Here is a 112750-nt window from a genome sequence, read left to right as displayed (position 1 = left end):
ATCCGTCAGCATCATAAGCGACTGACAGTCCGCCTTCGCGAGCAAGCTCGCTCCTGCAGGAAGCCGGGCTCAGGCTTGCAGCCCGTAGACCACCGGGCCGTGATGACCGATGTCGATGACCGCCTCGGCGCCAACGATCATTCTGGCCGCGCTCTGCACCTTCACATCCCACGCCACTCCCCCTGAAGGACCAAAGGATATCCATCCGGTCCCGGTCCTGCCGAAGCGAGCGTCAGGTTTGCCATTGGGCAACAACCTGCCAGCGAGGATATGCAGCGCCCGGTTGTGACCGACCACGACAATCTCCCCGTCCGGCTGCTGGGCCAAGGCTCTCCAGAATGTTTCAGGACCGGTGTCGGTCAATACAGGACGACCGCCATTCCACTCCTTGTCCGGGCGACCGTCTGCGGTAAACCTCATCACCATGCCCAGGGTCTCCTGCAGGCCGCCAGCACATACCAGCTTGCCATCCGCCTGTGGGATGAGCTGACGCATCCTGAGTGAGCCATCGGTTGATGCGTAGAAAGCAAAACCATCGACACCAAACTGGCTATCGATTCGCCCTTGCAGATCATAACGGGCCAGAACCAGCTGACCGGATAGGGTGGTCCCCCCCACAACGATTTTTCCGTCTTGAATCACCACGCTACTGAGCTGGATGAAATCGCCCTCGCTTTCGATCTCGAGGAACCCGCCGTTGCCGAATCCGGTATCCAGTTCACCGTTACTGTACAAGCGCGCCAGCAGTGCCCCTTGGGAATCACTGATGTAATAGGTGAACGACACGAGCACCTTTCCATCATCCTGCAGGCAACCGTCGATCAGCTCCACTTGGGAATAATCATGCTGTGCGACTGGAATGACGACACTGCCGAAGACCAGGTCCGGGCTGCCATTGGCATGAAAGCGTCGCAGTGCGGCCCGGCGGATACCGTCGGCTTCCTGGGTCTCACCGATCACCAGGATCTTGCGATCGTCCTGCAGTAGCAAGCGCACCGGCGTTGCCTGTTTACCGCAGACAAACCGCCACTCACCGGTGTTGCCGTCGTGGCCGAACGCCTCGTCCTTGATGCCGTCAGAATCGGTGCGGTACAGAGTGAAACCCTGTCCCTGCCGAGTCGCGTAGGTCAGTTCACCTTCAGCCGATAACACAACGGCCCTGACCGAGCCGGCCAAAAAGTCGGGTCTGATTTGGCCAAAATCACCGAATACTGGGTCTAGCTGACCAGCGTTTCCGTCTGTTGCTTGGATTTCCATGATGTTTGCACCTGTCCCTGTCGTTTGAATGTTTCCGTGTCTACGCCTTGCGTCGCGTGACACAGGGCTCTGCGACAGGATTCAAACAAAACAGCGGGGCGTGCGTAACTGTCAGAAATGGCAGTGGGCTTGTGCAAACCAAAGAAAACCCCTGCTCCCTCGATTGATGTGCAATCGAAAGAGAAGGGGTTTGCCTGATTCAAGCGCCCCGCTGACCGGGGCGTTTGTTTACGCCGCGCCGTCGAGGAATTGCTCGGCGTAGTGGCAAGCCACCTGGCGGCTGTCGAGCAGGCGCAGGGCCGGCTCTTCAGTGCTGCAACGCTCGGTGGCGTATGGGCAGCGCTTGTGGAAGGCGCAGCCGGGTGGTGGGTTCAGCGGGTTGGGCAACTCGCCGACGATCTTGATTTTCGGTTTGTCCGGATCCGGGTGGATGGTCGGAGTGGCCGACAACAGTGCCTGGGTGTATGGGTGCAGGGGGCGGGTGTAGATGTCTTCCTTGGGCCCCATTTCCACCGGACGGCCGAGGTACATCACCATCACGTGATCGGCGACGTGGCGCACCACCGCCAGGTTGTGGGAGATGAACACGTAGGCGGTGTTGAACTCCTGCTGCAGGTCCATGAACAGGTTGAGCACCTGCGCCTGGATCGACACGTCCAGCGCCGAGGTCGGTTCGTCCGCCACCAGCACTTTCGGTTGCAGCATCATCGCCCGGGCCAGCGCAATACGCTGGCGCTGGCCACCGGAGAACATGTGCGGATAACGCTGGTAGTGCTCAGGACGCAGGCCCACCTGCTTCATCATCGCCTGGACTTTCTCGCGACGTTCGGTGGCCGACAGGTTGGTATTGATCAGCAAAGGTTCTGCGAGCTGGTCACCGATTTTCTGCCGTGGGTTCAACGAGGCGTACGGGCTCTGGAACACCATCTGCACGTCTTTGCGCAGTTGCTTGCGCTGGGCCTTATCGGCACCGGCGACTTCCTGGCCGGCGATTTTCAGGGAGCCGGAGGACGGCTCTTCGATCAGGGTCAGGGCGCGGGCCAGGGTGGACTTGCCGCACCCTGACTCACCCACCACGGCGAGGGTCTTGCCGGCTTCCAGTTCGAACGACACGCCGTTGAGGGCGCGTACGGTTGCGTGACCCTTGAACAGGCCACGGGACACTTCGTAGTGACGGGTCAGGTCGCGGGCGGTAAGTACGACGGCCATTACGCCACCTCCTGGTTCAGCGGGTAGAAGCAGCGGGCGAGGCTGTTGCTTTTCGGGTCAAGGCTTGGGCGCTGCACGCGGCAGTTGTCCTGCACGTACGGGCAGCGCGGCGACAGCAGGCAGCCCTGCGGACGGTCGTAGCGGCCAGGCACGATGCCCGGCAGGGTCGACAGGCGCGAGGCGCCCAGGCTGTGTTCCGGAATCGCCTTGAGCAGCGCTTCGCTGTACGGGTGTGCCGGGATGTCGAACAATTGCGGCACCTGACCGACTTCGACCGCTTGGCCGGCGTACATCACGCAGACGCGCTGGGCGGTTTCGGCCACGACCGCGAGGTCGTGGGTGATCAGCACCAGGCCCATGTTCTGCTCTTTCTGCAACGCCAGCAGCAGGTCCATGATCTGCGCCTGGATCGTTACGTCCAGCGCCGTGGTCGGTTCGTCGGCGATCAGCAGTTTCGGCTCGCCGGCGATCGCCATGGCGATCGCGACGCGCTGGCTCATGCCACCGGACAGTTGGTGCGGGTAGGCGTCCATTCGGCTGGCCGCGCCCGGGATCTCAACTTTTTCCAGCAGTTCGATGGCGCGTTTGCGCGCAGCCTTGCCGGACATTTTCAGGTGCAGGCGCAGCACTTCTTCGATCTGGAAACCGACGGTGTAGCTCGGGTTGAGCGCGGTCATCGGGTCCTGGAAGACCATCGACAGGTCTTTGCCGACGATTTGCCGACGCTGACGGTTGCTGAGCTTGAGCATGTCCTTGCCGTCGAAGCTGAGCGAGTCGGCGGTGACGATGCCGGGATGCTCGATCAGGCCCATCAGCGCCATCATGGTCACGGATTTACCCGAACCCGACTCGCCAACGATGGCCAGCACTTCGCCCTTGTCGACTTTGAGGTCGAGGCCATCGACTACGGGCGTAGCGTTCTTGTCGCCGAAGCGAACGTTGAGATTCTTGATTTCTAACAGTGACATTGGAATCTCCTCAGGCGGCGTTCTTGAGTTTCGGGTCCAGCGCATCGCGCAGACCGTCACCCATCAAGTTGATTGCCAGCACGCTGAGCAAAATGGTCAAGCCAGGCAGGCTGACGACCCACCAGGCGCGTTCGATGTAGTCGCGGGCCGAAGCCAGCATGGTGCCCCACTCAGGAGTTGGCGGTTGTACGCCAAGGCCGAGGAAGCCCAGTGCGGCGGCATCGAGAATCGCCGAGGAGAAGCTCAGAGTCGCCTGGACAATCAGCGGCGCCATGCAGTTGGGCAGCACGGTCACGAACATCAGGCGTGGCAGGCCGGCACCGGCCAGGCGCGCGGCGGTCACGTAGTCGCGGTTCAGCTCGCCCATCACCGCGGCGCGGGTCAGGCGAACGTAGGACGGCAGGGACACCACGGCGATGGCGATCACGGTGTTGATCAGGCCAGGGCCGAGGATGGCGACGATCGCCACGGCCAGCAGCAGGGACGGCAGGGCCAGCATGATGTCCATCAGGCGCATGATGGTCGGGCCGACCGCTTTCGGGAAGAAACCGGCGAACAGACCCAGCAGGATCCCCGGGATCAGCGACATCACCACCGACGACAAGCCGATCAGCAGCGACAGGCGCGAGCCCTGGATCAGGCGCGACAGCAGGTCGCGGCCCAGTTCATCGGTACCCAGCAGGAACTGGATCTGCCCGCCTTCCAGCCAGGCTGGCGGGGTGAGCAGGAAGTCGCGGTACTGCTCGCTCGGGTCATGGGGGGCAACCCACGGGGCGAAGATGGCGCAGAAAATCACCAGCAGCATGAACATCAGGCCGGCAACGGCACCTTTGTTCTTGGAAAACGCTTGCCAGAATTCCTTGTACGGCGACGGGTACAGCAAGCTTTGGTCCACGGCGGACGTGGCGGTGGCTACTGAGGATGTTGGAGTGCTCATGGGTATTGACCTCAGCGCTGATGACGGATGCGTGGGTTGGCAAAGCCGTAGAGGATGTCCACTACGAAGTTGACCAGAATCACCAGGCAGGCGATTAACAGGATGCCGTTTTGTACGACGGGGTAGTCGCGGGCGCCAATGGCTTCGATCAGCCATTTGCCGATGCCCGGCCAGGAGAAGATGGTCTCGGTCAGGACAGCGCCTGCCAGCAGGGTGCCGACTTGCAGGCCAACCACGGTCAGTACCGGAATCAGCGCGTTGCGCAGGCCGTGCACGAACACCACGCGCGACGGCGACAGGCCTTTGGCGCGGGCGGTACGGATGTAGTCTTCACGCAGCACTTCGAGCATCGACGAACGGGTCATGCGCGCAATCACCGCCAGCGGGATGGTGCCTAGCACGATGGCCGGCAGGATCAGGTGATGCAGGGCATCGAAGAATGCGCCGACGTCATCGGCCAGCAGCGTATCGATCAGCATGAAGCCGGTGCGCGGCTCGATGTCATAGAGCAGGTCGATCCGCCCGGACACCGGGGTCCAGCCCAGGGATACCGAGAAGAACATGATCAGGATCAGGCCCCACCAGAAGATCGGCATCGAGTATCCCGCGAGGGAGACACCCATCACCCCATGGTCGAACAGGGACCCTCGCTTGAGGGCTGCGATCACCCCGGCCAGCAGGCCCAGGATGCCGGCGAACAGCAGGGCGGCCATGGACAGTTCCAGGGTTGCGGGGAAGAGGGAGGTGAACTCGTTCCAGACGCTTTCACGGGTACGCAGGGATTCCCCGAGATCACCGTGGGCCAGTTTGCCGATGTAATCCAGGTACTGGGCATACAGGGGTTTGTTCAGACCTAGGCGTTCCATTGCCTGAGCGTGCATTTCCGGGTCGACTCTGCGTTCGCCCATCATGACTTCCACGGGGTCGCCAGGGATCATGCGAATCAGCGCGAAAGTCAGCAAGGTGATGCCGAAGAACGTGGGGATCAGTAACCCCAGTCGGCGGGCAATAAAACTAAACATCGTAAGGTGTACCTCATCAGCCGGTTAGGCGTGCCCGGCATGCCAGGGTGCGGCAATGCCGGGAGTTTCTTATCTACTTCACCTGGGTGGTGGCGAAGTTATTGGTGGTGAGCGGGCTTATTTGGTAGCCCTCTACGTTGTTGCGCATTGCAGTGAACATTCTAGTGTGCGCCATGCTGATCCATGGCTGGTCCTGGTTAAAGATAACCTGAGCCTGTTCGTACAGTGCTGCACGCTCGGCCGGGTCGGTTTTTTCGCGGGCCTGGTCAAGCAGGGCCTGGAATTTTTCATTGCACCAGCGAGCGTAGTTTTCGCCGTTCTTCGCGGCCTCGCAACTGAGCATAGGCGTCAGGAAGTTATCCGGGTCGCCGTTGTCGCCCGCCCATCCGGCGGAAACCATGTCGTGCTCGCCGTTTTTCGCGCGTTTGAGCATTTCGCCCCATTCCATCACGCGGATGTCGATCTTGATCCCGACCTTGGCCAGGTCCGCTTGCATCATCTGCGCGCCGAGCATCGGGTTCGGGTTGGTCGGGCCGCCACCGTTGCGGGTGAACAGGGTGAAGGTGGTGCCTTCCGGTACGCCGGCTTCCTTGAGCAGGGCGCGAGCCTTGTCCAGGTCGTGGGCCGGGTTCTTCAGGCTGTGGTTGTAGCCCAGCAGGGTGTCCGGGTACGGGTTGACCGCGGCGGTCGCATTGCCTTTGCCGAACAACGCATTGACGTACGCCTCTTTGTCGAAGGCGATGTCGATGGCTTTGCGCACCCGCACGTCGCTCATGTACTTGTGCGTGGTGTTCATGGCGATGTAGGAAACGGTCATCGCGTTCAGTTCGTCGACCTTCAGGTTCGAGTCTTTCTTGATGCTCGGGATGTCATCCGGCTTCGGATACAGCGCGACCTGGCATTCGTTGGCCTTGAGCTTCTGCAGGCGCACGTTGTTGTCGGTGGCGATGGCCAGGATCAGCGCATCAGCCGGCGGCTTGCCGCGGAAGTAGTCCGGGTTGGCCTTGAAGCGAACCTGGGCGTCCTTGTTGTAGCGCTGGAAGACGAACGGACCGGTACCCACTGGCTTGTTGTTCAGGTCGCCGGTCTTGTTGGCCTTGAGCAACAGGTCGGCGTACTCGGCGGAGTAGATTGACGAGAAGGCCATGGCGATGTCGGCCAGGAACGGCGCTTCGCGGCGGGTCAGGGTGAACTTGACCGTGTTGTCGTCGACTTTCTCGACGCTTTTGAGCAGTTCCTTGAAGCCCATGCTTTCAAAGTACGGGAAGCCCACGCTCGACAGTTTGTGCCACGGATGATTCGGGTCCAGCTGGCGCTGGAAGCTCCAGACCACGTCGTCGGCATTCATGTCGCGGGTCGGCTTGAAGTATTCGGTGGTGTGGAACTTGACGCCTTTACGCAGATGGAACGTGTAGGTCAGGCCGTCTTCACTGATGTCCCAGGAGTCGGCCAGTGCCGGAATCACGTCGGTGGTGCCGGGCTTGAAGTCCGCCAGGCGATTGAAGATGGTTTCGGCCACGGCATCGGCGGTGACTGCAGTCGTGTACTGGACCATGTCGAAGCCTTCGGGGCTGGCTTCCGTGCAAACCACCAGGGGCTTGGCCGAAACGCCGACAGCGACACTGAGCAATGCGGCCGCGATGGCCGCACGTAGGGGAAGCATTTTCATCAAGAACCCTCTGCAATCAGTTAAAGGACAAACGCCTAACGGCCGACTCGTCATTGAATCAGCCGTTAGGCACGGGCATTACAGGATGTTGAACGGAACCGTGGTCACCAGACGGAACTCGTTGATGCTGCCATCAGCCTGGTTTTCGCTGGCACGGTGAGCCGTGTAGGTGCCACGGATAGTGGTGGCCTTGAACGGTCCGCTCTGTACGGCGTAGGTGGCGCCGATGCCGTATTCGTAATGGTGTTCGCCGTCTTGCGACTGGATACCGTCGTAGCCTTTGTCCGCCACGCCCTTGTTGCCGGTGTAGTGGGTGCCGTCGATGCCCCAGCCGCGGGCCTGGTAGATGTTGAACTTCAGACCTGGCACGCCGTACTCGGCCATGTTCAAGCCGTAGGCGATCTGGAAGGACTTCTCGTTCGGGCCGTTGAAGTCCGACAGCAGGGAGTTGGCCAGGTAGATGCCGTTGGTTTCGTGCAGGTAGTCGAAGTACTCGTTACCGTTCACTTCCTGGTACGAGAAGGTCAGGGTGTGCGCCTGGTGGGTCAGGCCGAACGACAGGGAGTAGGTGTCGTTGTCGATGTCGCCGATCAGCGCTTTGCCTTCTTCCTGTGTCTTGTAGTAGTTCAGGCCGGTGGTCAGGCTCAGCACCTGGCTGTCGCCCAGCACGTGAGTGGCGCCGAAGTAGTACTGGTTCCAGATGTCTTCAGCCTGGGTGGCCCAGAGGCTGGTGGTCAGGCTGGCGAATGGGGTGTAGGTGATACCGCCGGTATAGACGTGATCGGTTTCAACGATGCCGTTGGCGTATTCGGTGCGGAATTTGCGCTGGCTTTCTTCGGTACGCGGAGAGTTGCGATCGAAGGTAGCCAGGTCGAATTGCAGGTTGTTCAGCTCTTCGCTGTGGATCGCTACACCCTGGAAGCTCGAAGGCAGCGCACGGTTACCGATGACGTCGACCATCGGGCTGCTGAAGTTCTGGCGACCGGCGGTCAGGGTGGTGTTGGAAATACGCGCCTTGACGTTGGCCAGGCCCAGCTTGCTCCACTGGCCAACGGCGTCGCCGCCTTCTTCGGTCAGGGTACGGTTGTTGCCCGCGCCTGGGCGAGTGCCCGGTGCGCCGCCGTTGTTGGATGCCAGGTCCTTGCGGTCCTGATCCAGGGCAATGGCGTTGTAGGCCGCCACTTCCGTGCTGAAACCGAGGGCACCTTCGGTGAAGCCCGAGTTGTACTTGACGATCGTACCCTGAACCCAGTTGATGCGACGATCAGTCGGGGTCGAAACGCCGTCTTTCTTGTAGGCGAACTTGGCGCCGCGCTTCAGTTGTTCGTTGGCGTACCAGTTACGGGTCGTACCGCTGATCGACTGGCCTTCGAGGAAACCGGTGGCTTCGCTCTGGGCGCTTTTTTCATTCACGGTCACCGGGGTGTACGCCTGGCTCTGGGTTTCAGCGTACGCCGTGGCGGTTATGCTGCTGATGGCCAAGGCCAGTATCGCGGTGCTGCTCAGTTTCATGGGTGAAGCTCCTTACTTTCTATTATTAATGCCGGCCTTTTTGGGTGGTCCGGCTATTTGTTTTGCAACACTTGCACGCATCGCAAACGTTTGCTGTGAGCCAAAATGGCGAATTACGGCAATACGCTTGCGTGAGGGCGCAATGCGCCCCCAGCGTTTTCAGCTACACGGTTTTACTTTTCGATGCCGACACCCGAGAACACGTTGCGACCGAAGGGGCTGACCTTGAACCCTTCGACTTTGGCGCTCAGCGGCTGGTTGACCGTCGAGTGGGCGACCGGCGTGATCGGTACCTGCTGCTTGAGGTACTGCTGCGCCTGTTTGTAGAGCAGGGTGCGCTGGTCGCGGTCGGTGACGACCTTGGCCTGCTTGATCAGCTTGTCGTAAGCCGGATCACACCACATGGAGTAGTTGTTGCCACCAATGGCGTCGCAGCTGTACAGCGTGCCGAGCCAGTTGTCCGGGTCACCGTTGTCACCGGTCCAGCCGATCAGGCTGATGTCGTGCTCGCCATTCTTGGTGCGCTTGATGTACTCGCCCCATTCGTAGCTGACGATCTTGACCTTGAGGCCGATCTTCGCCCAGTCCGCCTGGAGCATCTCGGCCATCAGCTTGGCGTTGGGATTGTAGGGGCGCTGCACGGGCATGGCCCACAGGGTGATTTCGGTGCCTTCCTTGACGCCGGCGGCCTTGAGTAACTCCCTGGCTTTTTCCGGGTTGTAGGCGACATCCTTGATGGTGTCGTCGTAGGACCATTGGGTCGGCGGCATGGCGTTGACCGCCAGTTGCCCTGCGCCCTGGTAAACGGCGTTGAGAATGCTTTGCTTGTTCACCGCCATGTCCAGTGCCTGGCGAACTTCGAGCTGGTCGAACGGCTTGTGCCGCACGTTGTAGGCGATGTAGCCCAGGTTGAAGCCGGGCTTTTCGATCAACTTCAACGCGGGGTCGTTCTTCAACGCGGTCACGTCGGCGGGGCGCGGGTGCAAGGTGATCTGGCACTCGTTGGCCTTGAGCTTCTGCACACGCACCGAGGCGTCGGTGTTGATGGCGAAAATCAGGTTGTCGAGCTTGACCCGACTCGGGTCCCAGTAATGCTGGTTGCCGGTGTAACGAATGTTCGAGTCTTTCTGGTAGCTCTTGAACACGAACGGCCCGGTGCCGATCGGCTTCTGGTTGATGTCGCTCGGCTTGCCTTCGGCGAGCAGCTTGTCGGCGTACTCGGCGGAGAGAATCGCGGCGAAGCTCATGGCGATGTTCTGGATGAACGCGGCATCCACGCTGTTGAGCGTCATGACCACGGTCAGCGGCCCGGTCTTTTCGACCTTGGCGATATTCTTGTTCAGGCTCATCCCGTTGAAATACGGAAATTCCGTCGGGTAGGCCTTACGGAAAGGTTGCTGCGGATCGAGCATGCGATTGAAGGTGAACAGCACGTCGTCAGCGTTGAAGTCACGGGTCGGCGTGAAGTACTTGGTTGTGTGAAATTTCACCCCGGGACGCAGGTGAAAGGTGTACTTGAGGCCGTCCTCGGAAATATCCCAACTCGTGGCCAGGCCCGGTACGACATTGGTCGAGCCTTTTTCGAACTCGGCCAGGCGGTTGTACAGCGGTTCGGCGGCGTCGTTATCGGTCGCGGTGGTGTATTGCGCGGTGTCGAAGCCGGCGGGGCTGCCTTCGGAACAGAACACCAGGCTATTGGAGGCAGCTTGGCTCATGGACGTCGCGGCCAACAGGCCCGTGCCCAGCAATGCGGATAAAACCAGGGTATGGCGCATGACGCTCTCTCTTGTTCAATGTTTGGCAATGAGAAATCCGGGTAAAGGGAGGTCTCATTGGTCTCAAGCCATGACGTGCAGCAAAACCGATAACCCACGCATGAACTGGTCGAATCCCGACGGTATGAATCGTGGGTTCGGCAGTAAATACGAAGAGTCCTAAAGACTCGTAGGAAAAAGCGACGCGTCCTAATGCTCTGCTGAAGGCAGTAGACGATTTGGAGGTAGGCGAATTCCTGCTTTCTCGGTCGATAAAGTAACGGCGACGTCAAGAAACGTCGCCGCTACAGAACCTTATTTGCTGACGCTGACGCCGTAGAAGGAGTTCAAGCCAAACGGGCTGATCTTGAAGTCCTGCACATTGGCGCGCATGGGTTGGAACACCGTCGAGTGAGCGATAGGTGTCATTGGAACAGCATCTTTGAGGACGTGTTGCGCCTGTTTGTACAGTTCGGTGCGCTTGCCCTGGTCCGAAGTACGCTTGGCCTGTTTGACGATGTCGTCGAACTTCTTGTCGCACCACTTGGAGAAGTTGTTGCCTTCCAGCGAGTCGCAGCCGAACAGCACGTTCAGCCAGTTGTCGGGATCACCATTGTCACCGCTCCAGCCAATCAGCATCGCCTGGTTCTCGCCACCTTTGGAGCGCTTGATGTACTCGCCCCACTCGTAGCTCTGGATCTTGACCTTGAGGCCGATCTTGGACCAGTCGGACTGCAGCATCTCAGCCATCAGCTTGGCGTTAGGGTTGTAGGGACGCTGTACCGGCATCGCCCACAGAACGATTTCGGTGCCTTCCTTCACGCCGGCTTCCTTGAGCAGCTCCTTGGCTTTCTCAGGGTTGTACGGCGCATCCTTGATGGTGGTGTCGTAGGACCATTGGGTCGGTGGCATGGCGTTGACCGCCAACTGGCCGGCGCCCTGGTATACGGAGTCGATGATCTGTTGCTTGTTGACGGCCATGTCCAGTGCCTGGCGAACCTTCAGGTCGGCCAGCGGGTTGGCGTCGGTCTGACCTTTAACCTTGGGCATCACGTTATAGGCGATGTAGCCCAGGTTGAAACCAGCCTGGTCAGGCAGTTTCAGGGTCTTGTCTTCGCGCAGCGCCTTCAGGTCCGCTGGACGAGGGAACAGGGTGACCTGGCACTCGTTTTTCTTCAGCTTCTGGATACGTACCGACGGGTCGGTGGTGATGGCGAAGATCAGGTTGTCGATCTTGACGTCGTCCGGCTTCCAGTAGTCCTTGTTCCCGGTGTAGCGGATGTTGGAGTCTTTCTGGTAGCTCTTGAACACGAACGGACCCGTGCCGACCGGCTTCTGGTTGATGTCGGCGGCCTTGCCTTCCTTCAGCAGCTGGGCTGCATATTCGGCGGACTGGATCGAGGCGAAGCTCATGGCCATGTTCTGGATGAACGCGGCATCGACGTCTTTGAGGGTGAACTTGACGGTTTTATCGTCGACTTTATCGATCTTGGTGATGTTGGTGTCCATCCCCATGTCGGTGAAGTACGGGAATTCGGTCGGGTACGCTTTGCGGAACGGGTCATCCTTGTTAATCATGCGATTGAAGGTGAACAGCACGTCGTCGGCGTTGAACTCACGAGTCGGCTTGAAATAAGGGGTGGTGTGGAACTTGACGCCTTCACGCAGGTGGAAGGTGTAGGTCAGTCCGTCATCGGAGACGTCCCAGCTGGTCGCCAGGCCAGGAATGACGGCGGTGCCGCCGCGCTCGAACTGGGTCAGGCGGTTGAACATGGTTTCGGCAGAGGCGTCGAAGTCGGTTCCGGTGGTGTATTGACCTGGGTCGAATCCGGCCGGGCTCCCTTCGGAGCAGAACACCAGGTTAGTCGCAGCTTGGGCGAACGGTGCGCTAGCGAGCAAGCTGGCACCTAATAAAAACGGAATGACCGCTTGTTTAAGCATGGTGGCCTCATGATTTGTTGTCATTTTTTGATTTTGAGGACGACCTCGTGAGTCGTGCCTGCGGATACTTATGCAGGGGCCATACCCAATGCAAGATCCAGAGCGACTACAGGCGTTAAACAGTGGCACGAACGTACCTTAATGTCGCATTTGTATAAAACTTGACGCATTTGACCGTTTGCGCGACGTTTTTCAGGTGCAATCGACGCACTTAAACGGTGCGTGCCGCGATCTGGATGCGCCCGGTCAGGGCGGGGTGTTACTTATATATACCCCTGTTTGTGGGGTGGGTATGGCGTGAATAAGAGTGGTTATTGTTGCAACCCGATCAGCCAAAGCATCGGTTGCACCCGATGAAGTCCCTTGGCTTTTTGGGTGTGCGTATTCATTTATAGCTCATGATCCAAAAAAAAACGGCGATCACTTCAATGATCGCCGTTTTGTTATCCAGACTTATCGAGTCAAGGCATCAGCACTTCAATCGAGCCATCGGCTGTCATGCTGACCTGGCTGGTACCGGCTTCAACTTCCGGCGTCACCGCAGCGGCGTCCATGCTGGCCGCTTTCATCATCATCGGGGCGCGCATGTACGGTTGCGGGTAGCCATTGCTGTTGAAGTTCAGGTTGACGATTTTGTAACCCTTGCCGCCCAGGGCGTCAGTGGCCAGTTGGGCACGGGCCTTGAAGGCTGTCACGGCCTCCTTCAGCAAAGCGTCTTCGCTGGCCTTGCGGGTGGGTGTGGCGATGGCGAAATCCATGCCGCCCATTTTCAGGTCGCCGAGCAGTTCGCCGGTCAGCTTCGACAGGGCCGCGAAGTCCGGGCTTTCCAGGCGCAGTTCGGCACGCTCACGCCAGCCGGTGATCTTCTGGCCCTTGGCGTCGTAGATCGGATAGCTGTTGCGGCTGCCCTGGCGCAGGGTGATGTCCTTGACTTGCTTGGCCTGGGCCAGGGCCTTGTTCATGGTGGTGCTGACGTCGGCGGCGAGCTTGGCCGGGTCGGTGTTCTGTTCTTCGGTGTAGAGGGTCACGATCATCAGGTCGCGAGCGACTTCCTGGCTGACTTCGGCGCGCAGGGAAATCTGGTTGTAATGTAGCTCGTCGGCGGCCAGGGACGGGAGTGCGGCGAGGGTGCCAGCACTCAGGGCGAGGAGGGCGGCGCTGCGGCGGAATGTGTGCATGAAGGCTCCTGGGTGGGTGCGCAGGTTGATGGTGCGTGCCTGCGAGAGTCATCAGACTCTAGCGTTGATGATCCGTTTCGCACAGTTACAACTTGTATACAGATGTACATGCCCCCCCTGTAGGCGCGAGCCTGTCGCGATGAACCTGAGGGCGCCGCGGGGTGCCAAGGTCCCAGCGTCATCGTTGACGACCATCGCGAGCAGGCTCGCTCCTGCATGTGTCCTTTTGCCGCACTTTCGCCTGCCAGACCCGCGCTTGGTTATACTCCCTTCGATCCGCCTGGAGCGCTCATCAGGAGAGCTCATGCTCGCCCCCGTTCAAATCACTTCCGCCACGCGCCAGAATCTCTGGCGGCTGACGTTCATCCGCACCCTTGTATTGGCCGCTCAAGCCGGTTCCGTGGGTTTGGCCTACTGGCTCGAGCTACTGCCATTGCCCTGGTTCCAACTGGCCGCGACCCTCGGCTGCTCGATGCTGCTGTGTGCGTTCACGGCCATTCGGTTGCGTACCACCTGGCCGGTCACCGAGCTCGAATACGCGGTGCAGCTGGCCTGCGACCTGTTTATCCACAGTGCGCTGCTGTATTTCTCAGGTGGCTCGACCAACCCGTTTGTCTCTTATTACCTGGTGCCACTAACCATCGCGGCAGTGACCTTGCCATGGCGTTACTCGGTGATTCTGTCGGGCATCGCCCTGACCATGTACACCCTGCTGCTGGCGCGCTTCTACCCGTTGCAAACCTTCCCGATCGCCCAGGAAAACCTGCAGGTCTACGGGATGTGGTTGAGTTTCGCCCTGGCGGCGGCAGTGATCACGTTCTTCGCCGCGCGCATGGCCGAAGAGCTGCGTCGCCAGGAAGAGCTGCGGGCCATTCGCCGAGAAGAAGGCCTGCGCGACCAGCAACTGCTGGCCGTCGCCACCCAGGCGGCGGGCGCTGCCCATGAGCTGGGTACACCGCTGGCGACCATGAGCGTGTTGCTCAAGGAGATGCAACAGGATCATCCTGACCCGATGCTGCAGGATGACCTCAAGGTGCTGCAGGATCAGGTCAAGTTGTGCAAAGAAACCTTGCAGCAGCTTGTGCGGGCGGCGGAGGCCAATCGCCGGCTCGCCGTGCAGATGCAGGACGTCACTGACTGGCTCGACGAGGCGCTCAATCGCTGGCATCTGATGCGCCCGGAAGCCAGCTATCGCTTCCAGCGCCTGGGCCAGGGCACGGTGCCGCGCATGGCGCCGCCGCCGGACCTGACCCAGGCATTGCTCAATTTGCTGAACAACGCGGCGGATGCCTGCCCCGAAGGACTGCAGGTGACCCTGGACTGGAATGCCGAGGACCTGACCATCAGCATCCGTGACCACGGCGCCGGTGTGCCGCTGGCCATTGCCGAGCAGATCGGCAAGCCATTCTTTACCACCAAGGGCAAAGGTTTCGGCCTGGGCCTGTTTTTGAGCAAGGCCAGCGTGACACGCGCCGGCGGCTCAGTGAAACTCTACAGTCATGAGGAAGGCGGCACGCTCACCGAGCTGCGCCTACCCCACGGCGCCCGAGGAGACCAACATGAGTGACGAAATCCAAGTCGAAGGCGAAGAACTGCCGCATTTGCTGCTGGTCGACGATGACGCGACCTTTACCCGGGTGATGGCCCGCGCCATGGCCCGCCGTGGCTTTCGCGTCAGCACCGCCGGTTCCGCCGAAGAGGGGCTGACCATCGCCCAGGCCGATATGCCGGACTATGCCGCGCTGGACCTGAAAATGGATGGTGATTCTGGCCTGGTGCTGCTACCCAAGCTGCTGGAAATGGACCCGGAAATGCGCGTGGTGATCCTCACCGGTTATTCGAGCATCGCCACCGCCGTGGAGGCGATCAAGCGCGGCGCCTGCAATTATCTGTGCAAGCCCGCCGACGCCGACGACGTGCTGGCCGCGCTGCTGTCCGAACACGCCGACCTTGACAGCCTGGTGCCGGAAAACCCGATGTCCGTGGACCGCCTGCAGTGGGAACACATCCAGCGCGTGTTGACCGAGCACGAGGGCAACATCTCCGCTACCGCCCGCGCCCTGGGCATGCATCGCCGTACGCTGCAGCGCAAACTGCAGAAGCGTCCCGTTCGTCGCTGAACCGGCGCTGAACGAATGCGGGCTGTTCCTCGCGACAAACCGAACCGATCATCTATGATCGGTTCGTGCATGTACTTTTTCTTATCGAGCCTTATCCATGAATCAGAACGCTGAATATTGCGCGGTCAATGATGCTGTGCGCGGGCATTTTTTCCGAAAAGTCTGGGCCATGATCACGCCATATTGGCAGAGCGAAGAAAAGGTAAAGGCCTGGACATTGCTGATTGCCGTGATTGCGCTGTCGCTGATGAGCGTGGGCATCTCGGTGTGGTTCAACACCTGGTACAAGGATTTCTACAACGCCCTGCAGCAAAAGGACGAGGAGGCATTCTGGCGACTGATCCTGTATTTCTGCGCGATTGCGGCAGTGGCGATTGTCGGTGCGGTGTACCGGCTTTACCTGACGCAGATGCTGACGATTCGCTGGCGGGCGTGGCTCACCGAAAAGCATTTCGCCCGTTGGCTGGGCAACAAGAACTACTACCAGCTGGAGCAGGGGGGCTACACCGATAACCCGGACCAGCGGATTTCCGAAGACCTCAATAATTTCACCTCCGACACCTTGAGCCTGGGCGTTGGACTGCTGCGCAATATCGTCAGCCTGGTGTCGTTCTCGATCATCCTCTGGGGTGTGTCGGGCAGCATCGAGGTGTTCGGTGTGACCATTCCCGGCTACATGTTCTGGTGCGTGCTGGTCTACGCCGTGGTGGGTAGCTGGTTGACGCACATGATCGGTCGCCGCCTGATCGGCCTGAACAACCGGCAACAACGCTTCGAAGCCGACCTGCGATTCTCCATGGTACGGGTTCGCGAGAATGCCGAAAGCATCGCGCTGTACAACGGCGAGCCCAACGAGAACCGCCGCTTGACCCATCGCTTCTCAATGGTCTGGCACAACTTCTGGGACATCATGAAGGTGTCCAAGCGCCTGACCTTCTTCACGTCCGGTTACGAGCAGGCCGCCATCATCTTCCCCTTCATGGTGGCCGCGCCGCGTTACCTCGCCGGCAAGATCGAACTGGGTGAACTGATGCAGATCAGCTCGGCGTTCGGCAATGTCCAGGATGCCTTCAGCTGGTTTATCACCGCCTACCAGAGCCTCGCTTCGTGGCGCGCCACCTGTGATCGTCTGCTCAGCTTCCGCCAGGCCATGTCCGACAACGAGCAACGTGCGCCAGCCATTGACGTGCAGAACTCGGGTGCTGCCTTGAAGGTGCACAACCTCGGCCTCGACCTGGCCGACGGTCGCCACCTGTTGACCAATGCCGACATGACCGTGGAAGAGGGCGAGCGCGTCATGCTCAGTGGTCGTTCCGGCAGCGGCAAGTCGACCTTGCTGCGGGCGATGGGACACCTGTGGCCAGCCGGGCACGGCAGTATCCGGCTGCCGGCGGCGCGCTATCTGTTCCTGCCGCAAAAGCCTTATCTACCGATTGGCACGTTGCGCGAAGCGTTGAGTTATCCACAGGCGGGCGATACTTACCCGAACGAGCGCTACGTGCACGTCCTGGAAACCTGCCGTTTGCCGCACCTGGTGGCGCGTCTCGACGAAGCCAATCACTGGCAGCGCATGCTCTCGCCGGGCGAGCAGCAGCGCCTGGCCTTTGCCCGCGCGCTGCTTTTTGCACCGCAATGGCTGTACATGGACGAAGCGACTTCGGCGATGGATGAAGAAGACGAGGCGTCGCTGTACCAGGCACTGATCGATGAGTTGCCGGGGCTGAGCATTGTCAGTGTCGGCCATCGCAGCAGCCTCAAGCGTTTCCACCCGCGGCACGTTCGTATCGAGAACGGGCGTTTGGTCGACCAGGCCGTGACCGCATAAACACCACGAGCTCTTTGGGAGCTGGCTTGCCAGCGATGAACGATAACGCAGTTCCACAGAAAACCGCGTTATGGCCATCGCTGGCAAGCTAGGTCCTACAAGGTGATCGTACAACCGCGTTGCGCTATGATGCGGATTCAGCAGCCGAATCTTTCGAGACAGATGTTCACCATGGAAAACCCGAACGCCGCACCACGCCTCCCTCGCAAGCGCCGCAGCCTCGCTCAGGAACTGGTGACGGTGCTGTCCGAGCAGATCCGCGACGGTCACTTGAAGCGTGGCGACAAGTTACCCACCGAGTCGGCGATCATGGATGCCCATGGCGTCAGCCGTACGGTGGTGCGTGAAGCGATTTCCCGTTTGCAGGCGGCCGGGCAGGTGGAAACCCGTCATGGCATCGGCACCTTCGTGCTCGACACCCCGAGCCCGAGCGGTTTCCGTATCGACCCGGCGACCGTGGTCACCCTGCGAGACGTGCTGGCGATTCTCGAGCTACGCATCAGCCTGGAGGTGGAGTCCGCCGGTCTCGCCGCGCAACGTCGCAGCCCCGAGCAGCTTGGTTTAATGAGGGCGGCGTTGGATGCACTGAATGAAAGTGTTTCCCATGCCAGCGATGCCGTGGCCTCGGACTTCCAGTTCCACCTGCAGATCGCCCTGGCGACCGGCAACCGCTATTTCACCGACATCATGACTCACCTGGGCACCAGCATCATTCCGCGTACCCGCCTGAACTCTGCTCGGTTGGCCCATGACGATCAGCAGCACTACATGAACCGCCTGAGCCGCGAGCACGAAGAGATCTACGACGCCATCGCCCGCCAGGACTCCGACGCGGCGCGCGCTGCCATGCGCCTGCACCTGACCAACAGCCGCGAGCGGCTGCGTCATGCCCATGAAGAGGCTGAGGCGCAGCGCGGTTAGTCTTGCTGCTTCGGCGAGTCATCGCCCGGTAAGCCCTCAACGCGAGCAGGCTCGCTTCCACAATTGATTGCGAATGCTCACAGGTTTTCGTGTGCGCAGGCGATCCCCCCGTGGGAACGAGCCTGCTCGCGATGGCGCCCGCAAAGCACGCCTCATTCTCGGCAATCGCTCAATGATCTTCCGACAACGTATCTCCCCATGCTGTGCATCCCATTTCTTCTTCCAACGCTGAAACGCCCATAACCACTGGCGTCCACGCCTTCTTGTCGAACAATTTTTACCCCTGACGATGAAATGCAGTTGACGGTTATATTTTAAGTTGTACGATGACCTACAACTTCGGCGAAGGCTGAACGGTTTCTCACACACAAACGTCGCTACCCAGGGTGTTCGAATAATGAATCCACAAGAACTGAAGTCCATCCTCTCTTCCGGTCTGCTGTCTTTCCCGGTCACCGATTTCAATGCCCAGGGCGATTTCAATCGCGCTGGTTACATCAAGCGTCTTGAATGGCTGGCCCCATACGGCGCCTCGGCTTTGTTCGCCGCAGGCGGTACCGGTGAGTTTTTCTCTCTGGCGGCCAGTGAATACTCGGAAATCATCAAGACTGCCGTCGACACTTGCGCCACCAGCGTGCCAATCCTGGCCGGCGTCGGCGGTTCGACCCGTCAAGCCATCGAATACGCCCAGGAAGCCGAGCGTCTGGGCGCCAAAGGCCTGTTGCTGCTGCCGCACTACCTGACCGAAGCCAGCCAGGACGGCGTTGCCGCCCACGTTGAAGCGGTGTGCAAGTCGGTCAACATCGGCGTGGTGGTCTACAACCGCAACGTTTGCCGCCTGAACGCACCGTTGCTGGAACGTCTGGCCGAGCGCTGCCCTAACCTGATCGGCTACAAGGATGGCCTGGGCGATATCGAGTTGATGGTGTCGATCCGTCGCCGCCTCGGTGATCGCTTCAGCTACCTGGGTGGCTTGCCGACCGCCGAAGTCTACGCTGCGGCCTACAAGGCCCTGGGCGTGCCGGTCTACTCCTCGGCGGTGTTCAACTTCATCCCGAAAACCGCGATGGACTTCTACCACGCCATCGCTCGCGAAGATCACGCCACCGTTGGCAAGATCATCGACGACTTCTTCCTGCCGTACCTGGACATTCGTAACCGCAAGGCGGGTTATGCCGTGAGCATCGTCAAGGCCGGGGCAAAAATTGCCGGTTACGACGCCGGTCCCGTACGTGCACCGCTGACCGACCTGACCGGCGAAGAGTACGAAATGCTCGCCGCGCTGATCGACAAGCAGGGCGCGCAGTAACACTTCGATTTAACGGGGCCGCTGAGTCAGCGGCCTTTTGCGTGAAATCTTTTTGTTTCGAGGGCAGTCCCGTGGCAAATGCAAAGCGTTACGACAACTACATCAACGGTGAGTGGGTTGCCGGTGGCGATTACTCCACCAACATCAACCCGTCCGAACTGACCGATGCCATCGGCGATTACGCCAAGGCTGACCTGGCCCAGGTCAACGCCGCCATCGACGCCGCCCGTGCCGCATTCCCGGCGTGGTCCACTTCCGGCATCCAGGCGCGTCACGACTCCCTGGATAAAGTCGGCACTGAAATCCTCGCCCGTCGCGAAGAGCTCGGCACCCTGCTGGCCCGGGAAGAGGGCAAGACCCTGCCCGAAGCCATCGGCGAAGTGACCCGCGCCGGTAATATCTTCAAGTTCTTCGCCGGTGAATGCCTGCGCCTGTCCGGCGACTACCTGCCGTCGGTGCGTCCGGGCGTCAATGTAGAAGTCACCCGCGAAGCGTTGGGCGTGGTCGGTCTGATCACCCCGTGGAACTTCCCGATTGCCATCCCGGCATGGAAAATCGCCCCGGCCCTGGCCTACGGCAACTGCGTCGTGCTCAAGCCTGCGGACCTGGTGCCGGGTTGTGCCTGGGCCCTGGCGGAAATCATCTCCCGCGCTGGCTTCCCGGCCGGTGTGTTCAACCTGGTGATGGGCAGCGGTCGTGTGGTTGGCGATGCGCTGGTGCATAGCCCGAAAGTCGATGGCATCAGCTTCACCGGTTCCGTGGGCGTAGGTCGGCAGATAGCCGTCAGCTGCGTCTCGCGCCAGGCCAAGGTGCAGCTGGAAATGGGCGGCAAGAACCCGCAGATCATTCTCGACGACGCCGACCTCAAGCAAGCGGTCGAGTTGTCGGTACAGAGCGCGTTCTACTCCACCGGCCAGCGTTGCACGGCGTCGAGCCGCTTTATCGTCACCGCCGGGATTCACGACCAGTTTGTCGAAGCCATGGCCGAGCGCATGAAGTCGATCAAGGTTGGCCACGCGTTGAAAACCGGTACCGATATCGGTCCAGTGGTTTCGCAAGCGCAGCTTGAACAGGACATGAAGTACATCGACATTGGCCAGTCCGAAGGTGCGCGCCTGGTCAGTGGCGGTGGTCTGGTGACCTGCGACACCGAGGGTTACTTCCTCGCGCCAACCCTGTTTGCCGACAGCGAAGCGTCGATGCGTATCAGCCGTGAAGAGATCTTCGGCCCGGTGGCCAACATCGTCCGCGTCGCCGATTACGAAGCTGCGCTGGCCATGGCCAACGACACCGAGTTCGGTCTGTCGGCGGGCATCGCCACCACTTCGTTGAAGTATGCCAACCACTTCAAGCGCCACTCCCAGGCCGGGATGGTGATGGTCAACCTGCCGACCGCCGGTGTGGATTACCACGTTCCGTTCGGTGGGCGTAAAGGTTCATCCTATGGATCACGTGAGCAAGGTCGCTATGCACAAGAGTTCTACACGGTCGTGAAGACCAGCTACATCGGCTCGTAACGCAATACCCCTGTAGGAGCAGCCGGTCGACGTTCGATTGCTCACGAAGGTCTTGAGGTCGCGGCGTTAACCCTAATGCCCTGCGTCATCGTTGACCTCCATCGCGAGCAGGCTCGCTCCCACAGAAGAACCAAAGATTCACCCCGCATAAAAATAATCAGTGGGAGTACATCTACATGCAATCGTCCAAGAAGCCGACTCACGTCCGCTATTTGATCCTGCTCATGCTGTTTCTGGTGACCACGATCAACTACGCCGACCGCGCCACTATCGCCATCGCGGGCTCCAGCCTGCAAAAGGACCTTGGCATCGATGCGGTTACCCTCGGCTATATCTTCTCCGCATTTGGTTGGGCCTACGTGGCCGGGCAAATTCCCGGTGGCTGGCTGCTGGACCGTTTCGGTTCGAAAAAAATCTATGCACTGAGCATCTTCACCTGGTCCCTGTTCACCGTGTTGCAGGGTTACGTCGGCGAGTTCGGCATGTCCACGGCGGTGGTTGCGCTGTTCATGCTGCGCTTTCTGGTGGGGCTGGCCGAAGCGCCGTCCTTCCCGGGCAACGCACGCATCGTCGCGGCCTGGTTCCCCACTGCCGAACGCGGCACCGCTTCGGCGATCTTCAACTCGGCGCAGTACTTTGCCACCGTGTTGTTTGCACCGCTGATGGGCTGGATCGTCTACAGCTTCGGCTGGCAGCACGTGTTCATCGTCATGGGCGTGATCGGCATCATCTTCTCCGGCATCTGGCTGAAGGTTATCTACAGCCCGCGCCAACACCCGATGATCAACGACGCCGAGTTCAAGCACATTGCCGACAATGGCGGCATGGTCGACATGGACCAGGACAAGGGCAAAGGCAAAAAGGCCGACGGTCCGAAATGGGACTATATCCGCCAGTTGCTGACCAATCGCATGATGCTCGGTGTGTATCTGGGCCAGTACTGCATCAACGGCATCACCTACTTCTTCCTGACCTGGTTCCCGGTGTACCTGGTGCAGGAACGCGGCATGACCATCCTCAAGGCCGGTTTCATTGCCTCGTTGCCAGCGATCTGCGGCTTCATCGGCGGTGTGCTCGGCGGCGTGATTTCCGACTACCTGCTGCGCAAGGGCCATTCCCTGACCTTCGCCCGCAAGGCGCCGATCATCGCCGGCCTGCTGGTGTCCAGCAGCATCGTTGCCTGCAACTACGTAGACGTTGAATGGATGGTCGTGGGCTTCATGGCCCTGGCGTTCTTCGGCAAAGGCGTGGGTGCATTGGGTTGGGCCGTGGTGTCCGATACTTCACCGAAGCAGATCGCCGGTTTGAGCGGTGGCCTGTTCAACACCTTCGGTAACCTGGCCTCGATCACCACTCCGATCGTGATTGGCTACATCATCAGCTCCACCGGCTCGTTCAAATGGGCGCTGGTGTTTGTCGGTTGCAACGCACTGGTCGCAGTGTTCAGCTACCTGGTCATCGTCGGTCCGATCAAGCGAGTGGTGCTCAAGGAGCCGCCGGTAAACGGTCCTGAAGCATCCGGTAAATTGTCACAAGCGCATTCCTGAGGAGCGGCGTCATGCAGTTGATTGAACATTCCGACTCGCCGCGTTACATCCGCCTGCACGAGCGGGACAATGTGGTGATCGTGGTCAATGACCAGGGTGTGCCGGCCGGAACCGAGTTCCCGGATGGCCTGGTCACCGTGGACTTCGTGCCACAGAGCCACAAGGTCACCCTTGTAGGCATTCCCGAGGGTGGCCAGGTGATTCGTTACGGGCAGGTCATCGGCTACGCCCTGCAGCCGATTCCCCGTGGCAGTTGGGTCAAGGAAGATCAACTGCGCATGCCGACCGCGCCGCCGCTGGACAGCCTGCCGCTGTCCACCGAAGTGCCGGCCGCGCAGGCACCACTGGAAGGTTATACGTTCGAGGGTTATCGCAACGCCGACGGTACGGTCGGCACGCGTAACATTCTGGGCATCACGACCACGGTGCAGTGCGTAACGGGTGTACTGGATCATGCGGTCAAGCGCATCAAGGACGAGCTGTTGCCCAAGTACCCGCACGTCGATGACGTAGTGGCGCTGACCCACAGCTACGGCTGTGGCGTGGCAATCACCGCGACTGACGCCTATATCCCGATCCGCACCGTGCGCAACCTGGCGCGCAACCCGAACCTGGGAGGCGAAGCCTTGGTGATCAGCCTTGGCTGCGAGAAATTGCAGGCCGGGCAGGTGATGCACGAGGACGATGCCTCGGTGGACTTGAGCGAGCCGTGGCTGTATCGCCTGCAGGATTCCAGTCACGGATTTACCGAGATGATCGAACAGATCATGGAGCTGGCGGAAATCCGTCTGAAGAAGCTTGATCAACGCCGTCGGGAAACCGTACCGGCGTCGGAGCTGATCCTCGGCATGCAATGTGGTGGCAGTGATGCGTTTTCCGGGATCACCGCCAACCCGGCCCTGGGTTATGCCTCGGACCTGTTACTGCGTGCCGGTGCGACGGTGATGTTCTCCGAAGTGACTGAGGTTCGCGATGCGATCTACCTGCTGACCTCCCGCGCTAAAACCGAGGCAGTCGCGCAGGAACTGGTGCGGGAAATGGACTGGTACGACCGTTACCTGGCCAAGGGTGAGGCGGACCGCAGTGCCAACACCACGCCGGGTAACAAGAAGGGCGGGTTGTCGAACATTGTCGAGAAGTCCCTGGGCTCGATCGTCAAGTCCGGCAGCAGTGCGATCAGCGGGGTGCTCGGCCCTGGCGAGCGTTTCAAGGAAAAAGGCCTGATCTTCTGCGCGACCCCGGCCAGTGACTTTGTCTGCGGTACCTTGCAACTGGCGGCGGGGATGAACCTGCATGTGTTCACCACGGGGCGCGGTACGCCTTATGGACTGGCCATGGCACCGGTGGTGAAAGTGTCGACCCGGACCGAACTGGCGCAGCGCTGGCCGGACCTGATCGACATCGACGCCGGGCGCATTGCCACCGGTCGCGCTTCCATCGAGGAGCTTGGCTGGGAGCTGTTCCACTACTACCTGGATGTGGCCAGCGGCAAGCAGCAGACGTGGGCTGAAAAGCACAAGCTGCATAACGACATCACCTTGTTCAACCCGGCGCCGATCACGTAGGACCGCGTCGCCTGCTTCGCGAGCAAGCCCGCTCCCACATTCGACCGCATGCAGCCTGAAGGAATGCGATCAAATGTGGGAGCGGGCTTGCTCGCGAAGGCGATCTACCAGACGCCAACGTCCTCAGTGGCTTATCATTAGCCCCCTAACGACGCCCACCCCAAGGTTCCCACCGGCATGCTGGCAATTTTCCTCGAAACCCTGAACATCACCGCACCGGTGTTTGCCATGCTGTTTCTGGGGGTGTTGCTCAAGCGCATCGACTGGATCAACGACAACTTCATCCATACCGCCTCGTCCCTGGTGTTCAACGTCACCATGCCGGCGCTGCTGTTCCTGGGCATCCTGCATGCCGACCTGCATGCCGCGTTGCAACCGGCACTGCTGATCTACTTCTCCGTCGCCACCCTGGTGTGCTTTGCCATTGCCTGGGGCTGGGCGATCTTCAGGTGCCCGCGCGAAGACCGGGGGATTTACACCCAGGGGGCGTTTCGCGGCAACAACGGCGTGATCGGCCTGGCGCTGGCTGCGAGCATGTACGGCGACTACGGGATTTCCCTGGGGGGGATTCTGGCCGCGCTGGTGATCCTGTTCTACAACACGCTGTCGACCATCGTGCTGGCGGTCTACAGCCCGGTGATCAAGTCCGATCCGTGGAGCATCTGCAAAAGCGTGATGGTCAATCCGCTGATCATCAGCGTGATTACGGCGGCACCCTTTGCCTATTTCAAGATCAGCCTGCCGGGATGGCTGGAGACCTCCGGCCAGTATCTGGCGCAAACCACTTTGCCGTTGGCGTTGATCTGCATTGGCGGCACGCTGTCGCTGGCGGCCATGCGCAAAAGTGGCTCGATGGCGCTCAGTTCAAGCCTGGTGAAAATGCTCGGCCTGCCGATCCTGGCGACGCTCGGCGCGTGGCTCTGGGGTTTTCGCGGTGCTGAGTTGGGGATTCTGTTTTTGTACTTCGGCAGCCCGACCGCCGCCGCCAGTTTTGTCATGGCCCGGGCGGCGGACGGCAATCATGAACTGGCGGCGGCGATCATTGTTATCACCACGCTGATGGCGGCGGTGACCACCAACATCGGGATCTTTTTGTTGCAGTGGGGTGGGTGGATCTAGCGGCTGGCCATCTCGGGCAGGGTTTTGCACAGTGGCCCGGTCTCTGGAGGTGCTGCGGTCGGGTAGCGATCAGGCAGGACCTGTACCGGTGTGGTGACGACAAAACCATCGGCGAAGGTCGCCTCGACAAATGTTGCTGTCCAGCCCTGTTCGGGTGTCTCTATCTGTATCTGTGCATGCATTGGGGTGGAAGGGGTGACATGCCGTGGCTGATAACGAATTCCGCAAGCATCCCGGAAGTCCCGCGCCATCGGGTTCACGGCCGTCCATTGAGTCACCTGAACCGGCGCCTCGGTAAAGTGCAGCGAAACGGCTTTGCCCGTTCCATGGGTTGTTGCGCTTGTCGTCACAGAGGGTAACGGGCGATCTTGCTGCCACCGATTGACTACAGGAATCAGTGAGCTTTCAACGAATTGCCTGATGCCGTTGTGGCTGGAATTGGGGGCAACCCGCAGGCTCTTCGGCCCAGGCAGTCGATCGAAATAGATATCCGAATTGTCAGGGGTGAAAAAGTCGTCACTGCTGGCGTTGACGACGTATTTCGCAATGGCCAAGCGCTCGGCATAGGCGCTGTCCAGATAAGCCAGGGGGTCGACGATTTTCAGCAGTTTCTCGAAGTTTTCGGTGTGGCGCAGACGGAGCACCCCTTCGCTGTAATAGTCATAGAAGGCCAGCGGCCAGTTTTTGCCATAGGTTTGAAAGGTATGTTCGAACACTTTGGCTGTGCCGAGTCCATCAATGACAAATGGCACGACGGCGTTGACGCGTTCATCGGCAATAGCGGCCAGCCAGGCTGCCCAGGCGCGTTTCGACACCCCACTGGCAATAAATCGTTCAACGTTCCATGGCTTCAGTTCTTTCTGGGCAAGGTCCATCGCCTTGACCAGGGATGCCATCATCGGTACATGAGCCGCCATGTAGGGGCGCGTTTCAGGACTTTCGAGAAACAACTTCCAACTATGGGCGACACTTGAGTCTTCTGTGCGGGGAACTCCGTCATCGGCGTAAGTGAGATATTGATTGGGGATGTCGCTGAGCGAAATGACGATTGTATTAGTTTGGCGTGCAACTTCCAGGGCCATGGCTTGAGTGAAATCTGTAGGTTCAGATTTAGCCTTGTTGCCGGCGGATATGTTGGTTCCGTTGTTGGCCACCAGTAATGCCTGTCCATGAAGGGCGTTGTGCGGGATATAAATATCGACACTATGTTTCCATTGTTCCGGGCTGACCAGTCCTTCAGGCGACCACTGTTGAGATGACAGGTCAAAGCTGCGCTTCACTACGCCAGGAAAGGTCTCGGAGCCTTTTGCGAAGTAGAGTAATGGTTTGGTTGCTTCCTGGTTTTTATAGCAGTTCAGTATTTCGCTGAAATCGCTGGGGAGGGCGCATGTATCGACCAATGTTTCGGCTTGTGCACTGAAGCTTGCCAATCCAAGAATTAATAACATGTTTGGTAGAATGACACGAAGGGTGGATCGCATTGGACTAGTCTCGCTTGTTTCAATTTGTTTTATGATTGTTATCGCGAAATTATTGTTGCGGCGGGAAAATATTGTCTTCGTGTCATTGAAATTGGAAGTTTTTTTGGAAGTGTTGTTTTTCGGAATATATGTAATGGAAAGTGTCGTTATAAGTAAGCGTTAGTCGGATTTCTGGCAGTCGAATGCATTCGACGGGACGGCGAAATCAATCACGGTCCCCATCGAACCAAGTTTTAAACGGTAAGGGTTACTGGTGTTGCTCAATCACTTCCTGCGCCGCGCGAAACGCATCTATCGCTGCCGGCACACCCGCATACACCGCGCAGTGCAGCAGTGCCTCGCGAATCTCCTCCACGGTGCAGCCGTTGTTCAGCGCGCCGCGTACGTGACCTTTCAATTCCTGTGGGCACTTCAGCGCGGTCAACGCGGCCAGGGTAATCAGGCTGCGGGTTTTCAACGGCAGGCCTTCGCGATTCCACACGCCGCCCCAGGCATGATCGTTGACGAAATCCTGCAGCGGTTGGGTGAACTCGGTGGCATTGTCCAGGGCGCGGTCGACGAAGGAGTCGCCCATCACTTGGCGACGTACTTCGACGCCGGCTTTTTTATTCTCGGTCATGGCAATTCCCTCTTGTGGTGTTGGCGACGCCAGGCGCGCAATGACGTGAACAACAAGTACGCCAGTAGTGCCGGCAAGACGAAAAACAGCATCAGTTGTTCAAGCTTGCCGGCCAGCGGCATGCCGGTGGTGAACGACACCACGTGCAGGCCGTAAGCCAGGTACAGGCCGAGAAACACCAGGCCCTCGGCGCGGGTCACCCGGTAACCGGAATAGAATACCGGCAGGCACAACGCCGCGACGCCAAGCATCACCGGCAGGTCGAAATCCAGCGCGTTGGGCGATACCGACAAGGGCGAGGGTGCGATCAGCGCCGTCAGGCCCAGGACGCCCAACAGGTTGAACAGATTGCTGCCGATCACGTTGCCCACGGCAATTTCCCGTTCGCCGCGCAACGCGGCGATCAGCGAAGTAGCCAGTTCCGGGAGCGAAGTGCCAACGGCGACGACGGTCAGGCCGATGATCCGCTCCGACAGCCCCAGGTCGGTGGCGACCGCGACCGCCGCTCCCAGCAGCAGATGCCCGGCGTACACCAGCATCGCCAGGCCGGCGAGGATCATCAACAGGCTGCGCAGCCAGGGTGCTTGGCCGCTGTGGTCATGGCTTGATACCGGACGTACCGAATGCCGCGACTGGCGCAGCAACAAGGCCAGGTACAGCAACAGTGCCACCAGCAACATGACGCCGTCGGCACGGGTCAGCTCTTCATTCCACGCCAGGAAGAACACCAGCAGGCTGGCGCCGATCATCAGCGGGATGTCCAGGCGCACCAGCTGTCGGGAAACCCGCAACGGAATGATCAGGGCGGAAAACCCGAGGGTGACGAGGATGTTGAAGATACTGCTGCCGATCACGCTGCCGACGGCAATGTCGGCGTTGTGCGCCAAGGTGGCTTGCAGGCTGACCGCCATCTGCGGTGCGCTGCTGCCGAGGGCGACGATGGTCAGGCCGATGATCAGTGGGCGTACGTGCAGGCGTGCGGCCAGGCGCACGGCGGCGCGCACCATCAGTTCGGCGCCGGCAATCAGTAGCACCAGCCCGCTGAGCAATTCGATCACGCTGATCAGGGGTAAATCGGCTAGTCCGAAAATGGTCGGGACTCCGTCGGTCAGTCGAGGGCTTGCACGCGAACCCGCGCGGTGCCGCTCTTGAGCATGCCCAGGCGTTCGGCGGCCTCCTGGGACAGGTCGATCAAGCGGCCCCGGGTATGCGGGCCGCGGTCGTTGATGCGTACCACGCAGGATCTGTCGTTGTTCAGGTTGGTGACCTTCACCCGTGTACCGAAGGGTAGCTGGCGATGGGCGGCGGTCAGGGAATTCTTGTTGAAACGCTCGCCACTGGCGGTGCGTTTGCCTTGGTGTTTGGCGCCGTAGTAGGACGCAACGCCGGTTTTGTCGTAGCCGTGGGGGTCGACGGTATCGTTGCTGGCGCAACCGGCCAGGAACGAGAGCAGGGCGCAAAGTCCAAGTAGACGCTTCATTTGAAAACTTCCAAAAACAAATGTGGGAGCGGCGGTGCGACGATTCGACTTGCTCGCGAATGCATTCTGACAGTCAACTTTGAATTGAGTGCCGAACCGCATTCGCGAGCAAGTCGAATCGTCCCACCGCCGCCCCCACAGGGGAATGGAGCCAGTGTGTTGGGCTGGCTCCATTTTCATCAGCCTTCGAGCTTGCTTTTGAGCAGTTCGTTAACCTGTTGCGGGTTGGCCTTGCCTTTGGAGGCTTTCATGGCCTGGCCGACGAAGAAGCCGAACATCTTGCCGCGCTTGGCTTCGTCTGCCGCGCGGTATTGCTCGACTTGCTCGGCGTTGGCCGCAAGCATTTCATCCAGCACCGCCGAGATCGCGCCGGTGTCAGTCACTTGCTTCAAGCCGCGCTTGTCGATGATCTCGTCCGCGCTGCCTTCGCCGTTGGCCATCGCTTCAAAGACCACCTTGGCGATCTTGCCGGAGATGGTGTTGTCCTTGATGCGCAGCAGCATGCCGCCCAGTTGCTCTGCGGAAACCGGTGACTGTTCGATGTCCAGGCCTTGCTTGTTGAGCAGGCTGCCCAACTCGACCATCACCCAGTTGGCCGCCAGCTTGGCGTCGCCGCCGATGCTCGCGACTTTCTCGAAGTAGTCGGCCTGCTCGCGGCTGGTGGCCAGGACGCTGGCATCGTACACAGACAGGCCGAACTGCGCCTGGAAGCGCTCACGCTTCTGCGGCGGCAATTCCGGCAGGGTGGCGCGCACGTCATCGAGGAAAGAGTTCTCGATGACCACCGGCAGCAGGTCCGGATCGGGGAAGTAACGATAGTCGTTGGCTTCCTCTTTACTGCGCATCGGACGGGTCTCGTCCTTGTTCGGATCGTACAGGCGAGTCTGCTGGATGACCTTGCCGCCGTCTTCGATCAGCTCGATCTGGCGCTGGATTTCGCTGTTGATCGCCTTCTCGATGAAGCGGAACGAGTTGACGTTCTTGATCTCGCAGCGCGTACCGAACTCGACCTGGCCTTTTGGACGGATCGACACGTTGCAGTCGCAACGCAGCGAGCCTTCGGCCATGTTGCCGTCGCAAATCCCCAGGTAACGTACCAGTGCGTGGATCGCCTTGACGTAAGCCACGGCTTCCTTGGCGCTGCGCATGTCCGGCTCGGAGACGATCTCCAGCAGCGGCGTGCCGGCACGGTTCAGGTCAATGCCAGTGGCGCCGCTGAATTCTTCGTGCAGGCTCTTGCCGGCGTCTTCTTCCAGGTGCGCGCGGGTGATGCCGACGCGTTTGACCGTGCCGTCTTCAAGGGCGATGTCCAGGTGGCCCTTGCCGACGATCGGCAATTCCATCTGGCTGATCTGGTAACCCTTGGGCAGGTCCGGGTAGAAATAGTTTTTCCGGGCGAACACGTTGTGCTGGCCAATCTCGGCGTCAATCGCCAGGCCGAACATCACCGCCATGCGCACCGCTTCCTGGTTCAGCACCGGCAGTACGCCAGGCATGCCCAGGTCGATCAGGCTGGCCTGGGTGTTCGGCTCGGAGCCGAAGGTGGTGGAACTACCGGAAAAGATTTTCGACCGGGTGGTGAGCTGGGTATGAATCTCCAGCCCGATCACGACTTCCCATTGCATGTGTGTCTCCTCAGAAGCCGGTTGGGGTGCGGGTGTGCCAGTCAGTGTTCAACTGGTACTGGTGCGCAACGTTGAGCAAGCGGCCTTCCTGGAAATACGGGGCGAGCAGTTGCACGCCGACCGGCAGACCGTCGACAAAACCGGCCGGCATCGACAGGCCTGGCAGGCCGGCGAGGTTGGCGGTGATGGTGTAGACATCTTCCAGGTAGGCAGCGACCGGGTCGCTGTTCTTGGCGCCGAGCTTCCAAGCCGGGTTCGGCGTGGTTGGGCCAAGGATGATGTCGACCTCGTTGAAAGCGGCCATGAAGTCGTTCTTGATCAGGCGACGGATCTTCTGCGCCTTCAGGTAATAGGCGTCGTAGTAACCGGCGGACAGCGCATAGGCACCGACCATGATCCGGCGCTGCACTTCCGGGCCGAAGCCTTCGCCACGGGAGCGTTTGTACAGGTCGATCAGGTTGACCGGGTTTTCGCAGCGATAGCCGAAGCGCACGCCGTCGAAACGCGACAGGTTCGACGAGGCTTCCGCCGGAGCGATCACGTAGTACGCGGGGATCGCGTGCTGCATGTTCGGCAGGCTGATTTCCTTGACCACGGCGCCGAGCTTTTCCAGCTCCTTGACGCTGTTGTGGATCAGCTCGGCGATGCGCGGGTCGAGACCGGCGCTGAAATACTCTTTAGGCACGCCGATGCGCAGGCCTTGCAGCGAGCCGTTGAGGCTGGCGCTGTAGTCCGGCACGGGTTCGTCGATGCTGGTGGAGTCGTTCGGGTCGAAGCCGGCCATACCTTGCAACAATATTGCGCAGTCTTCGGCCGTGCGCGCCAACGGACCACCCTGATCGAGACTCGAGGCATAAGCGATCATGCCCCAGCGCGAAACACGACCGTACGTCGGTTTCACGCCGGTGAGGTTGGTCAGGGCCGCAGGCTGACGGATGGAACCGCCAGTGTCGGTACCGGTGGCTGCTGGTAACAGTCGAGCGGCAACCGCCGCAGCGGAGCCACCGGACGAGCCGCCCGGTACGTGTTCCAGGTTCCATGGGTTTTTCACCGCGCCGTAGTAGCTCGACTCGTTGGCCGAACCCATGGCGAATTCATCCATGTTGGTCTTGCCCAGGGTCACGGCCCCGGCAGCGGCCAGCTTGGCGACGACGGTGGCGTCGTACGGTGCTTTAAAGTTGTCGAGCATCTTCGAGCCGCAACTGGTGCGAATGCCCTGGGTGCAGAACAGGTCCTTGTGGGCGATCGGCGCGCCGAGCAGGGCGCCGCTCTCACCGTTGGCCCGGCGGGCGTCAGCGGCTTTCGCCTGCGTCAGCGCCAGGTCTTCGGTGAGGCTGATGAAACTGTTGAGCTGCGGGTCGAGCTGGGTGATGCGCGCCAGCAAGGCTTTGGTCAGCTCTTCGGAGGAAAACTTTTTATCGGCGAGTCCGCGGGCGATCTCGGCCAGAGTCAATTGATGCATTGCAGGCTCTTTCCCTTTAGTCGATGACTTTCGGAACCAGGTACAGGCCGTTTTCGACCGCTGGTGCGATGGACTGGTAGGCCTCGCGGTGATTGGTCTCGGTCACGACGTCCGCACGCAGGCGCTGGCTGGCTTCCAGTGGGTGGGCCAGCGGCTCGATACCGTTGGTATCGACTGCCTGCATTTCGTCGACCAGCCCGAGAATGCTGTTGAGGGCCGAAGTGATGTGTGGAAGATCGGCATCATTGAGGCCCAGACAGGCCAGATGAGCGATTTTTTCCACGTCGGAGCGTTCAAGCGCCATTGGGATTCTCCAGTGGAAAACAAAACGGACGGCGTCCGTGTGTTAGATTGTCGGAACACTACCGCACTTCTACGGTCATATGGCCGCGATTGTGGGGTTTGGTGCACATAAAAGCGGTCAATTTAACATATTGGCGCCTTGCCCAAAATCCCTGTCGTTGTTAGAGTTTGCCGCACTTTTTTACCCACGCGTTGCCTAGGGTCCCTTTCCCATGTTCAAGAAACTGCGTGGCATGTTTTCCAGCGATCTTTCCATTGACCTGGGCACTGCCAACACCCTTATTTACGTGCGCGAGCGCGGTATCGTCCTGAATGAGCCATCGGTTGTGGCCATTCGGACGCACGGTAACCAGAAAAGTGTCGTTGCTGTCGGCACCGAAGCGAAGCGCATGTTGGGCCGTACGCCGGGCAACATTGCTGCCATTCGTCCGATGAAAGACGGCGTGATCGCCGATTTCAGCGTCTGCGAAAAGATGCTGCAGTACTTTATCAACAAGGTTCACGAAAACAGCTTCCTGCAGCCTAGCCCTCGTGTGCTGATCTGCGTTCCGTGCAAATCCACCCAGGTTGAGCGTCGCGCCATCCGTGAGTCGGCGCTTGGCGCCGGTGCCCGTGAAGTATTCCTGATCGAAGAGCCGATGGCTGCCGCGATCGGTGCCGGCCTGCCGGTTGAAGAAGCTCGCGGTTCGATGGTCGTGGATATCGGTGGCGGTACCACCGAAATCGCGCTGATCTCCCTGAACGGTGTGGTTTATGCCGAATCCGTACGCGTTGGCGGCGACCGCTTCGACGAAGCGATCATCACTTATGTGCGTCGCAACTACGGCAGCCTGATCGGTGAATCGACTGCCGAACGCATCAAGCAGGAAATCGGTACCGCCTACCCGGGCGGCGAAGTTCGCGAAGTCGACGTTCGTGGCCGCAACCTGGCCGAAGGTGTTCCACGCGCGTTCACCCTGAACTCCAACGAGGTGCTCGAAGCTCTGCAAGAGTCGCTGGCGACCATCGTTCAGGCCGTGAAAAGCGCCCTGGAGCAATCGCCGCCGGAACTGGCTTCCGACATCGCCGAGCGTGGCCTGGTACTGACCGGTGGTGGCGCCTTGCTGCGAGACCTCGACAAGTTGCTGGCCCAGGAAACCGGCTTGCCGGTGATCGTCGCCGAAGACCCGTTGACCTGCGTTGCTCGCGGCGGTGGCCGTGCATTGGAAATGATGGATAAACACACCATGGACCTGCTCTCCAGCGAGTAATTCGCCGGATCGCCTCTATGCTGTTGAGCGCGCAGGCGGCACTTTGCAGTGCTGCCTGTTCGCGTTTATCTTCTGTCGTCTGCATCCAGGCCGGTTTGATGCCGTATGAATAAAGAGAACATTTGCCTGGGAGGAGCGGCTTATTAAACCGCTTTTCACCAAGGGTCCCTCACTGGGCGTGCGCTTGTTGGTGCTGGTCGTGCTGTCGGTCGCGCTGATGGTGGTCGATGCCCGCTTCACACTGTTCAAGCCAGTGCGTAGCCAGATGTCGCTGGTGCTGATGCAGTCTTACTGGATCACCGACCTGCCGCAGCGGCTATGGCAGGGTGTGGCCAGCCAGTTTGGCAGCCGCACCGAACTCGTCGCCGAAAACGAAAAACTCAAGAGCGAAAACCTGCTGTTGCAGGGGCGCATGCAAAAGCTTGCCTCCCTGACCGAGCAGAACGTCCGGCTGCGCGAGCTGCTCAACTCTTCGGCACTGGTCAACGAAAAGGTCGAAGTGGCCGAGTTGATCGGCATGGACCCCAACCCGTTCACCCATCGCATCATCATCAACAAGGGTGAGCGCGACGGCGTGGTGCTCGGTCAGCCGGTACTCGATGCCCGAGGCCTGATGGGCCAGGTGGTCGAGTTGATGCCCTACACCTCCCGGGTCCTGCTGCTGACCGATTCCACCCATAGCATTCCGGTGCAGGTCAACCGCAACGGCCTGCGCGCCATTGCCAGCGGCACTGGCAACCCGGAGCGCCTGGAACTGCGTCACGTCGCCGATACCGCCGATATCAAGGAAGGCGACCTGCTGGTCAGTTCCGGCCTTGGCCAGCGCTTCCCGGCAGGTTACCCGGTGGCGACGGTCAAGGAAGTGATCCACGATTCTGGCCAGCCGTTCGCCATCGTTCGCGCCGTGCCAACTGCCGCCTTGAACCGCAGCCGTTACCTGCTGCTGGTGTTCAGCGACACCCGGACCGCCGAAGAGCGCGCCAACGATGCTGCCCAGGCCCAGGAAAGCCTGGATGCGCAGGGCGGTGGGCCGATCATTCCGGCGACCGTGCCGAGGCCAGCGGTTGTTCCTGCGGCTGTTACCGCTCCCGCTGCCCCAACTGCTCCAGTGGCCGCGCCGGCTGCCACGACCCCGGTCAAGCCTGCTACCAAACCAGCCGCGACCGCACCCGCCAAGCCACCGGCGGCGCAACCCGCCGCCGCCAAGCCTGCGGCCAAACCGCCAGTCTCCGCGCCGGCTACTACCAGGGGACGAGAATAATGGTCGGTGCTACAGCTTCCCGAAACGGCTGGATCGTCTGGCTGACGTTTGCCATCGGCATGTTGCTAAGCGTATCGCCACTGCCGCAATTCATGGAGATCTTGCGTCCCTTGTGGCTGGCCTTGCTGCTGGCGTTCTGGGCGCTGGCGCTGCCGCAGAAAGTCGGGATGGTCACGGCCTGGTGCCTGGGCCTGGCCGAAGATGTGCTGTACGGCACGCTGCTGGGGCAGAATGCCTTGATCCTGACGCTCATCACCTACCTGGTGCTGGCGCTGCAGCAACGCCTGCGAATGTTCCCGATGTGGCAGCAGAGCCTGGTGATCCTGGTGATCTTCGGCCTCGCTCAGCTTGTGCAACTTTGGCTCAGCGCCCTGACCGGCAATCGTCAACCGACCCTGGCGCTGGTGTTGCCGGCCCTGGTCAGCGCGTTGCTCTGGCCCTGGATCAGCTTCGGTTTGCGCGGACTGCGTCGACGCTACAAAATCAATTAATTCGCTCAGGCATTCAGACAGGGAGAGGTCTTGATGAAACGGTTATACCTCGCCTCTGGCTCGCCACGTCGGCGTGAACTGCTCACGCAGATCGGCGTACCGTTTTGCGCCATCAGTGCGGATATCGACGAAACCCCTTTGACTCACGAATCCCCTTCGGCCTATGTCGAGCGCCTGGCGCGCGGCAAGGCCGAGGCCGGGCGCGGCGCGATCGCGTCTGACGTCCAGTGCTGTGTGCTCGGTGCCGACACCGCTGTGGTGCTCGACGGAAAAATTCTTGGCAAACCAGTTGATGAACCTGACGCGTGCGCCATGCTGAAGATGTTGTCCGGGCGCGAGCATCAGGTCCTCACGGCTATTGCAGTGCTCGACGGCGAGCGTTGCGAGTCTCGAGTGGTCACCAGCCAGGTACGTTTTCGTCATATCAGCCCTGATGAAGCCGCCGCCTACTGGGCCAGCGGCGAACCGCGGGACAAGGCCGGTGGATATGGCATTCAAGGACTGGGTGCGGTGTTTGTCGCCGGGCTCACTGGAAGTTACTCGGCGGTGGTTGGATTGCCGCTGTGCGAAACCGCGGAACTGCTCGGCCATTTCGGCATACCCTGTTGGCAACCCCATAACGCGCGCTAAGCGTTGTATCCGGCCATTATCGTGAACATGCCTGAACGAGACCCTGCCATGAGTGAAGAGATCCTGATCAACATCACGCCGATGGAATCGCGCGTGGCGGTGGTCGAAAACGGTGTCCTGCAAGAAGTTCATGTCGAGCGCACGCAAAAACGCGGGATCGTCGGCAACATCTACAAGGGCAAAGTCGTGCGGGTATTGCCGGGCATGCAGGCGGCGTTTGTCGATATCGGCCTGGACCGCGCCGCATTCATTCATGCGTCGGAAATCTCCCTGCGTGAAGGTCCGGCCGTCGAGAGCATCAGCGCGCTGGTGCACGAAGGCCAGAGCCTGGTCGTGCAAGTCACCAAGGACCCGATTGGCTCCAAAGGTGCGCGCCTGACGACGCAACTGTCGATCCCTTCGCGTTACCTGGTGTACATGCCGCGCACCGCCCACGTGGGTATTTCGCTGAAGATCGAAGACGAAGCCGAGCGTGAACGGCTCAAGCAAGTGGTGACCGATTGCGTCGCCAAAGAGGGCATCAAGGAAGCGGGCGGTTTCATACTGCGCACGGCGGCCGAAGGTGCCGGGGCCGATGAAATCCTCATGGACATCCGCTATCTGCGCAGGTTGTGGGACCAGATCAGCGAGCAGATCAAGACTATCAGCGCTCCCAGCGTGATCTACGAAGACCTTGGCCTGGCGCTGCGCACGCTACGGGACCTGGTGAGCCCGAAGATCGAGAAAATTCGCATCGACTCCCGGGAAACCTTCCAGAAAACTACGCAGTTCGTCGCCGAACTGATGCCGGAAATCGCCGATCGTCTGGAGCATTATCCGGGCGAACGACCGATTTTCGACCTGTATGGCGTCGAAGATGAAATTCAGAAAGCCCTGGAGCGCAAAGTCCCGCTCAAGTCCGGCGGTTACCTGGTGGTCGACCCGGCAGAGGCCATGAGCACCATCGACGTCAACACCGGGGCGTTCGTGGGGCATCGCAATCTTGAAGAAACCATCTTCAAGACCAACCTCGAAGCCGCGACCGCCATTGCCCGTCAACTGAGGCTGCGCAACCTGGGCGGGATCATCATCATCGACTTCATCGACATGGTAGATGAAGAGCACCAGCGCCAGGTGTTGCGCACCCTCGAGAAGCAACTGGAGCGCGACCACGCCAAGACCAACATCATCGGCATCACCGAGTTGGGCCTGGTACAGATGACACGCAAGCGCACCCGCGAAAGCCTTGAACAGGTCCTGTGCGAACCGTGCACCAGCTGCCAGGGGCGCGGCAAGCTGAAAACTCCGGAAACCATTTGCTATGAAATCTTTCGCGAAATCCTTCGTGAGGCGCGCGCCTATCAGGCGGAAGGCTATCGTGTACTGGCGAACCAGAGAGTCGTCGACCGCCTGCTCGATGAAGAGTCGGGCAACGTCGCCGAACTTGAAGTGTTCATCGGGCGCACCATCAGGTTTCAGGTCGAAACCATGTATTCCCAGGAACAATACGACGTAGTGCTGCTCTGAGTTGCTGCGTCTTGAATTTTCCTGAACGGCTGGCTTCAGCTTTCTGCAAAACTTTTGCCATGGGGAGCCAACTGACATGGAGCGTCTGACACGCATATTGGCCGCACTGACCCGCTGGGGTCTGGGCCTGTGCGCGTTGGTTTTGGTATTGATGGCGGTGTACGTCAGCCTTGGCCGGGAACTGGCGCCACTGGTGGCCGAGTACCGCAGCGAAGTCGAAACCAAGGCCAGCGAGGCCTTGGGCATGCCCCTGCAAATCGGTGAATTGAAAGGCAGCTGGAGTGGCTTTGCGCCGATACTGTCGGCTCACGATGTAACGGTAGGCGAGGGTGCCAATGCCCTGCACCTGGATCAGGTGCGGGCTATCCCGGACCTATGGGCCAGTCTGCTGGCACGGGACGTGCGCCTTGCCAGGCTGGAACTCGATGGCCTGAAGATCAGCCTCAAGCAAGGCGATGATGGCAATTGGGCGCTGGAAGGTTTGCCGGTTAAGGATGATCAACCCCTCGACCCGGAGCAGTTGCTCAATCGCATGCAAATGATCCAGCAGCTGTCGGTACTCGACAGCCAGGTCACGTTGCAGCCGTGGGGGGAATCACCGCTGACACTGACGTACGTCGGCTTGAGTCTGAAAACCGGCGCCGCCCGCCAGCGCCTCGATGCCCGCTTGACCCTGCCCGATGGACAGCCGGTGGCCATGAATTTGCGTAGCCGCATTCGTGCCAGCGAATGGAAGGACGGCGAGGTCGAAGTCTATGCGAGCCTGCCGCAAAGCGACTGGTCGAAATGGTTGCCCGAAACCCTGACCCAGCAATGGAACTTCTCTGAGATCAAGGCCGGCGGCGAGCTGTGGGTGACCTGGGGCAAGGGTGCCTTGCAAAGTGCCGCCGTTCGTGTGAATGCGCCCCGACTCAAGGGTGCCTATGCCGAGCGCAAGCCGATCCAGATCAACAATCTGGCGCTCAACGGTTATTTCCAGCGCAGCGCTGAGGGCATGCTGGTCACGGTGGATTCCCTGGCCATGAACCTGGGCGAGAACCGTTGGGAATCACGCCTGCAATTCAAGCAGACCACGGCCGCCGACAGCACGCAAAACCTCTGGCACCTGCAAGCCGATCGCCTAGACCTGACGCCTCTCACTCCGCTGCTCAACGCCCTGGCGCCATTGCCGGAAGGCGTTGCCACGGTGGTCGAGCGGCTCAACGTCACCGGTGGACTGCGCAACGTCCTGATCGATGTGAAACCCAATGCCACCGACGACAGCAGGTTCAGCTTCGCGGCCAACCTTGATCACGTCGGTTTTGACGCGTATCACGGCGCGCCGGCGGCACGCAATGTCTCGGGCAGCATCAGTGGCGACCTTGGCCATGGCGAGTTGCGCATGGACAGCAAGGATTTCATGCTGCACCTGGACCCGATTTTCGCCAAGCCATGGCAATACATCCAGGCCAACGCGACCTTGACCTGGAAGCTCGACAAGGAAAGTTTCACCCTGGTTGCGCCCTACCTGAAAGTGCTGGGCGAGGAGGGCAAGATTGCCGGCGACTTCCTGATCCGCCTGTTTTTCGATGGCGCCCGGGAAGACTACATGGACCTGCGGGTCGGTATGGTCGAGGGCGACGGTCGCTACACCGCCAAGTACCTGCCGACCGTCCTCAGTCCGGCGCTGGACGAATGGCTGCGTACCGCGATTCTCAAAGGTGCGGTGGACCAGGGTTTCTTCCAGTATCAGGGCTCGTTGAACCATGGTGCGCAGGAAACGGCCCGCAGCATCAGCCTGTTTTTCAAGGTCCACGATGCCGAGCTGGCGTTTCAGCCTGGCTGGCCGCATGTCGGCAAGGTCACGGGTGATGTGTTCGTCGAAGACAGTGGCGTGCGGGTTCTGGCCAGCCAGGGGCAGTTGCTCGACACCCAGGTGCGCGACATCTACGTCAGTATTCCCCACGCGCCTGCCGGGCAGAACAGCCATATGTTTCTTGATGGCGCGTTCGCAGGCGGATTGGGCGATGGCCTGAAAATTCTCAAGGAAGCGCCAATAGGCACTGCCGAGACTTTTGCTGGCTGGGAAGGTGAGGGCGACCTGCAAGGCAAGCTGAAGCTGGATATTCCGCTGGCCAGGGGCGAACAGCCGAAGATCCTGGTCGACTTCAAGACGGCCAAGGCGCGCTTGCAACTGCCGGATCCCCCCCTTGAGCTGACTCAGCTCAAAGGTGACTTCCGTTTCGACAGCAGCAAAGGCTTGAGTGGACAGAACATCAGCGCCCGCGCCTTCGATAAACCGGTAACTGCGCAGATTTTCGCCGAGGGTCGCGAAGGTAAGCTCAACACCCGGGTCACCGCTTCCGGACAGGTCGAGGTCAAGAAGCTCTCGGAGTGGCTGAGCGTGACCCAGCCGTTGCCGGTCAGTGGCGTGATCCCGTATCAACTGCAACTGACCCTCAACGGCGCCGACAGCCAGTTGATGGTCAATTCCAGTCTCAGGGCTGTCACCGTCGACCTGCCAGCGCCATTTGGCCTGTCGGCGGATGCCGGACGCGACACCTCCTTTCGCATGACCCTGCAAGGCGAAGAGCGACGCTATTGGGTGAACTACGGTGAACTGGCGAACTTCACGTTTGCCGCTCCTGCCAACAATTTTGCCAACGGCCGCGGCGAGTTGTTCCTCGGCAATGGCAATGCAATGCTGCCCGGTGCCAAGGGCCTGCGGATTCGTGGCACGCTGTCGGAACTGGATGTCGGCCCTTGGCAGGATCTGGTGAGCAAGTATGTCGGGCAAGACCCCGGCGGCAATGCCAAGCAGTTGCTCAGTGGGGCGGACATCAAGGTCGGCAAGCTCAGCGCTTTTGGCACCACGCTGGACCAGGCCGCGGTGCAACTGACACGCAAGCCGTCCGCCTGGGCCTTGCAACTCGACAGCCAGCAGGTCAAGGGCAACGCCAGCTTCCCCGATGCCAAAGCCGCACCGATGGTGATCAACCTGCAGACCGTGCGGCTGCCAGCACCTGATCCGACTGTGCTGGCCGATGAAAACTCGCCGGACCCCCTGGCCTCGGTGGACCCGAAGAAGATCCCGGCGCTGGATATCATCATCAACCAGTTGTACCAGGGCAACGACCTGGTCGGCGCCTGGTCGCTGAAGGTGCGTCCGACGGCCAAGGGTATCGCGCTCAACTCGCTGGACATGGGCCTCAAGGGCATCCTGTTGCAGGGCAGCGGTGGTTGGGAAGGCGCGCCCGGCGCCAGTTCCAGCTGGTACAAGGGACGGATCAGCGGCAAGAATCTCGCGGATGTGCTCAAGGGCTGGGGCTTCGCCCCGAGCGTCACCAGCCAGGAATTTCACTTGGATGTCGATGGCCGCTGGCCCGGCTCGCCGGCATGGCTGGCCACCAAGCGCTTCTCCGGCACGCTCGATGCCTCGCTCAATGAAGGCCAGTTTGTCGAGGTTGAAGGCAGTGCCCAGGCGTTGCGGGTGTTTGGCCTGCTCAACTTCAACTCGATTGGCCGCCGCTTGCGTCTGGATTTCTCCGACCTGTTCGGCAAAGGCCTGAGCTATGACCGGGTCAAGGGCCTGCTGGTGGCGACCAACGGGGTGTACGTGACGCGCGAACCTATCCGATTGACGGGCCCGTCGAGCACCATCGAGCTCAACGGCACCCTGAACATGGTGGCCGATCAGATCGATGCGAAATTGATGGTGACCTTGCCGGTGACCAACAACCTGCCGATTGCCGCACTGATCGTCGGTGCACCGGCCATCGGCGGGGCGCTGTTCCTGATTGACAAGCTGATCGGTGACCGTGTGTCGCGTTTTGCCAGCGTGAAGTACACCGTCAAGGGGCCGTGGAAAGAGCCGAAAATCACCTTCGATAAAGCTTTTTGAAAAACCACTCCGAAGGCCTATGGAGTAGCATGGCCTTACCCGCCCTTGTAGGCGCTGCCGCAGGCTGCGATCTTTTCAAGGCCACATCAAAAGATCGCAGCCTGCGGCAGCGCCTACAGGTATGTGTTGATTTCCAGATAAGGGTAAGGCCATGTCTGTAGCGGTGATTCAAATGGTCAGCCAGGGCGATGTGCCGGCCAATCTGGCCCGGGCGCGCCAGCTGCTGGAACAGGCGGCCGCCGGTGGTGCGAAACTGGCTGTGCTGCCGGAAAACTTCGCCGCCATGGGCCGGCGCGACATCGCCGACATCGGTCGCGCCGAGGCGCATGGCGACGGCCCGATCCTGCCGTGGTTGAAACAGGCGGCCCGCGACCTCAAGTTATGGATAGTGGCCGGTACCTTGCCGTTGCCGCCGGTGGATCAGCCGACGGCCAAGGTGCATGCCTGCTCGTTGCTGGTCGATGATCAGGGCCAGACGGTGGCGCGCTACGACAAGCTGCACCTGTTCGACGTGGACGTGGCGGACAATCGCGGCCGTTATCGCGAATCCGATGACTATGCTTATGGCAGTGGCGTGGTGGTTGCGGACACACCGGTCGGGCGAGTCGGCCTGACGGTCTGTTATGACCTGCGGTTTCCGGAGCTGTACAGCGAACTGCGAGCCGCCGGTGCCGAGCTGATTACCGCACCCTCGGCCTTTACTGCCGTGACCGGTGCTGCACACTGGGACGTGCTGATTCGTGCGCGAGCCATCGAAACCCAGTGTTACGTGCTCGCGGCCGCCCAAGGGGGAACGCACCCAGGGCCGAGGGAAACCTGGGGTCACGCCGCTATCATCGACCCATGGGGGCGGGTGCTGGCACAACAGGATCAAGGCGAGGCCGTGCTGCTGGCCGAACGCGATAGCAGCGAACAGGCGTCCATCCGGGCGCGGATGCCGGTGTCCAGTCACCGGCGCTTTTTCTCGCAGGGCGCCCAGCGACCTGCCTCAGAACGATGAATTTAAGGCGTAAAGCATATGAGCGAGTTGTTGTCCTCAGTCAGTGAACACCTCCTGGCACCCGGTGGCGTAACGATCGAAAGCCTGCAAGGTGTGCTTGGCGACCTGGCCGGCCCCGGCATCGATGCCGCCGACCTGTATTTCCAGGGGCAGATATCCGAGTCCTGGGCGCTGGAAGACGGCATCGTCAAGGAAGGCAGCTTCAACCTCGACCAAGGGGTTGGCGTGCGCGCGCAATCCGGTGAGAAAACCGGGTTTGCCTACAGCAACGCCATCACCCTGGAAGCCTTGGGCGCGGCGGCCCGTGCCGCCCGCTCGATCTCCCGGGCCGGGCAGAATGGCACTGTGCAAGCGTTCACCACCCAGGATGTGGCGCAGCTGTACGGGCCGGACAATCCTCTGGAAGTGCTGACCCGTGCCGAGAAAGTCGATCTGCTCAAGCGCATCGATGCCGCCACGCGTGCGCTCGACCCGCGTATCCAGCAGGTTACCGTGAGCATGGCCGGTGTCTGGGAGCGGATTCTGGTGGCGTCCACCGATGGCGGACTGGCAGCGGATGTACGGCCACTGGTGCGCTTCAACGTCAGTGTAATCGTCGAGCAGAACGGCCGTCGCGAGCGCGGTGGCCACGGCGGAGGCGGGCGTACCGATTACCGTTATTTCCTCGCTGAGGACCGCGCCATGGGCTATGCCCGTGAAGCGTTGCGCCAGGCCTTGGTCAATCTGGAAGCCATTCCGGCACCGGCCGGTACCTTGCCAGTGGTGCTGGGTTCCGGCTGGTCGGGTGTATTGCTGCACGAAGCGGTCGGTCACGGCCTGGAAGGCGACTTCAACCGCAAGGGCAGCTCGGCCTACAGCGGGCGCATGGGCGAGATGGTTGCGTCCAAGCTGTGCACCATCGTCGATGACGGCACCCTGGCGGGACGCCGTGGCTCCTTGAGCGTCGATGACGAAGGCACGCCGACCGAGTGCACCACGCTGATCGAAAACGGCGTCCTCAAGGGCTACATGCAGGACAAGCTCAACGCCCGCCTGATGGGCGTGGCCCGCACCGGTAACGGTCGTCGCGAATCCTACGCGCACCTGCCGATGCCGCGCATGACCAACACCTACATGCTCGCCGGTGAAAGCGATCCGGCGGAAATCATCGCTTCGGTGAAGCGCGGCATCTACTGCGCCAACCTCGGCGGCGGCCAGGTGGACATCACCAGCGGCAAGTTTGTGTTTTCCACCAGCGAGGCGTACCTGATCGAGGACGGCAAGATTACCGCTCCGGTCAAAGGCGCGACGCTGATCGGCAACGGCCCTGAAGCCATGAGCAAGGTGTCGATGGTCGGTAACGATCTGTCGCTGGACAGTGGTGTGGGGACGTGTGGCAAGGACGGGCAGTCGGTGCCGGTGGGTGTCGGCCAGCCAACGCTGAAGATTGATGCGATCACCGTGGGTGGCACGGGGTCGTAAGAAGTGAGGCTGCGGGTGAGCTGCCAGGCAGCTCACCCGCTTCGAGAATTAACGCAGACCGCGTTGAGTCTCGTCCAGCTCACGGATGTACTTGAAGATTTTACGGCTGGAAGCAGGAGGCTTGTTTTGCGCAACCTCGTGCTGGGCCTGACGGATCAGGGAACGCAGTTGCTGGCGGTCCGCGTCCGGGTAGTCGACGACGAATTTTTCCAGTACGGCATCGTCGCCGGCGATCAGACGATCGCGCCAACGTTCCAGGTTATGGAAGCGTTCGTTGTACTGGCGAGTGGAGGCATCGAGCTGATCGAGCAAAACCAGAATCGCGTCAGTGTCCTGATCGCGCATCAGTTTGCCGATGAACTGAAGGTGCCGTTTACGCGCGATATTCGCGGTGTGCTTGGGCGCATCGGCCAGAGCCCGGCGCATGGCGTCGGTCAAAGGCAGTTTTGCCAGCAAGTCAGGCTTGAGCGTTGTAAGGCGCTCGCCGAGGTCAACCAGAGCATGCAGCTCGCGTTTAACCTGGGATTTGCTTTTTTCTCCCGTATCGAGGGAGTCGTCGTAAGAATCAACCATGGTGGCCGTCCGCAAAGAAACGCCGCCATGATAACCAGTCGGGGGCCGCTTGTCCGGCCCGGTCGCTCGATGACCGTTACCGAAAGCAGAATTTGAGTGGAGAACAGCATGAGTGCAGTTGAAAGCGTCGGCCCACAAGCGTTGCCGGCACTGCAAGAACAAGTCGAGCAGATCATCGCTGAAGCCAAGCGCCAGGGGGCCAGTGCCTGTGAAGTGGCGGTGTCCCTGGAGCAGGGCCTGTCGACCACGGTCCGCCAGCGTGAAGTCGAAACCGTCGAGTTCAACCGCGATCAAGGTTTTGGCATCACCTTGTACGTCGGTCAGCGCAAGGGCTCGGCCAGCACCTCGGCCAGTGGCCCGGAGGCGATTCGCGAAACCGTAGCCGCTGCCCTGGCTATCGCCAAGCACACCTCGGAAGACGAAGCCTCGGGGCTGGCGGATGCCGCGCTGATGGCCAAGGATGTGCAGGACTTCGACCTGTTCCACCAATGGGACATCACCCCGGAGCAGGCGATCGAGCAGGCGCTTGCCTGTGAGGCCGCGGCGTTTGCCGCCGACAGCCGGATCAAGAACGCCGATGGCACCACCCTTAGCACCCATCAGGGCTGCCGTGTCTACGGCAACAGCCACGGGTTTGTCGGTGGTTATGCATCGACCCGGCACAGCTTGAGTTGCGTCATGATCGCCGAGGCTGATGGCCAGATGCAGCGCGATTACTGGTACGACGTGAATCGCCAGGGCAACCTGCTGGCCGATCCGGTGAGCATTGGCCAACGTGCTGCGCAACGTGCGGCGAGCCGTCTGGGCGCGCGTCCGGTGCCGACCTGCGAAGTGCCGGTACTGTTTTCTGCCGAATTGGCTGGCGGGTTGTTCGGCAGTTTCCTGTCGGCCATTTCCGGCGGCAGCCTATACCGTAAATCCTCGTTCCTCGAAGGCACGCTGGGGCAGAAGCTGTTCCCCGAATGGCTGACCATCGACGAGCGTCCGCACCTGATGCGGGCCATGGGTAGCGCGGCGTTCGATGGCGATGGCCTGGCGACCTACGCTAAACCGTTCGTCGAAAAAGGTGAGCTGGTGTCCTACATCCTCGGTACCTACTCCGGCCGCAAGCTGGGCATGCCGAGCACCGCCAACGCTGGCGGCGTGCACAACCTGTTCGTCACCCATGGTGACGAGGACCAGGCTGCCTTGCTGCGTCGCATGGGGCGTGGCCTGCTGGTAACCGAACTGATGGGCCAGGGCCTGAACATGGTGACCGGCGATTACTCCCGTGGCGCGGCGGGATACTGGGTCGAGAACGGCGAAATCCAGTTCGCGGTCCAGGAAGTGACCATCGCCGGCAACATGCGCGACATGTTCAAGCAGATCGTGGCCGTGGGTAATGACCTGGAGCTGCGCAGCAACATTCGCACCGGTTCGGTGTTGATCGAGCGCATGACGGTGGCGGGCAGCTAAACGCCCTCGTCACAAAAAAGGCGCGCCACCTGATTGGGTGGTGCGCCTTTTTTTATCGGATTACTGAGCGTCTCTGGTCTGGACTGGCGTTTACTCGCCTTCGTCGAAATAACGGTTGATCAAGTCCTTCAACGCATCCAGTGCCCTTTGCGCGTCTTCGCCTTCGGTGCTGATATAGATTTTAGTGCCCTTGCCTGCAGCGAGCATCATCATTGCCATGATGCTTTTGCCGTCGACCGTGGATTCCGGAGTGCGTCCTACTCTGATCGTGCAATCCTTGAACTCACCGGCGACCCCGACGAATTTTGCAGAAGCACGGGCATGCAGGCCCAGCTTGTTGATGATTTCGATTTCCAGAGCAGGCATCGCGGTGTGAATCCTTTAGCTGAGGTCGCGGTGGCGAACCTGGACGTTCTTCAGGGATTGCTGCAGGACCTGGCCAAGACGTTCAGTCAGGTAGACGGAGCGGTGATGGCCGCCGGTGCAGCCAACGGCAATAGTGACATAGGCGCGGTTGCTGGCGGCAAAGCGTGGCAGCCATTTGAGCAGGTACGTAGAAATGTCCTGGAACATTTCCTCGACGTCGGGTTGCGCCGCCAGGTAATCAGCCACCGGTTTATCGAGCCCGGACTGCTCGCGCAGTTCCGGCTTCCAGTAAGGATTGGGCAGGCAGCGCACATCGAATACCAGGTCGGCGTCGACCGGCATGCCACGCTTGAACCCGAACGACTCCACGAGAAATGCCGTTCCCGGTTCCGGCTGGTTCAGCAGGCGCAGCTTGATGGTATCGCGCAGTTGATACAGGTTCAGGCTGGTGGTGTTGAGCTTGAGGTCGGCCAGGTCGGCAATCGGCCCGAGAAGGGTGGTCTCGTCGTTGATCGCCTCGGCCAGTGAGCGATTGGCGTTGCTCAGTGGGTGACGCCGGCGGGTTTCCGAGAAACGTTTGAGCAGGGTTTCCTCGTCGGCATCCAGGTACAGGACATCGCACTGGATGTGACGGCTGCGCACTTCTGCCAGTAGCTCGGGGAAACGCGACAGGTGACTGGGCAGGTTGCGCGCATCGATGGATACGGCAACCAGCGGTTGGGCCAGCTCGGTGTGAATCAGCGCTCGCTCGGCCAGTTCAGGCAGCAACCCGGCAGGCAGGTTGTCAATGCAGTAGTAGCCGTTGTCCTCAAGGACGTCGAGGGCGGTACTTTTACCAGAGCCGGAACGACCGCTGACGATGATCAAGCGCATGATTAATGACCGTTTTGCTCGTCCAGGACTACCTGATACAAGGCTTCATTGCTCGGGGCGCTACGCAGTTTTTCGCGCACTTCCTTGCGGTCGAGCATGCTGGCGATCTGGCGCAATAGCTCCAGGTGCGCATCGGTAGCAGCTTCCGGGACCAGTAGCACGAACAACAGGTCAACCGGGGCGCCGTCGATGGCGTCGAAATCGATGGGGGCGTCGAGGTGCATCAAGGCACTGATGGGCGATATACAGCCCTTCAAGCGACAGTGGGGAATAGCGATGCCGTTGCCAAAACCGGTCGAGCCGAGTTTTTCACGGGCAATCAAAGCCTCGAAGACATCTTGCATCTCCAGACCCGGCACTTCCCGGGCGATCAGGTTGGCAATTTGCTCGAGGGCTTTCTTTTTACTGCCGCCCGGCACGTTCACGAGGGAACGGCCGGGGGTCAGGATGCTTTCAAGTCGGATCATGGGTTGGGAGTATTAACGACCGGTTGCGCCTTGGAGCTGGCTCTGGGTCTTTTCCTTATGCTTTTTGAGTTGGCGATCCAGCTTGTCGGTGAGTGAGTCGATCGCGGCGTACATATCGGTATCTTCCGCGTTGGCGACCACTTCATTGCCGGGAATATGCAGCGTGGCTTCGATTTTCTGCTTCAGTTTTTCGACCGTCATCGTGACCTGCACGTTGGTGATCTTGTCGAAATGCCTCTCCAATCGTTGGAGTTTTTCGCCGATGTAGGTGCGAAGAGGTTCGGTCACTTCCAGTTGGTGTCCACTGATGTTGACTTGCATACAGCTTCTCCTTCGTTGCCAGTGCATAAAGCGGCAGGCAGAAATGCCTGCCACTGGAACGCTGTGGCGTGGCTCTACATCAACCGCTTGCGTTCGCTCGAAGGCGCGATCCCGAGGGATTCGCGGTACTTGGCGACGGTGCGGCGAGCCACCTGAATGCCTTGTGCCTCCAGTAAACCAGCGATCTTGCTGTCACTCAACGGCTTTTTCTGATTTTCCGCAGCCACCAGTTTTTTGATGATCGCGCGAATCGCCGTGGACGAGCATTCTCCGCCCTCGGAGGTGCTGACGTGACTGGAGAAAAAGTATTTCAGTTCATAGATTCCCCGAGGGGTATGCATGAATTTCTGTGTGGTGACCCGCGAAATCGTCGACTCGTGCATGCCGACCGCTTCGGCGATGTCATGCAGCACCAGTGGCTTCATGGCTTCGTCGCCGTACTCCAGGAAGCCGCGCTGATGCTCGACAATCTGGGTGGCCACTTTCATCAGCGTTTCGTTGCGGCTCTGCAGGCTCTTGATGAACCAGCGGGCTTCCTGCAGCTGGTTGCGCATGAAGGTGTTGTCGGCACTGGTGTCGGCGCGGCGAACGAAGCCAGCATATTGGGCGTTCACCCGCAGGCGAGGCACCGATTCCTGGTTGAGCTCCACCAGCCAGCGCTCGTTGTCCTTGCGCACGATCACATCGGGAACCACGTATTCGGCTTCGGTCGACTCGATTTGCGAGCCCGGGCGCGGGTTGAGGCTCTGGACCAGTTCGATCACCTGGCGCAGTTCATCTTCCTTGAGCTTCATGCGGCGCATCAGCTGGCTGTAGTCGCGGCTGCCGAGCAAGTCGATGTAGTCAGTCACCAGGCGCTTGGCTTCGGCCAGCCAAGGCGTCTTGGCGGGTAGCTGGCGCAGTTGCAGCAGCAGGCATTCGCCCAGGTTGCGGGCACCGATGCCGGCGGGTTCGAATTGCTGGATGCGGTGCAGGACGGCTTCGATTTCGTCCAGTTCGATGTCCAGTTCCGGGTCGAAGGCTTCGAGGATTTCCTCCAGCGTCTCGTCCAGATAACCCTGGTTGTTGATACAGTCGATCAGGGTCACGGCGATCAGGCGATCGGTGTCGGACATCGGGGCCAGGTTCAATTGCCACAGCAGGTGGCTTTGCAGGCTCTCGCCCGCCGATGTGCGGGTGGTGAAGTCCCACTCGTCGTCATCGTTGCTTGGCAGGCTGCTGGCGCTGGTCTGGTACACGTCTTCCCAGGCGGTATCGACAGGCAGTTCGTTGGGGATGCGCTCATTCCAGTCGCCTTCCTCGAGGTTATCGACGGTCGGGGCGGCTTCCTGGTAGGAGGGTTCCTGGATATCGGTACTGGGTTTGTGTTCGGCGTTGTCGGCCAGCGGGTCGGAATTGTCGAAGTCGTCGCCTTCTTCCTGGCGCTCGAGCATCGGATTGGACTCCAGGGCCTCCTGGATTTCCTGTTGCAGGTCCAGGGTCGACAATTGGAGCAGGCGGATGGCCTGTTGCAGCTGCGGTGTCATCGTCAGCTGCTGGCCCATTCTCAAGACTAGCGATGGTTTCATGGCAGGGGCTTAACACCTTATTCGCCGGCGCACATGCGCCATCCACTACAGGGCGCCGGAGCGCCAAACATAAGCAAATTATATGCCCGAAACCGCGGCGTTTGCCTAGAGCGCTGTAACAATAAAAAAAGGTTGATTTTTTATTGCGCCAGGCGCTCGGTCGACCCGCCGGACACCTCCACGCTTACAGACGGAATTCATGCCCCAGGTACACTTCCTTCACCAGGTCGTTGGCCAGGATGGTTTCAGCGTCGCCTTCGGCGATCAGTTGGCCATCGTTGACGATGTAGGCTGTTTCGCAGATATCCAGGGTCTCGCGGACGTTGTGGTCGGTGATCAGCACACCGATGCCCTTGGCCTTGAGGTGATGGATGATCTGCTTGATGTCACCGACCGAAATCGGGTCGACGCCGGCGAATGGTTCGTCGAGCAGGATGAATTTCGGATTGGTGGCCAGCGCCCGGGCAATTTCCACGCGGCGGCGCTCGCCACCGGACAGGCTCATGCCGAGGTTGTCGCGGATGTGGCTGATGTGGAACTCCTGCAACAGGCTTTCCAGTTCCTTGCGGCGACCGGCCTTGTCGAGTTCCTTGCGGGTCTCGAGGATGGCCATGATGTTGTCGGCCACCGACAGTTTGCGGAAGATCGACGCTTCTTGCGGCAGATAGCCGATACCCGCCTTGGCACGACCGTGCATCGGCTGGTGGCTGACGTCGAGGTCATCGATCAGCACGCGGCCCTGATCGGCCTGTACCAGGCCGACGATCATGTAGAAGCAGGTGGTCTTGCCGGCGCCGTTGGGGCCTAGCAGGCCGACGATCTGGCCGCTGTCGATCGACAGGCTGACGTCACGCACGACCTGGCGGCTCTTGTAGCTCTTGGCCAGGTGCTGGGCTTTCAGAGTTGCCATTACGGGGCCTTTTGCTCGTCGGTTTTCTTTTTCGGCTGGATCACCATGTCGATGCGCGGACGCGACTCGGTCACCTTGCTGCCCGTGGCGCGACCGGCGCTGGCCAGCTTCTTCTCGGTGTCATAGACGATTTTCTCGCCCTGGGTGACGTTGTTGTCCTTGTCGATGACCTTGGCCTTATCGATCAGCACTACGCGGTTTTGCGGAGCGAGGTACTGGATGGTCACACCCCAGCCTTGAACCGGCTTGGCGTCGCCAGCCGTCTGCAGTTGCTCGAAGTAGGCCAGGTTGCCCACCGAAGTCACCACGTCGATGTCGCCGTTCGGGGCGCGGGTCATGGTCACCTTGTTGCCGGTGACCTTCATCGAACCCTGGGTGATGATGACGTCGCCGGTGTAGGTGGCGATGCCTTGCTTGTCGTCCAGCTGGGCATCGTCGGCCTGAATGCGAATAGGCTGCTGTTGATCGTCCGGCAGAGCCCAGGCGCTCACGCTTCCCAGTGCAGCGCCCAGACTGAGCAAAATAGGGAGGGTTTTAACGAGCCTCATACTGTCCTCTTACGTTCGATAGCAGGTGTATCCTGCTTTCTTTCAAATACGCCTTCATTCCCTTGCCAGTCGATACACCGCCAGCGCCGTCGATTCTAACGTCTTGCTCGGTCTGCGCATATTGTTGCTGCGGGAACACGGTCATGCGAGTGGTGGTGATCAGGGTCCTGCGGTTTTTCTCGTCAAAACGTGTAATGCGCACCGAATCGATCAGCTCGACCTGTGTGCCGTCGGGATTGACTTCGCCTTTTTCACTCTGGACATGCCACGGAAACTCGGTACCCCGGAACATGTTCAGGTCGGGGTTGGTCAGCAGCGTCACTTCGGTGGCTTTCAGGTGCTCGACCTTGTCCGACGTCATCTCGTACTGGAGCCTGCCGTCCGGCAGGAACTGTACGCTGTGGGCGTTGGTGGCGTAATAGTCGATCGCACTCTCATCGACGTGCACTACCTGCTTGTCGAGGAAGCGTTCCGGGCTGATGTTCCAGTAGCCCACCGCGGCGAAAATCGCCGCGATGCTGCCGAACACCAGAATGTTGCGAAACTTTTTACTTAGCATGATCTGGCTCACAGGTACGCGCCGTTGGCCTCATCGAGGCGGCCTTGGGCGCGCAGGATCAATTCACAGAATTCACGGGCGGCACCTTCGCCACCACGGGCCTGGGTGATGCCGTGAGCGTGCTCGCGCACGAAGCTGGCGGCATTGGCCACGGCCATGCCCAGGCCTACGCGGCGGATCACCGGCAGGTCCGGCAAGTCGTCACCGAGGTAGGCGACCTGCTCATAGCTTAGGCCGAGTTGGCCAAGAAGCTCGTCGAGCACCACCAGTTTGTCTTCGCGCCCTTGATACAGGTGGGGAATGCCGAGGTTCTTCGCCCGTCGCTCCACCACCGGAGTCTTGCGGCCACTGATGATGGCCGTCTGCACGCCGGCCGCCATCAGCATCTTGATGCCCTGGCCGTCGAGCGTGTTGAACGTCTTGAATTCGCTGCCGTCTTCGAGGAAGTACAGGCGTCCGTCGGTCAGGACGCCGTCAACATCGAACACCGCCAGTTTGATCTGTTTGCCGCGTTGCAGCAGGTCCGTGCTCATTACATTACTCCCGCACGCAGCAAGTCGTGCATGTTCAGGGCGCCGACCGGGCGATCTTCGCTGTCGACGACGACGAGTGCGTTGATTTTGTGGTCTTCCATTATTTTCAGGGCCTCGGCGGCAAGCATTTCGGCGCGGGCAGTCTTGCCATGGGCCGTCATGACCTGATCGATGGTGGCGCTGTGGACGTCGATGCTGCGGTCCAGCGTGCGACGCAAATCACCGTCGGTGAAGATCCCGGCCAGCTTGCCGTCGGCCTCGAGTACCACCGTCATGCCCAGACCCTTGCGGGTCATTTCCATCAAGGCATCCTTGAGCAGGGTGCCGCGCTCTACCTGCGGCAGTTCTTGCCCGGCGTGCATGACGTTTTCCACTTTCAGCAGCAGGCGTCGGCCCAATGCGCCGCCCGGGTGGGAAAAGGCGAAGTCCTCGGCGGTAAAACCGCGGGCTTCCAGCAACGCGACGGCCAGGGCGTCGCCCATGACCAGTGCGGCAGTCGTCGACGAGGTCGGCGCGAGATTCAGCGGGCAGGCCTCGTGCTCGACATGCACATTCAGGTTGACCTCGGCGGCCTTGGCCAGCGGCGAGTCGGGCTTGCCGGTCATGCTGATCAGCTGGATGCCCAGGCGCTTGATCAGTGGCAGCAGGGTGACAATTTCATGGGTGGTGCCGGAGTTCGACAGCGCCAGGATGATGTCGTCGCGGGTGATCATGCCCATGTCGCCATGGCTGGCTTCGGCAGGATGCACGAAAAAGGCTGTGGTGCCGGTACTGGCCAGGGTCGCGGCAATCTTGTTGCCGATGTGCCCCGATTTACCCATGCCGAGCACGACGATGCGGCCTTTGCTGGCCAGAATCATTTCGCAGGCACGCACAAAATCCGCGTCGATACGGGGCAGCAAGCCTTTGACGGCTTCCAGTTCGAGGCGGATGGTGCGTTGTGCTGACTTGATCAGGTCGCTGGATTGGCTCATTTCGAAAATGTTTAGCCTGATGAAAAGGCGGCGATTATAGCCGGTATGGTTCAAACCCTCACGCAAGTTCGTTGCCCATCGTCATTCGTTGTTACCGAATACCCTCTAGATGGAGCTTCCTGGCTGTCATCTTGCTGAATATGGCCCGGCATTGGCCTTGGGCGCGTGACGCTTGCAGTGATATAGTTCGCCGCCAGTTCGGCCCGCCCAGGAAGTAGTGTGCTTTTGTCAGGAAGCCAGGCGTCCGAGTGTGAGGCTGCATCGCAAGGAGTTTAGATGAGCGCCGATAACGCCTACGCGGTCGAGCTGAAGGGACTGACCTTCAAGCGCGGTTCGCGCAGCATTTTCAATAACATTGATATCCGCATCCCGCGCGGCAAGGTCACCGGCATCATGGGGCCTTCCGGGTGTGGCAAGACCACGCTGCTGCGTTTGATGGGCGCGCAGTTGCGGCCTGCCAGTGGCGAAGTCTGGGTCAATGGCCAGAACCTGCCGGCGTTGTCGCGCAGTGATCTGTTCGATGCACGCAAGCACATGGGTGTGCTGTTCCAGAGTGGCGCACTGTTTACCGACCTCGATGTCTTCGAGAACGTTGCTTTCCCGTTGCGCGTTCATACCGCCCTGCCCGAGGAAATGATCCGCGACATCGTCCTGCTTAAATTGCAGGCCGTGGGACTGCGCGGTGCCATCGACCTGATGCCCGACGAACTGTCCGGCGGCATGAAGCGTCGCGTCGCGCTGGCGCGGGCGATTGCGCTCGATCCACAAATTCTCATGTATGACGAGCCCTTTGTCGGCCAGGACCCCATCGCCATGGGCGTACTGGTGCGCCTGATCCGTTTGCTCAACGATGCGCTGGGCATTACCAGTATCGTGGTGTCCCATGACCTGGCCGAAACCGCCAGCATTGCCGATTACATCTATGTGGTGGGCGACGGGCAGGTACTGGGGCAGGGCACGCCGGACGAACTGATGAACTCGGACGAGCCGCGCATTCGTCAATTCATGACAGGCGATCCCGACGGTCCGGTCGCCTATCACTTTCCAGCGACGGATTACCGCGCAGATCTTCTGGGGAAGCGTTGATGCGCAAGATTTCACTTTTGGAGAGGGTGCGCCGCTTCGGCCACGCGGGCATCGATGTGCTGGCAGTGTTCGGGCGCTCGTCGCTTTTCCTGTTTCACGCACTGCTGGGGCGCGGTGGCATCGGTGGCGGGTTTGGCCTGCTGGTCAAGCAACTGCATTCGGTGGGCGTAATGTCCCTGGTGATCATCGTGGTCTCCGGGATATTCATCGGCATGGTGCTGGCGCTCCAGGGCTTCAACATCCTCTCCAGCTACGGTTCGGAGCAGGCGGTGGGGCAGATGGTTGCGCTGACGCTGCTGCGCGAGTTGGGGCCGGTGGTCACCGCTTTGCTGTTCGCCGGGCGTGCCGGTTCGGCGCTGACGGCGGAAATCGGCAACATGAAGTCCACCGAACAGCTCTCCAGCCTGGAAATGATCGGGGTGGACCCGCTCAAGTACATCATTGCCCCGCGCCTGTGGGCCGGCTTCATTTCCTTGCCGGTGCTGGCGATGATTTTCAGCGTGGTGGGTATCTGGGGCGGTTCCTGGGTGGCCGTCGACTGGCTGGGGGTCTATGACGGTTCCTACTGGTCGAACATGCAAAACAGCGTGACCTTTGTCGACGATGTGCTCAACGGCATCATCAAAAGCATGGTTTTTGCCTTCGTCGTGACCTGGATCGCCGTATTCCAAGGCTATGACTGTGAGCCCACTTCAGAAGGGATCAGTCGTGCCACTACCAAGACCGTGGTGTATGCCTCATTGGCTGTGCTCGGCCTGGACTTTATTCTGACCGCCTTGATGTTTGGAGATTTCTGATGCAAAACCGCACCCTGGAAATCGGTGTCGGCCTTTTCTTGCTGGCTGGCATCCTGGCTTTGCTGTTGCTGGCGTTGCGGGTCAGTGGCCTGTCCCCGAGCCCGAACACCGAAACCTATAAACTTTACGCGTATTTCGACAATATCGCCGGTTTGACTGTCAGAGCAAAAGTGACCATGGCCGGTGTAACCATCGGCAAGGTCACGGCAATCGATCTGGACCGCGACAGCTTCACCGGTCGGGTGACCATGCAGCTGGAAAAGCGCGTAGATAATCTACCGGCTGACTCCACCGCATCTATCCTGACCGCTGGCCTGTTGGGCGAGAAGTACATCGGTATCAGCGTGGGCGGGGAAGAAGCCCTGCTCAAGGATGGCGGGACCATCCACGACACCCAGTCGTCGCTGGTACTCGAGGACCTGATCGGTAAATTCCTGCTCAATACCGTTAGCAAAGACGCCAAATGAGGAGCTTTTGAATGATCTCTACCTTACGACGTGGCCTGTTGGTTTTGCTCGCGGCCCTGCCGTTGGTGGCTAACGCCGTGGCGGCGCCTTCCGCGCACGAACTGGTCCAGGACACCACCAACCGGTTGCTGGCCGACCTGGCTGCCAACAAAGAGAAGTACAAGCAGGATCCTCAGGACTTCTATGCGGCGCTCAACAGCATCGTTGGGCCTGTGGTGGATGCCGAGGGCATTTCCAAGAGCATCATGACGGTCAAGTACTCGCGCAAAGCTACGCCTGCGCAAATGAAGACCTTTGAAGAGAACTTCAAGAAGGGTCTGTTCCAGTTCTATGGCAATGCCTTGCTCGAGTACAACAACCAGGGCATCACCGTTGATCCTGCCAAGGACGAGTCCGGCGACCGTACGAGCGTTGGCATGACGGTCAAGGGCAGCAACGGCGCGATCTATCCTGTGTCCTATACACTGGAGAAGGTCGGCGGCGAATGGAAACTGCGCAACGTCATCATCAACGGTATCAACATTGGCAAGCTGTTCCGTGATCAGTTCGCTGATGCGATGCAGCGCAATGGCAACGACCTGGACAAAACCATCAATGGTTGGGCCGGGGAAGTCGCCAAGGCCAAGGAATCCACCGAGAAACAGACCCAATGAGTGAGTCCGCGGTCCGCATGGACGAAGCCGGCGAGCTGCGGCTCAGCGGCGTGCTGGACTATCGCACCGGTCCTGAGCTGCGCCGACAGGGGCAGGCGCTGATCAGCGCCAGCAAGGCCGCGGCCCTGGTGGTCGATTGTTCGGCGGTGGAGAAGTCCAGCAGCGTCGGTCTGTCGTTGCTGTTGTGCTTCATGCGTGATGCCCAGGCGGCCGGCAAGGCGCTGAGCATCCGCGGGATGCCAGAAGATATGCGCGAAATCGCCCAGGTCAGTGAGCTGACCGAGCTGTTGGCGCATCCCTAACCCGCATCTATAAAGAAGCCCCCCGTCAGAGTCCTGCTTCCCGGGGTTCGCAGGCGCGGGGCTTTTTTGTATGATGTCCGACCCGCGCGCACAGGGCGCCGATTGAGGTTGATCATGCAGGCCGTAGAAGTGAAGAGCTTCCTTGAAGGAAAGCTGCCCGGAACGAAGGTAGAAGTCGAGGGCGAAGGCTGCAATTTCCAGCTGAACGTGATTAGCGATGAACTGGCGGCTTTGAGCCCGGTGAAGCGTCAGCAGCAGATCTATGCCCATTTGAACCCATGGATCACCGATGGCAGCATCCATGCGGTCACTATGAAATTTTTCAGCAGCGCGGCCTGGGCCGAGCGCACCTGAGCCCAAGGGCGTCGAGATTCTTATGGATAAATTGATTATTACTGGCGGTGCTCGTCTCGATGGCGAAATCCGTATCTCCGGGGCGAAGAACTCGGCCCTGCCGATCCTCGCTGCTACCCTGCTGTGCGACGGTCCTGTGACTGTGGCCAATCTGCCGCACCTGCACGACATCACCACCATGATCGAGCTGTTCGGTCGTATGGGCATCGAACCGGTGATCGACGAGAAGCTGGCCGTCGAGATCGACCCGCGCACCATCAAGACCCTGATCGCTCCGTACGAACTGGTCAAGACCATGCGTGCGTCGATCCTGGTACTGGGCCCGATGGTTGCCCGCTTCGGTGAAGCTGAAGTCGCGCTGCCTGGCGGTTGCGCCATCGGTTCGCGTCCGGTTGACCTGCACATCCGTGGCCTGGAAGCCATGGGCGCGATCATCGACGTCGAAGGCGGTTACATCAAGGCCAAGGCCCCGGAAGGCGGCCTGCGCGGCGCGCACTTCTTCTTCGACACCGTCAGCGTGACCGGTACCGAAAACATCATGATGGCTGCCGCATTGGCCAAGGGTCGCAGCGTACTGGCTAACGCCGCGCGCGAACCTGAAGTCGTCGACCTGGCCAACTTCCTGAATGCCATGGGTGCCAAGGTTTCCGGCGCTGGCACCGACACCATCACCATTGATGGCGTCGAGCGTCTGCACACCACCACCTACAAGGTAATGCCGGACCGTATCGAAACCGGTACTTACCTGGTAGCTGCGGCCGTGACCGGCGGGCGTGTGAAGGTCAAGGACACCGATCCGACCATCCTCGAAGCCGTTCTGGAAAAACTCCGTGAAGCCGGTGCCGAAATCACCTGCGGCGAAGACTGGATCGAGCTGAACATGCACGGCAAGCGGCCTAAAGCCGTCAACGTGCGCACCGCTCCGTACCCGGCTTTCCCGACCGACATGCAGGCGCAGTTCATCTCCCTCAACGCCATTGCCGAAGGCACGGGCGCCGTGATCGAGACGATCTTCGAAAACCGCTTCATGCACGTTTACGAACTGCACCGCATGGGCGCCAAGATCCAGGTCGAAGGCAACACCGCCATTGTTACCGGTACCGAGAAGCTCAAGGGCGCGCCAGTGATGGCCACCGACCTGCGTGCTTCGGCCAGCCTGGTGATCTCGGCGCTGATCGCCGACGGCGACACCCTGATCGACCGCATCTACCACATAGACCGTGGTTACGAGTGCATCGAAGAGAAGCTGCAGATGCTGGGCGCCAAGATCCGCCGCGTTCCGGGCTAGTTTCTGTTGCATGGGCGCAGGGACGTGCCCGTTGAATTGTTGCAAGTCGAGCCGGGTTCCGGCTCGACGTGTGTCCGGCGCCATTTGCGACCGGGCATGAGTACCTTGATAAGGACTGACGTTTCCCATGTTGACCATCGCACTGTCCAAGGGCCGCATCCTTGACGACACCCTGCCGCTTCTGGCTGAAGCGGGTATCGTGCCGACCGAGAATCCGGACAAGAGTCGCAAGCTGATCATTCCCACGACCCAGGAAGATGTACGCCTGTTGATCGTGCGTGCCACCGACGTGCCGACCTATGTCGAGCATGGTGCCGCCGACCTCGGTGTCGCGGGTAAAGACGTGTTGATGGAATACGGCGGCCAGGGCTTGTACGAGCCGCTGGACCTGCAGATTGCCCAGTGCAAGTTGATGACGGCCGGCAAGGTCGGCGCGGCCGAGCCCAAGGGCCGCCTGCGCATCGCCACCAAGTTCGTCAACGTCGCCAAGCGTTACTACGCCGAACAAGGCCGTCAGGTCGACATCATCAAGCTGTACGGCTCTATGGAGCTGGCGCCCCTGATCGGCCTGGCCGACAAGATCATCGACGTGGTCGACACCGGTAACACGCTGCGGGCTAATGGCCTGGAGCCACAGGACTTCATCGCGGCCATCAGCTCCCGTCTGATCGTCAACAAAGCTTCGATGAAAATGCAGCACGCCCGTATCCAGGCGTTGATCGACACCCTGCGCAAGGCAGTGGAGTCTCGACACCGCGGCTGATTCACCTGCGCGACTTTGAGTCGCGCCCGTCTATCCGCCTCATAGCCAGAATTCTCAGGTGCCCAAGCGGAAACGACTGCTAAGTTAGGGCGCCTGAGTTTTTTGCCAATCCTATGAGGCTCTCGCTATGACCGCACCGACTGCAATTCGCCGACTCAACGCTGCTGACCCGGATTTCGCGCATCATCTGGATCATCTGCTGAGCTGGGAAAGTGTGTCTGACGACTCGGTCAATCAGCGAGTGCTGGACATCATCAAGGCCGTGCGCGAGCGTGGCGATGCGGCGCTGGTGGACTTTACCCGCCAGTTCGACGGCCTGGACGTGAAGTCCATGGCCGACCTGATCCTGCCGCGCGAACGCCTGGAGCTGGCGCTTACCCGCATTACCGTGCCGCAGCGCCAAGCCCTGGAAGTCGCCGCCGCCCGGGTGCGCAGCTACCACGAAAAGCAGAAGCAGGACTCCTGGAGCTACACCGAAGCCGATGGCACCGTGCTGGGCCAGAAGGTCACGCCGCTGGACCGCGCTGGGCTCTACGTGCCTGGCGGTAAGGCTTCGTACCCGTCGTCCGTGCTGATGAACGCGATTCCGGCCAAGGTTGCCGGCGTGACCGAAGTGGTCATGGTGGTGCCGACGCCGCGTGGCGAAATCAACGAGCTGGTGCTGGCCGCCGCCTGCATCGCCGGTGTCGACCGTGTATTCACCATCGGTGGCGCCCAAGCAGTGGCCGCGTTGGCCTACGGTACCGAAAGCGTGCCGATGGTCGATAAAGTCGTCGGCCCGGGCAACATCTACGTTGCCACGGCCAAGCGTCACGTATTCGGCCAGGTCGGTATCGACATGATCGCCGGTCCGTCCGAGATCCTCGTGGTGTGTGACGGCAAGACCGATCCGGACTGGATCGCCATGGACCTGTTCTCCCAGGCCGAGCACGACGAGGACGCCCAGGCGATCCTGGTCAGCCCGGATGCCGAGTTCCTCGACCAGGTTGCGGCGAGTATCGCCAAGCTGATGCCGACCATGGAGCGTGCCGCGATCATCGAAACCTCGATCAATGGCCGTGGTGCGCTGATCAAGGTCCGCGACATGGAACAAGCCATCGAAGTGGCCAACCGCATCGCGCCGGAGCACCTGGAACTGTCGGTCGCCGATCCGCAGGCTTGGCTGCCACAGATCCGCCACGCCGGTGCCATCTTCATGGGCCGTCACACTTCCGAAGCCTTGGGCGACTACTGCGCAGGCCCGAACCACGTGTTGCCGACTTCCGGCACGGCGCGGTTCTCGTCGCCGCTGGGCGTCTACGACTTCCAGAAACGCTCGTCGATCATCTTCTGCTCCGAGCAGGGCGCGTCCGAGCTGGGCAAGACCGCTTCCGTGCTGGCCCGTGGTGAGTCGCTGACCGCCCACGCCCGCAGTGCCGAATACCGCATCATTGACGACAAGCAGGGGAACTGAGATGAGTAAATTCTGGAGCCCGTTCGTCAAGAACCTGGTGCCGTACGTGCCGGGCGAGCAGCCGAAACTGGCCAAACTGGTGAAGCTCAACACCAACGAAAACCCGTACGGTCCATCGCCCAAAGCCTTGGCCGCGATGCAGACTGAACTGAACGACAACCTGCGCCTGTACCCGGACCCGAACAGCGACCGGCTGAAGAACGCCGTGGCCCAGTATTACGGCGTGCAGGGCAACCAGGTGTTCCTCGGCAACGGTTCCGACGAAGTCCTGGCGCACATTTTCCACGGCTTGCTGCAGCACGATCAGCCGCTGCTGTTCCCGGACATCAGCTACAGCTTCTACCCGGTCTACTGCGGGCTGTACGGCATCGAGTTCAATGCGGTGCCGCTGGACGAGCAGTTCCGGATCAACCCGGCCGACTACGCCAAACCCAACGGCGGGATCATTTTCCCCAACCCGAACGCACCGACCGGTTGCCTGTTGGCACTCGATGCCGTCGAGCAAATCCTCAAGGCCAGCCCGGATTCAGTGGTCGTGGTGGATGAGGCTTACATTGATTTCGGCGGTGAGACGGCAATCAGCCTGGTGGATCGTTATCCAAACCTGCTGGTGACTCAAACCCTGTCCAAGTCCCGTTCGTTGGCTGGCCTGCGGGTTGGCCTGGCGGTGGGGCACCCGGACCTGATCGAAGCGCTGGAGCGGATCAAGAACAGCTTCAACTCCTATCCGCTGGATCGGATGGCGAATGTCGGGGCCGCGGCGGCGTTCGAGGATCGCGAGTACTTCGACAAGACCTGCCGGTTGGTGATCGAGAACCGTGAGAAGGTGGTTGCGCAATTGGAGGCGAAGGGCTTTGAAGTGCTGCCGTCGGCGGCCAACTTCATTTTCGCCCGTCACCCCAAGCACGATGCAGCAGGCCTGGCGGCAAAACTGCGTGAGCAGGGTGTGATCGTCCGGCACTTCAAGCAGGAGCGGATTGCCCAGTTCCTGCGGATCTCAATCGGTACGCCTGAGCAGAACCAGGCCCTGATCGACGGCCTCGGCGACCTCTAAACCAACACGGATACACCTGTGGGAGCGAGCCTGCTCGCGAAAGCGGTATGTCAGTTAACCTATGCGCTGACTGACACGCCGCCTTCGCGAGCAGGCTCGCTCCCACAGTTTTTTGTATTGCTGCTTAGTTTTCTTCTTTGTCTTTCACCGGCGCAGGCGGCGGGCGCAAACCGATTTCCGCGGTGAGCTTCAATTCCTTGCCATTACGCATCACCTGGATCGCAACCTTGTCAGTCGGTTTGATCCGCGCGACCTGGTTCATCGAGCGGCGGCCATCGCCCGCCGGTTCGCCGTCGATGCTGAGAATCACATCGCCCAATTGCAGGCCGGCCTTTTGCGCCGGGCCGTCACGGAAAATCCCCGCGACCACGATGCCTGGACGCCCCGACAGGCCAAACGACTCCGCCAGCTCCTGGGACAATGGCTGCACTTCGATGCCGAGCCAGCCGCGAATGACCTGGCCGTGTTCGATGATCGACTTCATCACTTCCATGGCCAGCTTCACCGGAATCGCGAAGCCGATGCCCTGGGAGCCGCCGGACTTGGAGAAAATCGCCGTGTTGATGCCGGTCAGGTTGCCGTTGGCATCCACCAGCGCACCGCCGGAGTTGCCCGGGTTGATCGCGGCGTCGGTCTGGATGAAGTCTTCGTAGTTGTTCAGGCCCAGCTGATTGCGCCCGGTGGCGCTGATGATGCCCATGGTCACGGTCTGGCCGACGCCGAAGGGGTTGCCGATGGCCAGGGCCACGTCGCCGATGCGCAGGTTGTCGGAGCGGCCGACGGTGATCGAAGGCAGGTTCTTCAGGTCGATCTTGAGGACCGCCAGGTCGGTTTCCGGATCGCTGCCGATCACCCGTGCCAGGGTCTCACGGCCATCCTTGAGTGCCACCACGATCTGGTCGGCACCGCTGGTGACGTGGTTGTTGGTGAGGATGTAACCTTGCGGGCTCATGATCACGCCGGAACCGAGGCTGGACTCCATGCGTTTCTGCTTGGGCGAGTTGTCGCCGAAGAAGCGGCGAAACTGCGGATCCTCGAACAGCGGGTGATTGGGTTTGTTGATGACTTTGGTGGTGTACAGGTTCACCACCGACGGCGCGGCGGTGGTCACCGCATCGGCATAGGACACCGGGCCTTGCTGCATGCTGGTGGTTTGCGGGGCTTGTTGCAGGTTGACGTCCAGGCTTGGAAGCCCGACCCACTGCGGGTAACGCTGGATGATTAACAGAGCGACAAGCACGCCGGCCAACAGCGGCCAGCCGGAAAAACGCAGCGCCTTGAGCATTAAGCACGTCCTGAGAGAGTTGCAGGCGGTATGAGACCGCTCATAATGACGCGCATTATACGAGGCTGCGCCTGCCTCTGAACGGGATATTTAGGAGTCTTTTATGGCCGTCGCCCTGAGCACCTTGGTCGAAGAAGCCGACCGTTACCTCGGCAGTTCGAAAATTGCCGATTACTGCCCCAACGGCCTGCAGGTCGAGGGCAGGCCGCAGGTGATGCGCATCGTCAGTGGCGTCACCGCCAGCCAGGCCTTGCTCGATGCCGCGGTGGAGGCCAATGCCGACCTGGTGCTGGTGCATCACGGCTACTTCTGGAAAGGCGAGAATCCGTGCATCACCGGCATGAAGCAGCGCCGCCTGAAGACGCTGCTCAAGCACGATATCAGCCTGCTGTCCTATCACTTGCCGCTGGACCTGCACCCTGACGTTGGCAACAACGTGCAGTTGGCGCGGCAGCTGGACATCACCGTCGAAGGGCCGCTGGACCCCGACAACCTGAAGATCGTCGGCCTGGTCGGTTCATTGAACGAACCCGCGACACCCCGGGACTTTGCCCGCCGCGTGCGCGAGGTGATGGGCCGCGAACCCTTGCTGATCGAAGGCAGCAACATGATACGCCGAGTCGGCTGGTGCACCGGTGGCGGCCAGGGTTACATCGATCAGGCGGTGCTGGCCGGTGTCGATCTGTACCTCAGCGGCGAAGCGTCCGAGCAAACTTTCCACAGCGCGCGTGAGAACGACATCAGCTTCATTGCCGCCGGCCACCATGCCACCGAGCGCTATGGCGTGCAGGCATTGGGTGACTACCTTGCGCGCAGGTTTGCCCTGGAACACATCTTCATCGACTGCCCGAACCCGATCTGAATGTGGGAGCGGTTGCCAAACGGGCGGGCATATTCATATGCTCTTTCGATCTAGTTGGTGTCCTGATTAGAAGAGGTCGCTGTGCTAGGATTCCTCGCTCGAACACGGCCCGCTGGCCGTTCATAAGAAAGTTTTCGTGAGTAGCCATGGTCGACAAACTGACGCATCTGAAACAGCTGGAGGCGGAAAGCATCCACATCATCCGCGAGGTGGCCGCCGAGTTCGACAACCCGGTGATGCTGTACTCCATCGGTAAAGACTCCGCCGTGATGCTGCACCTGGCACGCAAGGCATTCTTCCCCGGCAAGCTGCCGTTCCCGGTGATGCACGTCGACACTCGCTGGAAATTCCAGGAGATGTACGCCTTCCGCGACAAGATGGTTGCCGAGCTGGGCCTGGACCTGATCACCCACGTCAACCCCGATGGCGTGGCGCAGAACATCAACCCGTTCACCCACGGCAGTGCCAAGCACACCGACATCATGAAGACCGAGGGCCTGAAGCAGGCACTGGACAAGCATGGTTTCGACGCCGCCTTCGGTGGTGCCCGCCGCGACGAAGAGAAATCCCGTGCCAAAGAGCGCGTGTACTCGTTCCGCGACAGCAAGCACCGCTGGGACCCGAAAAACCAGCGTCCAGAGTTGTGGAACGTCTACAACGGCAAGGTCAACAAGGGTGAATCCATCCGCGTATTCCCATTGTCGAACTGGACCGAGCTGGACATCTGGCAGTACATCTATCTTGAAGGTATCCCGATCGTCCCGCTGTACTTCGCCGCCGAGCGTGAAGTCATCGAGAAGAACGGCACCCTGATCATGATCGATGACGAGCGCATCCTCGAACACCTGAGCGATGAAGACAAAGCCCGCATCGTCAAGAAGAAAGTGCGTTTCCGTACCCTTGGCTGCTACCCGTTGACGGGCGCGGTGGAGTCCGAGGCCGAAAGCCTCACGGACATCATTCAGGAAATGCTCCTGACGCGAACTTCCGAGCGCCAGGGCCGTGTCATCGATCACGATGGCGCTGGCTCCATGGAAGACAAAAAACGTCAGGGTTATTTCTAAGGGGTTGTCATGTCGCACGCATCTGATTTGATCAGCGAGGACATCCTCGCTTACCTGGGCCAGCACGAACGTAAAGAGCTGCTGCGCTTTTTGACCTGCGGTAACGTCGACGACGGCAAGAGCACCCTGATCGGGCGCCTGCTGCACGACTCCAAGATGATCTACGAAGATCACCTGGAAGCCATTACCCGCGACTCGAAAAAAGTCGGCACCACCGGTGAGGATATCGACCTGGCGCTGCTGGTCGATGGCCTGCAGGCCGAGCGTGAGCAAGGCATCACCATCGATGTCGCGTATCGCTATTTCTCCACCGCAAAACGCAAATTCATCATCGCCGATACCCCCGGCCATGAGCAGTACACCCGCAACATGGCCACCGGTGCATCCACCTGTGACCTGGCGATCATCCTGGTCGACGCCCGTTACGGCGTGCAGACCCAGACCCGTCGCCACAGCTTCATCGCCTCGCTGCTGGGCATCAAGCACATCGTTGTGGCCATCAACAAGATGGACCTCAAGGACTTCGACCAGGGCGTGTTCGAGTCGATCAAGGCCGATTACCTGCAGTTCGCCGAAGGCTTGAAGATGAAGCCCACCACGATGCACTTCGTGCCGATGTCCGCCTTGAAGGGCGACAACGTGGTGAACAAATCCGAGCGCTCGCCGTGGTACACCGGCCAGTCGCTGATGGAAATCCTCGAGACCGTGGAAGTGGCGGGCGACCGTAACTTTACCGACCTGCGTTTCCCGGTGCAGTACGTCAACCGTCCGAACCTGAACTTCCGCGGTTTCGCCGGCACCCTCGCCAGCGGCATCGTCAAGAAGGGCGACGAAGTGGTCGTGCTGCCGTCGGGCAAGAGCAGCCGTGTGAAATCCATCGTCACCTTCGAAGGTGAGCTGGAGCATGCAGGTCCAGGCCAGGCCGTAACCCTGACCATGGAAGACGAAATCGATATCTCCCGTGGCGACCTGTTGGTACATGCCGACAACGTTCCGCCGGTGACCGACAGCTTCGAAGCCATGCTGGTGTGGATGGCTGAAGAGCCGATGCTGCCGGGCAAGAAGTACGACTTCAAGCGCGCCACCAGTTACGTGCCGGGCTCCATCGCCAGCATCGTCAACAAGGTCGACGTGAACACTCTGGAAGAAGGCCCGGCCAGCGCGTTGCAACTGAACGAAATCGGCAAGGTCAAGATCGCGCTCGACGCGCCGATTGCCCTCGACGGCTACGACAGCAACCGCACCACCGGCGCGTTCATCATCATCGACCGCCTGACCAATGGCACCGTTGGCGCCGGCATGATCGTCGCGCAGCCAGTGGCTCATGGCACCAGCACGCACCACGGCAAACTGGCCCACGTCGCCACCGAAGAACGCGCCCAGCGTTTCGGCCAGCAACCGGCCACCGTGTTGTTCAGCGGTTTGTCGGGCGCGGGCAAAAGTACCCTGGCTTATGCCGTCGAGCGCAAGCTGTTCGACCTGGGTCGCGCAGTGTTCGTCCTCGATGGCCAGAACCTGCGTCACGACCTGAACAAAGGTCTGCCACAGGATCGCGCCGGGCGTACGGAGAACTGGCGTCGTGCCGCGCATGTTGCGCGTCAGTTCAACGAAGCCGGTCTACTGACCCTGGCGGCCTTCGTGGCGCCGAGTGCCGAAGGTCGTGAGCAGGCGAGGGAGCTGATCGGCAAGGAACGTCTGCTGACGGTCTACGTCCAGGCCTCGCCGACCGTCTGCGCCGAGCGTGACCCGCAAGGCCTGTACGCGGCGGCCGGGGATAACATCCCGGGCGAGTCGTTCCCGTACGACGTGCCGCTGGATGCCGATCTGGTGATCGACACCCAGTCCGTGTCGCTGGAAGAAGGCGTGAAGCAAGTGCTGGATCTGCTGCGCAAGCGTGGCGCGATCTAAGCCTTAGCCAAAAATGAAAAACCCGCCGATGAGTGATCATCGGCGGGTTTTTTTGTGCCTGGTCGGACGCCTTCGCTGGCCGCCCATCATTGTAGGAGCTGGCTTGCCAGCGAAGAGGCCATAACAGACACCTGGTTACTTGGCTGGATATTCGCGGTGCATCTGCCCCAACAACGCATCCTTGTCTTCCCACAACTGGTTGATCCAGCCCTGGAACTGCAAGCGATACTCGCCATCCTGGTCGTAGTTCTTGCCAATGAACTGCGGCGGAATCTTCAGCTCTTCAAAGTGCACCACCACGTCCGCAACGTTCCCGCACAACAGATCCCAGAAACCGGGACGCCCGGCGGGGTAGTGGATGGTCACGTTGACGATCGACTCCAACTGTTCCCCCATGGCATCCAGCACAAAGGCAATGCCGCCCGCCTTGGGCTTGAGCAGGTACTTGAACGGCGATTTCTGCTGGGCGTGCTTGCCTGCGGTGAAGCGCGTGCCTTCGACGAAATTGAAGATGCCCACCGGGTTGTCGCGAAACTTCGCGCAGGTCTTGCGCGTGGTTTCCAGGTCCTTGCCTTTCTTCTCCGGGTGCTTTTGCAGATAGGCCTTGGAGTAGCGCTTCATGAACGGAAAACCCAGCGCCCACCACGCCAGTCCAATCACCGGCACCCAGATCAGCTCCTGCTTGAGAAAGAACTTCAGTGGCTGGATACGCCGATTGAGCACGTATTGCAGCACCAGGATGTCGACCCAGCTCTGGTGGTTGCTGGTGACCAGGTACGAGTGCTGATAGTCCAGGCCTTGCAGCCCGCTGACGTGCCAGCGGGTGCGACGGACCAGGTTCATCCAGCCTTTGTTGAGGCTGATCCAGGCTTCGTGGGTATGGCTCATCAGCCAGTGTGCGATGCGTTGAGTGAGGGCGAACGGCAACACCTTGAACAGCGCCACACAGAACAGAAACGAGCACAGCAAAATCGTGTTCAGCGCCAACAACAGGGCGGCGATCACTCCGCGCAAAAACGCGGGTAGAAAATCCAGCATTTACACATCCATAGGTCGGTTGGCAGCTTGAATCGCGGTCAGGGCGATGGTGTAGACAATGTCGTCGACCTGCGCGCCGCGCGGCAAATCGTTCACCGGCTTGCGCAGGCCTTGCAGCATCGGCCCGAGGCTGACGCAGTCGGCGCTGCGCTGCACGGCTTTGTGCGTGGTGTTGCCGGTGTTCAGGTCGGGGAATACGAACACCGTGGCGCGACCGGCCACCTGGCTGTTCGGTGCCAGTTGCCGGGCCACGGTTTCGTTGGCGGCGGCATCATATTGCAACGGACCGTCGATCAGCAGCGAGTGTTGCTGTTCATGGGCGAGCAACGTTGCTTCGCGGACCTTCTCGACTTCCTCGCCGCTGGCCGACTCACCGCTGGAATAGCTGATCATCGCCACGCGCGGGGTGATGCCGAACGCCGCTGCCGAGTCGGCGCTTTGCAGGGCAATCTCCGCCAGTTCGCTGGCGCTCGGGTGCGGGTTCATCACGCAGTCGCCGTAGACCAGCACTTCCTCGGGAAACAGCATGAAGAATACCGAGGACACCAAGGTGCAGCCCGGCGCGGTCTTGATCAGTTGCAGGGCCGGGCGAATGGTATTGGCGGTGGAGTGAATGACCCCGGACACCAGACCGTCGACTTCATCCAGCGCCAGCATCATGGTGCCGATCACCACGGTGTCTTCGAGCTGCTGCTCGGCCATGGGGGCATTGAGGCTTTTGCTTTTGCGCAGGGCTACCATCGGCTCGATGTAACGCTCGCGGATCAGGTCCGGGTCGAGGATTTCCAGCCCCGGCGGCAGCTCGATGCCTTGGGCGCGGGCCACGGCTTCAACGTCTGCCGGTTTGGCCAGTAGCACGCAACGGGCGATACCCCGGGCCTGGCAGATGGCGGCGGCCTGGACGGTCAGCGGTTCGCTGCCTTCCGGCAACACGATGCGCTTGTTGGCGGACTGGGCACGCTGGATCAACTGGTAACGGAACACCGCCGGCGACAGGCGCATTTCCCGCGGCGTGCCACAGCGCTGGTGCAGCCAGTTGGCGTCCAGGTGGCTGGCGACGAAGTCGGTGATGATCTCCGCGCGCTCGCGGTCGTCGATCGGGATTTCCTTGTTCAAGCCATTGAGCTGGTTGGCGGTGTCGTAGGAGCCGGTGCTCACCGACAACACCGGCAAGCCCGCCTGCAGGGCGCCGCGACACAGGTCCATGATGCGCGGGTCGGGCAGGGTGTCGCTGGTCAGCAACAGGCCGGCCAGGGGCACGCCATTCATGGCGGCGAGGCTGACGGCGAGGATGATGTCGTCGCGATCGCCGGGGGTCACCACCAACACGCCGGGCTTGAGCAGTTCCACGGTGTTGCGCATGGTGCGCGCGCAAATGATGATTTTGGTCATGCGCCGGGTTTCGTAGTCGCCGGCGTTGAGCACCTGGGCGCCCATCAGGTCCGCCACGTCTCGCGTGCGCGGTGCATTGAGCTCCGGCTGGTACGGGATACAACCGAGCAGACGGAAGTCGCCGCTGCGCAACAGTGGCGAGTGTTCGTTCAGGCGGGCGGCGAAGGCCTCCATGCTCTCGTCGGTCTTGACCTTGTTGAGGATCACGCCGAGGACTTTCGGGTCCTTGGGGCCGCCGAACAATTGCGCCTGCAGTTCGACGCGACCGGACAGTTCGGTCAGCACTTCGTTTTCCGGTGCCGAGACCAGGATCACCTCGGCGTCGAGGCTCTTGGCCAGGTGCAGGTTGACCCGCGCGGCATAGCTGGCGCTGCGGGTCGGGACCATGCCCTCGACGATCAACACGTCCTTGCCGATGGCGGCCTGCTGATACAGGGTGATGATTTCTTCGAGCAACTCATCGAGCTGGCCGTCGCCGAGCATGCGCTCGACATGGGCCAGGCCCAAGGGTTGAGGCGGCTTCAGGCCGTGGGTGCGCGCCACCAGCTCGGTGGAACGCTCGGGGCCGGTGTCACCCGGGTGGGGCTGGGCAATCGGCTTGAAAAAGCCGACTTTGAGACCGGCACGCTCAAGGGTGCGCACCAGCCCGAGGCTGATGGAGGTCAGACCCACGCCAAAATCGGTGGGCGCGATAAAAAAAGTTTGCATGCGGATTCTCTAAAGGAGCATGGCAATGGCGATCATCTATAGTTGACGATCTGCCGCAATTCAGTCGTCAAGGTTATCGCTAACCGGGCCCTGTGCGCACCAACCGCAATCAAAGGACAGGCCTATTTTTTCCTGGCGCTGCAACGGGTCCAGAACCCAGGCCCGCGATTGCCAGGGCGGCTGGTGCCGCAGGTGCTGGGTGTGGCCGCAGGAAAGCTCGACCACCCAGTGGCCGTCATCGTCCTGATGGAAGCCTGTAATCGTCGAATCCCGTCTGTCCGGGTTGTGTTCGCTTTCGGACGATTGCTTCGCTAAACTGGGTCTTTCAATATTCTTATGCAAAAGGTCTCGCCCCATGCTGATCGCCGCCAATAAGGCTGTCTCCATCGACTATACCCTGACCAACGACGCTGGTGAGGTCATCGACAGCTCAGCCGGCGGCGCGCCGCTGGTCTACCTGCAAGGCGCAGGCAACATCATTCCGGGCCTGGAAAAGGCCCTGGAAGGCAAAGCAGTCGGCGACGAGCTGACCGTGGCCGTTGAACCGGAAGATGCCTACGGCGAGTACGCTGCCGAACTGGTCAGCACCCTGAGCCGCAGCATGTTCGAAGGCGTTGACGAGCTGGAAGTGGGCATGCAGTTCCACGCTTCCGCTCCAGACGGCCAGATGCAGATCGTGACCATCCGCGATCTGGACGGCGACGACGTCACCGTAGACGGCAACCACCCGTTGGCCGGTCAGCGCCTGAACTTCCAGGTCAAGATCGTCAGCATCCGTGATGCCAGCCAGGAAGAAGTCGCCCATGGCCACGTCCATGGCGAAGGTGGCCATCACCACTGATTTCTGCGCTAAGCTCAGATAGCTGGAGAGGCGCCCCGAGGGCGCCTTTTTAGTCTGCGGCTGTTCCAGGCGACACCACCAAGTGGCTGTTTCGAGAAGAACACGGGAATTTGGAGTACGTCATGAGTGCTTTTCACGAACTTAATCTGACAGCCCTGGATGGTCAGGTGCTACCTCTGGCACCTTTCAAGGGGCACGTCGTGCTGGTGGTCAACGTGGCCTCCAAATGTGGCTTGACGCCACAGTACGCGGCGCTGGAAAACCTCTACCAGCAATACAAAGGCAAGGGTTTCAGCGTGCTGGGCCTGCCGTGCAACCAGTTTGCCGGGCAGGAGCCAGGTACCGAGCAGGAAATAAAAGACTTCTGCAGCCTCAACTATGGCGTGACCTTTCCGTTGTCCAGCAAGCTGGAAGTCAATGGTCACGAGCGTCATCAGCTGTATAAGCTGCTGGCGGGCGAGGGCGCGGAGTTTCCCGGCGACATCACCTGGAACTTCGAAAAATTCCTGTTGGGTAAAGACGGTCGGGTACTGGCGCGGTTCTCGCCACGTACGGCGCCGGATGATCCGAGCGTGGTCCAGGCGATCGAAAAAGCCCTGGCCTGACCTCTCCCACCCCCTGTAGGAGCGAGCTTGCTCGCGATGAGCCTGAAGCGCTGCGGTGTGTCTGGCTGACAGCGTTATCGTTGGCGACCATCGTGAGCAAGCTCGCTCCTGCACTTCTGATTCTTAATCACCAAAATCAATAATGCTGTTAAAGGCGCTTCACTCTCCATATTATCGTCGTCATAAAGTCATCCTTCGTGGAGCGTCCCATGCCTGTAAAAGCCCTGTTCAAACCGTTCCACCTCGGCACCCTCGAACTGCCAACCCGCGTGGTCATGGCGCCGATGACCCGTTCGTTCTCGCCGGGTGGCGTCCCCAATTCCAAAGTGATCGAGTACTACCGTCGTCGCGCCGCCGCTGGCGTGGGCTTGATCATCACCGAAGGCACCACGGTCGGGCACAAGGCTTCCAACGGCTACCCGAACGTCCCGCATTTTTATGGCGAAGCCGCGCTGGCTGGCTGGAAGAAAGTCGTCGATGCGGTTCACGCCGAAGGCGGCAAGATCGTCCCGCAACTGTGGCATGTCGGGAGTGTGCGCCGTATCGGTACTGAGCCGGACGCCAGCGTGCCGGGGTACGGACCATCGGAAAAAGTGAAGGATGGCCAGGTCGTGGTTCACGGCATGACCCAGCAAGACATTCAGGACGTGATTGCCGCGTTCGCCCAAGCGGCGAAGGATGCCCAGAGCATCGGCATGGACGGCGTGGAAATCCACGGCGCCCACGGTTACCTGATCGACCAGTTCTTCTGGGAAGGCAGTAACCAGCGCACCGACGAATACGGCGGCAGCCTGGCCAACCGTTCGCGTTTCGCCATCGAATTGATTCAGGCGGTACGTGCCGCCGTCGGCGAAGGTTTCCCGATCATCTTCCGCTTCTCCCAGTGGAAGCAACAGGACTACACCGCGCGCCTGGTGCAAACTTCACAAGCCTTGGGCGAGTTCCTCAAGCCACTTTCCGATGCAGGCGTGGATATTTTCCACTGTTCGACACGCCGTTTCTGGGAGCCGGAATTCGACGGTTCCGAACTGAACCTGGCAGGCTGGACGCGCAAGCTCACCGGCAAGCCGACCATCACCGTGGGCAGCGTCGGCCTGGATGGCGAGTTCCTGCAGTTCATGGTCAATACCGACAAGGTGGCACAGCCGGCCAGCCTGGAAAAACTGCTGGAGCGCTTGAACAACGATGAGTTCGACCTGGTGGCGGTGGGTCGTGCGCTGTTGGTGGATCCGGATTGGGCGCAGAAAGTGCGGGACGGCCGTGAGGAAGACATCCTGCCGTTCAGCCGTGAGGCGTTGATGACACTGGTTTAAGCGGCGTCCGGAAGGGCCTCTTCGCAAGCAAGCCCGCTCCCACAGGGGAACGCATTCCAAATGTGGGAGCGGGCTTGCTCGCGAAGACGGCCTCAAGGCCAGCAAAGGTTCAAGGAACTACCGATGCATTCGGCACCACCACCTCGCCAACACAAGCCCCCCGCAACTGCCCCTCGAACTGTTCAATGATCGCCGCCCAACCCTGGCGACTGGCATGCTGGCGTGCATTGAGCCGCACACAACGCAGGTTTTCGCGCCTTTCCAGCAACCACGCGGCAGCATCGCAGAACGCCTCCTCATCCCCCGGCATCGCCAGCACCCCGTTGTAGCCATGGCGGATATGCTGCGCCGCTGCCGCCTGGTCGTACGCCACCACCCCCAGTCCCGAGGCCAGCGCTTCAAGCACTACATTGCCGAAGGTCTCGGTCAGGCTCGGAAACACAAATACATCCCCCGACGCATAATGACTGGCCAGGGCTTCACCTCGTTGCGCTCCGCAGAAAATCGCTTCGGGCAACTCGCTTTCCATCAGCAGGCGTTGCGGGCCATCGCCCACCACGATCAGCTTCAAGGTGCGCTGTGGATAAGTGGCCTTGAGGGTGTTGAAGCAGCGTTTGAGCAAAGCGAGGTTTTTCTCCGCTGCCAACCGCCCAACATGGATAACGGCGATGTCTTTTTCACCCAGCCCCCATTGCTCACGTAGCGCATTCAAGCGTTTGGCTGGGTGAAACAACTGGCTGTCGACCCCGCGGGAGAGCAACGCCAGGCGCTCGAAATGCCGGCGTTCCAGCTCCATGCGCTGGCTGACGCTGGGCACCAGCGTCAGGTTCGAGCGATTGTGGAACCAGCGCAAGTAGTGGGTCAGCAGGCGAGACAGCAAGCCGAACCCGTACTGGCTGGAGTACTGCTGGAAGTTGGTGTGAAACCCGCTGACCACCGAAATGCCCAGGCGCCGTGCTGCGCGCAATGCCGACAGGCCGAGCGGTCCTTCGGTGGCGATGTACAGCACATCGGGGCGATGGCGCTTCCAGCGCCTGAGCAGCTTGTGCATCGACGACTGCCCCCATTGCAACCCGGGATAGCCTGGCAGCGGCCAGCCTCGGCAGAGCAACAACGCATCGTCGCTGCTCGCCGGTTGATCGCAGCCCTGGCGTGGCCGCACCAGTTCCACTTGATGCCCGCGCGCGCGCAAACCGTCGCACAGGCGCCCAAGGGTGTTGGCCACGCCATTGATTTCCGGAGGAAAGGTTTCGGTGATCAGGGTGATGTGCAGAGCTGTCGTCATGACCTCAGTGTAGGCTGAGGCCATGTCGGCGTTGTGACGGTGGGATGATGGATTTGTGACCGACTCAGCGCTGGGTCACCAGGTTTTCCGTCCCACGCTCACGCACCCAGAACAGAGTCGCGCCAGCCACGGCCGCCGGCATCATCAGGATGTTGACCACCGGGATCAGCAGCATCAGGTAGACGATGCCGCCGAAACTCATGCTCTGCCAGCGCTTCTGGCGCAGCCAGGCGAGCATCTCGTTCCAGCCGAGCTTGTGGTTGTCCGCCGGGTAGTCGATGTACTGGATCGCCATCATCCACACCCCGAACAGCAGCCACAGCGGCGCCGCAACGATGTTCACCACCGGGATGAACGAAAGGATGAAGAGCCCGAGCGCCCGGGGCAGGAAATAACCGAGCTTGCGCATTTCCCGGGCCAGGGTCCGCGGGATCATGGCGATCAGTTCGCCCCAGTTGAAGGCCGGGAAATCGTCGGTGCCGCGTACCACCACTTCGACCTTTTCCGCCAGGAAGCCGTTGAAGGGGGCGGCGATGACGTTGGCGAGCATGGTGAAGGTGAAGAACACCATCAACACCACCAGCACCACGAACAGCGGCCACAGCACATAGTTGAGAAAACCCAGCCAGTCGGGCAGGGACGGCATCAGCGTATCGACCCACAGGCTGAACTGATGGCCGGCCAGATAGATCAATCCGACGAACAGCACCAGATTGATCACCAGTGGAAGTAATACAAAAAGGCGCAGGCTGGGGCTGAGTACCAGTTTCAGGCCTTCACGCAGATATTGCGGGCCGGACAGGACAGGGGCGGGCATAGGGTGCTCCGAGCAAAGGAAAACGCGCCGACCTTACCGGCTTTGCCGGACAGGCGAAAGCGCGACATCGACATCGACATTAACTGTAACAAAGGCGCCCCGATCATCACTCAGTCAGGATAGAGACCACCTATGAGCTGGATTGTTAAACCGTATTTCCTTAATCTTCGCCCCCTCGATACGCTGCACCCAATCTTTTTACAGGACTGTCGAGTTCAAGCCTTCCCCAAGTGCTTTCAATGGTCCTTTTTTATTCCCGCCGGTCATCCGGCGTTCCGCGCCCGGTATTGCGGGCCGGTCAACAGGAGCAGGTCATGTCTGAAGTCCGTCATTCGCGAGTGATTATTCTCGGTTCCGGCCCTGCCGGTTATAGCGCCGCCGTTTATGCCGCCCGTGCCAACCTCAAGCCACTCTTGATCACCGGCATGCAGGCCGGCGGTCAACTGACCACCACCACTGAAGTCGACAACTGGCCGGGCGACGTCCATGGCCTGACCGGCCCGGTGCTGATGGAACGCATGAAAGAGCACGCCGAGCGCTTTGAAACCGAAATCGTGTTCGATCACATCAATGCCGTGGACTTCGCTGCCAAGCCGTACACCCTGACCGGCGACAGCGCGACCTACACCTGTGACGCCCTGATCATCGCCACCGGCGCCAGCGCTCGTTACCTGGGCCTGCCATCGGAAGAAGCGTTCATGGGCAAAGGCGTTTCCGCGTGCGCGACCTGTGACGGTTTCTTCTATCGCAACAAGCCAGTGGCCGTGGTGGGTGGTGGCAACACCGCTGTTGAAGAGGCCCTGTACCTGGCGAACATCGCCAGCACCGTGACCCTGATCCACCGTCGCGAAACCTTCCGCGCCGAGAAGATCCTGATCGACAAACTCAATGCCCGCGTCGCTGAAGGCAAAATCATCCTGAAGCTGAATGCGAACCTGGACGAAGTCCTGGGCGACAACATGGGCGTGACCGGTGCTCGTCTGAAGAACAACGACGGCAGCTTCGACGAGATCAAGGTCGACGGCGTGTTCATCGCCATCGGCCACACCCCGAACACTTCGTTGTTCGAAGGCCAGTTGACGCTCAAAGACGGTTACCTGGTGGTGCACGGCGGCCGTGATGGCAATGCCACTGCGACCAACCTGGAAGGCATCTTCGCTGCCGGTGACGTGGCTGACCACGTCTACCGTCAGGCCATCACCTCCGCTGGCGCCGGTTGCATGGCGGCACTGGATGCCGAGCGTTACCTGGACAATCTGCAGAACGCCTGATTCTGCGCTTGTAAAAAAACCGGCTTCGGCCGGTTTTTTTGTACGTGCAATTCAATGCCTGAAGACTATCCCTCAGGGGGGGTGTTCAGGTCAGTTTGGCCAGGCACGCCTCGAGAATGTCCAGGCCTTCCTCCAGTACCGCAGATTCCGTGGTCAACGGCGCCAGCAACCGGATGATGTGCCGAGATTTACCGCTGGGCATCAGCAGCAAACCGGCGTCTCGCGCCAGGGCCAGCAGTTGCGTCAACTGCGCCGGAGCCGGTGTGCCGTCGGCGAGGGCCAGCTCAATGCCGCGCATCGCGCCAACGCCGGTCAGGCGCCCCAGGTACGGTGACAGATTGCGATCGCGCCAGGATTGGTAGCGACTGACGATCGCTTCTTCCTGCTGCGAGCCCCAGGCCTGCAGATTGGCGTCAGTCATTTCGTCCAGCGTCGCCAGTGCAGCAGCGCAGGCGATCGGGTTGCCGGAGTACGTGCCGCCGAGCCCACCCTTGGGCAAGTTGTCGAGCAGCGACTTGCGCCCGACCACCGCCCCCAACGGCACGCCGCCGGCAATGCTCTTGCCCAGCAGGATCAGGTCAGGTTCGATGCCCAGTCGCGAGAACGCAAAACGCTGGCCAGTACGACCGAAGCCGGACTGGATTTCATCGGCAATCAGGACGATGCCTTTTTCATCGCAAAACGTGCGCAAAGCCTGGGCGAACTCGACATCCATGGCCAGGAAGCCCGCTTCGCCCTGCACCGGTTCGACGATGAAGCAGGCCACGTCCGCAACATCGATCTCGACGCTGAACAGGCGCTGCATGGCTTTCAGGGCCTCGACACAGGTCACGCCGTTGTCGCGGCTGGGGAACGGCAGGTGATACACCGGCCCGGGCAACACCCCGACTTTCTGTTTGTAGGGTGCGACCTTGCCATTGAGGTTGAGGGTCGCCAGGGTCCTCCCGTGGAAAGCACCATCAAAGGCAATCACGGCCGTGCGCCCGGTAGCGCCACGGACGATCTTCAGCGCATTCTCCGCCGCTTCGGCGCCGCTGTTGGTGAGCATGCCGCTGACCGGGTAATCGACCGGCATAAAGGCGCTGAGACGCTCCATCAGGTCGATGTAGGGCGTATGGGGGGCGGCGTTGAAGGCGTAATGAGTCAGCCGGGTGGCTTGTTCGCGGATGGCATCGACGATGCGCGGATGGCAATGGCCGAGGTTCAGCACGCCAATGCCGCCGACAAAGTCGATGTAGCGCTTGCCATCGGTGTCCCAGACCTCGGCGTTTTTGCCGTGGCTGAGGGTGACAGGGTGAACGATGTTGATCGACTGGCTGATGGTTTCGCTGCGCATGGGGGCCGGCTCGGAAGAAGGAGGACTTCTTTTTATCTAAGCCGCGGGCAGTGGTGGCGGGCAAACGAAATAAAGTGGGCGGGTCAATCTTAAAAGTCGGGACGTGTTGAAACGCAGAACCTGTAGGAGCTGGCTTGCCAGCGAAGGGGCCCCTGAATTTTGCATCACCCTTCAGGACGCCTTCGCCGGCAAGGATCAGCGGCGGGTCAGGGGCTGCTGTGTGAACTTCACACCGGCCAGGCCATGCACCATCAACGCACGGATATTGCCGTGATCGCTGCCCTCGGGCGTCGCCAGCACCGAACGATAATGTTCGCCGAACGCCAGCAGCGCTTCCTCATCGCTCAGCCCTTCCAGCAATGCCATGCCCAGGGTCTTGCACGAACCTTCGTTCTGCCCGGCGGCGTTTTCCACACCGCCATTGTTGAAGGCCTGGGGCTGGTAGTCGTAACCGGCGGCAATGAACGCCAGGGTATCGGCGAAGGCGTGTTCGCCGCTGTTGAGGCTGGCGCGCAGGGTATTCAAATCACTCATTAGGTTTTCCTTTGGCGAACGCCGCCTGTTGCTCGGCGCTGGCTTCTTGCTGAAATTGGGCTTTCCACTCGGCGTACGGCATGCCGTAGACGACTTCGCGGGCTTCATCGAGGCTGACCTCGATCTGGCGTTCATCGGCCGCGGCCTTGTACCACTTGGACAGGCAGTTGCGGCAGAAACCCGAGAGGTTCATCAGGTCGATGTTCTGCACATCCTTGCGGCTGTCCAGGTGGGCCACCAGCCGGCGGAAGGCGGCGGCTTCGAGCTCAAGGCGTTCTTGATCGGTCATGGATTTTCTCTGGGACAGCTTCAAGCGGCAAGCTTCAAGCTGAAAGATGGATGGCGGTGAGTCGAAGTTTACAGCTTGCCGCTTCAGGCTTGAAGCTAGCGGCTCGCTGCAAGCGTGATCGACACCGACTCGGCGAATCGCAGGGCGTGGGGCTTGTCGACCTCGACTTCGGCGTACAGCACCGACTCATTGGCCATGACCAGGTCCAGCAGCTCCTGGGTCAGGCGTTCGAGCAGGGCGAAGCGATTGCCTTCTACGTGCGCGATGATCGCCTTGGTGATGGTGCGGTAGTTCAGTGCGTGATCGATATCGTTGTCGCGCACCGCTTCCTGGGCCGCATAGAGGATGGTCAGGTTGATCAACACATCCTGCTTGTTGAGGATCTCATCCTCGTTGATGCCGATGTAGGTGCGCAGGCACAGGTCCTTGACCCGGATGCGCGCCATGCCTGGTTGAAGTTGTGGCATTGCTACTTGCTCCGTCCAATCAATTGCAGGAACTCCTGGCGGGTGTTGCTCGACTCGCGGAAGGCACCGAGCATCACCGAGGTGTTCATGGTCGAATTCTGTTTCTCGACGCCGCGCATCATCATGCACATGTGCTGTGCTTCGATGACCACCGCGACACCTGCCGCGCCGGTCACCTGTTGCACGGCGTCGGCGATTTGCCGGGTGAGGTTTTCCTGGATCTGCAGGCGACGGGCGAACATGTCCACCAACCGCGCAATTTTCGACAGGCCCAGCACCTTGCCCGTTGGAATATAAGCCACATGAGCCTTGCCGATGAAGGGCAGCATGTGATGTTCGCAGAGCGAATACAGCTCGATGTTGTCGACGATCACCATTTCATCGTTGTCGGACGCAAACAGCGCACCGTTGACGATCTGTTCGACGCTCTGTTCGTAACCATGACACAAATACTGCATGGCTTTGGCCGCGCGCAACGGCGTATCGAGCAGGCCTTCGCGATCAGGGTTCTCCCCGAGACCGATGAGGATTTCGCGGTAACTCTGTGACAAGCGATTCTGGGGCGGGGAAAGCGTCATGGAAGATCCTCAGGGACACTTATTTGATGTGCCTTCCGCCGTTGACGGTCAGGGTCGTGCCGGTGACATAAGGGTTGTCGAGCAAGTAACGCAGGCTCTGGTAGATCACTTCACTGCCAGGTTCGATGCCCAGTGCGGATTTGGCCAGTGCCTTGGCGCGATAGGCTGCATCGTCGTCGGCATTGAACAGTAGCAGGGCGGGCGCGATCCCGTTGACCTTGATGCCGGGCGCGTATCGGGCGGCGAAGGACAGGGTCAGGCTGTCGAGCCCGGCTTTGCTGGCACAGTAGCCGATGTGCTTGCTGCTGCCCTTGCGGGTCACGTCATCGCTGATGTGCACGATGTCGGCGGGGCTCGAGCGTTCGAGCAGGTCGGCGCAATGCAGGTTGATCAGGTAAGGCGCCAGCATGTGCACGGTGAACATGCGAGTGAATGCCGTGGCATCGGTGTCCGGGGTTTCGGCCAGCCATTCGGAGGCGTTATGGACAATTGCGCGCAGGCTGTCGGTATGGTTTTTCAGCTCACTGATGAAGGTGAGGATCCCGGCTTCGCTGGAGAAGTCCGCGAACAGCGCAATCGCCCCCAGGTCTCGCAGGGTTTGCACGCCGGGACGTTCGCTGCGGTAACTGAAAATCACCCGCTGGCCGTCTTCGATCAATCGCTGCGCGCAATGCAGGCCGACCCGCTGGCCTGCACCGGTGATGAGAATGGGGGCTGCGGTAGAGGTCATGAACGTCTCGGGTCGCGGTAAGAGCAAAACTATACCAGCGACGGGGCGTGCGATGTCTCTGAGAAGATCGCAGGCTGCGACTTTTTAGCGGTTTTGAGTGTAGGGTGCGCCGGGCAATGGTCGCGCCGGCCGGGCGCAGCGCCGGGGTAATGGGCTGCATGTTGGGGCAAGCAAGTATTATTCCTGATGGTACCTGCGACCTCGGTGGCCCGGTAACAATCTATGTCTTGAATCATTAAGGTGCAGCGGAGGTACAATGGGATCTGAATAACACATGGATGTAGGCCGATAATGCCTGTCTTGACCGACGTTGACCTGGAAGTGTCACCGGCGCTCTCCTTGGAACGGGAGGAGCTTTTTCCGATTCGTGAGGTGGCGCGCCTGACCGGCGTGAACCCGGTCACGCTTCGCGCATGGGAGCGACGTTATGGCCTGATCGTACCCACGCGCACCGAAAGCGGACATCGCTTGTATTCGATGACCGACATCGATCGAGTGCGAAGCATCCTTAGCTGGATCGAACGCGGTGTAGCGGTCAGCAAGATCGGCAAGATCCTGGCCAAGGCAGCGCCCCTGCAGGCACTGGCCCACATCCTCCCCGACGATCTGGTGCAGGCCGATTACGCACAGTGGCAACAACAGCTTGCGGCCGCCGTCAGTGCTTTTGACGACGCCCGGCTGGATCAGGTCTACGGGCAGATATTTTCCAGCTACTCCCAGCCGGTTGTTTACCAGGACATCCTTCTTCCGCTGTGGCGGCAATTGCTGCAGCGCCAGGACACGTTTGGCCGGGCCAGCGAGTGGTTGTTCCTTGATGGTTTCCTGCGCTCGCGAGTGGTGCAGCGTCTGCTGCTGAACCGTGACAAGCACCCCAGGCGAGTCATCGTCAGTGCCTTGGCAGGCCAGTGTCGCGAACTTGAACTGCTCATCGCTGCCCTGTTTCTCGCCAACGATCAAATGGGAGTGCGTGTGCTGACCACCGGGCAGCCGTTCGACGAACTGACCCTGGTCTGCGAGAGGATCAAGCCACGGGCGCTGGTGCTGTTTTCCAACCATGTCCCCACCCCCGACTTGCCCCGTCGCCTGAATCGGCTGGCGATGAGCCTGGAGTGTCCGTTGTTGTTGGCCGGTGATGCCAGTGACCTGGCACAGGAAAGCCTGGCCGGGTCATCGATCGGTTGCCTTGGGAGTGAGGGGACGGTGATGCGTCAGCGCCTCAACCAGTTTCTGGCGGGTAACCTCGATACCTGAGATTCAGCGGGGCAGGGATCAGAGGTGCAGGGTGGGGTGGGTCAAGCGATGCTGTTGCAGGATGAACTGGCGCAGGCGCTCGGTTTCATCCAGGTCGTTCTGGCTTAACTGGTAGGCAAAGAAACCCTGCTCGGTTTCTTTTTCGAGCGTGCCACGCAGTGCGATGCGCTCATAGCCTGACGGGCTGAACCACAACGCGAAATGCTTGGGTGCCTTGGTCTTGTTGCGAATCTCCAGCAAAACCCCTTTGAACGATACCTCGTGCACCCACAGGGTGCCGGGTTGACCCTTGGCATTTTCCAGCGCCACCGGTTCGTCGAGCACCAGCCGCCATGGCCGGATTGATGGCCCGCCCTCATAGATGCTGGGCACGCCAAGGCGCAGATGCATGGCATGAAACTCGTCTTCCACCAAGTGCAGGGGGAAGGTCATCTGCTGGTTTTCGAAGTTGGCTTGCAGGGTGACCTGCTCATGGGCGGCCAGGCGCGTGAGCAGGTCACGGATCTGCGACCCACCATTGACGAGCAGGCTCGACGTCGCATCCCGCACATTCAGTTGCGGGTTGTGTTGCATGGTCTGGATAAAATCCAGCTCATCCTGGGTCAGGAGCGCGTCGCGTTGCATGGTGGGCTCGAAAAATTTAGTTACAGAGGCACTGGTGATTGTAGTTAATGACAATTAATTCGCGGTTTTGTTTCTGCCGTTCGTCGCTTTGAGCGCAGCAAGCTCGGCCTGAACTTCGGCCAGTTGCGCTTCAAGCTGTATCACTCGCTGCTGCGCCTTGACCTGGATGGTCACGTCTTTCTGCACGCCGATGAAATAAACCTGCCCGTCATTCGGATTTTTCACCGTCGAAAGCGACAGTTCGTTCCAGAACGGGGTGCCATCCTTGCGATAGTTGCGCAGGATTTCCCGGCAGGAGCCTTCTCTGTCCAGCGCATCTCGAATCTTTGGCAGGGCATCCTGATCGCGGTCTCCCGACTGCAGGAAGCGGCAATCCTGGTAGAGGATTTCTTCGCTGGTGTAACCAGTCAGGCGTTCGAAAGCCGGGTTGACATAAATCAGGATCTTGTCTTGGTCGCCTTCTTTTTCGGCAATCACGATACCGTCGTTGGAGGCGTTGATGGCCATCTGCAGCAGTTTGGCGTTGATCATCGGTGAAACCCTTCCTTGTTGGTTTGTCTGTGGGATTCTAAAAGAACAATCCAGACCGTGCTGTTAATATCCCGATCTTTTATTCAGCTTCAGGATCAGATTGATGAAAGTCGCCATCATTTCCGGCTCGGTGTACGGCACGGCTGAAGAGGTTGCCCGCCACGCCGCCAATATTTTGAACAAAGCCGGTTTCGAAACCCTCCACAACCCCCGTGCAAGCCTCGCCGATCTTCAGGCTTTTGGTCCCGAAGCCTTGCTGGCGGTGACGTCGACCACCGGCATGGGCGAGTTGCCTGACAACCTGCAACCCCTGTACTCGATGATTCGCGACCAGCTGCCCAGCGCCTGGCGAGGTCTGCCAGGGGCGGTGATCGGCCTGGGCGATGCGAGTTATGGCGATACCTTTTGCGGCGGTGGCGAGCTGATGCGTGAATTGTTCGGTGAGTTGGGCATTCGCGAAGTCCTGCCGATGCTGCGCCTGGATGCCAGTGAAAGCGTGACCCCTGAAACGGACGCCGAGCCTTGGCTGGAGGAACTGGTCAACGCTCTGCGGGGCTGATCGACCACGCGGGAGCAACGGGTAGCGGGCCAGTCATGGCGGGCGGCGCTACCCGGCCATGGATCCAAAACTCATCGAGTCACTGACTCGCTCGGCCATCAAGCTGGCTGCCAATGCAACTACGCGAACCTCGGAGGGTGACTAGACTCGGTAGTCATTGGAAACACTCCATAATAAAAACCGAGGTTCCTTGTCGTGAGCGTAGCCCCCGTCCAATCCACCTCCTACGTCAAAGACCAGGTCAGCGCTGCCGAATGGCAGACCCGCGTCGACCTCGCTGCCTGCTACCGCCTGGTCGCCCAGCATGGCTGGGATGATCTGATTTTTACGCACATTTCCGCCAAGGTGCCGGGCACCGAAGACTTCCTGATCAACCCCTATGGGCTGATGTTCCACGAAATTACCGCGTCGAGCCTGGTCAAGGTCGATCAGGCCGGCAACAAGCTGATGGACAGCCCCTACGAGATCAACCCGGCGGGATACACCATCCATAGCGCGGTGCATGAGGTTCGCCACGATGTCGTATGCGTGCTGCACACCCATACGGCTTCGGGTGTGGCGGTGTCGGCGCAGCGACAAGGCATCCTGCCGATCAGTCAGCAGTCGCTGTTTGTCCTGTCGAGCCTTGCGTATCACGCCTACGAAGGCGTTGCGCTCAACCACGAGGAAAAGGCGCGGTTGCAAGCCGACCTTGGGGAAAACAACTTCCTGATGCTGCACAACCACGGTCTGCTGACCTGCGGCAGCACCATCGCCGACACCTTCCTGGCGATGTTTATCTTCCAGCGTGCCTGCGACATTCAGGTCATGGCGCAGAACGGCGGGGCGGAACTGATCGCCATCGAACCGCAGATTCTCGCCGGTGCCAAGGCGATGATCGCCGGTGTCACCAAAAGTGCTCAAGGAATGGGCGGAGCGCTGGCCTGGCCGGCGCTGCTGCGCAAGCTCGATAAACTGGACCCGGGATATAAACTCTAATGCAACTTGCCGAGATTCCCCTGAGCGTCTGGCGAAAGCGCAGCCAGACTTTCCTGTTTCGTGGTCAGGCCATCCGTTACTGGACAGCGGGGCAGGGTGAGCCATTACTGCTCATCCATGGCTTCCCCAGCGCCAGTTGGGACTGGCATTACCTCTGGCAACCCCTGGCCCAGCGTTATCGGGTGATTGCCTGTGACATGCTCGGTTTCGGCGACTCGGCCAAACCGGTCAATCACGATTACAGCCTGCTTGAGCAAGCTGACCTGCAACAGGCGCTGCTGGCTCACCTGGGCGTCGAGCAACCGTTGCACCTGTTAGCCCATGACTACGGCGACAGCGTGGCCCAGGAACTGCTGGCCCGACATTACGAAGCACGCATCGACCTCGCCAGTTGCGTGTTCCTCAACGGCGGGCTTTTTCCCGAAACCCATCGCCCGGTGCTGATGCAAAAACTCCTGCTCAGCCCGCTGGGGTGGATGATTGGCCGTGCTTTCAGTCGTGATGGCCTGGTGAAGAGTTTCCGCCAGATCTTTGGCCCCCAGACCCGTCCCAGCGAGAGCCAGATGGATGATTTCTGGAGCCTTGTCGAAAGCAATCACGGGCCACGGGTCATGCATAAATTGATTGCCTACATCCCCGAGCGGCGAACCCAGCGCGAGCGTTGGGTCGGCGCGATGCAGCGCGGTGAAGTGCCGCTGCGGGTAATCGATGGCGAGGTCGATCCGATCTCCGGTGCGCACATGGTTGCGCGCTACCGTGAGCTGGTACCCAACCCGGACACGATCCTGCTGAGCGACATCGGTCATTACCCGCAGATCGAGGCGCCGTGCCAGGTGCTCAAACACTACCTGGCGTTTCGCGACCGGTTGATCTCGACGCCGCTCAAGGTGGCTTGCTCCTAGGAGTCCTGTGGAACCGACCCTCGCGACCAACCCGATCCACTGTGGGATGGCTTGCCAGCGAAGAGGCCCGAAAGAGCAGCGCTACATTCAAGGCCGCCTTCGCTGGCGAGCCAGCTCCTACAAGATTTGTGCTCATCATCCCCCTGCCTTATCGCACACCATTCAGCCTCCCCCGTATTCATTGTGACCCGCAGTCACGTGCCTGACACTCCAATCCAATGTCCCTGGCCTGCTGGAGTTCCCCATGAATGAGTCTGTGCGTTTCGAAGATAAAGTCGTGATCATCACCGGTGCGGGTGGCGGCCTGGGACGGGCGCACGCACTGCTGTTCGCCAAACAGGGGGCCAAGGTGCTGGTCAATGACCTCGGCGGCTCGACCCAGGGCGAAGGTGCCAACGCTTCGGCGGCAGACCGCGTGGTCAACGAAATTCGCGAAGCGGGCGGCACTGCCGTGGCCAACCACGACTCGGTCACCGACGGCGACAAAATCATCCAGCACGCCCTCGACGCCTTCGGCCGCGTCGACGTGGTGGTCAACAACGCCGGCATCCTGCGCGACAAGACCTTTCACAAAATGGAAGATGGCGACTGGGACCTCGTCTACCGCGTCCACGTCGAAGGCGCCTACAAAGTGACCCGCGCCGCCTGGCCGCACATGCGCGAACAAAACTATGGCCGGGTGATCTTCACCGCGTCCACCTCAGGCATCTACGGCAACTTCGGCCAGTCCAACTACGGCATGGCCAAGCTCGGTCTCTACGGCCTGACCCGCACCCTGGCCATCGAAGGCCGCAAGAACAACATCCTGGTCAACGCCATCGCCCCCACCGGCGGCACTCGCATGACCGAAGGCCTGATCCCGCCGCAAGTGTTCGAACAACTCAAACCGGAACTGGTCAGCCCGTTGGTGGTGTACCTGGCCAGCGAAAACTGCCAGGAAACCTCCGGGCTGTTCGAAGTGGGCGGCGGCTGGATGGGCAAGGTGCGCTGGGAACGCAGCCTCGGCGCCGGGTTCGATCCGCGGGTCGGCTTTTCCCCGGAAGACGTCGCGGCGCACTGGCAGCAGATTTGCGACTTCGAGGGCGCGGCGCATCCGAAGGACAACATCGAGGCGTTGAAGGAGATGATGGGGAATTTGCAGAAGTATTCGATGTAACGCGGCAGGCAAGGTCATATCGAATGACCTTGCCTGCTGTTCTCATCGGTTATCGAGGAAAGTACCTGGATACCAGCGCTGCCAGGTTTGCCGCTGTTTGCGCATCCATCACCCCGTCGTAACGCTCTTGGCGAAAATGCATCTGAAATGCCCGCACCAGTTGTTTAAAACCTTCTTCGGTCGAAGCGCCGGAGATGTCATACCCGTATTTCCTGAACAGCGTTAACAACTCGCTGCGGGCCGGAATGGCGCAGGCGTTGTATTGCTGTAGATAGTCGTCTCGAGTGGCCTCGTCGAACCAGGCACCGACACCTTTGAGATAAAGTGCATGCCAGGGAAATTCAGGCCCTGGGTCGCTTTTTCGTCCAACCGTAATATCCGAGTGCCCCAGTACCTGGGTCGGGGTGATGTCCGGGTAGCGCTTGAGGATGTTCAGTGCCAGTTCTTCAACGGCGGCGATCTGTTCGGGATGGTAGGGTGGAAAGGTAAATTCGCCGTTGTCATCCGTCGCAAGATTGACGACCTCCACACCGATGGACGTGTCATTCAGATTGCCGCGATTGCCCCACTGGCTGACACCCGCATGCCAGGCCCGATGGGATTCATCCACCAGGTTGAAGACTTCCTGTTCGGTAAAACCTTCGTTCAGGTAACTGGGATCTGTAATGTCCGGAACCAGATAGTGTGCGCTGGCGTACGGTCCCGTCAGAATATTTACCGAGTTGGCGAAATCGACCGCCGTGTAGTGAAAGACAAGAAAGCGAATCCGGCTGTTGAAACTTTTGGTCGAGCGGTATTTGTCGTAGCTGATGGACTTCATGAATGCACTCGCAATGAATTAACGGGAGGTCAACGGATAATGGGGCGTGACTGGTTCTGATCTGCGAGATAGCGTAATTGCCGGAGTGCTTCTGGTGATTACCAAAGCCTTTAGGGAATTTCTGAAAAACAGGTGAGTTTTTACGTGGAAAGTTGATAAGTGTTTCTATCGGCCTGAAATAGAATCAAGATGTATATAGTTAGAGAAAGTGTCTTGTTGAGCGCTTGTTAAACTATAAGTGGATTAGACAGCCCCGCTTGAACTACCGCCCATAAAAAAGGCCGCTGCAAACGCAGCGGCCAAAGAAGACGTTGGATCCAGGAGCTACAAATCAACGTCGATGTACACGGGGTGATGACTCGATACGTTCAAATCATCTGAAATCTGTCGCGAGCCGCGAGGGCAGGGCACCTTGCGTCGCTTTGTGCTTGCGGCTGTTTTCCCGAAAGCGCAGGGCAAGAATAAGTCTTTGCCGGCCAAGGAAAAATAGCGATCGCGAAGATGCACCGTTACGGTGGGTGCAACAGTCCTGCCTGCCAGCAGCGTAGACCATGTTTCTGGTTGATGCCGCCCCATCCAGTGTGTCTATGCCCCGCGTTGTTCCCCGTTCCAGGCAGGCATTCATCCTTTGGAGCGACACCACGAATACCTCCTTTGTGCGCTTATCGCTCCCGGCGTGCGGCAGTAGGGTGTGGCCTTCTGTCACTCACCGGGGAAGACGCATGACAAGAACAACAATGCGCGCCATCTTCACACCGCAGGCGCTGGCCGTTGCGGTGGCCTTGGGGTGCTGTGCCCAGGCGCAGGCTCTGTCATTCAACATTGGCGAAATCGAGGGCACGTTCGACTCTTCACTGTCGGTCGGGGCGAGCTGGGGCATGCGCGATGCCGATGATTCGCTGGTCGGCATCGTCAACGGCGGCAGCGGGCAGGCGTCGACCGGTGATGACGGGCGGCAGAATTTCGGCAAGGGTGAAACGTTCTCGAAGATCTTCAAGGGCATTCACGACCTTGAGCTCAAGTACGGCGACACCGGCGTGTTCGTCCGTGGCAAGTACTGGTACGACTTCGAATTGAAGGACGAAGACCGGCCGTTCAAGCCGATCAGCGATCACAATCGCAAAGAGGGTTCCAAGTCGTCCGGTGGGCAGATCCTCGATGCCTTCGTCTATCACAACTACTCCATCGCCGATCTGCCGGGCACGGTGCGCGCTGGCAAGCAGGTGGTCAGCTGGGGTGAAAGCACCTTCATCGGCAACTCGATCAACAGCATCAACCCGGTCGACGTATCCGCCTTCCGCCGTCCCGGCGCGGAGATCAAGGAGGGCCTGATTCCGGTCAACATGCTGTTCGCCTCCCAAGGCCTGACGGACAAGTTGACGGTGGAAGGCTTCTATCAACTGGAGTGGGACCAGACCGTCGTCGATAACTGCGGCACCTTCTTCGGCGCCGACGTGGTGGCCGATGGTTGCGACAAGGGCTACACCGTGGCCAGCCCGGCCATTGCGCCCTTGCAGCCGATTGCCGCGGCATTTGGCCAAGGCTTTGAAGTCACCCGCGAAGGCGTGGTCGTGCCCCGTGGCGGCGACCGTGATGCCCGCGATTCGGGACAGTGGGGCACGGCGTTGCGCTGGTTGGGAGACGACACCGAATACGGTCTGTACTTCATGAACTATCACAGTCGCACGCCGAATGTCGGAACGACGACGGCCGGATTGTCGACGCTGGCGAGCCTTCCACGAATCGTCGCCACGGCCAATGCCATCGCCCCCGGCAGCGGTTCGGGACTGGCGCAAAGCGTGATGCTCGGTCGCGGCCAGTATTACCTTGAATACCCGGAAGACATTCGCCTGTATGGCGCGAGTTTCTCCACCACCTTGCCCACTGGCACGGCGTGGACAGGCGAGATCAGCTATCGCCCCAACCTGCCCGTGCAGGTCAACAGCACCGACCTGACCCTGGCGATGCTCAATCCGATCGCCGGTGGTGCGGCGTCGCCGATCGCGACCTCACCCGGTGCCGACAACAAAGGCTACCGGCGCAAGGAAGTGACCCAGATCCAGAGCACCCTCACGCACTTCGTCGATCAGGTCGCGGGCGCGGATCGCCTGACCCTGGTGGGGGAAGCAGCCGTGGTTCGGGTCGGTGGCCTGGAGTCGCGCAGCAAGTTGCGCTATGGCCGCGACTCGGTGTACGGCCAATACGGTTTCGGCGGCGATACCGATGGTTTCGTCACGTCGACCTCCTGGGGTTACCGCGCCCGCGCCATCCTCGATTACAACAACGTCATCGCCGGGATCAATTTCCGCCCCAACCTGTCGTGGTCCCACGATGTCGCCGGCTACGGCCCAAACGGGTTGTTCAATGAAGGTGCCAAGGCCGTCAGCCTCGGCGTGGACGCGGACTACCGCAACACCTACACCGCAAGCCTCAGTTACACCGACTTCTTCGGCGGTGACTACAACGTGCTCGAAGATCGCGATTTCGTCGCGTTGAGCTTTGGCGTGAACTTCTGACCTGGCTGAAAAAGGATGAATTCGATGCGCAAGATGATTCTGCAATTGGGCTCCGCCCTGGCCCTGAGTCTGCTGGCCGTCAACGTGATGGCGGCGGTATCGGCGGAAGAAGCGAACAAGCTCGGTACCAGCCTCACCCCGCTGGGCGCCGAGAAGGCCGGTAATGCCGCCGGAACGATTCCGGCGTGGACCGGCGGCCTCTCAAAAAATGCGGGCGCAGTGGACAGCAAGGGCTTCCTTGCCGACCCGTTCGCCAATGAAAAACCCTTGTTCATCATCACCGCGGCGACCGTGGAGCAGCACAAGGACAAGCTGTCCGATGGCCAGGTCGCGATGTTCAAACGCTACCCCGACACCTACAAAATCCCGGTTTATCCGAGCCATCGCACAGCGGCGTTGCCGCCCGAGGTCAACGAGGCGGCCAAGCGCAGCGCGCTGAATGTGATACCGACCAACGACGGCAACGGCCTGGCCAATTTCACTGGCAATCGTTACTACGCCTTTCCGATTCCGAAGAACGGGGTCGAGGTGATCTGGAACCACATCACCCGTTATCACGGCGGCAACCTGCGTCGCACCATCACCCAGGCAACGCCCCAGTCCAATGGCGATTTCACGGTCATTCGGTTCAAGGACGAAGTGGCGGTGCCGTCACTGCTGGGTGACCTGAAGCCAGGCAGCGATGAAAACGTCCTCAATTATTTCAAGCAGGAAGTCACCGCGCCGGCTCGCCTGGCGGGCAACGTGCTGCTGGTTCACGAAACCCTCGACCAGGTCCAGGAACCCCGCAAGGCCTGGATCTACAACGCCGGTCAACGCCGTGTCCGCCGTGCCCCCCAAGTGGCCTATGACGGCGTGGGCACCTCTTCCGACGGGTTGCGCACCACGGACAACTTCGACATGTTTTCCGGAGCGCCGGATCGCTATGACTGGAAGCTGATCGGAAAGAAAGAAATGTACATCCCGTACAACAGCTACAAGCTTGACTCGCCCGACCTCAAGTACACGGACGTGATCAAGGCCGGGCACATCAATCAGGACCTGACCCGCTATGAACTGCATCGGGTCTGGGAGGTGGTCGCCACGGTCAAGCCCAATGAGCGGCATGTGTATGCCAAGCGTCACATGTACATCGACGAAGACACCTGGCAGGTGGCCCTGGCCGATCACTATGACGGTCGTGGCCAGCTCTGGCGGGTGGCCGAAGGGCACGCACAGTTCTACTACGATCATCAGGTCCCGGCCTACACGGTCGAAGCACTGTACGACCTGATTGCCGGTCGCTACATCGCCTTGGGAATGAAGAACGAAGAGAAACGCAGCTTCGAATTCAACATCGCTGCCAAAGCAGGGGACTACACGCCTGCGGCGTTGCGGAGTACAGGCGTGAGGTAAATTTCCTACAGGGTTTGCACATAAAGGTGACTTTGCGGTCACCTTTTTTATAGGACTCGATAAGTGTGTTGAATACTTCTTCAATAAGCGCTCAACAGAGGGCTAGGGTGGCGCCACAAAAATAAAAAGGCGCACCACTATGACTGCCATGACGACGTGTCTGGACCGTCCTGGACACCTGCCCCGATTGTCTCCCCATCACTTGTATCGCGCGCGTCTGGTCAAGCCGCTGCTGGACTCGACGGCGCGGGTGAAATTGCTCTGTGCACCGGCCGGCAGTGGCAAGAGTGCGCTGCTCGTCGAGTGCATGCTCAACGCGCCTGCAGCCTCTCAGGTCCGCTGGCTGCCATTGGCGGGTGAGGCGCTCAGCGTGGATGGCTTTTGCCAGCGCCTGGCGCAGACGCTGGGGCTGGCAACGTCGGATGAGTCCGCATTGCTGGAGTACCTGGCTCGACTACCAACAGCGACCTGGCTGTTTATCGATGACTACTGCCGTGTGCCTCACCCGGAACTGGACCTGCTGCTCGACCGGTTGCTGGCCGGCAGCAGCCCGATGGTCACCTGGTGGCTCAGTGGGCGCAGACGTCCGCCGTGCAATTGGCCACGGCTCCTGCTGGGTGATGAGCTGTACGATGCCGAGCCTGCCGCACTGGCGTTCAATCAGGATGAAATCGAAAAACTGTTGCATCACCTGGAACCGGGCCAGGCCGCGAAAGGGGCCGAGAGGATTTTCCGGGACAGTGGTGGCTGGTGCGCCGGGGTGCGGATAGCGCTGCTGCAAAAATGCGACTGGACACGCCACGACACGCCCAGTGGTCGACCGGATACCCTGCACGACTACCTGGAGCATGAGCTCTTTGCCCATCTGACACCGGAACTGGCCGAGGCCTGGCGCGTGCTGGCGCAGTTGCCACGTTTCAACGCCCGGCTCAGCGATCATCTGTTCGGCGCTGGCGAGGGCGCGCAATACTTGAGCGCGTTGCAAGAGCTGGGCTGTTTCATCGAGCCCTGGCAAGATTCGACAGACTGGTGGCAGGTTTTCGCCCCCCTGAGCCGGTTGATGCGCGATGAACAATGGCCGGCAGGACGCTTCTGGCATCGTCGTACTTGTCAGTGGTTCGTCGCCGAACAGGATTGGAAGGCTGCGTTTGAACAGGCCTTGCTGGCGCAGGAGTTCGAGGTCGCCGTCAGTCTGTTGCAGCATTTCGATTTCGAGCAGCTGTTCGAAGAGCAGACCGTGGTATTGCTCCTGCATTTGCACGAGCAACGCGGCGAGGAGCTGCTGTTCGGCTCGCCGCAACTGGTCGGGTTGATCACCGCGGCCTTGTTGTTCGCCGGACGCTTCGAGGAGGCGGGCGAGTGCATTGAACAGTTGTCCCGATTCGCGCCCCAGCCGTCGGCAGTCCTTCAACGGCAATTGATCGCGCGCTGGCAGGCTCAACAAGGCTGGCTCCTGCATTTGCAGGGGCGCATGCACGTGTCGCGGGCACACTTTCTCGAGGCGTTGGGCGAGCTCGACCACGAGTGTTGGCCTGCGCGCTTGATGTGCCTGTCCGGTTTGACCCAACAGGCCTTGCTGCGGGGCGAACTTGACGTCGCGCAGGCGCTCAACCGGGAAGCGTTGTGCCTCGCCCGGGCGCAAGGATCACTGGTATTCGAGGGCTTGCTGGAGCTTGATCACGCGCAGTTGCTCGAGCAACGCGGAGCGTCCGGCCGGGCCGATGACCTGCTCGCCCACATGCACAGCCTGCTCTGTCGGCAGCACTCGAATGCCGAACCCTTGTTGGGACGGATCGCCCTGCGTCGGGGCCGATTGAACTTGAGCCTGGGTCGGGAACAACAGGCGGCCATGCACTTCGAGTCCGGCCTGCAGATTTGCTTGTGTAGCCAGGACAAAAGAGCGCTGTATGGTTTTCTCGGGCTGGCCCAACTGGCGGCCAATCGCCTGGATTACGCCCAGGCTTTCGACCTGTTGCGCGACGCCGAACGGTTGATGCAGCAACGACGGATTCCTGAGTCGGTGTATCGCAGTGTCTTACTGCACACCAGTATCCATTTCTGGCTGCAACAAGGACGACCGCAACTGGCGCACCAGGCCCTGACCCGGGTGTTGCGTCACTACCACGGCCCCTGCGCACGCCAGGCTCCGCCCGCCACGCTGGAACTGATAGACGGCCTGGAGTTACTGCTGGTCTTGGCCGAGGTTTACCTGGGGCAGGCGCAAGTGCCACTGGAACGGCTCGAAGCCCAATTGCAACGGGCCCGTCAGCGGGGCATGTTGGCGCTGCAAGGGCAACTGCATCTGGTCATGGCTGAAGTCGCCTGGCTTGACGGCGATCCGGACGTTGCGAGGCAATCACTGACGCAAGGATTGGCCCTGGTTGAGCGGTGCAACCTGCAACAGGCCCTGCGCGATTTGCAGTTGCGCCAGCCGCAGCTACCTGACGCTATCGGGCTGACCGAGTCGCGCGCTGAACAGAAGGCGCCGGGCGCAGCCCAAAACCAGTTGAGCCAGCGTGAAATACAAGTGCTGCGGTTAGTGGCGCAGGGCAACTCCAATCAACAGATTGCCGATTTGTTGTTCATTTCCTTGCATACGGTCAAGACCCACGCACGACGCATCAACGGCAAATTGGGTGTGGAACGCAGGACGCAAGCCGTGGCCAAGGCGAAAGTGTTGGGCATTGTCATTTGACGTCCGAAGGGGCAGGCACCTTGTCATCCGGCTAACCCATGACAGTGGATGGTTCATAGCCCATCCGCCAGCTGACGGCCCGTGTTGCCGCCAGTAGACGCTGCGCCGCCGGACCGTTTTCGTCGGCATGAAACAACGAGGTCGGGCCGACAATGGTGATTACCGCCGCCACGTGCCCGACGGCGTTGAACACCGGTGCCGACAATGCATCGACGCCAGGCATCAGCAAACCATGCACATGGTGCAGGCCGCGGTCGCGGATCTGCCCGCACAGCGCTTCATAGGCCTGATCATCGCTGAGGGGGTGAGCGCTGGCGGATTGCAGTTCCTGCTCGCGTAACTCCACGGTTTCGCGCTTGGGCAGGTAGGCGCCGAACACCAGCCCGGTGGATGAACTGAGCAGTGGCAATACCGAGCCCAATTGGGTTACCACGGTCACCGCGCGCACCGCCGGTTCGATGTGCACCACGGTCGCGCCCTGGTTACCCCACACCGCCACAAAACAGGTTTCGTTCAGGTCGTCGCGCAACTCGGCCAACGGCAGGGCGGCGACTTTCAGCACGTCCATACTGTTGAGTGCCGCCAACCCGACGCGCAAGGCTTCGCGGCCCAGCCCGTAATGGTTGGTCGCGGCATTCTGTTCGGCAAAGCCACTGGCGATCAGCGCCTGCAAATAGCGGTGGACCTTGCTCGCGGGCATTTGCACGTGCTCGGCCAGGCGTGACAACGAAGTCGAGGGCGACAGCTCGGCCAACGCCTTGAGGATGTCGGTACCCACCTCGGCGGAGCGGACTTTCTGTTTACCGTTGCTTTCAGGCTTTTCCATGGAGGGGATCCCGGGACGAATGGGCGTCTTTATAGCTTGACGGTCAATACCAATCAAATTACGTTATGCGTAATCAGATTACGATAAAAACAACCCCGGCGTGCCATGATCGCTTTCATAGAGTGAAGGGCCATTGCCGACTCCCTGTTCAGGAGGCTCCATGAACTCCGATTCAAACGTCCAGGCGCTGGCCTATCAGTCAGGCTTTGGCAACGAATTCAGCAGTGAAGCATTGCCCGGTGCACTGCCTGTCGGTCAGAACTCCCCGCAGAAAGCACCTTACGGTCTCTACACCGAACTGTTCTCCGGCACCGCCTTCACCATGGCCCGCAGCGAAGCCCGGCGGACCTGGATGTACCGCATCCAGCCCTCGGCCAATCACCCGGCTTTCGTCAAGCTTGATCGGCAACTGGCTGGCGGCCCGCTGGGCGAAGTGACGCCCAATCGCCTGCGCTGGAATGCGCTGGATATGCCCGCCGAGCCGACCGATTTCATCGACGGCCTGGTGAGCATGGCGGCCAACGCCGGCGCGGATAAACCGGCGGGGATCAGCATCTATCAGTACTGCGCCAATCGCTCCATGGAGCGCGTCTTCTTCAACGCCGACGGCGAACTGCTGTTGGTGCCGCAACAGGGCCGCCTGCGCATCGCCACCGAACTGGGCGTGTTGGAAGTGGCGCCGCTGGAAATTGCCGTATTGCCTCGCGGGCTGAAATTCCGCGTCGAACTGCTCGACCCGCAAGCGCGCGGTTACATCGCCGAGAACCATGGCGCGCCAATGCGCCTGCCGGACTTGGGCCCGATTGGCAGCAACGGCCTGGCCAATCCGCGGGATTTCCTGACTCCGGTGGCGGCCTACGAAAATCTGCAACAACCCACGACCCTGGTACAGAAATTCCTCGGCCAGTTGTGGGGCTGCGAGCTCAATCACTCGCCGTTGAACGTGGTCGCCTGGCATGGCAACAACGTGCCGTACAAATATGACCTGCGTCGCTTCAACACTATCGGCACGGTCAGCTTCGACCACCCGGACCCGTCGATCTTCACCGTGCTGACCTCGCCGACCAGCGTGCACGGCCTGGCCAACCTCGACTTCGTGATCTTTCCACCACGCTGGATGGTGGCCGAGAACACCTTCCGTCCGCCGTGGTTCCACCGCAACCTGATGAACGAATTCATGGGCCTGATCCAGGGCGAGTACGATGCCAAGGCCGAAGGTTTCGTGCCTGGCGGCGCGTCGCTGCACAGTTGCATGAGCGCTCACGGGCCAGACGGCGAGACCTGCACCAAAGCGATCAACGCCGAACTCAGACCCGCGAAAATCGACAACACCATGGCTTTCATGTTCGAGACCAGCCAAGTGCTGCGTCCGAGCCGCTTTGCTCTTGAATGCCCGCAATTGCAAGCTGACTACGATGCCTGCTGGGCCACTTTTCCCGCCACTTTCGACCCGACCCGGAGATAACCCATGACGCAAACTTCCATCACTCGCAGCTGGGTTGCTTCGGCCAACGATCATGCGGATTTTCCGCTGCAGAACCTGCCATTGGGCGTGTTCAGCGTGCAGGGTTCAGCGCCGCGCAGTGGCGTGGCCATCGGCGACCATATCTTCGACCTGCAAGCGGCGCTCGAGGCCGGCCTGTTCGAGGGCGCGGCAAAAGCCGCCGTCGAAGCCACCCGTGGTGGTCAGTTGAATGCCTTCTTCGAACTGGGCCGCGAGGCTCGGGTGGCCTTGCGTGAGCGTTTGATCGAACTGCTCAAGGAGGGCAGCACCCTGCATGGCAAGATCGAAGCCCAGGGTGCAAAACTGCTCCCGCTGGCCGCGAATTGCCAGATGCACCTGCCAGCGAAAATCAACGACTACACCGACTTCTACGTCGGCATCGAGCACGCCCAGAACGTGGGCAAACTGTTCCGCCCGGACAATCCGTTGCTGCCAAACTACAAGTACGTGCCTATCGGCTACCACGGCCGCGCCTCCACCATTCGCCCGTCGGGCACCGACGTGCGCCGTCCGAAAGGCCAGACACTGCCGGCCGGCCAGACCGAGCCGACGTTTGGTCCGTGCGCACGCCTGGACTATGAACTGGAACTGGGCATCTGGATCGGCCAGGGCAATGACATGGGCGACGCCATCGCCATCGGCGACGCCGCCGATCACATCGCCGGTTTCTGCCTGCTCAACGACTGGTCGGCGCGCGACATCCAGGCCTGGGAATACCAGCCGCTGGGGCCGTTCCTGTCGAAGAGCTTCATCACCAGCATTTCACCGTGGGTCGTGACCGCCGAAGCGCTGGAGCCGTTCCGCCGCGCCCAGCCTGCCCGCCCGCAAGGCGATCCGCAGCCGCTGCCGTACCTGTTTGATAAGCGTGATCAGGCCGCCGGTGCTTTTGACATCGAGCTGGAAGTGCTCTTGCTGACCGAAGCGATGCGCGAACAGAACCTGCCTGCCCATCGCCTGACCCTGAGCAACTCGAAACACATGTACTGGACCGTGGCGCAAATGGTCGCGCACCACAGCGTCAATGGCTGCCAGTTGCAGGCCGGCGACCTGTTCGGTTCAGGCACCTTGTCGGGCCCGGAAAGCGGTCAGTTCGGCAGTCTGCTGGAGATCACCGAGGGCGGTAAGAAGCCGATCGAACTGGCATCGGGCGAGGTGCGCAAATTCCTCGAGGATGGCGATGAAATCATCCTGCGTGGCCGTTGCAGCCGCGAAGGGTTTGCGTCCATCGGTTTCGGTGAATGCCGCGGCAAAGTCGTGCCGGCGCGTTAAGAGGAGCAGGTCATGGAGCTCTATACCTATTACCGCTCGACCTCGTCCTATCGGGTGCGGATTGCATTGGCGTTGAAGGGGCTGGATTACCAGGCGCTGCCGGTCAACTTGATCGCGGCGCAAGGTGGCGAGCATCGGCAGCCGCCCTATCTGGCCATCAACCCGCAAGGTCGTGTGCCGGCCTTGCGCACCGATGAAGGCGAGCTGTTGATTCAGTCACCGGCGATCATCGAATACCTGGAGGAGCGTTATCCACAGGTGCCGCTGCTTTCCAGGGACCTCGCTGCTCGCGCCCGTGAGCGCGGTGTGGCGGCGGTGATTGGCTGCGATGTGCATCCGCTGCACAACGTCAGCGTGCTCAACCGGTTGCGCCAGCTGGGTCACGATGAACCGCAGGTCATGGAGTGGATCGGGCACTGGATCAGCCAGGGCCTGGCGACCGTGGAACAGTTGATTGGGGATGAGGGTTATTGCTTCGGGCCTGAGCCAGGTTTGGCGGATGTCTACCTGATTCCGCAGTTGTACGCGGCTGAGCGTTTCAGTATCTCCCTTGAGGCGTATCCGCGGATTCGTCGGGTGGCGGCGTTGGCGGCGGCGCATCCGGCATTCATCAAGGCGCATCCGGCGAATCAGCCAGACACACCTTGATAACAGCAGGCTGCGATCTTTTTGCTGTCAATGAACGATGGAATTGGGCGGCAAATGCCCCAGCCGCTCAGTCAGGCGAATCCGCTGGATCGGATCGTCGCTGAGCAGCAGGGCATGCTCCAGGTCGAAGCGTTCGGCATTCGGGCAGTCCAGCCGTTGGTAAAGGCTGGCCCGGGCCAGATAGTCGGAGGCGCTGGCATTGCCCAGTTCCAGCACGCGTTCGGCGTCGATCAGCGCGCCAATGTAATCGTCGTGGGAAAGATGCAGCTGGCGCAGGTTGCGTGACAGGCGTTGGAGCATTTGCGCCGGATCGGCGGTGACCAGGTGTTCAGCATTGAGCTTCATGTTCGGGCCGTACTGGCGATGCAGCAACTCCCGACAATCATTGGGGTACAGGCGCCGGCCACCGCAAGGGTCGAGCAGATGATCGGCGCCTGGCACCCGCAGCAGGAAATGCCCCGGGAAGTTGACACCGACCAGGGGAATCTCCAGGCCTCGGGCTAGTTCCAAGGCTATCAGCCCCAGTGACAGCGGCTGCCCGCGGCGATGTTCCAGGACTTTATCGAGCAATGCCACTTGCGGTCGCAAGGGGGCGAAGTCGTCCTGGGCGAACCCCAGCTCGACCATGCGCCTGAGCAACGGTTGCGCCAACTCGCTCACGGGCAGCATCGGCAAACCACCACTGATCCGCTGTTGCAGCTCCTTGAAGTCCGCCATTACCGCTTCGGGGTTTACCTGCTTGTCGTGTTCGACGGCAATCCACAGCGCCGCCTCGAACAGCGCAGGCGGTGATCGTTGCAGGCAGGCGAAAAACGATTGGCGCGGCGTCATCGGAATCTCCGGGCTATGCCTCGTTTTAGACCGGTCTTTGCCATCCGTCCAGTACCGCACGGGAGCAATTGCGGTTATTTCCTAAAGCTTTTATGGCGCCGTTGCTTATTCCGGTGCGCTTCTGCAATTTTTGGGCGCAAGCCTATACTGGCGACTACAAGAAGTGATTCGGGAGCCCTACGATGTTCGCTCTCATGCAAAGCACTCGCCTTGAATCGCTGCATCTGAGCGTCGACCCGGCCACAGGGTTGAAGGCGGTCATTGCCATTCATAACAGCCGTTTGGGGCCTGCTCTGGGCGGTTGCCGTTACCTGGCGTATCCGAGCGACGAGTCGGCCGTCGAGGATGCGGTGCGCCTTGCCCAAGGCATGAGCTACAAAGCGGCCTTGGCCGGCCTGGCCCAGGGCGGCGGTGTGGCGGTGATCATTCGCCCCGTCCACGTGGCCAATCGCGCTGCGCTGTTTGAAGCTTTCGGACGCTGTATCAATCAGCTCGACGGGCGCTACATCACCGCCATCGACAGTGGCACCTCGGTGGCGGACATGGATTGCATCGCCCAACAGACCCAGCACGTCACCAGCACCACGTCGGCGGGCGATCCTGCGCCTCACGCGGCGATGGGCGTGTTTACCGGAATTCGTGCCACGGCGATGGCCCGGTTGGGCAGCGATAACCTCGAAGGCTTGCGCGTCGCCATTCAAGGCCTGGGCAACGTCGGTTTTGCCCTGGCCGAACAGCTGCACGCCGCCGGTGCCGAGCTGCTGGTCAGCGACATCGACCACGGCAAGGTCCAGCTCGCGATGGAGCAGCTCGGCGCCCATCCGATTGCCAACGACGCGTTGCTCAGCACGCCTTGCGACATTCTTGCGCCGTGCGGTCTGGGCGGGGTGCTGAACAGCCACAGCGTAACGCAACTACGCTGCTCGGCAGTGGCCGGGTCGGCGAACAACCAGCTGACCCATCTGGACGTCGCCGATCAGCTCGAACGACGGGGCATTCTGTATGCGCCGGATTACGTGATCAATGCCGGTGGATTGATCTATGTTTCGCTCAAGCATCGTGGCGAAGAGCTGGGGACCATCACTGCGCACCTGTCGAAAATCAGCTCGCGCCTCACCGAAGTCTTCGCCCATGCCCAGGCGGAAAAACGCTCACCGGCCCGAGTGGCGGACGAGCTGGCGGAGAAAGTGCTTTACCGATAGACGATCAAAAGATCGCAGCCTGCGGCAGCGCCTACAAAGGCTGCGATCTTTTGATTTTCACAAATGAAAAAGGCCCTGTGTCCATCGGACTCAGGGCCTATTCAATTCTGGCGCCGCTTACTTCGCTGTTTTCGCAGCCTTGGCAGGCTTGGGCGGGGCAACCGGTTCTGCGCTTTGCTCTTTATTGGCCGCAGGCGTTTCAACAGCTGCAGGTGCTTTCACCGGCTCTTCGACTTCCGCTGGCGCTGTGAGCAGTTCGGACAAGGCGTCCGGCTGGCTCTTGAATGCCTTGGCGAACACATCGCGGTTCTTCGCCATGTAGATCCCGGCTTCTTCCACTTGCTGTTCGGTCAGGGACGGAACAGCTTTTTGCAACACTTCAGCCAGCAACTCGGCCAGTTCGAGCATCTTGTCATGACGGTCAGCTTCGGCTTTATCCATGAACAAGCGCTCCAGATCTCGGCTGCTGCGGTATACCACTTCGACGGCCATTCACCACCTCACATGCCTTCACATTGGTCAGTCTGATTCGACTACTGTATCTATATACAGCAAAGGATAAGCGAATCCCCGGGGTTTGGGTAGTGGCTTTTTAATGTAGGCCGGTTTCGGGATTTGTCAGGCCTCAGCTAAAGGTAGCTGCGACCAAACGCCACGGAGCAGAATCTACGGCGGCTCGCCATCATGATCGTGGCCTTGTTTCTGCATGCAGAACAAACGTCACGTCCAACCTGCATTATCCGGTCGAGCCGACCTAAGGAAGCATCATCGTGAAAATCAACTGGGCCGAAAAACTGCGGCAGAATGTCCATGAGCTGGCCGAGTCGCTGGGGAACCTGTTCGTCGAAACCTTCCATTACCTGGCGTTGTTTGCCATTGGTGCGGTGACCGCGTGGGCAGCGGTGATGGAGTTTCTCGGGATGCTCGAGCAAGGTCATATCAAGATCGACGATATCCTGCTGCTGTTCATCTATCTGGAACTGGGGGCGATGGTCGGGATTTACTTCAAGACCAACCACATGCCGGTGCGTTTCCTGATCTACGTCGCCATCACGGCGCTCACGCGGCTGCTGATTTCCAATGTTTCCCATCACAATCCACCGGACCTGGGGATCATTTACCTGTGCGGCGGAATTCTGCTGCTGGCGTTTGCGATCCTGGTGGTGCGCTATGCCTCATCGCAATTTCCGTCGGTGAAGATCGAGCACCCGCACCGTAAGACCGGTGCGGGCTCGGGTGAGCATCCGGAGGTGGAGAAGGGCGAGATTTAAAGCCTGATGGCCGGGCACGGGCGGTTTTTCACAGGAGGGGGTGGCAGAGGGCCCGTGCCGCCATCGGTCATGGCTTCGAGGATGGCCACCGCGCTGTGGCCCTGCTCGATGGCAATGCCGAACTGAATGCTTTGCACCAGGCGTTTGAGGCGTTGGGGATCGTTGCGTTGTTCGGCACTGATCATGCGTTTTGCCACTACGCGGCCACTGTTGGACAGGGTCAGCATGATGCTGCCGTCCAGACCCTGAATGCTCAGGTTGATCTGATAGTGCGCCGCAAAGGCATCGGTAATGAGCTGAAAAGGGTTGTCCATGATGCGTCACCGCTTGATTGAACGTGCAGTTGTTGACCGGCCATGATCGGGTTGGTTCGCAACGCCGGACCATCGGCCATTCTCGTCAATATCGCCATCAATGTTCCAAGCGGGATATAGCAAGGGGCATGCCGAAAGATTGTCGGACAGCAAACGCGGCATAAACAAGGCGGGCACTGTGGCCCACCTTGTTGTTGCCGGCCCGTTTCAGGGCACTGTCTGCCCGCATGCCACCAAACCGGTCAGCATTCCACCCAGTTCACGGCCAGGCCGCCACGTGATGTCTCTTTGTACTTGTCGTGCATGTCGGCGCCGGTGTCGCGCATGGTGCGGATTACCCGATCCAGGGAAATGAAGTGTTTGCCATCGCCGCGCAGGGCCATCTGCGTAGCGTTGATGGCCTTGACCGCGGCAATCGCGTTGCGCTCGATGCACGGCACCTGGACCAGCCCACCGACCGGGTCGCAGGTCAGGCCGAGGTTGTGTTCCAGGCCGATTTCGGCGGCGTTTTCCAGTTGCTCCGGCGTGGCGCCGAGCACTTCTGCCAGACCGGCGGCGGCCATGGCGCAGGCTGAGCCGACCTCGCCCTGGCAGCCGACTTCGGCGCCGGAGATCGAGGCGTTTTTCTTGCAGAGAATGCCGACGGCGGCAGCGCCCAGGAAGAACGCCACGACGTCATCGTCCGACGCGTCAGGGTTGAACTTCATGTAGTAGTGCAGGACCGCCGGAATAATTCCCGCTGCTCCGTTGGTCGGCGCCGTGACCATGCGCCCACCGGCGGCGTTTTCTTCGTTCACGGCGAGGGCAAACAGGTTCACCCATTCCATGGCCGACAGGGTCGAAGTGATGACGTTCGGCTTGCCGATTTCCAACAGGCTTCGGTGCAATTTCGCCGCGCGTCGCGGCACATTCAGCCCGCCAGGGAGGATGCCTTCGTGCACCAGCCCCTGCTCGACGCATTCGCGCATCACCGACCAGATGTGCAGCAGGCCCTGGCGGATCTCCTCGTCACTGCGCCAGGCCCGTTCGTTGGCCATCATCAATTCGCCAACCCGCAGGCCGTGCTGGTTGCAGAGCTTGAGCAGTTCGGCGGCGCTGGAGAAGTCGTACGGCAGCACCACGTCGCTGGCAGGCGCCACACCGGATTCGGCCTCTGCTGCCTCGATGATGAAACCGCCGCCGATCGAGTAGTACGTTTGCTCGAACAGCTCGCCCGTCTCTCCAAACGCTGTCAGGGACATGGCATTGGGATGGTAGGGCAGACTCTCGTCGAGCAGCAGCAGATCGCGGGACCAGTTGAACGCGATAGTCGCCTGGCCTGCCAGGGACAGCTCGCCGGTTTCCCGCAGGGTGTGGATGCGGCTGTCGATGGTGGTGGGATCGATACGGTCCGGCCATTCGCCCATCAGGCCCATGACACAGGCGCGGTCGGTGGCGTGACCGACGCCGGTCGCCGACAGGGAACCGAAGAGGCGAATCTCCACGCGCCGCACATCGCTCAATAAAGCCTGATCGACCAGCGCTTGGGCGAAGGTCGCCGCGGCCCGCATCGGACCGACGGTATGGGAGCTGGACGGGCCGATGCCGACTTTGAAGAGATCGAAAACACTGATAGCCATGCTAAAGCCTATTCCTGTAATGGAGGATGAATCGCTGCCATTTCTGTAGGACAAGCGCAATTTCAGCGATACTGCCTGCCTCGGTCTTGAGTGACCAACGAAACTTCCTAAGAGAGCCTTTAGCAGGACTAAACGATGAGCCGTCAATTACACGCCCAGACATACGTTTGGCTGCAGGTGTTTTCCTGTGCCGCACGGCACTTGTCGTTCACCCGTTGCGCCGAAGAGCTGCACATCACCCCAGGGGCGGTCAGCCAGCAGATTCGGCAACTGGAGGAGCGCCTGGGTTTTCGTCTGTTTCACCGGCGTGCCCGGGGCGTGGAGCTGAGCGCCGAAGGCCAGCGCCTGGCCATTACGGTCAACGAGGCCTACGGCAGCATCGATGCGGAATTGCGCCGGCTCGACGCGGGCATGATCAGCGGTACGCTGCGAGTGCGTTCGATCCCTTCCTTCCTGAGCAAATGGCTCACGCCGCGACTGCCGCGCTTGCAGCAGCGGTTTCCGGACATTCAGCTGCGCCTGGTGGCCGAGGACAGCAGCGTGCCGTTGCATGAAGGTGATTTCGACCTGGCCATCGACCTCAACGACGGCAGCTACCCGGGCCTGTTATCCACAGCCCTGCTCGACGAGCAGATTTTCCCGGTCTGTGCCCCCGGCCTGTTGCGCGGTCGCCCACCGCTGCATGGCCCGGCGGACCTGCTGCATTTTCCGCTGTTGCATGACATCACCGCCTGGCGCGGCAGCTACGAATATGCGGAGTGGGAGTTCTATCTCGATGCCATTGGCTTTGAGGGGGCGGATGTGCGGCGCGGGCATACCTTCAATCGCAATCACCTGACCATCGAAGCGGCCATTGCCGGGATGGGCGTGGCGATCGCGCGACGAACGCTGCTCAACGACGAGCTGGAACGGGGCGCATTGATCGTGCCGTTCGGCCTGGCGGTGCCCAATCACAAGCGCTATATGGTGCTCTATGCGCCGGGGGCATTGAGCCATCCGGGCGTGCGTGCGGTGCATGACTGGCTGGTGGAGGAGGCAGGGATTTTTCGCGGCTTGCACCCGCTGTCGGAGGGGCAGATGTGAGTAATTATCAGATAAGAGCGGGGCGACCCAACTCCCGACCTTAACAGCGCTTTTGCCGGTTGTCCGGCTTTTTTTGCGAATAGATATTTATCTTTTTTTAGGGGTTGAATTGTTCATCGTACAGACCGATTGTGTAACCAAGAGGTCACGGTGATGACGCCCAAGGGCTTAGCTGACCGGCCTCTCGCGAGCTAGCTGAAATAAGGGATGAACTATGCAAATCCAAGTCAATAGCGATAACCATATTCAAGGCAGTAAACGACTGGAGGAGTGGGTACGTACTACCATTGAGAGCACGCTCGAACGCTACGAAGAGGACCTGACACGCGTCGAGGTTCACCTGCGGGACGAGAACGGCGACAAGCCTGGTCCCCACGATATGCGCTGCCAGCTGGAAGCGCGGCCAAAAGGCCACCAACCGATTTCTGTCACCCATAAAGCTGCCAGCCTGGAACTGGCGATCGACGGAGCCGCCGAGAAACTCGAGCATGCGCTGGAACACCTGTTCGGCAAATTGCGAGGCAAACCACGAGCCGCTGTGGTGCCGTTCGAGCGCAGGGCTCACGCCGATGTGCTACTGGAAGAAGAGTTTCTTGAAAACGAACAGGCTGCGCAAAACGGCTGACGCCTGATTCACTTTTTACCTTCCCACAGAAAACGGGCCTGCATTGCAGGCCCGTTTTGCTTTTAAAGCCCTCTCATTGGAACCCGATCTCATCCGATAGCTTTGCGTATGAGAATATTTATCATTAGTATTGCACCTTGCTGGCCCCGTGACGTTCATGCGGCTTCACATTGACGCTGGCCGGTGTGAGCCTGTTGGCCAGCCCGATTGCCGCCATGGCGCAGTACTGAGCGATGACTTCCCCTGAATCTGACGATATCCAGCACGCCGAACCACGCGCCGACCGAGCGCACTTTCTCCAGGTGTTTCTCTCCCAGCGTTCGCAGATGGAAGCGCTGGTGAACCGTCGCGTCGGTTGCCGGGCAACGGCGGCGGACCTGGTGCAGGATTTGTTCCTGCGGTTCTGGCGCCGCCCTCTGGTGCAAGTGGAAGAACTCAGCACCTACCTGTTGCGCTGCGCCGGCAACATCGCCATCGACCACCTGCGCAGTGAAGGCACGCGGGTGCGGGCCAACGAAGGCTTGATGGCGGAGCCGGCGCTTAGCGTCGGTAGCGAGCCACAAGCGGCGCTGGAGGCGGGCAACGATCTGCGCCACGTCGAAGCGGCGTTGCGCGCGTTGCCCGAGCGCACGCGGCAGATCTTCCTGCTCAACCGCATCCATGGCCGCAAATACGCCGAGATCGCCAAGGCCATGGGCCTGTCTCAAAGTGCCGTGGAAAAACATATGATGCGCGCGCTCGAGGCCTGCAAGGCCAGCCTGCGGGAGCCCGACGCGCGCACGCCAGGGAAAGCACAGTGAATAGCATCGAACGCGTCATGCCGACGCCCGCTCAGGAACAGCAGGCGCTGGCCTGGCTGAGCCTGTTGCATGACCAGCCCAGCAGCGCTGACCAGGCCACCTTCAGCCAGTGGTTGCAGGCCGACCCGGCCCATGCCGAGGCTTACGCCCGTGCGCAAGTGCTGTGGGAGTTGAGCGAAGTGCCGGCGCGCGCACTTGCTGATGAGGACGCGCTGGCGCTGCAGGGTTATCTCAACGCGATGAATCGCTCACGCCGCAGCAGCGTCGGGCGTTGGTCCGGTGCGCTGGCCATGGCGGCTTGCCTGCTGCTGATGATCAGCCTCGGCAGCGGCTGGCAGCCTGCGCGCTGGTTCGATGACCTGGGCGCCGATTATGTCTCGGCACCGGGGCAAATCCGCACCGTCACCCTGGCTGACCAATCGCAGGTCACCCTGGATGCCGACAGTGCGATTGCCGTGGATTTCAGCCGTGGCGAGCGGCACGTGCAGGTGCGTCGCGGCGCCGGATTTTTCAGCGTGACCCATAACGGCGAACCCTTTGTGGTCGACGCCGAGAAGGGCCAGGCGCGGGTGCTCGGCACCCAGTTCGAGGTGCGCCTGCAACCCCATGGGGCGCAGGTGACGGTCTTGTCTGGACGGGTTGGCGTGAAGGCGGACAAGAATGCGGATCAGCAGATCCTCACGGCCGGCCAGCAAGTGGCCTATGGCGAAGGCACGGCGCAAAAGCTCCACGCGGTGGACAGCCAAGCGCAGTTGGCGTGGCGCCAGGGGTGGCTCAATTACTACAAGGCGACAGTCGCCGATGTGGTGGAGGATCTGCGCAGGTATTACCCGGGGCGAATCGTGTTGCTCAACGATGAGTTGGCCCGGCGCAAGGTCAGTGGCAGCTTTGCGAGCAAGGACCCGCAGGCGGTGTTGAGTTCGTTACAGGGCGTGTTGGGGTTTGAGCAGCATCAGGTTCTGGGACGTCTGATCATTTTGCGCTGAGAGACATCAGGAAAATATTTTCAACTTTCTGCTGAGGTAAACCCGAACGCCATTCGTGTAGTGACTGAAACTGCGAGTCATTCGCATCCGTTGCGGTTCTACACAGGTCATGAGTCATGAAGTCCAGGGCAATATCGGGTTCGGTCAAACAGTGGTTGGGTGTCTCTGCGTTGAGCTTCGCGGCGCTGCTGCCGCTGAATGGGGTGATGGCTGCGCAGGCCAGCCCCGGGCAAAGTTCGCTGTTCAGCTTTTCGATGGTCGCCAAACCACTGCCCCAGGCCCTGAGCGACTTCAGTCACGTCACCGGCATCAGCGTGGTCTACACCGATGAAGCGCCCTATGCCCTCAATGCTCCGGCAGTCGACGGCCAGTTGAGTGCCGAACAGGCCCTGCAGCGCTTGCTCAGCGGTTCTGGCTTGACCTTCCGCCGCATCGATGGCCACACCATGGCCCTGGAGCCCCTGCCGACCGAGGGCGCGTTGAACCTGGGCGCCACCACCATCACCTCGCAGATGGATCAGTCCACCAGTTACCAGCCGCCGCCCATCAGCTCGGTGATGCGCGCCTCGACGCCGCTCCAGGAAATTCCCCAGACGGTCAACGTCGTCCCGGCACAGGTCATTCGCGACCAGGCGCCGCGCAATCTCGATGATGCGCTGGCGAACGTCAGCGGCATCACCCAGGGCAACACGCTGGGCAGTACCCAGGATTCGGTGATGACCCGCGGTTTCGGCGATAACCGCAACGGCTCGATCATGCGCGACGGCATGCCGGTGGTACAGGGGCGAGGCATGAACGCGACGGTCGACCGGGTCGAAGTGCTCAAGGGGCCGGCCTCGTTGCTCTACGGCATTCAGGACCCGGGCGGGGTGGTGAACATGGTCAGCAAGCAGCCCGAGCTTGATCCGTACAACGCCCTGACCCTGCGTGGCTCGACCTATGGCGAAGGCAAGAACGGCAGCGGCGGTACCTTTGACAGCACGGGCGCCCTGGGCGATTCCGAGTTCGCCTACCGTATGGTGCTGGACCACGAAGACGAAGATTACTGGCGTAACTACGGTGTGCATCGCGAAAGCCTGGTGGCGCCGTCGCTGGCCTGGTTCGGTGAAAGCACCCAGCTGCTGTTCGCCTATGAACACCGGGAGTTCCTCACCCCGTTCGACCGTGGCACGGTGATCGATCCGCGGGACAACCATCCGCTGGACATCTCCCGGGAGCGTCGGCTCGACGAACCGTTCAACAACATGGAAGGGCGCTCCGACCTGTATCGCTTCAAGGCCGACCACGACCTCAACGACAACTGGAAAGCCCATTTCGGCTACAGCTGGAATCGCGAAACCTATGACGCCAGCCAAGTACGCGTGACCGCCATCGACACCCGCGACGGCACGCTGACGCGCAGCATGGACGGCACGCAGAATGCTATCAGCACCGACCGTTTCACCACCGCCAGCCTCGAAGGCCAGGTCGATGTCGGCGGCATGCAACATGACCTGGTGCTGGGGATCGATGACGAATACCGCAAGATCTACCGCGCCGACCTGATCCGGCAAAAGAGCCTGACCACCTTCAGCTACCTCGACCCGGTGTACGGCCGCGAAGTGCCAGGCACTACGGTCAGCCCCGCCGACAGTGCCCAGACCGACATACTGCGCAGCGATTCGGTGTTCATGCAGGACTCGATTCACCTCAACCACCAATGGATCCTGGTGGCTGGCGCACGTTTCCAGGAATACGACCAGTACGCCGGCAAGGGCGAGCCGTTCAAGGCCAACACCGACAGCAACGGGCAGAAATGGGTGCCGCGCGCCGGACTGGTCTACCGCTACACCGATGAGCTGTCGTTCTATGGCAGCTACACCGAATCGTTCAAGCCCAACTCGACCATTGCGCCATTGAGCGGCAGCAGCACGGTGCTCGACGGCAGCATTGCGCCGGAAGAAGCCAAGTCGTGGGAAGTGGGGGCCAGGCTGGAAATGCCGGGCCGCGTAACGGGCAACATTGCGCTGTTCGATATCAAGAAGCGCAACGTCCTGGTGGCCAATTCCGAAGGCCCGGTGACCCTCTACAGCGCGGCGGGTGAAGTGCGTTCCCGTGGCCTGGAGGTGGATTTGAGCGGCCAGCTCAGCGACCGCTGGAGCATGATCGGCAGCTACGCCTACACCGATGCCGAAGTGACCGAAGACCCGGTCTACAAGGGCAAGCAGTTGCAGAACGTGGCCAAAAACAGCGGCTCGCTGTCGGCGGTGTACGATTTCGGCCAGGTCATCGGCGGCGATCAGCTGCGGGTTGGCGCTGGCGCGCGTTATGTCGGGGAGCGAGCGGGCAATGCCGTGAATGATTTCGACCTGCCGAGCTATACCGTCGCCGATGCCTTTGCCACCTACGACACCCAGCTCGACGGGCAGCGGGTCAAATTTCAGCTCAACGTGAAGAACCTGTTTGACCGCACCTACTACACCTCGGCGGCAAGCCGGTTCTTTGTGTCGATGGGGGATTCGCGGCAGGTGACGTTGTCGAGCACCCTGGAGTTCTGATCAAAGACTCTGTCCTGTGGGAGCGAGCCTGTTCGCGATGGCGGCCTGACAGGCACCGCAAATCCTGATGTCAGCGCAAAAACGCCTGTCGATACTCCCCGGGCGTCCCACCCAGCGCCTGGCGAAACCGGTTGGTAAAGTGACTGGCACTGGCGAACCCGCAGGCCAGGGCAATCTCGCCCAAGGGTTGCGATGTCGAGCGCAGCAACTCCCGCGCCCGGTTCAGGCGTCGCGCCAGTACATACTGATGGGGCGGCAAGCCGAAACTCTCACGGAACATCCGCGCAAAGTGGTATTCCGACAGTGCACACAGTGCCGCCAATTGTCCCAGGCTGATGGCTTCGGCCAACTGGCTGTCGATGAACTCCACCAGATGCCGGCGCTGATGTGCGGCCAGGCCGCCCTTGAGGCGCAAGCCGGGGCGCAGGCTGACCTGGCTGAACAGGGCGTGGGCGAGCATTTCATGGGCCAGGCTGCTGGTGAGCAAACGCTCTCCCGGTTCGTCCCAGTTGAGGCTGATCAACTGCCGAAAGCGCAACGCCTGTTGCGGGTCATCCAGAAACGTTTGCTCGCGCAACTGCAATTGCCTTGGTTCGCGGTCGAGCAGGGTGACACAGCCAAGGGCAAATTGTTCGGGGCTGAAATACAGGTGCGCCAGGCGAATGTCGCCATTGATCACCCAGCCTGACTGATGGTCGGCCGGCAGGATGCACAGCTTGTCCGGGCCGCCTTTGGTGCCGGGCTGGTCGCGCCGGAAGGTCCCGGTGCCGCCGGCGATGTAGCAGGAAAGCGTGTGGTGGCTCGGTGCTTCGTAGTCCTGGGCGTCGTGGTGGTTGTTCCACAAGGCTGCAGCCAAGCCGTCACCGAGCTCGGCGCTGTGCTCCAGGCGAGCATTGGGCGAGCGGTTGAGGGCTTGAAAGACTTGCAGGGTTTCCAGTGCGGGCATGATCGTTTCTCTCCAACGCCTTGCATCCTACTCCGTGGGCGTCCACCTGCCAGCCCGTCGCCAGACAAAAGCGCAAGATTATGCAAGTGCGATGTAGCGCGGCGCAGGACACTGGGCACCTACCGAGGAGCCATTGCCATGAACCTGTCGTTGTACCTGCTGACTGTGCTGATCTGGGGCACCACCTGGATTGCCCTGAAATGGCAACTGGGCGTGGTGGCGATTCCCGTGTCCATTGTCTATCGCTTTGGCCTGGCGGCGCTGGTGCTGTTCGCGATCCTCCTGCTCAGCCGACGCCTGCAAGTGATGAACCGTCGCGGGCATCTGATTTGCCTGGCCCAGGGCTTGTGCCTGTTCTGTGTCAACTTCATGTGTTTCCTGACCGCCAGCCAGTGGATCCCCAGCGGCCTGGTTGCCGTGGTGTTTTCCACGGCCACGTTGTGGAATGCGCTGAATGCGCGGGTGTTCTTCGGCCAGAACATTGCCCGTAATGTGCTGATGGGCGGCGCGCTGGGCTTGCTCGGCCTTGGCCTGTTGTTCTGGCCCGAGCTGGTCGGGCATACCGCCAGTCCGCAGACCTTGCTCGGCCTGGGCCTGGCCTTGTGCGGCACCTTGTGTTTCTCGGCGGGGAACATGTTGTCGAGCCTGCAGCAAAAGGCCGGGCTCAAGCCGCTGACGACCAATGCCTGGGGCATGGCCTACGGCGCGGCGATGTTGTCGGTGTGGTGCCTGGTCAAGGGCGTTCCATTCGACATGGAATGGAGCGCACGCTATATCGGTTCGCTGTTGTACCTGGTAATCCCCGGATCGGTCATTGGTTTCACGGCCTACCTGACGCTGGTCGGGCGCATGGGCCCCGAACGCGCAGCCTATTGCACCGTCCTGTTTCCGGTGGTGGCGCTGAACGTCTCGGCAGTTGCCGAGGGCTACCAATGGACTCCCCCGGCGCTGATGGGCCTGGTGATGGTCATGCTGGGCAACGTGCTGGTGTTTCGCAAACCCAGGGTTAGCGCCAAACCGGTGGCGGGGAAGCTGGCCTGAGCAGCAGGTTGCTCAGTCGTCTTTTGCGGCGGTGAGATAGATCAAGCCGAGAAACATGTATTCAATGTTTCTTTGTGCCCAATCATTGGCATTTCGTTGAGCAGAGTACTCCATGTCAAACCACTCATTGAGTATGATGACGTATAAAATTTGATAAACAATAATGCCTGTTGCGAGCCCCGCTATCGCGAATTTTTTTGCATTGTGAAACTCTTTACGTGGTGCATCGACTTTTCGATAGAGCAAATAAGCTCCCACCAGGCAGCTGAGCGTGTAAATGGTCTCCAGGGAAATGATCGCCCAGTAAAAGCGATGATGAAACATGGTGGAGTGGATTGCCCTGTAGCGCCGGGAGTCGTTGCCCTCAGTGTTGCTCATGCTGATGATGCGCCCGATATAGTCGGCGTATGCCGCATAGTCGGTGACATTGTTAACGAGTGTCACCAGTCCGAATAATGCCGCTGTAAAGACAATCAGTACTTTGCTCCGCCTTATCACGCAGGCGGTGGTGAATTTATTCATGGGGGTATTCTCCGAGTGCATATTGGGTGCTCTTGTAATTGCTCGGAGTTTATAGCTGTTCAGGTGAATTCAGAGGGAGACTGCATTGCAAGTTGTGTCGTCTCTTCTTTCTCAATTGCAAGTAAGCGGGTGGTTTAAAGTTGTGGGAAGTGGCACGTCCAGCCAGACGTGCCATTGTTCAGTCAGCCTTTCCATACCTGAGGGTTGACCAAGTCTTGTGGGCGCTCACCCAGCAAGGCACTGCGCAGGTTCGCAAGGGCACGGTTGGCCATGGCGTCGCGGGTTTCATGGGTGGCCGAGCCGATATGCGGCAAGGTCACGGCGTTTTTCAATTGAAACAGGGGTGATTCAGCCAGCGGTTCTTTTTCGTACACATCCAGCCCGGCGCCTCGGATGCGGTTGTTTTGCAGTGCCTCGATCAGTGCCGGCTCGTCGACCACCGGACCACGGGAAATGTTCACCAGGATGGCGCTTGGCTTCATCAGTGCCAATTCGCGATGGCTGATCAGGTGCCTGGTTTTCTCGCTGAGCGGGACCACAAGGACGACGAAGTCGGCTTCAGCCAGCAATTCGTCGAGGCTGCGCATCTGCGCGCCGAGTTCTTGCTCCAGCTCGGTCTTGCGGCTGTTGCCGCTGTAGATGACCGGCATGTTGAAACCCAGGCGACCCCGACGCGCGATGGCCGCGCCGATATTGCCCATGCCGACGATGCCCAGGGTCTTGCCGTGAACATCGCAACCGAACAGCGGGGTGCCGACGCTGGCTTGCCATTGGCCTGCCTTGGTCCAGGCGTCGAGCTCGGCGACGCGGCGCGCGCTGCTCATCAACAAGGCGAAGGCCAGGTCGGCCGTGCTTTCGGTGAGCACGTCCGGCGTGTTGGTGAGCATGATCCCGCGCTCGTTGAAATAGGCCACGTCATAGTTGTCATACCCCACCGAGACGCTGGACACGACTTCCAGGCGGGCGGCGCTTTCCAGTTGTGCGCGACCGAGCTTGCGGCCGACCCCGATCAAACCGTGGGCATGGGGCAGGGCTTCGTTGAACTGGGCGCTGATATCACCCTTTTTCGGGTTCGGTACGATGACGTCGAAGTCTTGTTGCAGGCGCTCCACCATTTCTGGCGTGACACGGCTGAAGGCGAGGACAGTTTTTTTCATGGGTACAGGGCTCGTCGGGCGCAGGAGAATGGTTGGAAAGCTACAAGCTTCGAGCGTCAAGCCGCAAGTTAAAAGCTATCCCCAGCGCTTTTAACTTGAAGCTTGCAGCTTGAGGCTTATAGCGGTCATTCCGTTATACTGGCGACTTTCGCGGCTCGCTGACTGGGCCCGACACAGTGTGCATCACCCGGAGCTTTTCATGACTTCCCCGAAACAACCGCCGGTAGCCGAAGCCTTGGCCGACGAACAGGCCGAGCTGCCAGACAGCGTCGACTCCAGCGCTGACAGCGAGACCAAACCCGCGATCCCGGCGTTCAAGTTCCCGTTCAAGCCGGGCGAGCTGCAGGCCACCAAGGACGCCAGCCAGCCTTGGTACAAGAATGGCGCCAAGAATGGTCACACCAAGACGCCGGGGATGGCGCCTCCGGGAACTCGCCGTTCGATGGGCAAGCGTTAGTTTCAGGTTTTTCCAGCGGGCCTTCCTCGAATCAAGCGGCCCGCAATGAAATAAACGCGTAGTCAGCGGATGGCTCGGTCACCACCTGCGTGCCCGCTGCCAGCAGGGGTCCGGCGACATCGTCCCCCGACACATGAAACTGCCATTCGCTTTCCCAAACCGGTAACGTTTGCCCGGCC

At 60.4% G+C, this 112750-nt stretch carries 106 protein-coding genes and 1 pseudogene (1 of these 107 cut by a window edge); 55 read left to right on the top strand and 52 right to left on the bottom strand.

Translation table 11 applies throughout. From position 1 onward, the window contains the following. Positions 1 to 69 precede the first annotated feature (69 nt). The 10 genes from NQL71_RS06235 to NQL71_RS06190 all read right to left on the bottom strand — a co-directional run bounded on the left by NQL71_RS06235 (position 70) and on the right by NQL71_RS06190 (position 13447). The gene (locus NQL71_RS06235; RefSeq protein ID WP_274642394.1) at positions 70 to 1257 is read right to left on the bottom strand and encodes a hypothetical protein; all 1188 of its coding nucleotides are present in this window, start codon (positions 1255 to 1257) and stop codon (positions 70 to 72) included. Positions 1258 to 1485: 228 nt separating this feature from the next. Further along, positions 1486 to 2466, bottom strand: a complete 981-nt coding sequence (locus NQL71_RS06230; RefSeq protein WP_046820589.1) for a peptide ABC transporter ATP-binding protein — start codon at positions 2464 to 2466, stop codon at positions 1486 to 1488. Next, complete coding sequence (locus NQL71_RS06225; RefSeq protein ID WP_166618429.1) at positions 2466 to 3434, bottom strand: ABC transporter ATP-binding protein; 969 nt, start codon at positions 3432 to 3434, stop codon at positions 2466 to 2468. The genes NQL71_RS06230 and NQL71_RS06225 overlap by 1 nt, the downstream gene beginning before the upstream one ends. Positions 3435 to 3444: 10 nt before the next feature. Continuing rightward, positions 3445 to 4371 (bottom strand): ABC transporter permease subunit, encoded by a 927-nt coding sequence (locus NQL71_RS06220; RefSeq protein ID WP_046820587.1) that lies wholly within the window; start codon positions 4369 to 4371, stop codon positions 3445 to 3447. Positions 4372 to 4382: 11 nt separating this feature from the next. Next, positions 4383 to 5393 (bottom strand): ABC transporter permease subunit, encoded by a 1011-nt coding sequence (locus tag NQL71_RS06215; protein WP_046820586.1) that lies wholly within the window; start codon positions 5391 to 5393, stop codon positions 4383 to 4385. Positions 5394 to 5466: 73 nt separating this feature from the next. Continuing rightward, positions 5467 to 7062 carry an ABC transporter substrate-binding protein gene (locus NQL71_RS06210; protein ID WP_046820585.1) on the bottom strand — a complete coding sequence of 532 codons (1596 nt, stop codon included), beginning with the start codon at positions 7060 to 7062 and terminating at the stop codon, positions 5467 to 5469. 78 nt (positions 7063 to 7140) lie between these two features. After that, on the bottom strand, positions 7141 to 8574 hold the full coding sequence (locus NQL71_RS06205) for an OprD family porin (RefSeq protein WP_166618427.1): 1434 nt from the start codon (positions 8572 to 8574) through the stop codon (positions 7141 to 7143). A 173-nt stretch (positions 8575 to 8747) separates the two neighbouring features. Then, on the bottom strand, positions 8748 to 10349 hold the full coding sequence (locus NQL71_RS06200) for an ABC transporter substrate-binding protein (RefSeq protein ID WP_274642393.1): 1602 nt from the start codon (positions 10347 to 10349) through the stop codon (positions 8748 to 8750). 294 nt (positions 10350 to 10643) lie between these two features. Beyond that, positions 10644 to 12269, bottom strand: a complete 1626-nt coding sequence (locus NQL71_RS06195) for an ABC transporter substrate-binding protein (protein ID WP_046820582.1) — start codon at positions 12267 to 12269, stop codon at positions 10644 to 10646. 461 nt (positions 12270 to 12730) lie between these two features. Continuing rightward, positions 12731 to 13447 (bottom strand): SIMPL domain-containing protein, encoded by a 717-nt coding sequence (locus tag NQL71_RS06190; RefSeq protein ID WP_046820581.1) that lies wholly within the window; start codon positions 13445 to 13447, stop codon positions 12731 to 12733. A 304-nt stretch (positions 13448 to 13751) separates the two neighbouring features. Here NQL71_RS06190 and NQL71_RS06185 point away from each other — a divergent pair, with 304 nt between their 5' ends. The 9 genes from NQL71_RS06185 to NQL71_RS06145 all read left to right on the top strand — a co-directional run bounded on the left by NQL71_RS06185 (position 13752) and on the right by NQL71_RS06145 (position 25370). Next, positions 13752 to 15014 (top strand): ATP-binding protein, encoded by a 1263-nt coding sequence (locus NQL71_RS06185; protein WP_046820580.1) that lies wholly within the window; start codon positions 13752 to 13754, stop codon positions 15012 to 15014. After that, on the top strand, positions 15007 to 15567 hold the full coding sequence (locus NQL71_RS06180; protein WP_046820579.1) for a response regulator transcription factor: 561 nt from the start codon (positions 15007 to 15009) through the stop codon (positions 15565 to 15567). The genes NQL71_RS06185 and NQL71_RS06180 overlap by 8 nt, the downstream gene beginning before the upstream one ends. 97 nt (positions 15568 to 15664) lie before the next feature. Next, positions 15665 to 17392 (top strand): ABC transporter ATP-binding protein/permease, encoded by a 1728-nt coding sequence (locus NQL71_RS06175; RefSeq protein WP_046820578.1) that lies wholly within the window; start codon positions 15665 to 15667, stop codon positions 17390 to 17392. A 171-nt stretch (positions 17393 to 17563) separates the two neighbouring features. Next, entirely contained in the window at positions 17564 to 18313 is a 750-nt protein-coding gene (locus NQL71_RS06170) for a FadR/GntR family transcriptional regulator (RefSeq protein ID WP_046820683.1), read from the top strand. A 397-nt stretch (positions 18314 to 18710) separates the two neighbouring features. Next, the gene (gene kdgD, locus NQL71_RS06165) at positions 18711 to 19622 is read left to right on the top strand and encodes a 5-dehydro-4-deoxyglucarate dehydratase (protein ID WP_020796617.1); all 912 of its coding nucleotides are present in this window, start codon (positions 18711 to 18713) and stop codon (positions 19620 to 19622) included. A gap of 71 nt (positions 19623 to 19693) precedes the next feature. After that, positions 19694 to 21139 (top strand): aldehyde dehydrogenase family protein, encoded by a 1446-nt coding sequence (locus NQL71_RS06160; RefSeq protein ID WP_046820577.1) that lies wholly within the window; start codon positions 19694 to 19696, stop codon positions 21137 to 21139. 176 nt (positions 21140 to 21315) lie between these two features. Continuing rightward, positions 21316 to 22686 carry an MFS transporter gene (locus NQL71_RS06155; protein ID WP_046820576.1) on the top strand — a complete coding sequence of 457 codons (1371 nt, stop codon included), beginning with the start codon at positions 21316 to 21318 and terminating at the stop codon, positions 22684 to 22686. A gap of 11 nt (positions 22687 to 22697) precedes the next feature. Continuing rightward, a complete protein-coding gene (gene garD / locus NQL71_RS06150; RefSeq protein ID WP_046820575.1) occupies positions 22698 to 24251 on the top strand; it encodes a galactarate dehydratase in 1554 nt (517 codons plus the stop codon). A gap of 177 nt (positions 24252 to 24428) precedes the next feature. Beyond that, complete coding sequence (locus NQL71_RS06145; RefSeq protein ID WP_274642392.1) at positions 24429 to 25370, top strand: AEC family transporter; 942 nt, start codon at positions 24429 to 24431, stop codon at positions 25368 to 25370. Here the strand turns inward: NQL71_RS06145 and NQL71_RS06140 are convergent. The 7 genes from NQL71_RS06140 to gatC all read right to left on the bottom strand — a co-directional run bounded on the left by NQL71_RS06140 (position 25367) and on the right by gatC (position 32341). Further along, on the bottom strand, positions 25367 to 26851 hold the full coding sequence (locus NQL71_RS06140; RefSeq protein WP_274642391.1) for a PhoPQ-activated pathogenicity-related family protein: 1485 nt from the start codon (positions 26849 to 26851) through the stop codon (positions 25367 to 25369). The genes NQL71_RS06145 and NQL71_RS06140 overlap by 4 nt on opposite strands. A 247-nt stretch (positions 26852 to 27098) precedes the next feature. Further along, on the bottom strand, positions 27099 to 27470 hold the full coding sequence (locus tag NQL71_RS06135; protein WP_046820572.1) for a carboxymuconolactone decarboxylase family protein: 372 nt from the start codon (positions 27468 to 27470) through the stop codon (positions 27099 to 27101). Further along, positions 27467 to 28528 carry a calcium/sodium antiporter gene (locus NQL71_RS06130; protein ID WP_274642390.1) on the bottom strand — a complete coding sequence of 354 codons (1062 nt, stop codon included), beginning with the start codon at positions 28526 to 28528 and terminating at the stop codon, positions 27467 to 27469. The genes NQL71_RS06135 and NQL71_RS06130 overlap by 4 nt, the downstream gene beginning before the upstream one ends. A gap of 50 nt (positions 28529 to 28578) precedes the next feature. Further along, complete coding sequence (locus NQL71_RS06125; RefSeq protein WP_046820570.1) at positions 28579 to 28950, bottom strand: septal ring lytic transglycosylase RlpA family protein; 372 nt, start codon at positions 28948 to 28950, stop codon at positions 28579 to 28581. Positions 28951 to 29129: 179 nt separating this feature from the next. Further along, entirely contained in the window at positions 29130 to 30575 is a 1446-nt protein-coding gene (gatB, locus tag NQL71_RS06120) for an Asp-tRNA(Asn)/Glu-tRNA(Gln) amidotransferase subunit GatB (protein ID WP_046820569.1), read from the bottom strand. 10 nt (positions 30576 to 30585) lie between these two features. Further along, on the bottom strand, positions 30586 to 32037 hold the full coding sequence (gene gatA, locus NQL71_RS06115; RefSeq protein ID WP_274642389.1) for an Asp-tRNA(Asn)/Glu-tRNA(Gln) amidotransferase subunit GatA: 1452 nt from the start codon (positions 32035 to 32037) through the stop codon (positions 30586 to 30588). A 16-nt stretch (positions 32038 to 32053) separates the two neighbouring features. Next, positions 32054 to 32341, bottom strand: coding sequence for an Asp-tRNA(Asn)/Glu-tRNA(Gln) amidotransferase subunit GatC (gatC, locus tag NQL71_RS06110; RefSeq protein ID WP_046820567.1), 288 nt, complete (start codon positions 32339 to 32341; stop codon positions 32054 to 32056). A gap of 211 nt (positions 32342 to 32552) precedes the next feature. On the opposite strand from gatC, the gene mreB reads away from it, so the two are divergent. From mreB to tldD, 8 genes are all read left to right on the top strand, one after another. After that, complete coding sequence (gene mreB / locus NQL71_RS06105) at positions 32553 to 33590, top strand: rod shape-determining protein MreB (RefSeq protein ID WP_002555108.1); 1038 nt, start codon at positions 32553 to 32555, stop codon at positions 33588 to 33590. Between the two features lie 142 nt (positions 33591 to 33732). Then, a complete protein-coding gene (gene mreC, locus NQL71_RS06100; protein WP_077182437.1) occupies positions 33733 to 34851 on the top strand; it encodes a rod shape-determining protein MreC in 1119 nt (372 codons plus the stop codon). Further along, positions 34851 to 35342, top strand: a complete 492-nt coding sequence (gene mreD / locus NQL71_RS06095; protein WP_046820565.1) for a rod shape-determining protein MreD — start codon at positions 34851 to 34853, stop codon at positions 35340 to 35342. The genes mreC and mreD overlap by 1 nt, the downstream gene beginning before the upstream one ends. Before the next feature lie 33 nt (positions 35343 to 35375). After that, a complete protein-coding gene (locus NQL71_RS06090; RefSeq protein ID WP_046820564.1) occupies positions 35376 to 35972 on the top strand; it encodes a Maf family protein in 597 nt (198 codons plus the stop codon). Positions 35973 to 36020: 48 nt separating this feature from the next. Next, positions 36021 to 37478 carry a ribonuclease G gene (gene rng / locus NQL71_RS06085; protein WP_046820563.1) on the top strand — a complete coding sequence of 486 codons (1458 nt, stop codon included), beginning with the start codon at positions 36021 to 36023 and terminating at the stop codon, positions 37476 to 37478. Positions 37479 to 37554: 76 nt separating this feature from the next. Beyond that, positions 37555 to 41358: a YhdP family protein gene (locus NQL71_RS06080; RefSeq protein WP_274642388.1), complete on the top strand. Its 3804-nt coding sequence runs from the start codon at positions 37555 to 37557 to the stop codon at positions 41356 to 41358. Positions 41359 to 41509: 151 nt separating this feature from the next. Beyond that, positions 41510 to 42358: a carbon-nitrogen hydrolase family protein gene (locus NQL71_RS06075; protein WP_077182439.1), complete on the top strand. Its 849-nt coding sequence runs from the start codon at positions 41510 to 41512 to the stop codon at positions 42356 to 42358. An 18-nt stretch (positions 42359 to 42376) separates the two neighbouring features. Continuing rightward, the gene (gene tldD / locus NQL71_RS06070; protein WP_046820560.1) at positions 42377 to 43819 is read left to right on the top strand and encodes a metalloprotease TldD; all 1443 of its coding nucleotides are present in this window, start codon (positions 42377 to 42379) and stop codon (positions 43817 to 43819) included. A 48-nt stretch (positions 43820 to 43867) separates the two neighbouring features. Here tldD and yjgA read toward each other — a convergent pair whose 3' ends face one another. Then, positions 43868 to 44392, bottom strand: coding sequence for a ribosome biogenesis factor YjgA (yjgA, locus tag NQL71_RS06065; RefSeq protein WP_034148278.1), 525 nt, complete (start codon positions 44390 to 44392; stop codon positions 43868 to 43870). A 108-nt stretch (positions 44393 to 44500) separates the two neighbouring features. On the opposite strand from yjgA, the gene pmbA reads away from it, so the two are divergent. Then, the gene (pmbA, locus tag NQL71_RS06060) at positions 44501 to 45847 is read left to right on the top strand and encodes a metalloprotease PmbA (protein WP_046820559.1); all 1347 of its coding nucleotides are present in this window, start codon (positions 44501 to 44503) and stop codon (positions 45845 to 45847) included. A 90-nt stretch (positions 45848 to 45937) separates the two neighbouring features. Here pmbA and NQL71_RS06055 read toward each other — a convergent pair whose 3' ends face one another. The 10 genes from NQL71_RS06055 to NQL71_RS06010 all read right to left on the bottom strand — a co-directional run bounded on the left by NQL71_RS06055 (position 45938) and on the right by NQL71_RS06010 (position 52966). Further along, positions 45938 to 46213 (bottom strand): HPr family phosphocarrier protein, encoded by a 276-nt coding sequence (locus tag NQL71_RS06055; RefSeq protein ID WP_075947622.1) that lies wholly within the window; start codon positions 46211 to 46213, stop codon positions 45938 to 45940. 15 nt (positions 46214 to 46228) lie between these two features. Beyond that, complete coding sequence (gene rapZ / locus NQL71_RS06050) at positions 46229 to 47086, bottom strand: RNase adapter RapZ (protein ID WP_046820552.1); 858 nt, start codon at positions 47084 to 47086, stop codon at positions 46229 to 46231. Between the two features lie 2 nt (positions 47087 to 47088). After that, complete coding sequence (ptsN, locus tag NQL71_RS06045) at positions 47089 to 47553, bottom strand: PTS IIA-like nitrogen regulatory protein PtsN (protein WP_046820551.1); 465 nt, start codon at positions 47551 to 47553, stop codon at positions 47089 to 47091. A gap of 12 nt (positions 47554 to 47565) precedes the next feature. Then, positions 47566 to 47874: a ribosome hibernation-promoting factor, HPF/YfiA family gene (hpf, locus tag NQL71_RS06040; RefSeq protein WP_046820550.1), complete on the bottom strand. Its 309-nt coding sequence runs from the start codon at positions 47872 to 47874 to the stop codon at positions 47566 to 47568. Between the two features lie 74 nt (positions 47875 to 47948). Continuing rightward, positions 47949 to 49442 carry an RNA polymerase factor sigma-54 gene (locus NQL71_RS06035; RefSeq protein WP_046820549.1) on the bottom strand — a complete coding sequence of 498 codons (1494 nt, stop codon included), beginning with the start codon at positions 49440 to 49442 and terminating at the stop codon, positions 47949 to 47951. 184 nt (positions 49443 to 49626) lie between these two features. Beyond that, the gene (lptB, locus tag NQL71_RS06030) at positions 49627 to 50352 is read right to left on the bottom strand and encodes an LPS export ABC transporter ATP-binding protein (RefSeq protein WP_008054366.1); all 726 of its coding nucleotides are present in this window, start codon (positions 50350 to 50352) and stop codon (positions 49627 to 49629) included. Beyond that, positions 50352 to 50900 (bottom strand): lipopolysaccharide transport periplasmic protein LptA, encoded by a 549-nt coding sequence (gene lptA, locus NQL71_RS06025; RefSeq protein ID WP_046820548.1) that lies wholly within the window; start codon positions 50898 to 50900, stop codon positions 50352 to 50354. The genes lptB and lptA overlap by 1 nt, the downstream gene beginning before the upstream one ends. Next, entirely contained in the window at positions 50887 to 51459 is a 573-nt protein-coding gene (gene lptC, locus NQL71_RS06020) for an LPS export ABC transporter periplasmic protein LptC (protein WP_046820682.1), read from the bottom strand. Before lptC ends, lptA begins: the two co-directional genes overlap by 14 nt. Before the next feature lie 8 nt (positions 51460 to 51467). After that, a complete protein-coding gene (locus NQL71_RS06015; protein ID WP_046820547.1) occupies positions 51468 to 51992 on the bottom strand; it encodes a KdsC family phosphatase in 525 nt (174 codons plus the stop codon). Beyond that, positions 51992 to 52966 carry a KpsF/GutQ family sugar-phosphate isomerase gene (locus NQL71_RS06010; protein WP_046820681.1) on the bottom strand — a complete coding sequence of 325 codons (975 nt, stop codon included), beginning with the start codon at positions 52964 to 52966 and terminating at the stop codon, positions 51992 to 51994. Before NQL71_RS06010 ends, NQL71_RS06015 begins: the two co-directional genes overlap by 1 nt. A gap of 276 nt (positions 52967 to 53242) precedes the next feature. On the opposite strand from NQL71_RS06010, the gene NQL71_RS06005 reads away from it, so the two are divergent. The 10 genes from NQL71_RS06005 to hisC all read left to right on the top strand — a co-directional run bounded on the left by NQL71_RS06005 (position 53243) and on the right by hisC (position 61183). Then, positions 53243 to 54052, top strand: coding sequence for an ATP-binding cassette domain-containing protein (locus tag NQL71_RS06005; protein WP_077182440.1), 810 nt, complete (start codon positions 53243 to 53245; stop codon positions 54050 to 54052). Beyond that, positions 54052 to 54849 (top strand): lipid asymmetry maintenance ABC transporter permease subunit MlaE, encoded by a 798-nt coding sequence (mlaE, locus tag NQL71_RS06000; RefSeq protein ID WP_046820545.1) that lies wholly within the window; start codon positions 54052 to 54054, stop codon positions 54847 to 54849. Before NQL71_RS06005 ends, mlaE begins: the two co-directional genes overlap by 1 nt. After that, complete coding sequence (gene mlaD, locus NQL71_RS05995; RefSeq protein WP_034147091.1) at positions 54849 to 55316, top strand: outer membrane lipid asymmetry maintenance protein MlaD; 468 nt, start codon at positions 54849 to 54851, stop codon at positions 55314 to 55316. Before mlaE ends, mlaD begins: the two co-directional genes overlap by 1 nt. Positions 55317 to 55327: 11 nt before the next feature. Continuing rightward, positions 55328 to 55969, top strand: a complete 642-nt coding sequence (locus NQL71_RS05990; RefSeq protein ID WP_046820544.1) for an MlaC/ttg2D family ABC transporter substrate-binding protein — start codon at positions 55328 to 55330, stop codon at positions 55967 to 55969. After that, a complete protein-coding gene (locus NQL71_RS05985; RefSeq protein WP_046820543.1) occupies positions 55966 to 56271 on the top strand; it encodes an STAS domain-containing protein in 306 nt (101 codons plus the stop codon). Before NQL71_RS05990 ends, NQL71_RS05985 begins: the two co-directional genes overlap by 4 nt. A gap of 114 nt (positions 56272 to 56385) precedes the next feature. Then, complete coding sequence (locus NQL71_RS05980) at positions 56386 to 56625, top strand: BolA family protein (protein ID WP_008054378.1); 240 nt, start codon at positions 56386 to 56388, stop codon at positions 56623 to 56625. Between the two features lie 22 nt (positions 56626 to 56647). Beyond that, on the top strand, positions 56648 to 57913 hold the full coding sequence (gene murA / locus NQL71_RS05975; protein ID WP_046820542.1) for a UDP-N-acetylglucosamine 1-carboxyvinyltransferase: 1266 nt from the start codon (positions 56648 to 56650) through the stop codon (positions 57911 to 57913). 127 nt (positions 57914 to 58040) lie between these two features. Continuing rightward, on the top strand, positions 58041 to 58676 hold the full coding sequence (gene hisG, locus NQL71_RS05970; protein WP_046820541.1) for an ATP phosphoribosyltransferase: 636 nt from the start codon (positions 58041 to 58043) through the stop codon (positions 58674 to 58676). 127 nt (positions 58677 to 58803) lie between these two features. Then, positions 58804 to 60129, top strand: coding sequence for a histidinol dehydrogenase (hisD, locus tag NQL71_RS05965; protein WP_077182441.1), 1326 nt, complete (start codon positions 58804 to 58806; stop codon positions 60127 to 60129). A 1-nt stretch (position 60130) separates the two neighbouring features. Next, positions 60131 to 61183 carry a histidinol-phosphate transaminase gene (hisC, locus tag NQL71_RS05960; RefSeq protein WP_274642387.1) on the top strand — a complete coding sequence of 351 codons (1053 nt, stop codon included), beginning with the start codon at positions 60131 to 60133 and terminating at the stop codon, positions 61181 to 61183. A gap of 124 nt (positions 61184 to 61307) precedes the next feature. Here hisC and algW read toward each other — a convergent pair whose 3' ends face one another. Beyond that, positions 61308 to 62468 (bottom strand): Do family serine endopeptidase AlgW, encoded by a 1161-nt coding sequence (algW, locus tag NQL71_RS05955; RefSeq protein WP_046820538.1) that lies wholly within the window; start codon positions 62466 to 62468, stop codon positions 61308 to 61310. A gap of 103 nt (positions 62469 to 62571) precedes the next feature. Here algW and NQL71_RS05950 point away from each other — a divergent pair, with 103 nt between their 5' ends. The 3 genes from NQL71_RS05950 (at position 62572) to cysN (ending at position 66302) form a co-directional block, all read left to right on the top strand. Next, complete coding sequence (locus NQL71_RS05950; RefSeq protein WP_046820537.1) at positions 62572 to 63330, top strand: Nif3-like dinuclear metal center hexameric protein; 759 nt, start codon at positions 62572 to 62574, stop codon at positions 63328 to 63330. A gap of 146 nt (positions 63331 to 63476) precedes the next feature. Next, a complete protein-coding gene (cysD, locus tag NQL71_RS05945) occupies positions 63477 to 64394 on the top strand; it encodes a sulfate adenylyltransferase subunit CysD (protein ID WP_007970286.1) in 918 nt (305 codons plus the stop codon). Between the two features lie 9 nt (positions 64395 to 64403). Further along, positions 64404 to 66302, top strand: a complete 1899-nt coding sequence (cysN, locus tag NQL71_RS05940; protein ID WP_046820536.1) for a sulfate adenylyltransferase subunit CysN — start codon at positions 64404 to 64406, stop codon at positions 66300 to 66302. A 135-nt stretch (positions 66303 to 66437) separates the two neighbouring features. Here cysN and yihG read toward each other — a convergent pair whose 3' ends face one another. Genes yihG through NQL71_RS05925 form a run of 3 tightly spaced genes read right to left on the bottom strand, consistent with a single transcriptional unit; the run spans position 66438 to position 69827 of the window. Further along, positions 66438 to 67340 (bottom strand): 1-acylglycerol-3-phosphate O-acyltransferase, YihG family, encoded by a 903-nt coding sequence (gene yihG, locus NQL71_RS05935; RefSeq protein WP_077182442.1) that lies wholly within the window; start codon positions 67338 to 67340, stop codon positions 66438 to 66440. Continuing rightward, a complete protein-coding gene (gene pta, locus NQL71_RS05930; protein ID WP_046820534.1) occupies positions 67341 to 69440 on the bottom strand; it encodes a phosphate acetyltransferase in 2100 nt (699 codons plus the stop codon). 60 nt (positions 69441 to 69500) lie between these two features. After that, positions 69501 to 69827, bottom strand: a complete 327-nt coding sequence (locus tag NQL71_RS05925; RefSeq protein ID WP_046820533.1) for a DUF3565 domain-containing protein — start codon at positions 69825 to 69827, stop codon at positions 69501 to 69503. Between NQL71_RS05925 and NQL71_RS05920 the strand changes: the two genes are divergently transcribed. The 3 genes from NQL71_RS05920 (at position 69796) to NQL71_RS05910 (ending at position 72199) form a co-directional block, all read left to right on the top strand. After that, positions 69796 to 70281 (top strand): FKBP-type peptidyl-prolyl cis-trans isomerase, encoded by a 486-nt coding sequence (locus tag NQL71_RS05920; RefSeq protein WP_046820532.1) that lies wholly within the window; start codon positions 69796 to 69798, stop codon positions 70279 to 70281. The two genes, NQL71_RS05925 and NQL71_RS05920, sit on opposite strands and share 32 nt — an antisense overlap. Positions 70282 to 70403: 122 nt before the next feature. Beyond that, positions 70404 to 70886 carry a glutathione peroxidase gene (locus NQL71_RS05915; RefSeq protein WP_046820531.1) on the top strand — a complete coding sequence of 161 codons (483 nt, stop codon included), beginning with the start codon at positions 70404 to 70406 and terminating at the stop codon, positions 70884 to 70886. 209 nt (positions 70887 to 71095) lie between these two features. Continuing rightward, the gene (locus tag NQL71_RS05910; RefSeq protein ID WP_046820530.1) at positions 71096 to 72199 is read left to right on the top strand and encodes an NADH:flavin oxidoreductase; all 1104 of its coding nucleotides are present in this window, start codon (positions 71096 to 71098) and stop codon (positions 72197 to 72199) included. Between the two features lie 109 nt (positions 72200 to 72308). Here the strand turns inward: NQL71_RS05910 and NQL71_RS05905 are convergent, their stop codons facing one another. After that, positions 72309 to 73508 carry a glycosyltransferase family 4 protein gene (locus tag NQL71_RS05905; RefSeq protein ID WP_046820529.1) on the bottom strand — a complete coding sequence of 400 codons (1200 nt, stop codon included), beginning with the start codon at positions 73506 to 73508 and terminating at the stop codon, positions 72309 to 72311. 40 nt (positions 73509 to 73548) lie between these two features. Further along, positions 73549 to 74301 carry a sulfate transporter CysZ gene (cysZ, locus tag NQL71_RS05900; protein ID WP_274642386.1) on the bottom strand — a complete coding sequence of 251 codons (753 nt, stop codon included), beginning with the start codon at positions 74299 to 74301 and terminating at the stop codon, positions 73549 to 73551. Between the two features lie 314 nt (positions 74302 to 74615). Between cysZ and trxB the strand changes: the two genes are divergently transcribed. After that, complete coding sequence (gene trxB / locus NQL71_RS05895) at positions 74616 to 75572, top strand: thioredoxin-disulfide reductase (protein WP_046820527.1); 957 nt, start codon at positions 74616 to 74618, stop codon at positions 75570 to 75572. 85 nt (positions 75573 to 75657) lie between these two features. On the opposite strand, the gene NQL71_RS05890 is transcribed toward trxB, so the two are convergent. From NQL71_RS05890 to folM, 6 genes are all read right to left on the bottom strand, one after another. Then, on the bottom strand, positions 75658 to 76908 hold the full coding sequence (locus tag NQL71_RS05890; RefSeq protein ID WP_274642385.1) for a 2-aminoadipate transaminase: 1251 nt from the start codon (positions 76906 to 76908) through the stop codon (positions 75658 to 75660). A 195-nt stretch (positions 76909 to 77103) separates the two neighbouring features. After that, positions 77104 to 77442: a HopJ type III effector protein gene (locus NQL71_RS05885; RefSeq protein ID WP_046820525.1), complete on the bottom strand. Its 339-nt coding sequence runs from the start codon at positions 77440 to 77442 to the stop codon at positions 77104 to 77106. Then, on the bottom strand, positions 77435 to 77731 hold the full coding sequence (locus NQL71_RS05880; RefSeq protein WP_046820524.1) for a DUF1244 domain-containing protein: 297 nt from the start codon (positions 77729 to 77731) through the stop codon (positions 77435 to 77437). Before NQL71_RS05880 ends, NQL71_RS05885 begins: the two co-directional genes overlap by 8 nt. A 95-nt stretch (positions 77732 to 77826) precedes the next feature. After that, complete coding sequence (folX, locus tag NQL71_RS05875) at positions 77827 to 78198, bottom strand: dihydroneopterin triphosphate 2'-epimerase (protein ID WP_008054404.1); 372 nt, start codon at positions 78196 to 78198, stop codon at positions 77827 to 77829. 2 nt (positions 78199 to 78200) lie between these two features. Further along, positions 78201 to 78776 (bottom strand): GTP cyclohydrolase I FolE, encoded by a 576-nt coding sequence (gene folE, locus NQL71_RS05870; protein ID WP_046820523.1) that lies wholly within the window; start codon positions 78774 to 78776, stop codon positions 78201 to 78203. Between the two features lie 19 nt (positions 78777 to 78795). After that, positions 78796 to 79506, bottom strand: coding sequence for a dihydromonapterin reductase (gene folM, locus NQL71_RS05865; protein ID WP_077182445.1), 711 nt, complete (start codon positions 79504 to 79506; stop codon positions 78796 to 78798). Positions 79507 to 79797: 291 nt separating this feature from the next. On the opposite strand from folM, the gene NQL71_RS05860 reads away from it, so the two are divergent. Continuing rightward, positions 79798 to 80757: a MerR family transcriptional regulator gene (locus tag NQL71_RS05860; protein WP_274642384.1), complete on the top strand. Its 960-nt coding sequence runs from the start codon at positions 79798 to 79800 to the stop codon at positions 80755 to 80757. Positions 80758 to 80775: 18 nt separating this feature from the next. Here the strand turns inward: NQL71_RS05860 and NQL71_RS05855 are convergent, their stop codons facing one another. Then, positions 80776 to 81381, bottom strand: coding sequence for a hypothetical protein (locus tag NQL71_RS05855; RefSeq protein ID WP_046820520.1), 606 nt, complete (start codon positions 81379 to 81381; stop codon positions 80776 to 80778). Between the two features lie 54 nt (positions 81382 to 81435). Then, positions 81436 to 81912: a PAS domain-containing protein gene (locus NQL71_RS05850; protein WP_046820519.1), complete on the bottom strand. Its 477-nt coding sequence runs from the start codon at positions 81910 to 81912 to the stop codon at positions 81436 to 81438. A 103-nt stretch (positions 81913 to 82015) separates the two neighbouring features. Here NQL71_RS05850 and NQL71_RS05845 point away from each other — a divergent pair, with 103 nt between their 5' ends. From NQL71_RS05845 to NQL71_RS05830, 4 genes are all read left to right on the top strand, one after another. Continuing rightward, the gene (locus tag NQL71_RS05845; protein WP_077182447.1) at positions 82016 to 82471 is read left to right on the top strand and encodes a flavodoxin; all 456 of its coding nucleotides are present in this window, start codon (positions 82016 to 82018) and stop codon (positions 82469 to 82471) included. Between the two features lie 195 nt (positions 82472 to 82666). Beyond that, the gene (locus NQL71_RS05840; protein ID WP_077182448.1) at positions 82667 to 83449 is read left to right on the top strand and encodes a class II aldolase/adducin family protein; all 783 of its coding nucleotides are present in this window, start codon (positions 82667 to 82669) and stop codon (positions 83447 to 83449) included. Further along, positions 83449 to 84351, top strand: a complete 903-nt coding sequence (locus NQL71_RS05835; RefSeq protein ID WP_046820516.1) for an alpha/beta fold hydrolase — start codon at positions 83449 to 83451, stop codon at positions 84349 to 84351. The genes NQL71_RS05840 and NQL71_RS05835 overlap by 1 nt, the downstream gene beginning before the upstream one ends. A 244-nt stretch (positions 84352 to 84595) precedes the next feature. After that, positions 84596 to 85507, top strand: a complete 912-nt coding sequence (locus tag NQL71_RS05830) for an SDR family oxidoreductase (protein WP_274642383.1) — start codon at positions 84596 to 84598, stop codon at positions 85505 to 85507. A gap of 49 nt (positions 85508 to 85556) precedes the next feature. Here NQL71_RS05830 and NQL71_RS05825 read toward each other — a convergent pair whose 3' ends face one another. Then, positions 85557 to 86327, bottom strand: coding sequence for an N-acetylmuramoyl-L-alanine amidase (locus NQL71_RS05825; RefSeq protein WP_077182449.1), 771 nt, complete (start codon positions 86325 to 86327; stop codon positions 85557 to 85559). A 722-nt stretch (positions 86328 to 87049) separates the two neighbouring features. Between NQL71_RS05825 and NQL71_RS05820 the strand changes: the two genes are divergently transcribed. The 3 genes from NQL71_RS05820 to NQL71_RS05810 all read left to right on the top strand — a co-directional run bounded on the left by NQL71_RS05820 (position 87050) and on the right by NQL71_RS05810 (position 92933). After that, positions 87050 to 88843 carry a DUF1302 domain-containing protein gene (locus NQL71_RS05820; protein ID WP_077182450.1) on the top strand — a complete coding sequence of 598 codons (1794 nt, stop codon included), beginning with the start codon at positions 87050 to 87052 and terminating at the stop codon, positions 88841 to 88843. A 24-nt stretch (positions 88844 to 88867) separates the two neighbouring features. Continuing rightward, positions 88868 to 90238: a DUF1329 domain-containing protein gene (locus tag NQL71_RS05815; RefSeq protein ID WP_046820512.1), complete on the top strand. Its 1371-nt coding sequence runs from the start codon at positions 88868 to 88870 to the stop codon at positions 90236 to 90238. A gap of 139 nt (positions 90239 to 90377) precedes the next feature. Then, entirely contained in the window at positions 90378 to 92933 is a 2556-nt protein-coding gene (locus NQL71_RS05810; protein WP_166618415.1) for a LuxR C-terminal-related transcriptional regulator, read from the top strand. Positions 92934 to 92964: 31 nt separating this feature from the next. On the opposite strand, the gene NQL71_RS05805 is transcribed toward NQL71_RS05810, so the two are convergent. Continuing rightward, positions 92965 to 93759 carry an IclR family transcriptional regulator gene (locus tag NQL71_RS05805; RefSeq protein ID WP_046820510.1) on the bottom strand — a complete coding sequence of 265 codons (795 nt, stop codon included), beginning with the start codon at positions 93757 to 93759 and terminating at the stop codon, positions 92965 to 92967. A 160-nt stretch (positions 93760 to 93919) separates the two neighbouring features. Here NQL71_RS05805 and hmgA point away from each other — a divergent pair, with 160 nt between their 5' ends. The 3 genes from hmgA to maiA are packed head-to-tail and all read left to right on the top strand — an operon-like array spanning position 93920 to position 97180. After that, the gene (gene hmgA, locus NQL71_RS05800) at positions 93920 to 95224 is read left to right on the top strand and encodes a homogentisate 1,2-dioxygenase (protein WP_046820509.1); all 1305 of its coding nucleotides are present in this window, start codon (positions 93920 to 93922) and stop codon (positions 95222 to 95224) included. A 3-nt stretch (positions 95225 to 95227) separates the two neighbouring features. Beyond that, positions 95228 to 96532 carry a fumarylacetoacetase gene (fahA, locus tag NQL71_RS05795; protein ID WP_046820508.1) on the top strand — a complete coding sequence of 435 codons (1305 nt, stop codon included), beginning with the start codon at positions 95228 to 95230 and terminating at the stop codon, positions 96530 to 96532. A gap of 12 nt (positions 96533 to 96544) precedes the next feature. Next, positions 96545 to 97180, top strand: a complete 636-nt coding sequence (gene maiA, locus NQL71_RS05790; protein ID WP_248686598.1) for a maleylacetoacetate isomerase — start codon at positions 96545 to 96547, stop codon at positions 97178 to 97180. Between the two features lie 27 nt (positions 97181 to 97207). On the opposite strand, the gene NQL71_RS05785 is transcribed toward maiA, so the two are convergent. Next, a complete protein-coding gene (locus NQL71_RS05785; protein ID WP_274642382.1) occupies positions 97208 to 98011 on the bottom strand; it encodes a SirB1 family protein in 804 nt (267 codons plus the stop codon). Between the two features lie 182 nt (positions 98012 to 98193). Between NQL71_RS05785 and NQL71_RS05780 the strand changes: the two genes are divergently transcribed. Continuing rightward, on the top strand, positions 98194 to 99213 hold the full coding sequence (locus tag NQL71_RS05780; protein WP_008054432.1) for a Glu/Leu/Phe/Val dehydrogenase family protein: 1020 nt from the start codon (positions 98194 to 98196) through the stop codon (positions 99211 to 99213). 228 nt (positions 99214 to 99441) lie between these two features. Here NQL71_RS05780 and NQL71_RS05775 read toward each other — a convergent pair. Then, positions 99442 to 99705 (bottom strand): annotated as a pseudogene (locus NQL71_RS05775) (YebG family protein); the annotation flags it as partial. Positions 99706 to 99983: 278 nt separating this feature from the next. Here NQL71_RS05775 and NQL71_RS05770 point away from each other — a divergent pair. Beyond that, positions 99984 to 100484 carry a phosphate-starvation-inducible protein PsiE gene (locus tag NQL71_RS05770; protein ID WP_046820504.1) on the top strand — a complete coding sequence of 167 codons (501 nt, stop codon included), beginning with the start codon at positions 99984 to 99986 and terminating at the stop codon, positions 100482 to 100484. Here NQL71_RS05770 and NQL71_RS05765 read toward each other — a convergent pair. Both NQL71_RS05765 and NQL71_RS05760 read right to left on the bottom strand, forming a co-directional pair. Next, on the bottom strand, positions 100481 to 100798 hold the full coding sequence (locus NQL71_RS05765; RefSeq protein WP_077182456.1) for a DUF3509 domain-containing protein: 318 nt from the start codon (positions 100796 to 100798) through the stop codon (positions 100481 to 100483). The two genes, NQL71_RS05770 and NQL71_RS05765, sit on opposite strands and share 4 nt — an antisense overlap. 242 nt (positions 100799 to 101040) lie before the next feature. Next, the gene (locus NQL71_RS05760; RefSeq protein WP_166618412.1) at positions 101041 to 102417 is read right to left on the bottom strand and encodes an L-serine ammonia-lyase; all 1377 of its coding nucleotides are present in this window, start codon (positions 102415 to 102417) and stop codon (positions 101041 to 101043) included. Between the two features lie 135 nt (positions 102418 to 102552). On the opposite strand from NQL71_RS05760, the gene NQL71_RS05755 reads away from it, so the two are divergent. From NQL71_RS05755 to NQL71_RS05735, 5 genes are all read left to right on the top strand, one after another. After that, entirely contained in the window at positions 102553 to 103500 is a 948-nt protein-coding gene (locus tag NQL71_RS05755; RefSeq protein ID WP_046820501.1) for a LysR substrate-binding domain-containing protein, read from the top strand. Between the two features lie 214 nt (positions 103501 to 103714). Further along, positions 103715 to 104125, top strand: a complete 411-nt coding sequence (locus NQL71_RS05750; RefSeq protein WP_046820500.1) for an HPF/RaiA family ribosome-associated protein — start codon at positions 103715 to 103717, stop codon at positions 104123 to 104125. A 233-nt stretch (positions 104126 to 104358) separates the two neighbouring features. Beyond that, complete coding sequence (locus NQL71_RS05745; RefSeq protein ID WP_046820499.1) at positions 104359 to 104925, top strand: RNA polymerase sigma factor; 567 nt, start codon at positions 104359 to 104361, stop codon at positions 104923 to 104925. After that, positions 104922 to 105911, top strand: coding sequence for a FecR family protein (locus NQL71_RS05740; protein WP_046820498.1), 990 nt, complete (start codon positions 104922 to 104924; stop codon positions 105909 to 105911). Before NQL71_RS05745 ends, NQL71_RS05740 begins: the two co-directional genes overlap by 4 nt. Positions 105912 to 106027: 116 nt before the next feature. Then, a complete protein-coding gene (locus NQL71_RS05735) occupies positions 106028 to 108448 on the top strand; it encodes a TonB-dependent siderophore receptor (RefSeq protein WP_274642381.1) in 2421 nt (806 codons plus the stop codon). A 70-nt stretch (positions 108449 to 108518) separates the two neighbouring features. Here the strand turns inward: NQL71_RS05735 and NQL71_RS05730 are convergent, their stop codons facing one another. After that, positions 108519 to 109394, bottom strand: a complete 876-nt coding sequence (locus tag NQL71_RS05730) for a helix-turn-helix domain-containing protein (protein ID WP_166618410.1) — start codon at positions 109392 to 109394, stop codon at positions 108519 to 108521. A 138-nt stretch (positions 109395 to 109532) separates the two neighbouring features. Between NQL71_RS05730 and NQL71_RS05725 the strand changes: the two genes are divergently transcribed. Then, positions 109533 to 110435 carry a DMT family transporter gene (locus tag NQL71_RS05725; protein ID WP_166618409.1) on the top strand — a complete coding sequence of 301 codons (903 nt, stop codon included), beginning with the start codon at positions 109533 to 109535 and terminating at the stop codon, positions 110433 to 110435. A 12-nt stretch (positions 110436 to 110447) separates the two neighbouring features. Here NQL71_RS05725 and NQL71_RS05720 read toward each other — a convergent pair whose 3' ends face one another. Together NQL71_RS05720 and NQL71_RS05715 are read right to left on the bottom strand one after the other, a co-directional pair. Next, positions 110448 to 110957: a DUF2165 domain-containing protein gene (locus tag NQL71_RS05720; protein WP_046820680.1), complete on the bottom strand. Its 510-nt coding sequence runs from the start codon at positions 110955 to 110957 to the stop codon at positions 110448 to 110450. Between the two features lie 182 nt (positions 110958 to 111139). Next, complete coding sequence (locus tag NQL71_RS05715; RefSeq protein WP_077182462.1) at positions 111140 to 112114, bottom strand: 2-hydroxyacid dehydrogenase; 975 nt, start codon at positions 112112 to 112114, stop codon at positions 111140 to 111142. Between the two features lie 199 nt (positions 112115 to 112313). On the opposite strand from NQL71_RS05715, the gene NQL71_RS05710 reads away from it, so the two are divergent. After that, complete coding sequence (locus tag NQL71_RS05710) at positions 112314 to 112571, top strand: hypothetical protein (RefSeq protein WP_046820493.1); 258 nt, start codon at positions 112314 to 112316, stop codon at positions 112569 to 112571. 31 nt (positions 112572 to 112602) lie between these two features. Here NQL71_RS05710 and NQL71_RS05705 read toward each other — a convergent pair whose 3' ends face one another. Beyond that, positions 112603 to 112750, bottom strand: the 3' portion of a protein-coding gene (locus NQL71_RS05705; protein WP_046820492.1) for a YkgJ family cysteine cluster protein. 602 nt of this gene lie beyond the right edge of the window; 148 of the gene's 750 nt are visible here — the last part of the coding sequence; the start codon falls outside the window, past its right edge — the gene reads right to left on this strand; its stop codon occupies positions 112603 to 112605.

Source organism: Pseudomonas serbica, assembly GCF_028823535.1.
Classification (GTDB): domain Bacteria; phylum Pseudomonadota; class Gammaproteobacteria; order Pseudomonadales; family Pseudomonadaceae; genus Aquipseudomonas; species Aquipseudomonas serbica.
Note: the sequence above shows the minus strand (reverse complement) of the source record. Positions and strands in the feature narration are given on the sequence as shown.

Excerpts from the sequence above, each read along its gene's own strand:
- NQL71_RS06125 (WP_046820570.1), bottom strand. The coding sequence starts at position 28,950 with ATGAAGCGTCTACTTGGACTTTGCGCCCTGCTCTCGTTCCTGGCCGGT.
- NQL71_RS06015 (WP_046820547.1), bottom strand. The coding sequence starts at position 51,992 with ATGAGCACGGACCTGCTGCAACGCGGCAAACAGATCAAACTGGCGGTG.
- gatC (WP_046820567.1), bottom strand. The coding sequence starts at position 32,341 with ATGGCGCTTGAACGCTCCGACGTGGAAAAAATCGCTCATCTGGCCTGT.
- NQL71_RS06200 (WP_274642393.1), bottom strand. The coding sequence starts at position 10,349 with ATGCGCCATACCCTGGTTTTATCCGCATTGCTGGGCACGGGCCTGTTG.
- rng (WP_046820563.1), top strand. The coding sequence starts at position 36,021 with ATGAGTGAAGAGATCCTGATCAACATCACGCCGATGGAATCGCGCGTG.
- NQL71_RS05750 (WP_046820500.1), top strand. The coding sequence starts at position 103,715 with ATGCAAATCCAAGTCAATAGCGATAACCATATTCAAGGCAGTAAACGA.
- NQL71_RS05780 (WP_008054432.1), top strand. The coding sequence starts at position 98,194 with ATGTTCGCTCTCATGCAAAGCACTCGCCTTGAATCGCTGCATCTGAGC.
- NQL71_RS05765 (WP_077182456.1), bottom strand. The coding sequence starts at position 100,798 with ATGGACAACCCTTTTCAGCTCATTACCGATGCCTTTGCGGCGCACTAT.
- ptsN (WP_046820551.1), bottom strand. The coding sequence starts at position 47,553 with ATGATCCGACTTGAAAGCATCCTGACCCCCGGCCGTTCCCTCGTGAAC.
- NQL71_RS05715 (WP_077182462.1), bottom strand. The coding sequence starts at position 112,114 with ATGAAAAAAACTGTCCTCGCCTTCAGCCGTGTCACGCCAGAAATGGTG.
- tldD (WP_046820560.1), top strand. The coding sequence starts at position 42,377 with ATGAGCGAGTTGTTGTCCTCAGTCAGTGAACACCTCCTGGCACCCGGT.
- NQL71_RS05905 (WP_046820529.1), bottom strand. The coding sequence starts at position 73,508 with ATGGCCTCAGCCTACACTGAGGTCATGACGACAGCTCTGCACATCACC.
- NQL71_RS06090 (WP_046820564.1), top strand. The coding sequence starts at position 35,376 with ATGAAACGGTTATACCTCGCCTCTGGCTCGCCACGTCGGCGTGAACTG.
- NQL71_RS06140 (WP_274642391.1), bottom strand. The coding sequence starts at position 26,851 with ATGCGATCCACCCTTCGTGTCATTCTACCAAACATGTTATTAATTCTT.
- NQL71_RS06210 (WP_046820585.1), bottom strand. The coding sequence starts at position 7,062 with ATGAAAATGCTTCCCCTACGTGCGGCCATCGCGGCCGCATTGCTCAGT.
- yjgA (WP_034148278.1), bottom strand. The coding sequence starts at position 44,392 with ATGGTTGATTCTTACGACGACTCCCTCGATACGGGAGAAAAAAGCAAA.
- NQL71_RS05745 (WP_046820499.1), top strand. The coding sequence starts at position 104,359 with ATGACTTCCCCTGAATCTGACGATATCCAGCACGCCGAACCACGCGCC.
- NQL71_RS06215 (WP_046820586.1), bottom strand. The coding sequence starts at position 5,393 with ATGTTTAGTTTTATTGCCCGCCGACTGGGGTTACTGATCCCCACGTTC.
- cysD (WP_007970286.1), top strand. The coding sequence starts at position 63,477 with ATGGTCGACAAACTGACGCATCTGAAACAGCTGGAGGCGGAAAGCATC.
- NQL71_RS06230 (WP_046820589.1), bottom strand. The coding sequence starts at position 2,466 with ATGGCCGTCGTACTTACCGCCCGCGACCTGACCCGTCACTACGAAGTG.
- cysZ (WP_274642386.1), bottom strand. The coding sequence starts at position 74,301 with ATGCCCGCCCCTGTCCTGTCCGGCCCGCAATATCTGCGTGAAGGCCTG.
- NQL71_RS05850 (WP_046820519.1), bottom strand. The coding sequence starts at position 81,912 with ATGATCAACGCCAAACTGCTGCAGATGGCCATCAACGCCTCCAACGAC.
- NQL71_RS06155 (WP_046820576.1), top strand. The coding sequence starts at position 21,316 with ATGCAATCGTCCAAGAAGCCGACTCACGTCCGCTATTTGATCCTGCTC.
- mlaD (WP_034147091.1), top strand. The coding sequence starts at position 54,849 with ATGCAAAACCGCACCCTGGAAATCGGTGTCGGCCTTTTCTTGCTGGCT.
- NQL71_RS06075 (WP_077182439.1), top strand. The coding sequence starts at position 41,510 with ATGTCTGTAGCGGTGATTCAAATGGTCAGCCAGGGCGATGTGCCGGCC.
- pta (WP_046820534.1), bottom strand. The coding sequence starts at position 69,440 with ATGCAAACTTTTTTTATCGCGCCCACCGATTTTGGCGTGGGTCTGACC.
- lptA (WP_046820548.1), bottom strand. The coding sequence starts at position 50,900 with ATGAGGCTCGTTAAAACCCTCCCTATTTTGCTCAGTCTGGGCGCTGCA.
- algW (WP_046820538.1), bottom strand. The coding sequence starts at position 62,468 with ATGCTCAAGGCGCTGCGTTTTTCCGGCTGGCCGCTGTTGGCCGGCGTG.
- NQL71_RS05845 (WP_077182447.1), top strand. The coding sequence starts at position 82,016 with ATGAAAGTCGCCATCATTTCCGGCTCGGTGTACGGCACGGCTGAAGAG.
- NQL71_RS06220 (WP_046820587.1), bottom strand. The coding sequence starts at position 4,371 with ATGAGCACTCCAACATCCTCAGTAGCCACCGCCACGTCCGCCGTGGAC.
- gatB (WP_046820569.1), bottom strand. The coding sequence starts at position 30,575 with ATGCAATGGGAAGTCGTGATCGGGCTGGAGATTCATACCCAGCTCACC.
- NQL71_RS06185 (WP_046820580.1), top strand. The coding sequence starts at position 13,752 with ATGCTCGCCCCCGTTCAAATCACTTCCGCCACGCGCCAGAATCTCTGG.
- folM (WP_077182445.1), bottom strand. The coding sequence starts at position 79,506 with ATGACCTCTACCGCAGCCCCCATTCTCATCACCGGTGCAGGCCAGCGG.
- maiA (WP_248686598.1), top strand. The coding sequence starts at position 96,545 with ATGGAGCTCTATACCTATTACCGCTCGACCTCGTCCTATCGGGTGCGG.
- NQL71_RS06005 (WP_077182440.1), top strand. The coding sequence starts at position 53,243 with ATGAGCGCCGATAACGCCTACGCGGTCGAGCTGAAGGGACTGACCTTC.
- hisG (WP_046820541.1), top strand. The coding sequence starts at position 58,041 with ATGTTGACCATCGCACTGTCCAAGGGCCGCATCCTTGACGACACCCTG.
- NQL71_RS05830 (WP_274642383.1), top strand. The coding sequence starts at position 84,596 with ATGAATGAGTCTGTGCGTTTCGAAGATAAAGTCGTGATCATCACCGGT.
- NQL71_RS05920 (WP_046820532.1), top strand. The coding sequence starts at position 69,796 with ATGCTGATCGCCGCCAATAAGGCTGTCTCCATCGACTATACCCTGACC.
- mlaE (WP_046820545.1), top strand. The coding sequence starts at position 54,052 with ATGCGCAAGATTTCACTTTTGGAGAGGGTGCGCCGCTTCGGCCACGCG.
- hisD (WP_077182441.1), top strand. The coding sequence starts at position 58,804 with ATGACCGCACCGACTGCAATTCGCCGACTCAACGCTGCTGACCCGGAT.
- NQL71_RS05950 (WP_046820537.1), top strand. The coding sequence starts at position 62,572 with ATGGCCGTCGCCCTGAGCACCTTGGTCGAAGAAGCCGACCGTTACCTC.
- NQL71_RS05855 (WP_046820520.1), bottom strand. The coding sequence starts at position 81,381 with ATGCAACGCGACGCGCTCCTGACCCAGGATGAGCTGGATTTTATCCAG.
- folE (WP_046820523.1), bottom strand. The coding sequence starts at position 78,776 with ATGACGCTTTCCCCGCCCCAGAATCGCTTGTCACAGAGTTACCGCGAA.
- NQL71_RS06235 (WP_274642394.1), bottom strand. The coding sequence starts at position 1,257 with ATGGAAATCCAAGCAACAGACGGAAACGCTGGTCAGCTAGACCCAGTA.
- murA (WP_046820542.1), top strand. The coding sequence starts at position 56,648 with ATGGATAAATTGATTATTACTGGCGGTGCTCGTCTCGATGGCGAAATC.
- NQL71_RS05925 (WP_046820533.1), bottom strand. The coding sequence starts at position 69,827 with ATGGAGACAGCCTTATTGGCGGCGATCAGCATGGGGCGAGACCTTTTG.
- NQL71_RS05730 (WP_166618410.1), bottom strand. The coding sequence starts at position 109,394 with ATGCCCGCACTGGAAACCCTGCAAGTCTTTCAAGCCCTCAACCGCTCG.
- folX (WP_008054404.1), bottom strand. The coding sequence starts at position 78,198 with ATGCCACAACTTCAACCAGGCATGGCGCGCATCCGGGTCAAGGACCTG.
- NQL71_RS06135 (WP_046820572.1), bottom strand. The coding sequence starts at position 27,470 with ATGACCGAGAATAAAAAAGCCGGCGTCGAAGTACGTCGCCAAGTGATG.
- trxB (WP_046820527.1), top strand. The coding sequence starts at position 74,616 with ATGTCTGAAGTCCGTCATTCGCGAGTGATTATTCTCGGTTCCGGCCCT.
- NQL71_RS05725 (WP_166618409.1), top strand. The coding sequence starts at position 109,533 with ATGAACCTGTCGTTGTACCTGCTGACTGTGCTGATCTGGGGCACCACC.
- hisC (WP_274642387.1), top strand. The coding sequence starts at position 60,131 with ATGAGTAAATTCTGGAGCCCGTTCGTCAAGAACCTGGTGCCGTACGTG.
- gatA (WP_274642389.1), bottom strand. The coding sequence starts at position 32,037 with ATGCATCAATTGACTCTGGCCGAGATCGCCCGCGGACTCGCCGATAAA.
- NQL71_RS05910 (WP_046820530.1), top strand. The coding sequence starts at position 71,096 with ATGCCTGTAAAAGCCCTGTTCAAACCGTTCCACCTCGGCACCCTCGAA.
- NQL71_RS06225 (WP_166618429.1), bottom strand. The coding sequence starts at position 3,434 with ATGTCACTGTTAGAAATCAAGAATCTCAACGTTCGCTTCGGCGACAAG.
- NQL71_RS05980 (WP_008054378.1), top strand. The coding sequence starts at position 56,386 with ATGCAGGCCGTAGAAGTGAAGAGCTTCCTTGAAGGAAAGCTGCCCGGA.
- lptC (WP_046820682.1), bottom strand. The coding sequence starts at position 51,459 with ATGCTAAGTAAAAAGTTTCGCAACATTCTGGTGTTCGGCAGCATCGCG.
- NQL71_RS05835 (WP_046820516.1), top strand. The coding sequence starts at position 83,449 with ATGCAACTTGCCGAGATTCCCCTGAGCGTCTGGCGAAAGCGCAGCCAG.
- NQL71_RS05755 (WP_046820501.1), top strand. The coding sequence starts at position 102,553 with ATGAGCCGTCAATTACACGCCCAGACATACGTTTGGCTGCAGGTGTTT.
- NQL71_RS05990 (WP_046820544.1), top strand. The coding sequence starts at position 55,328 with ATGATCTCTACCTTACGACGTGGCCTGTTGGTTTTGCTCGCGGCCCTG.
- yihG (WP_077182442.1), bottom strand. The coding sequence starts at position 67,340 with ATGCTGGATTTTCTACCCGCGTTTTTGCGCGGAGTGATCGCCGCCCTG.
- NQL71_RS05915 (WP_046820531.1), top strand. The coding sequence starts at position 70,404 with ATGAGTGCTTTTCACGAACTTAATCTGACAGCCCTGGATGGTCAGGTG.
- NQL71_RS05885 (WP_046820525.1), bottom strand. The coding sequence starts at position 77,442 with ATGAGTGATTTGAATACCCTGCGCGCCAGCCTCAACAGCGGCGAACAC.
- NQL71_RS06080 (WP_274642388.1), top strand. The coding sequence starts at position 37,555 with ATGGAGCGTCTGACACGCATATTGGCCGCACTGACCCGCTGGGGTCTG.
- kdgD (WP_020796617.1), top strand. The coding sequence starts at position 18,711 with ATGAATCCACAAGAACTGAAGTCCATCCTCTCTTCCGGTCTGCTGTCT.
- cysN (WP_046820536.1), top strand. The coding sequence starts at position 64,404 with ATGTCGCACGCATCTGATTTGATCAGCGAGGACATCCTCGCTTACCTG.
- NQL71_RS06145 (WP_274642392.1), top strand. The coding sequence starts at position 24,429 with ATGCTGGCAATTTTCCTCGAAACCCTGAACATCACCGCACCGGTGTTT.
- pmbA (WP_046820559.1), top strand. The coding sequence starts at position 44,501 with ATGAGTGCAGTTGAAAGCGTCGGCCCACAAGCGTTGCCGGCACTGCAA.
- NQL71_RS05880 (WP_046820524.1), bottom strand. The coding sequence starts at position 77,731 with ATGACCGATCAAGAACGCCTTGAGCTCGAAGCCGCCGCCTTCCGCCGG.
- NQL71_RS05720 (WP_046820680.1), bottom strand. The coding sequence starts at position 110,957 with ATGAATAAATTCACCACCGCCTGCGTGATAAGGCGGAGCAAAGTACTG.
- NQL71_RS06055 (WP_075947622.1), bottom strand. The coding sequence starts at position 46,213 with ATGCCTGCTCTGGAAATCGAAATCATCAACAAGCTGGGCCTGCATGCC.
- NQL71_RS06010 (WP_046820681.1), bottom strand. The coding sequence starts at position 52,966 with ATGAGCCAATCCAGCGACCTGATCAAGTCAGCACAACGCACCATCCGC.
- NQL71_RS05760 (WP_166618412.1), bottom strand. The coding sequence starts at position 102,417 with ATGGCTATCAGTGTTTTCGATCTCTTCAAAGTCGGCATCGGCCCGTCC.
- NQL71_RS05710 (WP_046820493.1), top strand. The coding sequence starts at position 112,314 with ATGACTTCCCCGAAACAACCGCCGGTAGCCGAAGCCTTGGCCGACGAA.
- rapZ (WP_046820552.1), bottom strand. The coding sequence starts at position 47,086 with ATGCGCTTGATCATCGTCAGCGGTCGTTCCGGCTCTGGTAAAAGTACC.
- NQL71_RS06175 (WP_046820578.1), top strand. The coding sequence starts at position 15,665 with ATGAATCAGAACGCTGAATATTGCGCGGTCAATGATGCTGTGCGCGGG.
- NQL71_RS06035 (WP_046820549.1), bottom strand. The coding sequence starts at position 49,442 with ATGAAACCATCGCTAGTCTTGAGAATGGGCCAGCAGCTGACGATGACA.
- fahA (WP_046820508.1), top strand. The coding sequence starts at position 95,228 with ATGACGCAAACTTCCATCACTCGCAGCTGGGTTGCTTCGGCCAACGAT.
- hpf (WP_046820550.1), bottom strand. The coding sequence starts at position 47,874 with ATGCAAGTCAACATCAGTGGACACCAACTGGAAGTGACCGAACCTCTT.
- NQL71_RS05785 (WP_274642382.1), bottom strand. The coding sequence starts at position 98,011 with ATGACGCCGCGCCAATCGTTTTTCGCCTGCCTGCAACGATCACCGCCT.
- NQL71_RS06180 (WP_046820579.1), top strand. The coding sequence starts at position 15,007 with ATGAGTGACGAAATCCAAGTCGAAGGCGAAGAACTGCCGCATTTGCTG.
- hmgA (WP_046820509.1), top strand. The coding sequence starts at position 93,920 with ATGAACTCCGATTCAAACGTCCAGGCGCTGGCCTATCAGTCAGGCTTT.
- NQL71_RS05985 (WP_046820543.1), top strand. The coding sequence starts at position 55,966 with ATGAGTGAGTCCGCGGTCCGCATGGACGAAGCCGGCGAGCTGCGGCTC.
- NQL71_RS05890 (WP_274642385.1), bottom strand. The coding sequence starts at position 76,908 with ATGCGCAGCGAAACCATCAGCCAGTCGATCAACATCGTTCACCCTGTC.
- NQL71_RS06170 (WP_046820683.1), top strand. The coding sequence starts at position 17,564 with ATGGAAAACCCGAACGCCGCACCACGCCTCCCTCGCAAGCGCCGCAGC.
- NQL71_RS05810 (WP_166618415.1), top strand. The coding sequence starts at position 90,378 with ATGACTGCCATGACGACGTGTCTGGACCGTCCTGGACACCTGCCCCGA.
- NQL71_RS06195 (WP_046820582.1), bottom strand. The coding sequence starts at position 12,269 with ATGCTTAAACAAGCGGTCATTCCGTTTTTATTAGGTGCCAGCTTGCTC.
- NQL71_RS06205 (WP_166618427.1), bottom strand. The coding sequence starts at position 8,574 with ATGAAACTGAGCAGCACCGCGATACTGGCCTTGGCCATCAGCAGCATA.
- NQL71_RS05860 (WP_274642384.1), top strand. The coding sequence starts at position 79,798 with ATGCCTGTCTTGACCGACGTTGACCTGGAAGTGTCACCGGCGCTCTCC.
- mreB (WP_002555108.1), top strand. The coding sequence starts at position 32,553 with ATGTTCAAGAAACTGCGTGGCATGTTTTCCAGCGATCTTTCCATTGAC.
- NQL71_RS05735 (WP_274642381.1), top strand. The coding sequence starts at position 106,028 with ATGAAGTCCAGGGCAATATCGGGTTCGGTCAAACAGTGGTTGGGTGTC.
- mreD (WP_046820565.1), top strand. The coding sequence starts at position 34,851 with ATGGTCGGTGCTACAGCTTCCCGAAACGGCTGGATCGTCTGGCTGACG.
- NQL71_RS05820 (WP_077182450.1), top strand. The coding sequence starts at position 87,050 with ATGACAAGAACAACAATGCGCGCCATCTTCACACCGCAGGCGCTGGCC.
- NQL71_RS06190 (WP_046820581.1), bottom strand. The coding sequence starts at position 13,447 with ATGCACACATTCCGCCGCAGCGCCGCCCTCCTCGCCCTGAGTGCTGGC.
- NQL71_RS05825 (WP_077182449.1), bottom strand. The coding sequence starts at position 86,327 with ATGAAGTCCATCAGCTACGACAAATACCGCTCGACCAAAAGTTTCAAC.
- garD (WP_046820575.1), top strand. The coding sequence starts at position 22,698 with ATGCAGTTGATTGAACATTCCGACTCGCCGCGTTACATCCGCCTGCAC.
- NQL71_RS05805 (WP_046820510.1), bottom strand. The coding sequence starts at position 93,759 with ATGGAAAAGCCTGAAAGCAACGGTAAACAGAAAGTCCGCTCCGCCGAG.
- NQL71_RS05815 (WP_046820512.1), top strand. The coding sequence starts at position 88,868 with ATGCGCAAGATGATTCTGCAATTGGGCTCCGCCCTGGCCCTGAGTCTG.
- lptB (WP_008054366.1), bottom strand. The coding sequence starts at position 50,352 with ATGGCAACTCTGAAAGCCCAGCACCTGGCCAAGAGCTACAAGAGCCGC.